The organism is Vibrio sp. 1288 (genome assembly GCF_033344475.1).
On the sequence record NZ_JAWPOX010000010.1, the window covers coordinates 1 to 115,343 of the forward strand.

General features: G+C 44.2%; 108 protein-coding genes and 2 tRNA genes (1 of these 110 running past the window's edge). 54 read left to right on the forward strand and 56 right to left on the reverse strand.

Features of this window, described 5'->3' with window-relative positions; genetic code table 11:
- The coding region (locus R8O11_RS09360) for a flagellin (protein ID WP_256964111.1) at nucleotides 1-528 on the forward strand (528 nt) is incomplete at its 5' end.
- Between the two features lie 116 nt (nucleotides 529-644).
- Nucleotides 645-1,769, forward strand: a complete 1,125-nt coding sequence (locus R8O11_RS09365) for a flagellin (RefSeq protein WP_318194093.1) — start codon at nucleotides 645-647, stop codon at nucleotides 1,767-1,769.
- Nucleotides 1,770-1,865: 96 nt separating this feature from the next.
- Here the strand turns inward: R8O11_RS09365 and crr are convergent, their stop codons facing one another.
- From crr to cysZ, 5 genes are all read right to left on the reverse strand, one after another.
- Complete coding sequence (gene crr / locus R8O11_RS09370; RefSeq protein WP_005382041.1) at nucleotides 1,866-2,375, reverse strand: PTS glucose transporter subunit IIA; 510 nt, start codon at nucleotides 2,373-2,375, stop codon at nucleotides 1,866-1,868.
- 121 nt (nucleotides 2,376-2,496) lie between these two features.
- Entirely contained in the window at nucleotides 2,497-4,221 is a 1,725-nt protein-coding gene (ptsI, locus tag R8O11_RS09375; RefSeq protein ID WP_318194094.1) for a phosphoenolpyruvate-protein phosphotransferase PtsI, read from the reverse strand.
- Between the two features lie 140 nt (nucleotides 4,222-4,361).
- Entirely contained in the window at nucleotides 4,362-4,619 is a 258-nt protein-coding gene (locus R8O11_RS09380) for an HPr family phosphocarrier protein (RefSeq protein ID WP_005382043.1), read from the reverse strand.
- A gap of 300 nt (nucleotides 4,620-4,919) precedes the next feature.
- Nucleotides 4,920-5,888, reverse strand: coding sequence for a cysteine synthase A (cysK, locus tag R8O11_RS09385; RefSeq protein ID WP_047009545.1), 969 nt, complete (start codon nucleotides 5,886-5,888; stop codon nucleotides 4,920-4,922).
- Between the two features lie 164 nt (nucleotides 5,889-6,052).
- Complete coding sequence (cysZ, locus tag R8O11_RS09390) at nucleotides 6,053-6,796, reverse strand: sulfate transporter CysZ (RefSeq protein ID WP_025998633.1); 744 nt, start codon at nucleotides 6,794-6,796, stop codon at nucleotides 6,053-6,055.
- 251 nt (nucleotides 6,797-7,047) lie between these two features.
- On the opposite strand from cysZ, the gene zipA reads away from it, so the two are divergent.
- The 3 genes from zipA (at nucleotide 7,048) to R8O11_RS09405 (ending at nucleotide 12,027) form a co-directional block, all read left to right on the forward strand.
- On the forward strand, nucleotides 7,048-8,004 hold the full coding sequence (gene zipA / locus R8O11_RS09395) for a cell division protein ZipA (protein WP_064369048.1): 957 nt from the start codon (nucleotides 7,048-7,050) through the stop codon (nucleotides 8,002-8,004).
- Between the two features lie 90 nt (nucleotides 8,005-8,094).
- On the forward strand, nucleotides 8,095-10,107 hold the full coding sequence (gene ligA / locus R8O11_RS09400) for an NAD-dependent DNA ligase LigA (protein ID WP_064369049.1): 2,013 nt from the start codon (nucleotides 8,095-8,097) through the stop codon (nucleotides 10,105-10,107).
- Between the two features lie 510 nt (nucleotides 10,108-10,617).
- A complete protein-coding gene (locus R8O11_RS09405) occupies nucleotides 10,618-12,027 on the forward strand; it encodes a hypothetical protein (protein WP_005382055.1) in 1,410 nt (469 codons plus the stop codon).
- An 840-nt stretch (nucleotides 12,028-12,867) separates the two neighbouring features.
- Here the strand turns inward: R8O11_RS09405 and R8O11_RS09410 are convergent.
- From R8O11_RS09410 to R8O11_RS09430, 5 genes are all read right to left on the reverse strand, one after another.
- Nucleotides 12,868-13,329, reverse strand: coding sequence for an NfeD family protein (locus R8O11_RS09410; RefSeq protein WP_017634826.1), 462 nt, complete (start codon nucleotides 13,327-13,329; stop codon nucleotides 12,868-12,870).
- A gap of 3 nt (nucleotides 13,330-13,332) precedes the next feature.
- Nucleotides 13,333-14,250 (reverse strand): SPFH domain-containing protein, encoded by a 918-nt coding sequence (locus R8O11_RS09415; RefSeq protein WP_213886802.1) that lies wholly within the window; start codon nucleotides 14,248-14,250, stop codon nucleotides 13,333-13,335.
- A gap of 159 nt (nucleotides 14,251-14,409) precedes the next feature.
- Nucleotides 14,410-15,264, reverse strand: coding sequence for a co-chaperone YbbN (locus R8O11_RS09420; RefSeq protein ID WP_005388628.1), 855 nt, complete (start codon nucleotides 15,262-15,264; stop codon nucleotides 14,410-14,412).
- Between the two features lie 472 nt (nucleotides 15,265-15,736).
- On the reverse strand, nucleotides 15,737-16,564 hold the full coding sequence (locus tag R8O11_RS09425) for an SDR family oxidoreductase (protein WP_017819960.1): 828 nt from the start codon (nucleotides 16,562-16,564) through the stop codon (nucleotides 15,737-15,739).
- Nucleotides 16,565-16,608: 44 nt separating this feature from the next.
- Nucleotides 16,609-17,523: a TIGR01777 family oxidoreductase gene (locus tag R8O11_RS09430; RefSeq protein ID WP_318057208.1), complete on the reverse strand. Its 915-nt coding sequence runs from the start codon at nucleotides 17,521-17,523 to the stop codon at nucleotides 16,609-16,611.
- A 255-nt stretch (nucleotides 17,524-17,778) separates the two neighbouring features.
- Here R8O11_RS09430 and R8O11_RS09435 point away from each other — a divergent pair, with 255 nt between their 5' ends.
- From R8O11_RS09435 to yfcE, 6 genes are all read left to right on the forward strand, one after another.
- Nucleotides 17,779-18,513, forward strand: coding sequence for a DUF1538 domain-containing protein (locus tag R8O11_RS09435; protein WP_005382077.1), 735 nt, complete (start codon nucleotides 17,779-17,781; stop codon nucleotides 18,511-18,513).
- Nucleotides 18,510-19,301 carry a DUF1538 domain-containing protein gene (locus tag R8O11_RS09440; RefSeq protein ID WP_005389639.1) on the forward strand — a complete coding sequence of 264 codons (792 nt, stop codon included), beginning with the start codon at nucleotides 18,510-18,512 and terminating at the stop codon, nucleotides 19,299-19,301. Before R8O11_RS09435 ends, R8O11_RS09440 begins: the two co-directional genes overlap by 4 nt.
- Entirely contained in the window at nucleotides 19,291-19,641 is a 351-nt protein-coding gene (locus R8O11_RS09445) for a P-II family nitrogen regulator (RefSeq protein WP_005382084.1), read from the forward strand. Before R8O11_RS09440 ends, R8O11_RS09445 begins: the two co-directional genes overlap by 11 nt.
- Nucleotides 19,638-20,045 (forward strand): CBS domain-containing protein, encoded by a 408-nt coding sequence (locus R8O11_RS09450; RefSeq protein WP_031781352.1) that lies wholly within the window; start codon nucleotides 19,638-19,640, stop codon nucleotides 20,043-20,045. The genes R8O11_RS09445 and R8O11_RS09450 overlap by 4 nt, the downstream gene beginning before the upstream one ends.
- A 149-nt stretch (nucleotides 20,046-20,194) precedes the next feature.
- A complete protein-coding gene (locus R8O11_RS09455) occupies nucleotides 20,195-20,404 on the forward strand; it encodes a hypothetical protein (RefSeq protein ID WP_005382086.1) in 210 nt (69 codons plus the stop codon).
- A gap of 75 nt (nucleotides 20,405-20,479) precedes the next feature.
- Complete coding sequence (yfcE, locus tag R8O11_RS09460; protein ID WP_005389637.1) at nucleotides 20,480-21,025, forward strand: phosphodiesterase; 546 nt, start codon at nucleotides 20,480-20,482, stop codon at nucleotides 21,023-21,025.
- A 39-nt stretch (nucleotides 21,026-21,064) separates the two neighbouring features.
- On the opposite strand, the gene R8O11_RS09465 is transcribed toward yfcE, so the two are convergent.
- From R8O11_RS09465 to R8O11_RS09480, 4 genes are read right to left on the reverse strand one after another with little or no spacing between them, the layout of a single operon-like run.
- Complete coding sequence (locus R8O11_RS09465) at nucleotides 21,065-21,343, reverse strand: SelT/SelW/SelH family protein (RefSeq protein WP_005382088.1); 279 nt, start codon at nucleotides 21,341-21,343, stop codon at nucleotides 21,065-21,067.
- Between the two features lie 21 nt (nucleotides 21,344-21,364).
- Nucleotides 21,365-22,120 (reverse strand): sulfite exporter TauE/SafE family protein, encoded by a 756-nt coding sequence (locus R8O11_RS09470; RefSeq protein ID WP_033906922.1) that lies wholly within the window; start codon nucleotides 22,118-22,120, stop codon nucleotides 21,365-21,367.
- Nucleotides 22,121-22,166: 46 nt separating this feature from the next.
- On the reverse strand, nucleotides 22,167-22,682 hold the full coding sequence (toxS, locus tag R8O11_RS09475; RefSeq protein ID WP_005382091.1) for a transmembrane regulator ToxS: 516 nt from the start codon (nucleotides 22,680-22,682) through the stop codon (nucleotides 22,167-22,169).
- Between the two features lie 11 nt (nucleotides 22,683-22,693).
- Complete coding sequence (locus R8O11_RS09480) at nucleotides 22,694-23,572, reverse strand: transcriptional regulator (RefSeq protein WP_033906920.1); 879 nt, start codon at nucleotides 23,570-23,572, stop codon at nucleotides 22,694-22,696.
- A 271-nt stretch (nucleotides 23,573-23,843) separates the two neighbouring features.
- On the opposite strand from R8O11_RS09480, the gene htpG reads away from it, so the two are divergent.
- From htpG to hemH, 3 genes are all read left to right on the forward strand, one after another.
- Nucleotides 23,844-25,748, forward strand: a complete 1,905-nt coding sequence (gene htpG / locus R8O11_RS09485; protein ID WP_017819957.1) for a molecular chaperone HtpG — start codon at nucleotides 23,844-23,846, stop codon at nucleotides 25,746-25,748.
- 320 nt (nucleotides 25,749-26,068) lie between these two features.
- On the forward strand, nucleotides 26,069-26,713 hold the full coding sequence (adk, locus tag R8O11_RS09490) for an adenylate kinase (RefSeq protein ID WP_005382094.1): 645 nt from the start codon (nucleotides 26,069-26,071) through the stop codon (nucleotides 26,711-26,713).
- Between the two features lie 167 nt (nucleotides 26,714-26,880).
- Nucleotides 26,881-27,843, forward strand: coding sequence for a ferrochelatase (gene hemH / locus R8O11_RS09495; protein ID WP_318194095.1), 963 nt, complete (start codon nucleotides 26,881-26,883; stop codon nucleotides 27,841-27,843).
- Between the two features lie 49 nt (nucleotides 27,844-27,892).
- On the opposite strand, the gene R8O11_RS09500 is transcribed toward hemH, so the two are convergent.
- Entirely contained in the window at nucleotides 27,893-29,281 is a 1,389-nt protein-coding gene (locus tag R8O11_RS09500; RefSeq protein WP_005382097.1) for a peptide MFS transporter, read from the reverse strand.
- A gap of 333 nt (nucleotides 29,282-29,614) precedes the next feature.
- Here R8O11_RS09500 and rfaH point away from each other — a divergent pair, with 333 nt between their 5' ends.
- Entirely contained in the window at nucleotides 29,615-30,115 is a 501-nt protein-coding gene (gene rfaH / locus R8O11_RS09505) for a transcription/translation regulatory transformer protein RfaH (RefSeq protein ID WP_005382098.1), read from the forward strand.
- A 115-nt stretch (nucleotides 30,116-30,230) separates the two neighbouring features.
- On the opposite strand, the gene asnB is transcribed toward rfaH, so the two are convergent.
- The 4 genes from asnB to nagA all read right to left on the reverse strand — a co-directional run bounded on the left by asnB (nucleotide 30,231) and on the right by nagA (nucleotide 36,150).
- Nucleotides 30,231-31,895: an asparagine synthase B gene (gene asnB, locus R8O11_RS09510; protein ID WP_005384979.1), complete on the reverse strand. Its 1,665-nt coding sequence runs from the start codon at nucleotides 31,893-31,895 to the stop codon at nucleotides 30,231-30,233.
- A gap of 230 nt (nucleotides 31,896-32,125) precedes the next feature.
- Nucleotides 32,126-33,715 (reverse strand): cation:proton antiporter, encoded by a 1,590-nt coding sequence (locus R8O11_RS09515; protein WP_262606967.1) that lies wholly within the window; start codon nucleotides 33,713-33,715, stop codon nucleotides 32,126-32,128.
- 81 nt (nucleotides 33,716-33,796) lie between these two features.
- The gene (gene nagC / locus R8O11_RS09520; RefSeq protein WP_005382105.1) at nucleotides 33,797-35,011 is read right to left on the reverse strand and encodes a DNA-binding transcriptional regulator NagC; all 1,215 of its coding nucleotides are present in this window, start codon (nucleotides 35,009-35,011) and stop codon (nucleotides 33,797-33,799) included.
- Nucleotides 35,012-35,013: 2 nt separating this feature from the next.
- Nucleotides 35,014-36,150 (reverse strand): N-acetylglucosamine-6-phosphate deacetylase, encoded by a 1,137-nt coding sequence (gene nagA, locus R8O11_RS09525; protein WP_318194096.1) that lies wholly within the window; start codon nucleotides 36,148-36,150, stop codon nucleotides 35,014-35,016.
- 489 nt (nucleotides 36,151-36,639) lie between these two features.
- Here nagA and nagE point away from each other — a divergent pair, with 489 nt between their 5' ends.
- Both nagE and glnS read left to right on the forward strand, forming a co-directional pair.
- Nucleotides 36,640-38,133 (forward strand): N-acetylglucosamine-specific PTS transporter subunit IIBC, encoded by a 1,494-nt coding sequence (nagE, locus tag R8O11_RS09530; RefSeq protein WP_005384985.1) that lies wholly within the window; start codon nucleotides 36,640-36,642, stop codon nucleotides 38,131-38,133.
- 276 nt (nucleotides 38,134-38,409) lie between these two features.
- Nucleotides 38,410-40,080, forward strand: a complete 1,671-nt coding sequence (glnS, locus tag R8O11_RS09535) for a glutamine--tRNA ligase (protein WP_318194097.1) — start codon at nucleotides 38,410-38,412, stop codon at nucleotides 40,078-40,080.
- Between the two features lie 223 nt (nucleotides 40,081-40,303).
- Here glnS and fcrX read toward each other — a convergent pair whose 3' ends face one another.
- On the reverse strand, nucleotides 40,304-40,753 hold the full coding sequence (gene fcrX, locus R8O11_RS09540; RefSeq protein ID WP_005382141.1) for a ferric iron uptake transcriptional regulator FcrX: 450 nt from the start codon (nucleotides 40,751-40,753) through the stop codon (nucleotides 40,304-40,306).
- 200 nt (nucleotides 40,754-40,953) lie between these two features.
- Here fcrX and R8O11_RS09545 point away from each other — a divergent pair, with 200 nt between their 5' ends.
- On the forward strand, nucleotides 40,954-41,457 hold the full coding sequence (locus tag R8O11_RS09545) for a DUF4442 domain-containing protein (RefSeq protein ID WP_005382144.1): 504 nt from the start codon (nucleotides 40,954-40,956) through the stop codon (nucleotides 41,455-41,457).
- A 52-nt stretch (nucleotides 41,458-41,509) separates the two neighbouring features.
- Here the strand turns inward: R8O11_RS09545 and fldA are convergent, their stop codons facing one another.
- The 3 genes from fldA to R8O11_RS09560 form a co-directional block, all read right to left on the reverse strand.
- Nucleotides 41,510-42,043: a flavodoxin FldA gene (fldA, locus tag R8O11_RS09550; RefSeq protein ID WP_005382146.1), complete on the reverse strand. Its 534-nt coding sequence runs from the start codon at nucleotides 42,041-42,043 to the stop codon at nucleotides 41,510-41,512.
- Between the two features lie 48 nt (nucleotides 42,044-42,091).
- Nucleotides 42,092-42,313, reverse strand: coding sequence for a DUF2788 domain-containing protein (locus R8O11_RS09555; RefSeq protein WP_005393038.1), 222 nt, complete (start codon nucleotides 42,311-42,313; stop codon nucleotides 42,092-42,094).
- Nucleotides 42,314-42,425: 112 nt separating this feature from the next.
- Nucleotides 42,426-43,193: an alpha/beta fold hydrolase gene (locus R8O11_RS09560; protein WP_213871777.1), complete on the reverse strand. Its 768-nt coding sequence runs from the start codon at nucleotides 43,191-43,193 to the stop codon at nucleotides 42,426-42,428.
- Nucleotides 43,194-43,285: 92 nt separating this feature from the next.
- Between R8O11_RS09560 and seqA the strand changes: the two genes are divergently transcribed.
- Together seqA and pgm are read left to right on the forward strand one after the other, a co-directional pair.
- Nucleotides 43,286-43,828 (forward strand): replication initiation negative regulator SeqA, encoded by a 543-nt coding sequence (gene seqA, locus R8O11_RS09565; RefSeq protein ID WP_005382149.1) that lies wholly within the window; start codon nucleotides 43,286-43,288, stop codon nucleotides 43,826-43,828.
- Nucleotides 43,829-43,920: 92 nt separating this feature from the next.
- A complete protein-coding gene (pgm, locus tag R8O11_RS09570; protein ID WP_017634813.1) occupies nucleotides 43,921-45,567 on the forward strand; it encodes a phosphoglucomutase (alpha-D-glucose-1,6-bisphosphate-dependent) in 1,647 nt (548 codons plus the stop codon).
- Nucleotides 45,568-45,628: 61 nt separating this feature from the next.
- Here the strand turns inward: pgm and R8O11_RS09575 are convergent, their stop codons facing one another.
- A complete protein-coding gene (locus tag R8O11_RS09575) occupies nucleotides 45,629-46,402 on the reverse strand; it encodes a DUF1853 family protein (RefSeq protein ID WP_318194098.1) in 774 nt (257 codons plus the stop codon).
- 231 nt (nucleotides 46,403-46,633) lie between these two features.
- Between R8O11_RS09575 and R8O11_RS09580 the strand changes: the two genes are divergently transcribed.
- Entirely contained in the window at nucleotides 46,634-47,392 is a 759-nt protein-coding gene (locus R8O11_RS09580) for a Nif3-like dinuclear metal center hexameric protein (RefSeq protein WP_033906914.1), read from the forward strand.
- A 92-nt stretch (nucleotides 47,393-47,484) separates the two neighbouring features.
- On the opposite strand, the gene R8O11_RS09585 is transcribed toward R8O11_RS09580, so the two are convergent.
- Nucleotides 47,485-48,774: a citrate synthase gene (locus R8O11_RS09585; protein ID WP_005382163.1), complete on the reverse strand. Its 1,290-nt coding sequence runs from the start codon at nucleotides 48,772-48,774 to the stop codon at nucleotides 47,485-47,487.
- A 396-nt stretch (nucleotides 48,775-49,170) separates the two neighbouring features.
- Between R8O11_RS09585 and sdhC the strand changes: the two genes are divergently transcribed.
- The 8 genes from sdhC (at nucleotide 49,171) to sucD (ending at nucleotide 58,880) form a co-directional block, all read left to right on the forward strand.
- On the forward strand, nucleotides 49,171-49,563 hold the full coding sequence (gene sdhC, locus R8O11_RS09590) for a succinate dehydrogenase cytochrome b556 subunit (RefSeq protein WP_017634811.1): 393 nt from the start codon (nucleotides 49,171-49,173) through the stop codon (nucleotides 49,561-49,563).
- Nucleotides 49,557-49,901, forward strand: coding sequence for a succinate dehydrogenase, hydrophobic membrane anchor protein (gene sdhD / locus R8O11_RS09595; RefSeq protein WP_005382169.1), 345 nt, complete (start codon nucleotides 49,557-49,559; stop codon nucleotides 49,899-49,901). Before sdhC ends, sdhD begins: the two co-directional genes overlap by 7 nt.
- Entirely contained in the window at nucleotides 49,902-51,668 is a 1,767-nt protein-coding gene (gene sdhA, locus R8O11_RS09600) for a succinate dehydrogenase flavoprotein subunit (RefSeq protein ID WP_005382172.1), read from the forward strand.
- 15 nt (nucleotides 51,669-51,683) lie between these two features.
- Nucleotides 51,684-52,394: a succinate dehydrogenase iron-sulfur subunit gene (locus R8O11_RS09605; RefSeq protein WP_318194099.1), complete on the forward strand. Its 711-nt coding sequence runs from the start codon at nucleotides 51,684-51,686 to the stop codon at nucleotides 52,392-52,394.
- A 171-nt stretch (nucleotides 52,395-52,565) separates the two neighbouring features.
- Complete coding sequence (gene sucA / locus R8O11_RS09610; protein WP_005382176.1) at nucleotides 52,566-55,391, forward strand: 2-oxoglutarate dehydrogenase E1 component; 2,826 nt, start codon at nucleotides 52,566-52,568, stop codon at nucleotides 55,389-55,391.
- 28 nt (nucleotides 55,392-55,419) lie between these two features.
- The gene (odhB, locus tag R8O11_RS09615; protein ID WP_005382177.1) at nucleotides 55,420-56,628 is read left to right on the forward strand and encodes a 2-oxoglutarate dehydrogenase complex dihydrolipoyllysine-residue succinyltransferase; all 1,209 of its coding nucleotides are present in this window, start codon (nucleotides 55,420-55,422) and stop codon (nucleotides 56,626-56,628) included.
- Nucleotides 56,629-56,841: 213 nt separating this feature from the next.
- Nucleotides 56,842-58,008: an ADP-forming succinate--CoA ligase subunit beta gene (gene sucC, locus R8O11_RS09620; RefSeq protein ID WP_005382179.1), complete on the forward strand. Its 1,167-nt coding sequence runs from the start codon at nucleotides 56,842-56,844 to the stop codon at nucleotides 58,006-58,008.
- A complete protein-coding gene (sucD, locus tag R8O11_RS09625) occupies nucleotides 58,008-58,880 on the forward strand; it encodes a succinate--CoA ligase subunit alpha (RefSeq protein ID WP_005382181.1) in 873 nt (290 codons plus the stop codon). Before sucC ends, sucD begins: the two co-directional genes overlap by 1 nt.
- Before the next feature lie 119 nt (nucleotides 58,881-58,999).
- On the opposite strand, the gene znuB is transcribed toward sucD, so the two are convergent.
- The gene (gene znuB / locus R8O11_RS09630) at nucleotides 59,000-59,785 is read right to left on the reverse strand and encodes a zinc ABC transporter permease subunit ZnuB (RefSeq protein ID WP_005382183.1); all 786 of its coding nucleotides are present in this window, start codon (nucleotides 59,783-59,785) and stop codon (nucleotides 59,000-59,002) included.
- Nucleotides 59,778-60,566, reverse strand: coding sequence for a zinc ABC transporter ATP-binding protein ZnuC (znuC, locus tag R8O11_RS09635; RefSeq protein WP_017634809.1), 789 nt, complete (start codon nucleotides 60,564-60,566; stop codon nucleotides 59,778-59,780). The genes znuB and znuC overlap by 8 nt, the downstream gene beginning before the upstream one ends.
- 78 nt (nucleotides 60,567-60,644) lie before the next feature.
- Here znuC and znuA point away from each other — a divergent pair, with 78 nt between their 5' ends.
- The 5 genes from znuA (at nucleotide 60,645) to R8O11_RS09660 (ending at nucleotide 68,675) form a co-directional block, all read left to right on the forward strand.
- Complete coding sequence (znuA, locus tag R8O11_RS09640; protein ID WP_176310841.1) at nucleotides 60,645-61,532, forward strand: zinc ABC transporter substrate-binding protein ZnuA; 888 nt, start codon at nucleotides 60,645-60,647, stop codon at nucleotides 61,530-61,532.
- Nucleotides 61,533-61,734: 202 nt separating this feature from the next.
- A complete protein-coding gene (locus tag R8O11_RS09645) occupies nucleotides 61,735-65,112 on the forward strand; it encodes a helix-turn-helix domain-containing protein (RefSeq protein ID WP_318194100.1) in 3,378 nt (1,125 codons plus the stop codon).
- 832 nt (nucleotides 65,113-65,944) lie between these two features.
- A complete protein-coding gene (locus R8O11_RS09650; RefSeq protein ID WP_005382190.1) occupies nucleotides 65,945-66,172 on the forward strand; it encodes a FeoA family protein in 228 nt (75 codons plus the stop codon).
- Nucleotides 66,172-68,448, forward strand: coding sequence for a Fe(2+) transporter permease subunit FeoB (gene feoB / locus R8O11_RS09655; protein ID WP_033906911.1), 2,277 nt, complete (start codon nucleotides 66,172-66,174; stop codon nucleotides 68,446-68,448). The genes R8O11_RS09650 and feoB overlap by 1 nt, the downstream gene beginning before the upstream one ends.
- Nucleotides 68,445-68,675, forward strand: coding sequence for a FeoC-like transcriptional regulator (locus tag R8O11_RS09660; RefSeq protein WP_005382192.1), 231 nt, complete (start codon nucleotides 68,445-68,447; stop codon nucleotides 68,673-68,675). The genes feoB and R8O11_RS09660 overlap by 4 nt, the downstream gene beginning before the upstream one ends.
- Nucleotides 68,676-68,783: 108 nt before the next feature.
- Here R8O11_RS09660 and R8O11_RS09665 read toward each other — a convergent pair whose 3' ends face one another.
- The 3 genes from R8O11_RS09665 to argS all read right to left on the reverse strand — a co-directional run bounded on the left by R8O11_RS09665 (nucleotide 68,784) and on the right by argS (nucleotide 71,742).
- The gene (locus R8O11_RS09665) at nucleotides 68,784-69,305 is read right to left on the reverse strand and encodes a YqhA family protein (protein WP_005382193.1); all 522 of its coding nucleotides are present in this window, start codon (nucleotides 69,303-69,305) and stop codon (nucleotides 68,784-68,786) included.
- Between the two features lie 150 nt (nucleotides 69,306-69,455).
- Entirely contained in the window at nucleotides 69,456-69,884 is a 429-nt protein-coding gene (locus R8O11_RS09670) for an HIT family protein (RefSeq protein WP_005382194.1), read from the reverse strand.
- Nucleotides 69,885-70,008: 124 nt separating this feature from the next.
- Nucleotides 70,009-71,742, reverse strand: coding sequence for an arginine--tRNA ligase (gene argS / locus R8O11_RS09675; protein ID WP_025517318.1), 1,734 nt, complete (start codon nucleotides 71,740-71,742; stop codon nucleotides 70,009-70,011).
- A 220-nt stretch (nucleotides 71,743-71,962) separates the two neighbouring features.
- Between argS and R8O11_RS09680 the strand changes: the two genes are divergently transcribed.
- Nucleotides 71,963-72,562, forward strand: a complete 600-nt coding sequence (locus R8O11_RS09680) for a VOC family protein (protein ID WP_017634806.1) — start codon at nucleotides 71,963-71,965, stop codon at nucleotides 72,560-72,562.
- A gap of 74 nt (nucleotides 72,563-72,636) precedes the next feature.
- On the opposite strand, the gene purU is transcribed toward R8O11_RS09680, so the two are convergent.
- Complete coding sequence (gene purU / locus R8O11_RS09685; protein WP_318194101.1) at nucleotides 72,637-73,470, reverse strand: formyltetrahydrofolate deformylase; 834 nt, start codon at nucleotides 73,468-73,470, stop codon at nucleotides 72,637-72,639.
- Nucleotides 73,471-73,688: 218 nt separating this feature from the next.
- Between purU and R8O11_RS09690 the strand changes: the two genes are divergently transcribed.
- The 7 genes from R8O11_RS09690 (at nucleotide 73,689) to rnd (ending at nucleotide 81,182) form a co-directional block, all read left to right on the forward strand.
- A complete protein-coding gene (locus R8O11_RS09690; protein WP_053303287.1) occupies nucleotides 73,689-75,629 on the forward strand; it encodes an ATP-dependent DNA helicase in 1,941 nt (646 codons plus the stop codon).
- Nucleotides 75,630-75,658: 29 nt separating this feature from the next.
- Nucleotides 75,659-76,360, forward strand: coding sequence for a tRNA (adenosine(37)-N6)-threonylcarbamoyltransferase complex dimerization subunit type 1 TsaB (gene tsaB / locus R8O11_RS09695; protein ID WP_064376304.1), 702 nt, complete (start codon nucleotides 75,659-75,661; stop codon nucleotides 76,358-76,360).
- A gap of 60 nt (nucleotides 76,361-76,420) precedes the next feature.
- Nucleotides 76,421-76,726, forward strand: a complete 306-nt coding sequence (locus tag R8O11_RS09700; RefSeq protein ID WP_017819942.1) for a hypothetical protein — start codon at nucleotides 76,421-76,423, stop codon at nucleotides 76,724-76,726.
- A 41-nt stretch (nucleotides 76,727-76,767) separates the two neighbouring features.
- Nucleotides 76,768-77,325, forward strand: a complete 558-nt coding sequence (locus R8O11_RS09705) for a Slp family lipoprotein (RefSeq protein ID WP_005382214.1) — start codon at nucleotides 76,768-76,770, stop codon at nucleotides 77,323-77,325.
- Nucleotides 77,326-77,331: 6 nt separating this feature from the next.
- Nucleotides 77,332-78,186 (forward strand): alpha/beta fold hydrolase, encoded by an 855-nt coding sequence (locus R8O11_RS09710; protein ID WP_047102882.1) that lies wholly within the window; start codon nucleotides 77,332-77,334, stop codon nucleotides 78,184-78,186.
- Between the two features lie 106 nt (nucleotides 78,187-78,292).
- On the forward strand, nucleotides 78,293-79,984 hold the full coding sequence (gene fadD / locus R8O11_RS09715; RefSeq protein WP_005382216.1) for a long-chain-fatty-acid--CoA ligase FadD: 1,692 nt from the start codon (nucleotides 78,293-78,295) through the stop codon (nucleotides 79,982-79,984).
- 79 nt (nucleotides 79,985-80,063) lie between these two features.
- Nucleotides 80,064-81,182 carry a ribonuclease D gene (gene rnd, locus R8O11_RS09720; RefSeq protein ID WP_031777213.1) on the forward strand — a complete coding sequence of 373 codons (1,119 nt, stop codon included), beginning with the start codon at nucleotides 80,064-80,066 and terminating at the stop codon, nucleotides 81,180-81,182.
- Nucleotides 81,183-81,259: 77 nt separating this feature from the next.
- On the opposite strand, the gene minE is transcribed toward rnd, so the two are convergent.
- The 3 genes from minE to minC are packed head-to-tail and all read right to left on the reverse strand — an operon-like array spanning nucleotide 81,260 to nucleotide 83,018.
- The gene (minE, locus tag R8O11_RS09725; RefSeq protein WP_005388332.1) at nucleotides 81,260-81,523 is read right to left on the reverse strand and encodes a cell division topological specificity factor MinE; all 264 of its coding nucleotides are present in this window, start codon (nucleotides 81,521-81,523) and stop codon (nucleotides 81,260-81,262) included.
- A 2-nt stretch (nucleotides 81,524-81,525) separates the two neighbouring features.
- A complete protein-coding gene (gene minD, locus R8O11_RS09730; protein ID WP_005388331.1) occupies nucleotides 81,526-82,338 on the reverse strand; it encodes a septum site-determining protein MinD in 813 nt (270 codons plus the stop codon).
- Between the two features lie 17 nt (nucleotides 82,339-82,355).
- A complete protein-coding gene (gene minC, locus R8O11_RS09735) occupies nucleotides 82,356-83,018 on the reverse strand; it encodes a septum site-determining protein MinC (RefSeq protein ID WP_005382304.1) in 663 nt (220 codons plus the stop codon).
- A gap of 197 nt (nucleotides 83,019-83,215) precedes the next feature.
- Between minC and R8O11_RS09740 the strand changes: the two genes are divergently transcribed.
- The 4 genes from R8O11_RS09740 to R8O11_RS09755 all read left to right on the forward strand — a co-directional run bounded on the left by R8O11_RS09740 (nucleotide 83,216) and on the right by R8O11_RS09755 (nucleotide 87,007).
- Nucleotides 83,216-83,497, forward strand: coding sequence for a YcgL domain-containing protein (locus R8O11_RS09740; RefSeq protein WP_005382303.1), 282 nt, complete (start codon nucleotides 83,216-83,218; stop codon nucleotides 83,495-83,497).
- 48 nt (nucleotides 83,498-83,545) lie between these two features.
- The gene (locus R8O11_RS09745; RefSeq protein ID WP_017634802.1) at nucleotides 83,546-84,517 is read left to right on the forward strand and encodes a lytic transglycosylase domain-containing protein; all 972 of its coding nucleotides are present in this window, start codon (nucleotides 83,546-83,548) and stop codon (nucleotides 84,515-84,517) included.
- An 88-nt stretch (nucleotides 84,518-84,605) separates the two neighbouring features.
- Nucleotides 84,606-85,550, forward strand: a complete 945-nt coding sequence (locus tag R8O11_RS09750; protein WP_017634801.1) for a LysR family transcriptional regulator — start codon at nucleotides 84,606-84,608, stop codon at nucleotides 85,548-85,550.
- 257 nt (nucleotides 85,551-85,807) lie between these two features.
- Nucleotides 85,808-87,007 carry a NupC/NupG family nucleoside CNT transporter gene (locus R8O11_RS09755; protein WP_005382298.1) on the forward strand — a complete coding sequence of 400 codons (1,200 nt, stop codon included), beginning with the start codon at nucleotides 85,808-85,810 and terminating at the stop codon, nucleotides 87,005-87,007.
- 67 nt (nucleotides 87,008-87,074) lie between these two features.
- Here the strand turns inward: R8O11_RS09755 and folD are convergent, their stop codons facing one another.
- Nucleotides 87,075-87,935 carry a bifunctional methylenetetrahydrofolate dehydrogenase/methenyltetrahydrofolate cyclohydrolase FolD gene (folD, locus tag R8O11_RS09760; protein ID WP_005382297.1) on the reverse strand — a complete coding sequence of 287 codons (861 nt, stop codon included), beginning with the start codon at nucleotides 87,933-87,935 and terminating at the stop codon, nucleotides 87,075-87,077.
- A gap of 203 nt (nucleotides 87,936-88,138) precedes the next feature.
- Between folD and R8O11_RS09765 the strand changes: the two genes are divergently transcribed.
- Nucleotides 88,139-88,215: transfer RNA gene (locus tag R8O11_RS09765), tRNA-Arg, on the forward strand.
- Nucleotides 88,216-88,264: 49 nt separating this feature from the next.
- Nucleotides 88,265-89,149 carry a site-specific integrase gene (locus tag R8O11_RS09770; RefSeq protein ID WP_318101850.1) on the forward strand — a complete coding sequence of 295 codons (885 nt, stop codon included), beginning with the start codon at nucleotides 88,265-88,267 and terminating at the stop codon, nucleotides 89,147-89,149.
- A 145-nt stretch (nucleotides 89,150-89,294) separates the two neighbouring features.
- On the opposite strand, the gene R8O11_RS09775 is transcribed toward R8O11_RS09770, so the two are convergent.
- Nucleotides 89,295-90,164: an ImmA/IrrE family metallo-endopeptidase gene (locus R8O11_RS09775; RefSeq protein ID WP_318194102.1), complete on the reverse strand. Its 870-nt coding sequence runs from the start codon at nucleotides 90,162-90,164 to the stop codon at nucleotides 89,295-89,297.
- 306 nt (nucleotides 90,165-90,470) lie between these two features.
- On the opposite strand from R8O11_RS09775, the gene R8O11_RS09780 reads away from it, so the two are divergent.
- Complete coding sequence (locus tag R8O11_RS09780; protein ID WP_318101856.1) at nucleotides 90,471-92,231, forward strand: hypothetical protein; 1,761 nt, start codon at nucleotides 90,471-90,473, stop codon at nucleotides 92,229-92,231.
- On the forward strand, nucleotides 92,232-92,609 hold the full coding sequence (locus R8O11_RS09785) for a hypothetical protein (RefSeq protein WP_318101858.1): 378 nt from the start codon (nucleotides 92,232-92,234) through the stop codon (nucleotides 92,607-92,609).
- Between the two features lie 169 nt (nucleotides 92,610-92,778).
- On the opposite strand, the gene R8O11_RS09790 is transcribed toward R8O11_RS09785, so the two are convergent.
- Together R8O11_RS09790 and R8O11_RS09795 are read right to left on the reverse strand one after the other, a co-directional pair.
- On the reverse strand, nucleotides 92,779-93,042 hold the full coding sequence (locus tag R8O11_RS09790; protein ID WP_318101860.1) for a hypothetical protein: 264 nt from the start codon (nucleotides 93,040-93,042) through the stop codon (nucleotides 92,779-92,781).
- A gap of 392 nt (nucleotides 93,043-93,434) precedes the next feature.
- Complete coding sequence (locus tag R8O11_RS09795; protein ID WP_318194103.1) at nucleotides 93,435-93,908, reverse strand: hypothetical protein; 474 nt, start codon at nucleotides 93,906-93,908, stop codon at nucleotides 93,435-93,437.
- A gap of 221 nt (nucleotides 93,909-94,129) precedes the next feature.
- Between R8O11_RS09795 and R8O11_RS09800 the strand changes: the two genes are divergently transcribed.
- Together R8O11_RS09800 and R8O11_RS09805 are read left to right on the forward strand one after the other, a co-directional pair.
- The gene (locus tag R8O11_RS09800; RefSeq protein ID WP_318101864.1) at nucleotides 94,130-95,062 is read left to right on the forward strand and encodes an HNH endonuclease signature motif containing protein; all 933 of its coding nucleotides are present in this window, start codon (nucleotides 94,130-94,132) and stop codon (nucleotides 95,060-95,062) included.
- A gap of 255 nt (nucleotides 95,063-95,317) precedes the next feature.
- The gene (locus tag R8O11_RS09805; protein ID WP_318101866.1) at nucleotides 95,318-95,995 is read left to right on the forward strand and encodes a hypothetical protein; all 678 of its coding nucleotides are present in this window, start codon (nucleotides 95,318-95,320) and stop codon (nucleotides 95,993-95,995) included.
- A 555-nt stretch (nucleotides 95,996-96,550) separates the two neighbouring features.
- On the opposite strand, the gene R8O11_RS09810 is transcribed toward R8O11_RS09805, so the two are convergent.
- Nucleotides 96,551-99,091 carry a phage/plasmid primase, P4 family gene (locus R8O11_RS09810; protein WP_318194104.1) on the reverse strand — a complete coding sequence of 847 codons (2,541 nt, stop codon included), beginning with the start codon at nucleotides 99,089-99,091 and terminating at the stop codon, nucleotides 96,551-96,553.
- A 423-nt stretch (nucleotides 99,092-99,514) separates the two neighbouring features.
- On the opposite strand from R8O11_RS09810, the gene R8O11_RS09815 reads away from it, so the two are divergent.
- Nucleotides 99,515-99,591: transfer RNA gene (locus R8O11_RS09815), tRNA-Arg, on the forward strand.
- A gap of 185 nt (nucleotides 99,592-99,776) precedes the next feature.
- Here the strand turns inward: R8O11_RS09815 and R8O11_RS09820 are convergent.
- The 17 genes from R8O11_RS09820 to R8O11_RS09900 are packed head-to-tail and all read right to left on the reverse strand — an operon-like array spanning nucleotide 99,777 to nucleotide 114,991.
- Nucleotides 99,777-101,000, reverse strand: a complete 1,224-nt coding sequence (locus R8O11_RS09820) for a beta-ketoacyl-ACP synthase (RefSeq protein ID WP_021452981.1) — start codon at nucleotides 100,998-101,000, stop codon at nucleotides 99,777-99,779.
- The gene (fabG, locus tag R8O11_RS09825) at nucleotides 100,997-101,722 is read right to left on the reverse strand and encodes a 3-oxoacyl-ACP reductase FabG (RefSeq protein ID WP_193837657.1); all 726 of its coding nucleotides are present in this window, start codon (nucleotides 101,720-101,722) and stop codon (nucleotides 100,997-100,999) included. The genes R8O11_RS09820 and fabG overlap by 4 nt, the downstream gene beginning before the upstream one ends.
- Entirely contained in the window at nucleotides 101,719-102,183 is a 465-nt protein-coding gene (locus R8O11_RS09830) for a hotdog family protein (protein ID WP_193837658.1), read from the reverse strand. The genes fabG and R8O11_RS09830 overlap by 4 nt, the downstream gene beginning before the upstream one ends.
- Nucleotides 102,176-103,363: a beta-ketoacyl-[acyl-carrier-protein] synthase family protein gene (locus R8O11_RS09835; RefSeq protein WP_017634798.1), complete on the reverse strand. Its 1,188-nt coding sequence runs from the start codon at nucleotides 103,361-103,363 to the stop codon at nucleotides 102,176-102,178. Before R8O11_RS09835 ends, R8O11_RS09830 begins: the two co-directional genes overlap by 8 nt.
- Before the next feature lie 20 nt (nucleotides 103,364-103,383).
- Complete coding sequence (locus R8O11_RS09840) at nucleotides 103,384-103,995, reverse strand: DUF3261 domain-containing protein (protein ID WP_017634797.1); 612 nt, start codon at nucleotides 103,993-103,995, stop codon at nucleotides 103,384-103,386.
- Entirely contained in the window at nucleotides 103,992-106,334 is a 2,343-nt protein-coding gene (locus R8O11_RS09845) for an MMPL family transporter (RefSeq protein WP_064369068.1), read from the reverse strand. The genes R8O11_RS09840 and R8O11_RS09845 overlap by 4 nt, the downstream gene beginning before the upstream one ends.
- A complete protein-coding gene (locus R8O11_RS09850) occupies nucleotides 106,306-106,926 on the reverse strand; it encodes a LolA family protein (protein ID WP_017634795.1) in 621 nt (206 codons plus the stop codon). The genes R8O11_RS09845 and R8O11_RS09850 overlap by 29 nt, the downstream gene beginning before the upstream one ends.
- The gene (locus tag R8O11_RS09855; RefSeq protein ID WP_005388315.1) at nucleotides 106,926-107,372 is read right to left on the reverse strand and encodes an acyl-CoA thioesterase; all 447 of its coding nucleotides are present in this window, start codon (nucleotides 107,370-107,372) and stop codon (nucleotides 106,926-106,928) included. The genes R8O11_RS09850 and R8O11_RS09855 overlap by 1 nt, the downstream gene beginning before the upstream one ends.
- Nucleotides 107,372-108,925 carry an HAL/PAL/TAL family ammonia-lyase gene (locus R8O11_RS09860; RefSeq protein ID WP_017448720.1) on the reverse strand — a complete coding sequence of 518 codons (1,554 nt, stop codon included), beginning with the start codon at nucleotides 108,923-108,925 and terminating at the stop codon, nucleotides 107,372-107,374. Before R8O11_RS09860 ends, R8O11_RS09855 begins: the two co-directional genes overlap by 1 nt.
- A complete protein-coding gene (locus R8O11_RS09865; RefSeq protein WP_064369070.1) occupies nucleotides 108,909-110,615 on the reverse strand; it encodes a glycosyltransferase family 2 protein in 1,707 nt (568 codons plus the stop codon). Before R8O11_RS09865 ends, R8O11_RS09860 begins: the two co-directional genes overlap by 17 nt.
- On the reverse strand, nucleotides 110,608-110,976 hold the full coding sequence (locus tag R8O11_RS09870) for a 3-hydroxyacyl-ACP dehydratase (protein ID WP_017634794.1): 369 nt from the start codon (nucleotides 110,974-110,976) through the stop codon (nucleotides 110,608-110,610). The genes R8O11_RS09865 and R8O11_RS09870 overlap by 8 nt, the downstream gene beginning before the upstream one ends.
- Nucleotides 110,977-110,986: 10 nt before the next feature.
- Nucleotides 110,987-112,387 carry an AMP-binding protein gene (locus R8O11_RS09875; RefSeq protein WP_042523999.1) on the reverse strand — a complete coding sequence of 467 codons (1,401 nt, stop codon included), beginning with the start codon at nucleotides 112,385-112,387 and terminating at the stop codon, nucleotides 110,987-110,989.
- Nucleotides 112,388-112,391: 4 nt separating this feature from the next.
- Nucleotides 112,392-112,952, reverse strand: a complete 561-nt coding sequence (locus R8O11_RS09880; protein ID WP_139059979.1) for a hypothetical protein — start codon at nucleotides 112,950-112,952, stop codon at nucleotides 112,392-112,394.
- A complete protein-coding gene (locus tag R8O11_RS09885) occupies nucleotides 112,952-113,209 on the reverse strand; it encodes an acyl carrier protein (RefSeq protein ID WP_005382279.1) in 258 nt (85 codons plus the stop codon). The genes R8O11_RS09880 and R8O11_RS09885 overlap by 1 nt, the downstream gene beginning before the upstream one ends.
- 15 nt (nucleotides 113,210-113,224) lie before the next feature.
- Complete coding sequence (locus R8O11_RS09890; RefSeq protein ID WP_005382278.1) at nucleotides 113,225-113,485, reverse strand: phosphopantetheine-binding protein; 261 nt, start codon at nucleotides 113,483-113,485, stop codon at nucleotides 113,225-113,227.
- A 13-nt stretch (nucleotides 113,486-113,498) separates the two neighbouring features.
- Complete coding sequence (locus R8O11_RS09895; RefSeq protein ID WP_005388305.1) at nucleotides 113,499-114,266, reverse strand: lysophospholipid acyltransferase family protein; 768 nt, start codon at nucleotides 114,264-114,266, stop codon at nucleotides 113,499-113,501.
- Nucleotides 114,263-114,991: a beta-ketoacyl synthase chain length factor gene (locus R8O11_RS09900; RefSeq protein ID WP_213896173.1), complete on the reverse strand. Its 729-nt coding sequence runs from the start codon at nucleotides 114,989-114,991 to the stop codon at nucleotides 114,263-114,265. Before R8O11_RS09900 ends, R8O11_RS09895 begins: the two co-directional genes overlap by 4 nt.
- Nucleotides 114,992-115,067: 76 nt before the next feature.
- Here R8O11_RS09900 and R8O11_RS09905 point away from each other — a divergent pair, with 76 nt between their 5' ends.
- Nucleotides 115,068-115,343: the 5' portion of a hypothetical protein gene (locus tag R8O11_RS09905; protein WP_005382272.1), read on the forward strand. The gene runs 123 nt beyond the window's last position; the window shows 276 of its 399 coding nt (coding positions 1-276); its start codon is at nucleotides 115,068-115,070; the stop codon falls past the right edge of the window.

The following is a 115,343-nucleotide window of genomic DNA, read 5'->3' on the forward strand; positions in this document are numbered from 1 at the left end:
TACGGCCAAGAGCAAGAAATCAACATCAGCGCAAAAGCGGGTGACGATATCGAAGAGCTTGCGACTTACATTAACGGTCAAACTGACCTAGTGAAAGCCTCAGTAGACCAAGACGGTAAACTGCAAATCTTTGCTGGCAACAACAAAGTCGAAGGCGAAGTCGAGTTTTCAGGCGGCCTATCTGGTGAGCTAGGTTTGGGCGAAGGTAAAAAAGTGACGGTAGATACTATTGACGTAACCTCAGTTGGTGGCGCACAAGAATCTGTTGCTATCATCGATGCGGCACTGAAATACGTAGACAGCCACCGCGCAGAGCTGGGTGCATTCCAGAACCGTTTCAACCATGCAATCAGCAACTTGGACAACATTAACGAGAATGTGAACGCGTCGAAGAGCCGTATCAAAGATACAGATTTTGCGAAAGAAACGACTCAAATGACCAAGTCACAAATTCTATCGCAAGCGTCAAGCTCAATCCTTGCGCAAGCGAAACAAGCGCCAAACTCAGCGCTAAGTCTGCTAGGTTAATCAATTTTACAAAGCAAGAAACCAAAGCCAGGCTCATCCCTGGCTTTTTGCTTATTAGCTATAACGATTCAGATATGTCCTGACAGTATGTTCGATAAGGCATTCATATCGATTAGATGATCTCTTTAAATTCCAATGTTTCTGCGATGGTGGCGCAGAGACACCTGAGTCAAGCAGCTGCGCAAAATGTTGAGTCACAACGCGACCTAACTTCGGGATTTCGAATCAACTCGGCGAGCGATGATGCGGCAGGTTTACAGATATCGAATACTCTCCATGTACAAACGAGAGGGCTTGATGTCGCCTTAAGAAATGCACACGACGCTTTTTCTGTTGCTCAAACAGCGGAGGGAGCATTGCACGAAAGCAGTGACATATTGCAACGCTTACGCTCTCTGGGGCTTCAAGCAGCAAACGGCAGTTATGACTCAAGTGATCGGCAAAGTATTCAATATGAGGTCGTAGCGCTGCAAGATGAGCTTGATCGTGTCGCGATCACGACAACATTTGCGGATAAAAACCTGTTTGATGGATCTTACGGTTCACAAAGTTTCCATATTGGCGCGAACGCTAATTCAATCTCTTTGACGTTACGTAACATGCGTAGCCATATCCCAGAGATGGGAGGGCAGCATTATGTTGGTGATGCGGTCGATAAAGATTGGCGAGTCACTAAAGATAACCAAACCCTAAAAGTCGAATACCAAGACAGTAAAGGGCAAACCCAAACGGAATCCATTGGACTCAAATTGGGTGACCGTATAGAACAGGTCGCCACTTACATCAATGCTCAACAATCGATAGTGAATGCTTCAGTAACGGAAAACAACGAACTGCAATTCTTCGCTTCTACGATGAATGCGCCAGAGGGTGTGCTTCTCGATGGGAGTTTAGCGGATGAGCTTGATGTGAGCGCTGGTCAATTAGTCACAATGGATGACATTGATATGTCGACGGCAGGTAAGGCTCAGCTTTCAGTTGGGGTGATTGATGCAGCAATTAAGTACGTTGATTCGCACCGAAGTGAAATTGGCAGCTTTCAGAACCGTGTAAACGGCTCGATGGATAACTTAAATACTGTGAATCGGAGTGTTACAGAGTCCAAGAGTCGAATAAGAGATACAGACTTCGCAAGAGAATCTACGGAAATGGTGCGTTCTCAAGTGCTCCAAGATGCGACAACAGCATTATTGGCTCAGGCAAAGCAAAGGCCGAGTTCGGCACTTGGATTACTTAGCTGAGCGGATTTCATTGATGTAAGTCGATTAGAAACAAAATTTCAGGTAATAAAAAACGCTGCCAATGGCAGCGTTTTTTCGTGTTCGATTAAGTAAAAATTACTTAGTTACACGTAGAACTGGAGTTTCACCAACAGTTACAGAACCAGAAAGCTTGTTTAGCTCTTTGATTTCGTCCATGTTAGAGATAACAACTGGAGTTAGCGTTGACTTCGCTTTCTCTTCTAGAAGAGCTAGATCGAATTCAATTACAGTGTCGCCAGCTTTAACAGTTTGACCTTCTTCAGCGATACGCGTGAAGCCTTCGCCTTTTAGTTCAACTGTGTCGATACCGAAGTGAACGAAAAGCTCAACACCGTCGTCAGACTCGATAGAGAACGCGTGGTTAGTTTCGAAGATCTTACCGATAGTACCGTTTACAGGAGCTACCATTTTGTTGCCTGCTGGCTTGATAGCAATACCGTCACCAACGATTTTCTCAGCGAAAACAACATCTGGCACGTCTTCGATGTTTACAATCTCACCAGAAAGTGGCGCGATGATTTCGATAGCACCAGCGTCAGCGCTGTCATCAGATACAAGCTTCTTAAGTTTGTCAAACAGACCCATTGTGTCATGCTCCTAAGGTTTGGTTTTATTCTGTCGAATTATAGTATACCAATATAGCTCATTAGACGACTTTTTTCGCCGTCTAATGGCCATTAAGTATTGAATTACTTGGTACTACCGATTACTGAGCTTTCTCAGCAATAAACTTTTCTACCACGGCTTCGATTTCTTCTGCTGTCGGTAGAGAAAGGGCTTCTTCAGCCATTGCTTTCACTTCTGCGAAGTTAGAGTTACGAACTACTTTCTTCACTTTAGGGATTGAAATGCCGCTCATTGAGAACTCGTCCAGACCCATACCTAGAAGTAGAAGTGTTGCACGCTCGTCACCTGCAAGTTCACCACACATACCAGTCCATTTACCTTCTGCGTGAGAAGCGTCGATAACTTGCTTGATCACAGTAAGTACAGCTGGTGATAGTGGGTTGTATAGGTGAGAAATCATCTCGTTACCACGGTCAACCGCTAGCGTGTACTGAGTTAGGTCGTTTGTACCGATAGAGAAGAAAGACACTTCCTTCGCTAAGTGGTGTGCGATCGCAGCAGCAGCAGGAGTTTCAACCATAACACCGATTTCGATGTTTTCGTCGAACGCGTGGCCTTCAGCGCGTAGCTCTTCTTTGTACTCTTCGATCGCTTTCTTAAGCTCACGGATTTCTTCGACAGAGATGATCATTGGGAACATGATACGCAGTTTGCCGTGTGCAGAAGCACGTAGAATGCCACGTAGCTGATCACGAAGGATTTCACGACGATCTAGACTGATACGTACAGCGCGCCAGCCTAGGAATGGGTTCATCTCTTTTGGAAGATCCATGTATGGGAGATCTTTATCGCCGCCGATATCCATAGTACGGATGATCACAGCTTGACCGTTCATTGCTTCCGCAACTTCTTTGTACGCTTGGTACTGTTCTTCTTCAGTTGGTAGCGCAGTACGGTCCATAAATAGGAATTCAGTACGGTACAGACCAACACCTTCACCGCCGTTACGAAGGATACCGTCACAGTCTTTCACTGTACCGATGTTACCGCAAACTTCTACACGGTGACCGTCAGTCGTTTCTGCGTGTAGGTCTTTCAGTTTCGCTAGCTCTTCTTTTTCAGCTAGGAATGCTGCTTTAACCGCTTTCGCTTCTTCTAGCTCAGCTTCTGATGGGTTAACAACAATCTTGTTGTTCATTGCGTCAAGAATCAGCATGTCGCCATTCTTAACTTTCTTCGTGATGTCGTTAGTACCAACGATAGCTGGAAGCTCAAGTGAGCGAGCCATGATTGAAGTGTGAGATGTACGACCGCCGATATCACAAGCAAAACCAAGCACGTAGTCTAGGTTGATTTGTGCAGTTTCAGATGGCGTTAGGTCGTAAGCAACAAGAATTACTTCTTCGTTGATATCGCTAAGCGAAACAATGTTGATGCCTAGTGCGTTCTTAACAAAACGAGAACCGATATCGCGGATGTCAGTTGCACGCTCTTTTAAGTATTCGTCGTCTAGAGACTCAAGAGCACATGCTTGCTCTTCGATCACTGAGTGGATAGCGTTATCAGCAGTCATCTTGTCGTTTTTGATAAGTGCTAGGATTTCCTCTTCTAGCTCTTCGTCTTCAAGAAGCATGATGTGACCTTCAAAGATCGCTTCTTTTTCTTCGCCAAACGTTTCAAGCGCTTTTTGCTTGATAGTTTCTAGCTGAGCTGCAGATTTGTTACGAGCGTCAAAGAAACGCTGAACTTCAGCTTCTACTTGATCGTCAGAAATAGTGTTTGTGTTTAGGACAATTTCATCTTCTTGAAGTAGTAGTGCTTTACCGATTGCAATACCAGGAGATGCTAGGATGCCTGAAATCATAGCCTTACCTTAAGTTTGGTCAACTTTATAAAACGGGAGAATAATGGGTGCGCTAACGAATAGTTTTAGCTTAGTTTTGAGCCTATTTCCAACGAAGCCATTTTGCTTTCACAAAATGGCTTCTGGAGTAGGAGACCGGATTAGTGTAGTTGGTCCATTAGAGCAACTAGGTGGTCAACTGCTTGCTGAGCTTGTGGGCCTTCAGCAGAAATAGTAACTTGAGTACCTTTTACTAGGCCTAGTGTTTGTAGTTTGAACAGGCTCTTAGCGCTAGCGCTTTTACCGTTAGAAGTCACAGTGATGTCTGCGTCGAATGCTTTCGCTTCTTTAACAAACTGTGCAGCTGGACGAGTGTGAAGGCCGTTTTCTGCTGTGATTTCTACTTGCTTCTCGTACATGTGATATACCCCAATAAATGTATTTTTTTGTTAGTTTGTGACCAGATTTTAGCTTAACTGCTTTACATCTTGTGCGCTAGCACGGGAAGAGTTCAAAGCGCGTCAGTTCTGATACTAGTCAAAAGTTTGGTAACTACGCAACTGTTTGCGTGCGTAATCACTTTGAAACCTTTTTGTGTTCTGCTTCTTTATTTTGAAGCTAGAAATAAAACACCCTGATATTACCAAAGGTAGGGCAGGGATCAACAAAAAAGCCCCTAAACGGGGCTTTTTTAAACTAAAAATTGATTTGAACACATATTATTGTTGGTTCTCTTTTTCGGTAAAGATACCTGCAAAGAGTGCTGTACTTAGGTAACGCTCACCGGAACTTGGCAAGACAGTTACAATTGTTTTTCCTTCAAATTCAGGTAGTTCCGCAAGTCGGTTCGCTGCAACAACCGCTGCGCCTGATGAGATACCAGCTAGGATACCTTCCTCTTCCATTAGGCGACGAGCCATCTCAATCGCTTCTTCTGAGGTAACTTGCTCAACACGGTCAATAATGTCTAAATCGAGGTTACCTGGGATAAAACCAGCACCGATACCTTGGATTTTGTGCGGAGCAGGTTGGATTTCTTCGCCAGCAAGTGCTTGTGCAATAACTGGAGACTCTGCTGGCTCAACTGCGACAGAAGTGATGGCTTTGCCTTTTTCACCTTTGATGTAACGGCTTGTACCTGTGATAGTACCGCCCGTACCGACACCAGCAACGAATACGTCGATTTCACCGTCTGTCGCTTCCCAAATCTCAGGGCCCGTAGTCTTTTCGTGGATCTCTGGGTTCGCAGGGTTGTCAAATTGTTGAAGAAGTAGGTATTTCTCAGGGTTGCTTGCTACGATTTCTTCTGCTTTAGCAATCGCCCCTTTCATGCCTTTCGCCGCTTCAGTCAGCTCAAGGTTGGCGCCCAGTGCTTTAAGTAGCTTACGGCGTTCTAGGCTCATTGATTCAGGCATGGTCAATGTTAGCTTGTAACCGCGAGCGGCCGCTACGAATGCTAGAGCAACACCTGTGTTACCACTGGTAGGTTCTACAAGCTCTACACCTGGCTTAAGAAGCCCCGCTTTCTCTGCTTCCCAAATCATGTTTGCACCGATACGGCACTTAACACTGAAGCTAGGGTTACGCGCTTCAATTTTCGCAAGAACTTTGCCGTTGCTTACTTTGTTTAGACGAACGAGAGGTGTATTACCAATAGTAAGAGAGTTATCTTCGTAGATTTTGCTCATAGTGATGTTCCTTCATTACACGTTGTGTGAATATGGATAGAAGAATATGCGGTATGAAAAAAAGGGAAAAGGATTAAAAAGTTATATCTTATTAGGTTGGCCCAGAACTTGATAAAAGAAAAGGGAAAAGCTGGCGCTGATCCCTTTCCTTAATCTCTAGTCGACTATCGTTGGTGCTTAAACTCCGCGACCCACATAGCGGTTGCACCACATATTGCTACAGGCATGACAATGAGGTTCAAAATTGGGATCGTCGTAAACACAGACACCAATACCCCAAAGCCATAGGCCTTACCTTGCTTTTGTTTCAATTTGTAACGCATGTCGTTAAATGGGATTTTATGGTTATCAAACGGGTAGTCACAATATTGAATCGCGAGCATCCAGGCGGTAAAGATAAACCATAAAAATGGGCCTACTGTTTGTCCAAGGGCAGGGATGAGCAATAACAGGAATAGGCCTATTGCTTTAGGTAAAATGTAAAGGAGCTTTCTCCACTCACGAGCTAAAACGCGAGGAACATCTTTCAGGACGGCAGTGAAACCATCATCATTTACTTTTTGTCCCGTTAAGTACTCTTCCACTTTTTCAGCCAAGAGGCCATTGAATGGCGCGGCGATAAAGTTCGCGAGCGTGCTGAAAAAATAGGAGAAGGTAGCGAGTATCGTCAGAGCGAGTAAAGGCCAAAGAATGTAAGTTAACCAGGATAAAAACTCAGGCAGCTGCCCAATCCAGCCTTCTATCCATATATTAAGGTTTGAAAATAGATAGAAGATGGCACCACCTACAAGCAAGATATTTGCAAGTAGAGGTAAGATGACAAAGCGCCTGATTTTAGGGGCAAGTGCCAATTGTATCCCGTATAGAAAATAACCGAACCCGGTTCTCTGCTGATTGTTTTGCTTCATGTCTATTTTGGCTTCGTGTAAATGAAAACTCATTGTACCTGTGAGGACTTTTCTTTCAATGCCCTGACAAATGACGTCTTGTTAAGTGGAATCGTGGCAAGAATCACAACAAAAAACGGAACTTCTTGCATTAAGTTGTTCTAAATCTACATATAGTTTTGGTAAAGTAAACGTATCATTCAGATTTATTGCACTTGGGTTGCTGCTCAAGGAACTGCGAGTAGTAAAAACAAGTATATTGAGAGTAAATAATGCAGGAATTGCGATTCGTACTCATTGTTGTTGGCGCATTAGCCATCGCGGCATTACTGTTTCATGGTTTATGGAGCAGTAAAAAAGAAGGCAAAGCAAAGTTTGGTAACAAGCCACTTGGTAAGCTGGATGTTAACCAAGAAGACAAAAATGATCTTGTTGAGAAAGAACGAGACTTCGCTCCCGCTCCTGAAGATGACTTTGAGATCATTCGCAAAGATCGCAAAGAACCAGATTTTGGGATGGCGAGCTCTTTCGACAACAAGTTTGAATCTGACCCGTTATTCGGTGGTCCATCTGAAGTCAAACAGACGCAGCAGGAGCCGGATGACATCCCTTCATTTGTTGCAGAAAAAGATAAAGAAGAGGACGTTGAGCCTGTTGTTCAAGCAACAGTAGCTGAAGAGCCATTCCAGCCCGCTGTGGAAGAAGACGCTATTCCCGCCGCGTTTGATATTACGGAGAAAGAACAGCAAGTCGAAACGGTTAGTGAGCCTGTCGTTGCAGAGCCTAAGGAAGAGCCAAAGCCAGAATCTGAAATGCAAGTGATTGTATTGAATGTGCACTGTGCGGGTGAAGAGCCATTTGTTGGTACTGCTTTATTTGAGAGTATGCAACAAAACGGCTTAATTTATGGCGAGATGGATATTTTCCACCGTCATGTCGACTTGTCCGGTAACGGCAAAGTGCTGTTTAGCGTCGCTAATATGATGCACCCTGGTACGTTTGAGCATGCTGATCCTGCTGAGTTTACAACGAAGGGTATTTCATTCTTCATGACATTGCCTTGTTATGGCGAGGCTGAACAGAACTTCAACTTAATGCTTCGAACTGCGCAGCAAATTGCTGATGACTTAGGTGGTAACGTACTTGATGACCAGCGCAACTTAATGACGCCAGATCGTTTAGCATCTTATCGACGTCAAATAGTTGAGTTTACTGCCGCTAACGCATAATCTTAACAGCAAATAATAATAGGGCTCCGGATGGAGCCCTTTTTCTTGGATTTCCCAACCTCACCGATTGAAAATACACGGGGCTTTACTATGTCTGAATCAGTACTTCAGCGACTAGAAGAACTAAAAGAGTCGTTGCATTACCACGCTGTGCGTTACTACGTGGAAGATAACCCAGAGATCCCTGATGCCGAGTACGACCGTTTAATGCGAGAGTTACTGGATATTGAAGCTGAGAACCCTGACTTAATAACCGTAGACTCGCCAAGCCAACGTGTCGGTGGACAACCTCTCTCTGCGTTTAGCCAAGTGACACATGAAGTACCGATGCTTTCGCTTGATAACGCGTTTGATGATAGTGAACTTGATAGTTTCCACAAGCGCGCACAAGAGCGCGTGGGCAGCCAGAGTGTGAAAGAATACTGTTGTGAGCCTAAATTGGATGGACTCGCCGTAAGTTTGTTATATGAGAGTGGCGTATTAGTTCAGGCGGCCACTCGAGGCGATGGTACTACGGGTGAAAACATCACAGAGAATGTGCGTACGATTAAAGCCATTCCTTTAAAACTCAGAGGTAATGACTGGCCAAATCGTCTTGAAGTTCGTGGTGAAGTCTTTATGCCGAAAGCTGGGTTTGAAAAGCTCAATGAATTAGCAAGGAAGAAAGGCGAGAAAATCTTTGTTAATCCACGTAACGCTGCGGCAGGTAGCTTACGACAATTGGATTCACGTATTACGGCTTCTCGTCCGCTTAGCTTCTATGCATACAGTGTAGGCGTGGTGCAAGGTGCAGAATTGGCAGCAAGTCATTACGAACGCTTTTTGCAAATCAAATCTTGGGGACTGCCAATGTGTCCGGAAACTAAGCGAGTTGAAAGCTTGGCGGATGTAAAAGCTTACTACCAAGATATATTGCAGCGTCGTGATGCCCTCCCTTATGAGATCGATGGTGTCGTTATTAAAATTGACGATATTGCCGTGCAAGAGCGTCTGGGTTTTGTTGCTCGCGCTCCACGTTGGGCGATTGCCTACAAATTTCCAGCTCAGGAAGAAATGACGACACTGAATGAAGTGGAGTTCCAAGTCGGTCGCACTGGTGCGATTACACCTGTTGCTAAACTAGAGCCTGTATTTGTTGGTGGGGTAACGGTAAGTAATGCGACGCTTCATAACGCAGATGAGATAGAACGTCTGCAAGTCAAGATTGGTGATCACGTTGTGATCCGCCGTGCTGGCGATGTTATTCCGCAAGTCGTTTCTGTCATCAAAGAGCGTCGACCAGAAACAGCTCGAGATATTGTTTTCCCAACTCAGTGTCCTGTTTGTGGTTCGCATGTTGAGCGGATCGAAGGAGAAGCGGTAACACGTTGTATGGGGGGCTTAGTTTGCCAAGCCCAACGCAAACAAGCGCTAAAACACTTTGTTTCTCGTAAAGCGTTAGACGTTGACGGTTTAGGCGATAAAGTGATCGAGCAGCTTGTTGATCGTGAGATGGTGAAAACTCCTGCTGACTTATTTAAGTTATCAGCGGGGATTTTAACCGTACTAGATCGCATGGGGCCAAAGTCTGCGCAGAATATTGTGAATGCGTTAGAAAAATCCAAAGAAACAACTTTACCTCGGTTTTTGTATTCACTGGGGATCCGTGAAGTTGGCGAGGCAACCGCAGCAAACTTAGCAATGCACTTTAAAACGTTGGGAGCGATCCAAAATGCTACCGAAGAGCAGTTGATTGAAGTGCAAGACATCGGTGCTGTGGTTGCTCAACATATTACGACTTTCTTTAGTGAAGAACAGAACCAAGCGGTGGTTAAAGATTTGCTTGAACAAGGAATTCATTGGCCAGAGATTAATACTACTGAGCAGGTGGGGGAATTACCATTAGAAGGTAAAACAGTAGTATTAACGGGAACACTTTCTCAACTGGGGCGTACAGAAGCCAAAGAAGCCCTCCAAGCACTGGGGGCTAAAGTGACGGGTAGTGTTTCTAAGAAAACCGATATTTTGTTTGCTGGTGAAAATGCAGGTTCGAAGCTCGCAAAGGCACAAGAACTGGGTATCGAAATTAAAACAGAACAAGACTTACTCGAATTGATGAATTAAGTCTTCTCAAAAAAGCTAAAAAATAACTAAAAGCCCCGTATGGTAAGCATGCGGGGCTTTTTCTTGTTCATAATTAAGTGTTTTTTTATTGAGTAATTGATGCCTTTGTTCTTTTCAGTGATCAAGATCGAACCTTGGGTTATTGGTTTTTTGGGCTTTTTTAGTCTGCGAGTGACTTCAAGTTGATACTTTCAGGCTAAATTTAAATGTTTGATTTTAAATGATATTTTGTTGAGTTGTGTTGGTGTTGTTAAAAATAAGATCTGGATCAATAAGTTATATGGAACTTTGGAGTGGCTCATATTTTTTTAGAAAAAAAATAAGTTCCATTTGGATGTTTTTAGCTGCGAAGTTAGTCTTAATCACGTGGATACACGGTGTGTATGCAGGAACTAAAAAAAGCCAAATTAGAAATAATGAGGTTTGATCAGGAATTTACTTCTCTCCTTCGGCGGCCAACTAAAGGTGAGATAGAAAAATACAGCTATATCCATTTTTAGGAGTTTTTCCATGGACAAATTTTTTAAGGTTTCAGCGTTAACCGCAGCAATGTTTGGTGTTGTTGCTGTCGCTCCAGCTACAGCGTCTACTGAAAGTGCAGCAGGTGGCGAGTACGTAGAGAAAGTGAACGAATTTATGCAAGACTCAAGTCTGAATGCATTATTCATAGTTGATACTCGTTCACGAACTCGTACAACAGGTAAGCCCGGCGGTGAAAATGGTGACCGTTGGAGTCGTCTAAACTACTCTTCTTACAACGCAATTTTAGACTTCACTTCTGGCTACCACGATGGTTGGGTGGGCGCAGATGTTGCGGCTTACTACTCTGGCGATCTTTACAACGATAGTCTTTACAATTCAAACGAAGGCTACCTATGTAACGAAATCTCAACTTGTAACAACCTAGACTGGGGTGCAGGTGATGGTCAGCAGCTTAAAGTTTACAAAGCAGCGCTGAAATTCAAAGCAAACGAAAACTTTAATGCTCGTTTCGGTATGTTACAGGCTGGTGGTAACGGTACAATCGGTAACGTTTGGAGCTTTGTACCTGGTACTTACCGTGGTTTCGAACTAAACGCTAAACTTGGTGATTTCAACCTAAGCTACTTTGGCGCAGACCAATTTACAGCACCTTGGCTGCTTCACGAAGATGATTACGCACCAGCGCTTTGGTCTGACACTTCATGGAGCTACCTACACTCTCTAGGCCTAAACGGTAACCTAACTGACAGCTTGTTTATGCAACTTGGTTTGGGTCAAGCTACTGGCGTTCAATATGCAAATGGTGTTGACTGGGGTGCAGGTCAAGTAACTAGCTACCACAACGAAACTGACAACACTTCTTACAAGGCTTACTTGAAGTACACTGTTAGTGACCGTACAACTCTAGCATTTGATTTCTACGGTGTTGACGATGATGTGAAATACGATGGTCTAGGTTTCCACACTGGTCTATCTTTGAATCAATCTTTCGGCAAGCTAGCTTGGATGTCTGAGTTGCGCTACACAGACACAGATAACCGTGCGGACTTCGTTCCTCGTACTATTCATACATATGGTATGAACAATGGTACTTGGTCTCAGTGGTGGGACGCGCTGTCTGACTGGAACAAAGCGGGTGAGCTAGCATGGTACAACCGTCTATCTTACAACCAAGGTAACGGCTGGAACTACTACCTAGGCTTTGGTTACGGTACTGGCGCTGACTCTGCAGCAAGCGGAGCATCAGGTGACTGGGATTACGAAAGCGAATACGCAGTTAACGCAACAGTATCTTACTCACTACAAAGTGGCGCGCTTAAAGGTTCTACCATTCGTTTACACGGTACAATCCTAGAACGTGATGAGTACGCAGGTGCTGGCGATGCGGATGAAACAGACTTACGTCTACAAGTTCTTATCCCTTACAGCTTCCACTAATACTTAATTAGATAATAAAAGGAGCCGCTAGGCTCCTTTTCTATTTCACTTCTCGGCCGTCGTATATTTTGCAATATAACGGTGGCAACATATGTACATTACCGTTTGGCAACTCACACTTTATCTCTGGGCCTAACGTACGACCACCGGATGCACCATTAGCATGAGTGGTTAACGGAATTATGGCAAAAGATATTACTAATAGACCAGATAAAAATCTCATAATAATCACCTTAATATAAACTTTAAATATCTACGTGCTTGTATAAACCGTGACTACGCAGAAAGGCAAGGTTGAATAGGGCTCTTATATCAAACTAAGCTCTTACTTCTTTACTATTCCCATTCCCCACCTCTAAATCGACACATTTCACTTGGAATATTCGTAACGTCGCCACTTGGCATCTTACATTCGACTATAGGTCCCAAATTAGTTGTACCGCCGTTTCCGTTGTTGTAGGCAAAGGAAGAAAAAGAAAAAATACCGCACAACATTAAAAAGAGAAGCTTATTCATAGTACATCCTCTTACTTACCAAATAAAAAGCACTCAACTTAAATGCTTATGCGTTAAGTATGTATCCGAGGATAAAAAGATCAAAAAATAATTCAATAAAGTTTTATTTTTTAAAATAAATTTAGATAGATAATTTACCTAGATATATTTCTATCTTATTGATTGTCGTGTGTTGAATAATTAAATAATAGGAAATGGTAGGTAGGGTATTAATAATATTACTAATACTTATTTTTTTCTCGATTTTAATTAAGGTAATGAAATGAAAGCAGTTGTTTAGATTAAAGTAATGGAGCATGATTTGCCCCATTACTTTGGCATAAATTAATTAGAATCAGGCTCAATGATTAAAATAATACCTTCAACATCGGTGATTCTTACGCGGGTACCGGCTGGAAGTGCTTGATCCGATTGTGCGGACCATGTGGTATCGGCTACCTTGATGCGATTGAGCCCGACGGAAAAGTCTTCTTCAAGGATAAGAGTACGCCCAATTAACTGCTTGTACTTTTGGTTCAGATCTCTTTCTTGGTCTTCTTGCTTGTCTTTAGACCATTGTCGTCGCCACCAAAGCCAGGTGGTGATTAAGCTGAAGCTTGCAAAGCAAAGCCATTGCAATTGCCAGCTCATTGGCAAAACGGTCATGAGTGCTCCAACGATAAGTGCAGACATCCCGAGCCAGAGAAAATACCCTGCGGTACCAAGTAGCTCAACTGCTAAAAGAGCAAAGCCAAACGCTAGCCAATGCCAGAAAGAGATACCTTCCAACAAACTAAAAAAGTCCATAAATTATTCTTTATCTTGCTGTTTAAACATTTCTGCTATCCCTGCAACCGAGCCCATTAGTCCGGTTGCTTCTAATGGAAGCATAATGATTTTACCATTTTCGGCTTGACCAATGCTCTTGATCGCTTCGGTATAACCCTGTGCAATGAAGTAATTGACGGCTTGCATGTCACCTTTTGCAATGGCTTCGGAAACCATGTAAGTCGCTTTTGCTTCTGCTTGCGCGGCACGCTCACGTGCTTCTGCATGGAGAATAGCAGACTGCTTTTCGCCTTCAGCTTTTAATATCTCTGATTGTTTATGACCTTCGGCCTTTAATATCTCAGCTTGGCGAACCCCTTCTGCTTCAAGAATTTCCGCACGCTTATTACGCTCGGCTTTCATTTGCGCATTCATTGCAGCGGTCAGATCGGCTGGTGGCTGGACATCTTTAATCTCAATTCGTGTGACTTTTACGCCCCAAGGGTTTGTTGCTTGGTCAACAATCGCCAACAGCTTAGAGTTGATCATGTCGCGTTGGCTCAGCATTTCGTCCAGTTCCATTGAACCTAAAACGGTACGAATGTTCGTAAGGGTCAAGTTTCTAATAGCGTGTTCTAAGTCGTTGACTTCATAAGCCGCTTTGGCAGCATCGATCACTTGAACAAATCCGACAGCGTCAATAACCACGTTAGCGTTATCTTTTGAAATGACCTCTTGCGCAGGAATATCGAGAACGCGCTCCATCATGTTTACTTTTTGACCAATTTTATCAACGAATGGAATGATCAAGTTTAAACCCGGCTTTAATGTGTGGGTGTAGCGTCCGAAGCGTTCAACTGTCCAGTTGTTTCCTTGCGGAACCGTTTTAATGGCTGAAGATAAGATAACGACAGCAAGAACGACGAAAATACCGATGGTGATCAGTGAATCAATTGGCATGAGTTATTCCCTTAAGTGCATAATGTTCGATCCATTTTTACCTATTTATAGACAATAGACAATTGAAGTTCTGAGACCTTTGAGAGGTTATTGGTTTTTTATATGACAAAGGCCGGAAATCCCGGCCTTTGTTGTCTTATTCTTAGAAGAATGCGGCGCTTAGTACAAAATTGAGTAAAGCTGGCGACGATATTTGCTTGCTAATGCGTTACCTTGACCTAGCGCACTGAGAATATCCATAAAAGTCTTCTTCACGTCACCGTCTTGGGCGCCCAAGTCTTTTTTAAGAATATTCCACAGCAGTTCCAACGCTTCTTCATCCCGACCAACTTGGTTGTATTGTACCGCCAATTCACAAGCGAGTTCGAAGTTTGCCATGTCTGCTGCGTATGCTTGTTCTAGTCGCTGTAACTCAGGGCTATCTGCAGCCTGCAAATGCAGCTCGAGCTTGGCTATTAGGCTCTTGTAGTAGTTATCTTGATACTCGAGAGGGATAGCGTTCAGTAGTTCTTGGGCAATATCAAATTGTTTGGTTTCTAGCAAACAATCAGCCATCGCGAGTTTCACATCACCACGCTCTTGCAGCTCTGGCGGCAAAGTGTGGATGATGCTCAAAGCCTGAGCATGCTCACCTTGCTGAAGAAGTTCACTGACTTGTTTTAATAGTTGTTCATCTGGGCTTGGCAAATGCTTTTGTAGCATGGTAGCAATGGCATCAATTGGCTGGGGGCCTCCCAGACCATCGACGGCTTGACCATTTATAAACAGCGCGATAGTTGGCAATACTTGCACGCCAAATTGAGACGCTAAAGCGGGCTGATCTTCACAATTTAGTAGAGCAAGCGTAAATGCACCGTTGTACTGTTGAGCAAGAGATTGCAACTCAGGGAGTATCTGTGCGCTTTCTGGCTGAGCGTTGGCCCAAAAGTGGATCAAAACGGGCGTGTTCATTGATCCTTCAAGCGTTTCGCGAAAGTTCTGTTCTGTTATCTCAACGATAAATGGGGATTGCATCAGAGTATCCTTGCCTTGTGTCTTGTCGTTGATATTAGATATGGAGTTGATTTAGGTGAAATTCAAGCGACATTCACCATCAATAATGAATCATTCTATTTTGAGAAAACGTGAGGTAATAGAGTGAGGTTATTGCTGCTCAGGTGTTAGATAAAAAGAAAACGCTGCCGAAGCAGCGCAATTCTAATGCTATTTGTTAGTGCGGTATCAAAATAGGATGAACATGGTCAACACTACACCCACACTAAGCCAGTTAAGCTGATTTAATGTCATTGTTGCCTCGCAGTAGTATAAACATTGCTACAAAACGTAATGGGTGGCGATACCAAATCTAAGCAACTCAATCACTTTGGGCGAAAGAATCCCCGCTGAATTGCGTAGAAATTGATTCGTTTAGTTGAGGTTTTTTTAACCTACATGTTCATAATGACATCACATTGTTACGGTGAAATTACATTTCGACAAAACTTTTTTATGCAGCCTGTCGCAAAATTTTATCAAGTGCACGGGTTGGTAATAGTCTTTTCAAGACTGCGAATAATTTAGTCGGTGTAGTAATTCGATAACGAATTTTCGGTGAAACGCTAGTTAATGCATGAAGAACTGGTGCGATGCAAGACTCTGCAGGCAAAACAAATCGATTATTAGACTTGTCGTTGTTGAGTCGCTCTCTTTGTCCTTCATAAGCATCACGATGGGGGCTAGATTCAATATCAACCCACTTCTCAAAGGCTCGTAATGCATTGTTTCTAAATTGAGTTTCGATCGGTCCTGGTTCTATCAATGCTACTTTGATATTCGTATCCGCAAGCTCTAGCCTGAGCGTATCTGTCCAGCCTTCTAAGGCAAATTTTGATGCATTATAGGCACCACGGTATTTCATTGCGGCAAAACCAAGAACAGAGCTGTTTTGTATGATGCGTCCTTCGCCTTGCTGGCGCATATGGGGAAGCACTTCTCTGACCAACTGGTGCCAACCAAAAAAGTTGGTCTGAAATTGATCTTGAAGAGCCTCGGTGGGTAAGTCTTCCAGTGCTCCGGGCTGACCATAGGCACCATTATTGAACACTGCGTAAAGCTTACCTTCTGCTAACTCTAGCGCTTGCTTCACGCCCGAAGAAATGCTTTCTGGGCTATTTAGGTCTAGATTGATGCAGGTTAGCCCTTCATTAATTAGGCGCTGGACATCTTGTTCTTTCCTACAAGATGCAATGACATTAAATCCCTTGTTTTGTAGGGCGTGAGCGCACACGTAACCGATGCCGGTTGAACAACCCGTAATGAGAATCGATTTTTTCATAATTTAATTTAAGACTCAGAAACATTGATTAGAGCCATCATTCATCAGCTCCGTTCATGAAGCAAGTGCTTGAGTGCTGGCTCTATTCTGGAGTAGCTAAATTTAAAGCCCAGTTCGGTGAGTTTTTTGGGTTTGGCTCTCATGCTATCAAACAACAAGCAGGAAGATTCTCCCATTAGGAGTTCCATCGCCCATTTAGGCGTGAACAAGATATGCGGACGTTTTAGCGTTTTAGCTAGTGTGCCGCTGAATATACGATTAGTCACAGGGTGGGGGGCGCACATATTGAATGCACCGTGGGCATGTGGTGTTTCAAGCAAGTACATGATGGCGCGGACCATATCTAGGATGTGAATCCAAGGCATGTACTGATTACCGTTCCCAAGTGGGCCGCCTACGCCAAGCTTGTAAGGTAATAGCATCTTTGCCAACGCACCACCATTAAGGCCGAGTACCACGCCAGTTCTCATTAGACAAACCCGAGTTTGTTCCGACTCTGCGCGCTTGGCTATTTGCTCCCACTTTGCACATACCTCGTGAGGAAAGCCGTCGCTATTAACATGTAAGCACTCATCAAACGGATGATCTTGTTGATCACCATAGTAGCCAACTGCCGAGCCACTAATAAAAACAGAAGGAGGTTCGGTACTAGCGTGGATCAGCTCAACAATTTGCTCGGTAATTTTCCAACGACTTTTGCAGATTTTTTCTTTTTGCTCGCTGGTCCACCTTTTATCCGCAATAGGCTCACCTGCAAGATTAATGACGGCATCAACGTGATTGAGATCGGCGAACGACTCGAGCGAGTCAAGGTATTCGATATTACCCAGATCAGCATGCTGTAGGCATTGTTTTGCTCGCTCTGGAGAGCGTGTAAGTAGCATAACCTGGTGAGTTGATAGCAGCTTGAGCAACTCCGAGCCAATAAACCCAGTGCCACCTGTGAGTAATATCTTCATGTTATCTCTTTGAATGTACACGTATTAGAACATTATAGTCGCTTTGTGCTTAGCTTGATCATCTCAACACCATTATTTCTGGGATAGTGACAAGCTGGCAGAGATACTATTAACTTCACATATTAGAAAATATGTAACTAAATGTTATAGATGGCGCTAGTGCATTCACGGTAGAAGAGTGAAATCTATGCCAGACTAGAAGTTATCGCTCATTGGAACGAGCGTAATCAATTTGCAAAATCAAGGAGGATAGGCATGGAAGCATTTGTTGCGCTTTTTCGAGCGCTCCTCAATAGTGCTCGTGACTTATTACCCATCATCATTGTTATCACTTTTTTCCAATTAGTCGTTTTGCAAGAGCCACTGCCCAACCTGGTCTCCATTCTTTTTGGCTTGTTGCTTGTCGTTTTAGGATTAACCTTTTTTATCTTTGGCCTAGAACTTGGTCTTTTTCCTATCGGAGAGAGTATGGCTCAAGCCTTTGCAAAAAAAGGCAGCGTGTTTTGGTTATTAGTCTTTGCGTTTTGTTTGGGGTTTGGCACCACGATAGCTGAACCTGCATTAACCGCGGTAGCGGAAGAAGCCTCAGAAGTTGCGGCAGAGGGCGGAATGATCGCTAACTCAGAGCAGTCCATGCAGGATTACGGAGAAGGACTTCGAGTAACAGTAGCTCTCTCAGTGGGGATAGCCATCGTTATCGGTGTTTTGCGTATCTTAAAAGGGTGGCCGATTCATTACATGATCATTGGTGGCTACGTCGGCGTTGTAATACTGACGTGGTTTGCACCTGAAGCCATTATTGGTGTCGCTTACGATTCCGGAGGTGTAACCACGTCCACCATAACAGTACCTCTGGTCACTGCACTGGGCGTCGGTTTAGCGTCTTCTATTAAAGGGCGTAACCCTATGGTGGATGGCTTTGGTTTAATCGCTTTTGCCTCGCTGTTACCGATGATGTTTGTGATGGTTTACGGAATGGTCGTAACATGATTTCAATTGATCATTTCCTAGACACTTTATTATCGACCGTTCGAGACGTCGTTCCCATCGCCAGCATTATTTTTGGTTTTCAGTTAGCGGTGTTAAGGCGTCCTGTTAGCAACCTTAAGAAAGTTTTGCTTGGGTTCGTTTATGTGATTTTCGGGCTAGCTCTTTTTTTACTTGGATTAGAAATGGCGTTGTTTCCACTTGGGGAGACGATGGCTGTGCAATTAACGGCGCCGGAGTTTTTACAAGAGTTCAAAGTATCTGTAGGGAAAGCCTTAATGTGGGTCGACTATTATTGGGTTTACACCTTCGCCTTTTTTATAGGCTTTAGTACCACGATTGCAGAGCCTTCTTTAATCGCTGTAGCGATAAAAGCAAACCAAGTCTCTGGAGGCAGTATCAGTATTAACGGCTTGCGCGTAGCCGTTGCGTTTGGGGTGGCAATTGGTATTGCATTAGGGAGTTACCGGATTGTCGTGGGCGATCCCATTCATTATTACATCATCGCGGGTTACATCGTCGTTGTGATTCAAACGTTTTACGCTCCCAAGCTTATTGTTCCACTCGCCTACGATTCTGGAGGCGTAACAACTTCTACTGTCACTGTCCCACTTGTAACTGCATTAGGGTTAGGGCTTGCTTCGACCGTCCCTGGAAGAAACCCAATGATTGATGGCTTTGGCTTGATCGCGTTTGCCAGTCTATTTCCTATGATCTCTGTGATGGGCTATGCGCAAATAACCCAGTGGCTGAATAAAAACATCTCGGAGGAAGAAGAAAATGCGCTTTAAATTGATACTTGCGTTTGTTGAAGACAGCAAAACAGACAAGGTGTTGGACGCTGCACGCGATGCTGGTGCGACCGGTGCAACAGTGATTAACAATGCTCGCGGGCAAGGTTTAAATCAAAAGCGAACGTTTTTTGGTTTAACGCTAGAAGTGCAAAAAGATGTGCTGCTGTTTGTGGTCGAGGAACATCTCTCTCGACACATATTAGAAACCATTAATGAGGTTGGTGAATTTGACAGAGAGTCGGGACAGGGGATTGCTATTCAGATCGATATTGAAGATGCAGTCGGTGTCGCGCATCAAGTAGAAACGTTGACCAAAGTGGTTGAGGATGAATTATGAGCAGTCAAACGATAATTAGAGTTCGAGATGTTATGGCGGCAACGTATGTAATGGTTGATGGACTGATGACCGTATACGAAGGCATAACGCTAGCGAAAAAATACCAAGTCAAAGCGCTGGTGGTGAAAAAGCGAGATGATAATGATGAATATGGCATCGTGTTGATGAATGATATCGCCAAAAAGGTGCTGGCGAATAATCGTTCTCCTCAGCGCACAAATATTTATGAAATCATGACCAAGCCCGCTTTGTGTGTCGAACCAGATATGAACGTAAAATATTGTGCCCGTTTGTTTGAGCGATTTGGCATAAGCAGAGCGCCGGTCATTGAAAGTGGCGAGGTCATTGGGATGGTGAGTTATAACAATATTGTCATCAATGGTATGGTGCGAGAAGAAGTGTAATAGGTTGATATAAATGAAAAATCAACGAATTTTTTCTCAAGTCAGCGACTGTTACAAAGAACTAAAATATTTAATATATGTTAGGTTGCATATGTGTTAATTCACCATTATTCTTTGCGCCCTAAGCCTAATGTCGAGGAATCTGTATCATGCCTTTAGTCTCTTGCCCCGTGTGTGAGAAACAAATCTCAAAACGCGCTCATGCATGTCCAGGATGCGGAGAGCCCGATCCGCTGCACCATCTAGCCAAATCAAAATTTATGTCGATGGTGTTTTGGATACTGGTGTTGGTTGGAACAGCGTATGCAGCATGGTTCTATGTTTTGCCTATGGTCATTGAATCATTGCGCTATCAGTAGTATTCAAACCGTCGTAGGTTGAGCTGCTAAAAAAATGCCGTAGAATGACCTCATACTTTTTGAGGAGACGATGTCGTGAAACTATTTTTTGCCTCAGACCTGCATGGCTCTTTGCCAGCAACTAAAGAAACCATTGATCTATTTTTGGCCTCTGGTGCGCACCACCTGATTTTGCTAGGAGATACGCTAAACCATGGGCCGCGAAACCCTATTCCAGAAGGCTACAACCCTCCACAGGTAGCAGACTTATTGAACCAATACAGTGATCAAATTATTTCTGTACGTGGCAACTGTGATAGTGAAGTGGACCAAATGCTATTGAAGTTTCCAATGATGATGGATTACTCATGGGTGCTACTTGAATCTGGCAAGAGAATCTTTTTGACTCATGGTCACTTGTACAACTCTGAAAAACGGCCGCCACTGCGCGAAGGTGATATCATCGCCCACGGGCATACACATGTTCCCGTCGCAGAGATGCAAGATGGAGCCATTATATTCAACCCAGGCTCGATGACATTCCCACGTAATGGCTTACCGAGAAGCTTTGGTACTCTAGAAGACAATAAGCTAACGGTAAAAACGCCAGAAGGCGAAGTATTAGCACAAACCATGATTTAACGGTTTTACTAAGTAAAAAAATAGGGAGCGAATTGCTCCCTATTTTGTGTCTGAATGTCCTAAATCGCGTTCTGGGTCGATAATGTCTCTAACGCGCTGTTTTAGCACCTTGGCTTCAGGAAAGCCGCTGTCTTTTTTCCGTTCCCAAATTTGCTGGCCATTACAGAAAATTTCGAAGCGACCACCTGTGTCCGGGTGTAAGCTGATTGTTTCTATTTCTTCGCTAAAAGTATGCAGTAATTCTTGCGATAGCCAAGTTGAACGCAACATCCAGTTGCACTGGCGGCAGTAATAAATATCAATGATTGCTTTATCCATGAAACTTTCCTTTTAATCTTTTTAAACCAGCAACTTGATGCCCACCGCAAACGTGAGAATTTCGAATGCAACTTTAATCACTCTGTTACTGTATCGAGTCGCGGCCCATGCGCCTAAACTGCCGCCTAGAAAAGAGCTTAACAATAAAACAGGTAACCAAGCCCAGTGAATAGGCGCCCCTGCCTGTACGACGGCAATGCCTCCAATGCCATTCCAAAACAGGCCGACACAAATCATGGTGTAAGCAACGGCTTGTTTGTAGTCGTAACCAAACCAGCGCACCAAAAATAGTGTCACGAGCAAACCAGAACCTGCGGTAAGAGATCCGTTAATGATGCCGATAAACAGTAAGCCAATTCCACCAATAACCCAACCGATAGGATGACGGTTACGTATTACTTCAGCTTGGCCTAGCGATGTCTTAAATCGCGAGTAGATACCTAGCGCTAGGATCATCGTGCCGAGCATCTTTTCCGCGATACCATCAGGGATCTGTACAATTAAGTTAGCCCCTAAAATCACGCCAATACTACCGGACAAGATAAGGTAGAGCGCGACTTTCCATTTAATAGTGCCTGATCTTAAATGCGTGCTTGCTGCGCCTAAGCCTAAAGCAACCGAAGCCACCTTATGTGTGCCTAGCGCAACGGAGAACGGTAAGCCGAGAAAGATGAGTAAAGGGAATTGAAGCAAGCCTGCTCCGCCACCAGAAAGTGAAGCCAGCGTGTTGGCGATTAGTGAACCGAAAAAAAGGGTAAGGGTATCTAGCCAATCCATAAGCAAAACAAAGGGGGCGTCTTGCCCCCTTATCATCCAATCAAAATTAGTTTTTAAACAGTACCGAAGAACCGTGGTTCAAGCTAGTGAGCAATAGTGTTTTTTCGTTCACGACGTCAATACGACGACTTTGCTCCGCATCTAGCTTAAAAATTTGAGTAATCAAACGTAGCTGTGCTTCGGAAAAGTCTTTTGATTGAGAAGATGAAATATCTTTAAACTCCGAAGGCGAGACCAACAAATAGTTGTCACTTACTTCCCAGCGGCCTTTTTCCGAGATATTTATCGTTGATTCTGCGGTTGAACCTTGAGCGAATAGTTTGATATTTGCTACGCGAATATAGTCACCATTAGGGAGATATTTCACGTTTGATTCAACATTAACTCGGCGTAGTGGGCCGACAGTATCGTCAGGCAAGCTGTCTGTAATGACTGTCACCATGGTCGACTGCCATTCGTTTGCTGTGAGGAGCTGCTCCACTTTTAGGTCACTTCCCCAATACAACCAACTACTGAAAAGAACGGATACGGCCAAAACCGCAGATGCTAATTTAATCTTCATATTGGCCTCCTTTATTTGCAGATGTCTGTTGGATCGTTTTGACCTGCGAAAATACGCAGTGTTACGTTCTCGTAAGAGTGGTTACTGTCATGAATGTAGTTCAGAATCAGCTGGTTATTTTGTCCGCCAGTGGCAATCACTTCCACTGGCAACGAGTCTTCTGCATGGTGCTTCACGTAGCGCTCAATGCATTGCTCTATTGAGGGCAACCAGTTGTTGATTTGAGGGTGATTTACAGGTGTCATCACTGGTACATTTTGATACTCACCAATCTGACGGAATTGGGATTCCGCAGGGTTCGTGAATAACAATACGCAAACAGGAAGCAGCAGAGACAAAAAGATAATGACACGCGGTAGCCAGTTAATCGTGTTAGATGCTGGCTTCGGCTGAGTTTTAGTCGGCTCTACTTGAGGCTCAAGATCAGCAGTAGTATCGGTCACTATCTCTGTTGGTGGTGTATCGCTCGCTTCTAACTCCACTGCTGGCACTTCTTGTTCAGAAGCGGTTTCTTCAACGTCAGTGTTAGAGTCAGTAGAAAATGGGCTCAAGCGTTCCACTGAACAAATGAGTTGGTAGCCACGTTTAGGTACCGTTTTAACAAACTCTGGAGATTTTGTTGAATCCTTCAACATCTTACGCAGAGTAGAAATCGCTTGAGTCAGGCTTGAGTCATCCACCTCAAAACCTTGCTCACGCCAAACAAACTCGTGAAGCTCGTTACGGGTTAAAACTTCGTTTGGTCTCTCTGCCAACATCAGAAGTATACGGCTTTCGTTGCTTCCTAATCGTACAACGTCGTTGCCGTTTTGTTGGTCAGCGAGCGAATTACTATTTGGATCAAAGGTGAACCTTTGAGCAAGTAGAAATTTGGTGCCAATGTTAGTCATTTAGTTCTTCTTAGATGGATGATGTTGTAATTATGGTGATTTATATCACAAAATTACCGGGGCGCTTGGAGTGCGCACGACATTTTAGATGCTTTTAGACGGGTAGGATAATTAAAATTTTCTAAAAAAACACCGTTTTTAGCAATATTGACCTTGAATTTACATTTGTCAGCCACATGTTAAATGACATCTCGGTAAGGTGATTTCAAGGGGAAAGTCACAAACTTGTCCCTATGAAAAAGCCAATTAGTTTAGATGTTATGGAGCACACATGAGCGAAACCGTATCTCAAAATAAAGAAACTCGTGGTTTTCAATCAGAAGTAAAACAACTACTGCATTTAATGATCCATTCTCTTTATTCAAATAAAGAGATCTTTTTGCGCGAGCTGATCTCTAACGCATCAGATGCATCAGACAAACTGCGCTTTCAGGCGTTATCTAACCCAGATCTATACGAAGGTAATGCAGACCTTTGCGTGAAACTGTCGTTTGATGAAAGCGCAAATACCTTAACCATTTCTGATAACGGTATCGGTATGAGCCGTGATGATGTGATTGAGCACTTAGGAACAATCGCAAAATCTGGAACAGCCGAGTTTTTCTCAAAGCTATCTGAAGAGCAGAGCAAAGACTCTCAGCTTATTGGTCAGTTTGGTGTTGGTTTCTACTCGGCATTTATCGTTGCTGACGCGGTTACCGTGCGCACTCGCGCTGCCGGTCTAGCTGCTGATGAAGCGGTACAATGGCACTCAGCGGGTGAAGGTGAGTATACCATCGAAAACATTACCAAAGAGTCACGTGGTACCGACATCATTCTTCATATGCGTGAAGAGGGTAAAGAGTTTTTGAATGAGTGGCGTCTACGTGACGTTATCAGTAAGTACTCTGATCACATCGGCATTCCTGTTTCAATCCAAACTGTCGTTCGTGATGACGAAGGCAAGGAAACGGATGAGAAGAAGTGGGAGCAAATCAATAAAGCCCAAGCACTGTGGACGCGTAACAAATCTGATATTTCAGAAGAAGAGTATCAAGAGTTCTACAAGCACGTATCACATGATTTTGCCGATCCATTGGTCTGGAGTCATAACCGTGTAGAAGGTAAAAACGACTACACGAGCTTACTATACATCCCATCGAAAGCACCTTGGGATATGATGAACCGCGACCACAAATCAGGCTTGAAACTATACGTACAGCGCGTATTCATTATGGACGATGCAGAGCAATTTATGCCGTCATACTTGCGCTTCGTACGTGGTTTAATAGACTCAAACGATTTACCGCTAAACGTATCGCGTGAGATCTTACAAGACAATAAAGTGACTCAGTCTCTACGTAATGCTTGTACTAAGCGCGTGCTAACGATGCTCGAGCGTATGGCCAAGAATGACGAAGAGAAATACCAATCATTCTGGAAAGAGTTTGGTCTTGTGATGAAAGAGGGCCCTGCGGAGGACTTTGCAAACAAAGAGAAAGTTGCAGGTTTATTGCGCTTTGCTTCAACTGAAGTGGACTCTTCTGAGCAAACTGTGGGCTTGGCGTCTTACGTTGAGCGCATGAAAGAAGGTCAAGATAAGATCTACTACTTGACGGCAGACAGCTATGCAGCTGCGAAAAACAGCCCTCACTTAGAACAGTTCAAAGCGAAAGGCATTGAAGTTATCTTGATGTACGACCGCATTGATGAGTGGCTGATGAACTACTTAACTGAGTTTGATGGTAAACAGTTCCAGTCAATCACTAAAGCTGGGCTTGATCTAAGTCAGTTTGAAGATGAAGCAGAAAAAGAGAAGCAAAAAGAAACCGAAGAAGAGTTCAAGTCGGTTGTAGAGCGCACGAAGTCTTACCTAGGCGATCGTGTGAAAGAAGTTCGTACGACCTTCAAACTCGCATCTACGCCTGCTGTTGTGGTAACGGACGATTACGAAATGGGCACTCAAATGGCGAAGCTTCTTGCGGCAGCTGGTCAAGCTGTGCCGGAAGTGAAATACATCTTTGAGCTAAACCCTGAGCACGAATTGGTTAAGCGTATGGCTGACGAAGCCGATGAAGAAGCGTTTGGTCGCTGGGTTGAAGTTCTGCTTGGTCAGGCAATGCTAGCGGAGCGAGGCTCTATTGAGGATCCAACAGAGTTCTTAGGAGCTGTTAATCAACTTTTGACTAAGGTGTAATAACCTCTGCAAATCAAAAAGCTCGCATTTCGCGAGCTTTTTGTTTGTTGTCGCAAAATTTTGCATCTCAATTGCTGAGTTAATAATCAATAGGGCGTGAAAGAGGGTACTGTTAACATTCTTTAGTCTTAATACACTCTTTGCTCAGAGAACCTGTGATAGAATCTGCGACTTGAATGTGAGTAATAAGGCGTGTATTTTTGCTCGCCTATATACGTTATACCGAAACTTATCGTTGCAGGTGCTTCTCAGGTTTGATGTCTAAGAGGTCAGCTATTGTGAGCTTCGGTATAAATCTTAAATATTAAAGAGGATAAATCATGCGCATCATTCTTCTAGGTGCTCCAGGTGCAGGTAAAGGCACACAAGCAAACTTCATCATGGAAAAATACGGTATTCCACAAATCTCTACTGGTGATATGCTTCGTGCTGCTATCAAAGCAGGTACAGAGCTTGGTAAACAAGCCAAAGCTGTTATTGACGCTGGTCAGCTAGTTTCTGATGAAATCATCCTTGGTCTTATCAAAGAGCGCATCGCTCAAGAAGACTGTGCAAACGGTTTCCTACTAGATGGTTTCCCACGTACTATCCCTCAAGCTGACGGCCTAAAAGAAATGGGCGTAGACGTAGACTACGTTATCGAATTTGACGTTGCAGACGATGTAATTGTTGAGCGTATGGCTGGTCGTCGTGCTCACCTTCCTTCTGGTCGCACTTACCACGTGGTTTACAACCCGCCTAAAGTGGAAGGTAAAGATGATGTAACTGGTGAAGATCTTGTTGTTCGTGATGACGACAAAGAAGAAACAGTACGTGCTCGTCTAGGTGTTTACCACGAGCAAACTGCACCGCTAATCAACTACTACGGCAAAGAAGCTGAAGCAGGCAAGACTAAGTACCTTAAGTTTGATGGTACTAAGCAAGTAGCTGAAGTTAGTGCGGATATCGAGAAAGCACTATCTTAATTTGCTGAAGTCAAAAATTTAATATTTTGATATATTGAAAGCGGCCCAAGTGGTCGCTTTTTTTAGTTTACTCGTAAACATATATCTAATTAACTTCAGCTCGGCTATTCGTTACTTCGAGGTTACTTAAATATATGAACCAAGCCGTTTACCATGAATAGGATGTTATGAAAGAGAATAATAAACAGGGTGTACTCCTAGTTAACTTGGGAACTCCTGACGCACCAACCGCTCCTGCCGTAAAGCGCTTTTTAAGTCAGTTTCTTCATGATCACCGAGTGGTAGACATGACTCGATGGCTTTGGTGTCCACTATTGCACGGCGTTATCCTTCCTATCCGAGCTCCTAAAGTTGCCAAACTCTATCAATCAGTATGGATGGAAGAGGGATCGCCGTTGATGGTGTACTCTCAACGCCAAACGGAAAAGTTGGCACAAAAGCTTGATATACCTGTAGAGCTTGGTATGACGTATGGTAACCCAAGTTTGCAATCAGGCTTTGAAGCCCTATTGGCGCAAGGCGTTGATGAAGTCATTGTTTTACCTTTGTATCCGCAATACTCGGGCACAACAACGGCAGCGGTTTCTGACGGAATCACTAAAGCATTTAAGAACCTGCCTGTGATGCCAGGCTTTATCTTTATTCGTGATTATTACAATCACCCAAAATATATTGAAGCGTTAGCGCACTCAGTTCGTGAACATTGGCAAAAGAATGGTCAAGGAGATTACCTGCTGTGTTCTTATCATGGTATTCCAAAACGCTATGCTGACAATGGTGATGTTTACCCACAACATTGTGAAGAGACGACTCGCTTGCTTGGGGAAGCGTTAGGTTTAAGCGAACAACAAATTGGCATGACGTATCAGTCCCGATTTGGGAGAGAAGAGTGGCTTCAACCTTATACCGATAAGACCCTAGAGGCACTTCCTGCAAAGGGTGTGAAAAATATTAATGTTGTGACCCCTGCATTTTCGTCAGATTGTTTAGAGACGTTGGAAGAGATCTCGGAAGAGTGTAAAGAGATTTTCCTTGAAGCAGGTGGTGAAAACTTTACCTACATCCCTTGTTTGAACGATAGTGCACTTCATATCGAGATGATGGTTGAGTTAGTTCAATCTAAACTTTAGATACAAAAAAGGGTCGCAATAGCGACCCTTTCTACGTTTAGTTGAGCGATCAAGCAACTTGTACTTGCTGCTCTTCTACTTGCTCTGCCGTGCTGTGCGTATTTTCAGCGCCATGCATCCAGCGAACGAGTGTATTAGAGAATAGGAGCAAAATTACGCCACTTACGGTTGCGCTGACCGCAATACCACTAAAGATAGCCATAGCGCCTAACTCGCCTACGTGAGAACCCACATAGCCCGCAACATAGTTAGCAATCGCATTACAGCCAAACCATGCACCCATCATAAGTGAAGCTAAGCGAAGCGGTGCTAATTTAGTCACCAATGAAAGACCAATTGGAGATAAACACAGCTCGCCTAATGTGTGGAAGAAGAAAGCGCCGACCAACCATAACATCGATGTTTTTACTGTTGTATCTCCACCTTGTTCTAGCACTGCGCCAACCATACAAAGGAAACCAATCGCCAAGAAAAATAGTGCCATCGCAAATTTCACTGGCGAAGTAGGTTCACGTTTACCCAATTTTACCCAAAGGACAGCCAGAACTGGCGCTAGAGTAATAATGAAAAATGGGTTTAGTGATTGGAACCACGCAGCAGGAACTTCGAAACCACCAATCATGCGATCAGTATATTGTTGAGTGTAGATGTTCATCAGACCACCAGCTTGTTCAAAGCCTGCCCAGAAGACAATAGTGAATAAGCTCATGACCAGAATTACTTTTAGTCGATTCACTTCTTCTTTGGTGAGTGGCTGCTTCGTGGTGGCGTTTTTGTTGTTTAGATCTCGTTTCGCCGCTGGTTCGCGACCAATATCACCAAGCCATGATTGAGCCAGTACCATTTGCATCACTAGGCTAACCAGCATACCCACACCAGCGGCAACAAAGCCAGCTTTCCAACCGTAAGAGGTTGTCACAGAGCCAGAAACGACGCCGGCAAGTAATGCACCTAAGTTGATACCCATATAAAAGATAGTGAATGCGCCGTCACGACGGTTGTCACCTTCTTGATAAAGGTCGCCAACCATGGTTGAGATATTTGGCTTAAAGAGACCGTTACCAGTGATAAGTAGGCCAAGACCTAAATAGAAACTGTGTAGCGAACCAATACCTAAAGCATCAGCAGGAAGTGCAAGAGTAAACTGGCCGATGGCCATTAACGCGCCACCAAGCAAAATTGAGCGACGTTGACCTAAATAGTTATCTGCTAGGTAACCACCGATAAGAGGCGTGATATACACAAGCCCTGTGTATATGCCGTATAGGTCTAATGCGTCTTTGGTTGACCAGCCAAGGCCGCCATTCATTGTTGTATCAGTAAGGTAAAGCACGAGAATGGCACGCATTGCGTAGTAAGAAAAGCGTTCCCACAGCTCTGTACCGAACAATAAGAACAGGCCACGTGGATGACCAAAATATTGATGTTGGTTTGACATAAGCTCTTCTAATAATAGTTATTACATTTTTTAACGACTTCTACGTATACAATGCAATTCAACGAGTGACAAATAATAAAATTTTGCCATTCAACTATTTTTGTTTGTTAAGTGGCTGTTTTTGATTGGATTTGCAGATTATATGATGGTGTATTGGTTGTGTTACAAACTTAATTTCCATTTTTGCCTATGGACTTCTTTATCGTAAGTTGCTGAAAAATGTCGTTAATGCGAGCGATGTATAATCATACTTTTATAGATAAACTGAATATCAATGACTCAACTTTGGCTTAATGCTAGGATAAAAACAAAATAGAATTGGCTAGTAAAAAGATGAAACGTTGGTATCTACTTTATTGTAAACGTGGGGAGCAGGTTAGGGCGAAACAACACCTTGAAAATCAAGGTGTAGAGTGCTTTTATCCAACTGTAGAAGTTGAGAAGATTTTGCGCGGTAAAAGACAAAAAGTCGAGGAACCGCTGTTTCCTTGTTACGTATTCGCTTACTTTGATTATGAGCAAGGGCCAAACTTCACCTCAGTCCGCTCTACTCGAGGTGTTGTTGACTTTGTGCGTTTTGGTGCTCAACCGAAAGAAGTTCAAGGTGACTTGGTCTTCGAATTGATGCAGCTAGAAAAGTGTTGTAATGACAATACCGTTTCTGAATGTATGCCAAAACCAGGCGATCAAATTAGAGTTAAAAGCGGTCAATTTGCGGGCATAGATGCCATCTTCCAAGAACAAGATGGTGAGAAACGCTCAATTATGCTAGTTCAGATGATCACCAAGCGTGTGCCTGTCAGCATAGACAATAGTGATTTAGATTTAAAATAGCCTAATTCCATCAAACATAAAAAGAGGTGCAAAAGCACCTCTTTTTGATCGTATCTAATTTTTTGTCTGTTTTAAAAGGGTTGGACGAACCAACCCTTATCTTTATCGTAGAGAATTAGTATGAGTCGTTGTGAACGGTCTGTACTGCACGACCTGATGGGTCAACACAGTTTTGGAACGATTCATCCCATTCAATCGCCTTCGCTGAAGAACACGCTACTGAAGGGCCTCCTGGTACACACTCTGCTGCTGATGGAAGTGGGAATAACTCTTCAAAGATTTCACGGTACACGTAGCCTTCTTTTGTCGTTGGCGTGTTGTATGGGAATCGATATTGAGCTGTTTCCATCTGCTGGTCTGTCACTTTCTGTTCTGCTACTTCTTTCAGCGTATCGATCCAGCTGTAGCCAACGCCATCAGAGAACTGCTCTTTTTGACGCCATGCGATCGATTCTGGCAGGTAGTGCTCGAAGCACTCACGAAGGATGTGTTTCTCCATTTTACCGTTGCCACACATCTTGTCTGCTGGGTTCAAGCGCATTGCTACATCAATGAACTCTTTATCTAGGAAAGGTACGCGTCCTTCAACTCCCCATGCTGCCAGCGACTTGTTAGCACGAGCACAGTCGAACATGTTCAGAGCAAGCAGTTTACGCACAGTCTCCTCGTGGAACTCTTTCGCGTTTGGCGCTTTGTGGAAGTAAAGGTAGCCACCAAAGATTTCGTCAGCGCCCTCACCAGACAATACCATCTTGATACCCATCGCTTTGATCTTACGACCCATTAAGAACATAGGTGTTGATGCGCGGATAGTCGTCACGTCATACGTTTCAATGTGGTAAATCACGTCACGAATTGCGTCCAAACCTTCTTGAATCGTGTACGTCATTTCGTGGTGAACGGTACCAATTTGGTCGGCAACTTCGCGAGCGGCTTTCAGGTCAGGCGCGCCTTCTAGGCCAACAGCAAAAGAGTGCAGTTGAGGCCACCAAGCTTCAGACTTTTCATCATCTTCAATACGCATCGCTGCAAAGCGTTTTGCTACCGCAGATGTAATAGAAGAATCTAGACCGCCCGAAAGAAGTACACCGTAAGGCACGTCAGTCATTAGTTGGCGTTTAACAGCCGCTTCTAGCGCTTCAGTCAATTCTTCTTTGCTAGTGCTGTTACCTTGTACTGCTGCGTACTCGTTCCAGTCACGAACATAGTAACGTGTTGGCTCAGTATCTTTAGAGCTGTAATAGCTACCAGGAGGGAATTCACTTACTGTTTTACATACTGGAACAAGAGCCTTCATCTCTGATGCCACATAGTAGTTACCATGCTCATCGTGACCTTGATAAAGAGGGATAATACCAATATGGTCACGTCCGACTAAATACTCATCTTTTTCTTCGTCGTAGAGCACAAAAGCGAAAATACCGTTTAGTTCTTCAAGGAGATCTGCACCCATATCTTGGTAAAGTGCAAGAATGACTTCACAGTCTGAATCGGTTTGAAATTCGTACTTTCCTTCGTAACGAGCACGAATTTCTTTATGGTTGTAGATTTCACCATTGACGGCAAGGATGAGCTTCTTATCAGGGCTGTATAGCGGCTGTGCACCACTATTTAGACCAACAATCGCCAAGCGCTCGTGCGCTAAAATAGCACGCTCTGAAGAGTAAATCCCAGACCAGTCTGGGCCACGGTGACGAAGTTTTTTCGACATCTCTAATGCGATAGGGCGCAATGCGGCTGCATCGCTTTTAATGTCTAAAATGCCAAATACTGAACACATACTACATCCTTACTAAACTAAACAATTTCTAATCGGTATGGTTTAAATTTGCCATTACTAATAAAAAAAGCAACGTTTTGTGATTAAAAAAATGATAAAAGGCCTTGTTGTATGGAAAATATTTAACTCAACCGTTGTTTTGGTGAATGAGATCAAGGTTTGGTACAAAAACTATACAAAAAAGGCTTTCTATCAATAGAAAGCCTTCCGAAAAATATCAGTGCTGTTGCTTATTTAATTGGTGTGAATTTAGGTTGAAGTTGTTTACAGACGTGTCGAGCAAAACCGCTACCAGCTTCACTATAAATATTGAATGCTGCGTCAACGCCATTTTCAAGTAAGCCTTCCAATTGATCTGGGTATTCGGCGATAGCGGCAATTTGCCCCTTATATTTTCTGCGTTTAAGCTGCTCAAGTGCTGTTTGGTTACCTTGATGATGTGGCATTGCAAGCAGAACCAGTTTTACATGACCTGTATCTAAAATTCGCTCCCAGAAATCCGGGTCGGTGGCATCACCAGAAATCACATTTCTTCCTTCTGAACGATGATGATGTGCAGCGTCTTCACGAATTTCTATACCCAATGAAATTTTGCCATAGCGTGAACGTAGCTCATCATAAGCGCCCGTTCCAATACGCCCCATACCTAAGATCAATACTTGGGCATGACCTGGGTTGATGAGTTGGTCGCGTTGATTGAGCTTTTCTACCGCTGTCTCTTGCAGCCACTTACCTGAATGTTGATAAATTTTATGGCTAAGGCGGTTAAGTGGCGCGGAAATTACAAAGGATACCGACACCGCAACCGCAATCGCAGCAAGCATATCACTTGGCATCCAGCCCATTTTATAGGCCAACCCAGCAACAATAAGACCAAACTCACTGTAGTTAAATAGTGATAAAGAGGCGAGCAAAGAGGTACGTACTCGAAACTTAAAATGATTAATAGTGACGAAGTACAAGAGTCCTTTGATTGGTAGCAGTAAGATAAATAGCAGGGCGAGAACGACGCCATTCACGCTCAATGAGGCGGATAAACCAATGTTCAAAAAGAAGCAGACTAAAAAGAGCTCCTTCATATTGAATAATGACTTGGATAGTTCTGAGGCTTTTGGGTGACCTGCGAGTAGCATGCCTAAAATTAGCGCGCCCAAGTCTGGTTTCATCCCGACCAACTCGAATAGCCCAGCACCGACAACAAGCGCGAAGAAAATACCGAATAGCACCAGCATTTCGCCGTGGCCAACTTTATCGAGCAGCTTATAGAGTAGGGGACGAAGGAAAGGCAGTGCGAACAAACCGATGGCATACCATTCTGGGACTTTTCCGGTTGAAGCAGTCAGGAATACTACGGCAAAAATATCTTGCATAACCAAGATACCGATCGCGAGTGTGCCGTAGGTCGCGTTCATTTCGCCTTTTTCTTGCAATGCTTTTACGGCAAAAACGGTACTAGAGAACGATAGTGCAAAAGCTAAAAGCAGGATTTGGCTGCCGTCCATACTGGCTAGCGAAGTCAAGCCCAGTAGTTTTAAGCCGGATAACGCTAGGGCAAAAAAAGCGGTAGAGAGTATGTTGTGGGCGGTTGCCCCTCCCCATATTTCTTTGGACAGCAGGGTTTTTACATCGAGTTTGAGTCCAATAGTAAACAGAAGAAGAGTAACACCAAGATCTGCGAGAGTGACGATAACGTCATTGCTTTGGTAACCAAATGCATGCAAGCCAAATCCAGCTAGTAGAAAACCAACGAGGGGAGGGAGGCTGCATTTAAGCGCAATAAAACCAGCTAAAAAAGCGGCTGTAATTAGAATAATTTCCATACTGTTAAGCTGTATTCCTGATATACAAAAACGGGCTGTGAAAACACAGCCCGAGATTGTAACTCAATTGGTTGTATAAACTTAGTCTTCCAGTAACTTTTGTAACAAAACTCCGTTCAGCATAGCGCGTTTAATCATCGCAAATGCGCCCATCGTTGGCTGCTTATCAATGTGAGAAGCCACGATAGGGAGGTCGTTATGGAAAGTTTTAAGAGATTGATTCTCTACATTGCGTTGAATTGCAGGGAAAACAATATCTTGTGCTGCAGTAATATCGCCAGCAATTACAATTTTCTGTGGATTAAATAAGTTAACCGTAATCGCAATCGCTTTACCTAGCTGGTTGCCCACTCGCACTAAACTCTGTTTCGCAAGTTCATCACCATTCATTGCGTGCTGACATACCGCTTCAATTGTGATGTTTTCAAGGTCGGTTAAGCTTGATTCGTATCCTTGAGTAATCAGTTGCTTCACTCGTTGAATAATCGCTGGGTTTGCAGCTACGGTTTCTAAACAGCCAAAGTTTCCACATTGGCATTGCTCACCAAGCGGGTCAATTTGGATATGACCAATTTCACCGACGTTGCGGTTAAAACCAAGAAAAACCTGGCCGTTAACGATAATACCTGCGCCAGTACCGCGGTGGACGCTAACCAAAATAGAATCCTGGCAGTCTTGGCTTGCTCCAAAGTAGTGCTCAGCCAACGCCATGCCACGTACGTCGTTGCCAACAAAGCATGCTGTATTAAACTTCTCTCCAACGATTTCACCGAGAGCAAGATTATCGATATCGGTATTAGGCATGTATTCGACCACGCCAGTTGTTGGGTTAACAAGGCCCGGTAAAGTGATGCCGATAGCGATGAGTTGATCAATTTTGTCTTCGCAACGGCTTACGAAATCTTTTAATAAATCGATAAGCCCTGCGATTAAGTCTGCTTGGTTAGTGTAGTGCAGTTCATGCTGATCTTCTGCCAGCGCGGTACCACCTAAATCGTATAAACTGAACTGTACGTAATCTCGACCTAAGCGAACGGCAATCGAATGAAAAGGTTTGACTTCAGTAGTCAAAGAGATCGCACGACGACCACCAGTTGAAGCTTGTTGGGCGACCTCCTTAATAAGGCCGCGCTCTAAAAGTTGGCGGGTTATTTTGGTAACACTAGCAGGCGCGAGCTGACTCACGTCCGCGACTTGAATACGGGAGATAGGACCTTGCTGATCAATCAGCCTATATACCGCAGCGCTGTTAAGCTGTTTTACTAAATCTACATTACCAATCTGTCCGCCATTCATGCTTAATTTTGCTCGTATTGTCCGTTAACAACCGTCGCTTTTACTTTAAAGTCACGATCGAAAATAGTCAGGTTTGCAACCATCCCTTTTCGAACTCGGCCAAGGCGCTCCTCAACACCAATTGCTGTTGCTGGGTATAACGTGGCCATTCGTAGAGCTTCGTCTAAAGCGATCCCCGCGTGCTCAACTGAATTCTGAACTGCTTCAATCATTGTCAAAGCTGAGCCGCCTAGCGTGCCATTTTCATCAACACACTTACCATCTCGGTAATATACTTTCTTACCGACAAAAATAAAGTGATCAATGTTAGCACCTGCTGGAGCTGTGGCATCCGTCACCAAAACAAGCTTTTCACCTTTGATTTTATGAGCAATTCGGATGTTTGCGTAGTCGACGTGAAAACCATCAGCAATAATGCCAGCATATACGTCAGGAGTATCGTAAATTGCACCAACAACTCCTGGTTCACGACCAACCATTGGTGTCATTGCATTAAAGAGGTGTGTAGCAAAAGTAATGCCTGCTTCAAAGCTTTTACGTGCTTCGGCGTAGGTTGCATTTGTGTGGCCAATTGAAACCACGATGCCAGCAGCCTTTAATCGCGCAATATGCTCTGGGTCGTTATGCTCAGGTGCTAGTGTTACTTTCGCTACGATATCGGCGTTTGCGCAGATAAGGTCGATCATGCTTTCGTCTGATGGGCGAATAAAATCGACGTTATGGATGCCTTTTTTCGCGACGTTAAGGTAAGGACCTTCGAGGTGTAAACCAAGCGATTGATTTTGATATTTGTTGTGGTACTCACGAGCTGCGGCAATTGCAGTTCGCATATCTTCATCAGATGATGTAATGAGTGTTGGCAGGAAGCTAGTACAGCCAGATTTGAGGTTTGCCTGGTGCATGATTTGCATGGTTTCAGGGGTAATTGCATCGTTTAGCATTACACCGCCACAACCGTTCAACTGCAGATCGATAAAGCCTGGACTTAGATTAGCGCCTGCAAGGTCTTTTACTTCGATGCTTTGAGGTAGCTCAGAAACCGGCACAATAGATTGAATAAGATCGTTTTCGATGATGACCGCATGATCGGTAAGAACATCACTACCGGTATAAATTTTACAGTTACTTAGCGCGTACATAGTCAGCTAGTCCTTATAGATGAGAATTCAATTTCTATATCGTTATCTAAGTAGAGACTGCTTCAGTCATATGGGTACTTAGTTTGTATCACTGAATTAGATAACGAGTCACATACAGCAAGTCGCGTTTTATCGATGTTATTGTCATAGTAACTAACTGAAAAGTAATAATTGTATGGTTTTTTATGATTCTTTTTCAGAGCAAAGTTACAGTGATTTACCCGCCTAGATACCAAAATAACACTGATTCTGCCTTGCATAAAGTGCGAGAATATTATCTTTAAAACGCCATTTTTTCGTATAATAAAATAAGTTTTATGATCTCGCTAGCAAAAACCTTCCGAAAGGGCAAATTGTGGTGATTATGATCACAAACGGTGAGCTTTTAATTTGCGGAGCAAAATTAATATCATAAACTTAGGATGACTAAATTGGACGGCTGAAATAAGTCATTCAACATAACATCTAATCCTATAGGGGGAACTTAAGGTGAACATTCTCGGATACTTCCAGAAGGTGGGTAAGGCGCTTATGGTGCCGGTTGCCACACTTCCTGCAGCAGCAATACTCATGGGTATTGGCTACTGGATCGACCCAAATGGCTGGGGCGCAAACAGTGCACTTGCTGCATTTCTTATTAAAGCTGGTGCAGCGATCATTGACAATATGTCAGTATTGTTCGCTGTTGGTGTTGCTTACGGAATGTCTAAAGACAAAGATGGCGCCGCTGCACTTTCAGGTTTCGTGGGCTTCTTAGTTGTCACAACGCTTTTGGCCCCTGGTGCAGTATCACAAATTCAAGGCATTGACCCAAGTGAAGTACCTGCTGCATTTGGTAAAATCAATAACCAGTTCGTCGGTATCTTGGTTGGTATTGTTTCTGCTGAGTTGTACAACCGTTTTTCTCACGTAGAGCTGCACAAAGCACTGGCGTTTTTCTCTGGCAAGCGTCTTGTACCGATCCTAACGTCTTTTGCTGGTATCGTTATTGCGTTCATCCTGATGTACGTTTGGCCATCAGTTTACGGCGGTCTGGTAAGTTTTGGTGAAAGCATTCAAGGTATGGGTGAAGCAGGTGCAGGTGTTTACGCATTCTTCAACCGTCTTCTAATTCCTGTTGGTCTGCACCATGCACTAAACTCAGTGTTCTGGTTTGATGTTGCTGGTATTAATGACATTCCAAACTTCCTTGGCGGTGCGAAATCATTAGCTGAAGGCACGGCAACGGTTGGTGTTACGGGGATGTACCAAGCGGGCTTCTTCCCAATCATGATGTTTGGTTTACCAGGCGCTGCTCTAGCGATGTACCATACTGCGAAATCAAAGAATAAAGAGAAAGTGGCATCTATCATGATTGCAGCTGCGTTTGCTTCATTCTTTACAGGTGTAACAGAACCACTTGAATTTGCATTCATGTTCCTTGCTCCAGGACTGTACGTTCTTCACGCAGCGCTGACTGGTCTATCAGTTTATATCGCGGCATCAATGCAGTGGATTGCAGGTTTCGGTTTCTCTGCTGGTTTAGTCGACTTAGTATTGTCGACTCGTAACCCGCTAGCGGTAAATTGGTACATGCTCATTGTACAAGGTCTTGGTTTCTTTGCGGTTTACTACTTCGTGTTCCGTACCGTGATTGTTAAGTTTGGCCTTAAAACACCGGGACGTGAAGATGATGAAGAAGCTTCATCTAACGTGGCTGGATCAAGCAATTCTTCAGAGCTTGCTCGTCAGTACTTGAAAGCACTTGGCGGTCATGACAACCTAAGTTCTATCGATGCCTGTATTACTCGTTTGCGCCTTTCTGTGAAAGATATGAGCGTTATCAATGAGAAAACTCTGAAAGATCTTGGAGCTATGGGAGTTGTGAAGCTAGGTACAAACAACCTACAAGTTATTCTTGGTCCACTAGCAGAGATTGTTGCTGGTGAGATGAAGAATGTATCTAAAGATGAAGACTTAAGTGGTGTTCAGCTACCAGCTTAACTGTTTAATAGTGGTGTGATTGTTTGTTATTGGTATTGCAAACAATTGATACTACAACATCGCAAAAGGCCTCCGCAGGAGGCCTTTTTTCGTTTAGGCCCTTTGAATCTGCTTTGCTTTCACGCTAACTCGATAAATATTGTCGTTTTAGAGCGAGTTCTTGTTGTCTAATTGCTTAGAATTGTGGATCATTAGGAACAATGTACTCTGTGAAACCATACTTGGATACAGGGTTCCGTTTTCTCTGACAATACTAATATTTTTGAGGTGCTATAGATGAGTGAAGCTGATGCTCGTCCATCAAACTTTATTCGCCAGATCATTGATAAAGATCTAGCGGATGGTAAACACACTAGCGTGCATACTCGATTCCCGCCGGAGCCAAATGGCTACCTGCATATCGGTCATGCTAAGTCTATCTGTTTGAACTTCGGTATTGCTCAGGACTACCAGGGTCAATGTAATCTGCGTTTCGACGATACAAACCCTGAAAAAGAAGACATCGAATACGTTGAGTCTATCAAGAAAGATGTAAACTGGTTGGGCTTTGAGTGGAGTGGTGAAGTATGTTACTCATCAAACTACTTCGATAAGCTTTACGAATATGCAATTGAATTGATTAACAAAGGCTTAGCGTACGTAGATGAGCTAAGTCCAGAGCAAATTCGTGAATACCGCGGCACACTAAAGGCGCCAGGTAAACCAAGTCCATACCGTGACCGTTCTGTTGAAGAGAACTTGGCGTTGTTTGAAAAAATGCGCGCTGGTGAATTTGAAGAAGGTAAAGCGTGTCTTCGTGCTAAAATCGACATGGGTTCTTCATTCATGGTCATGCGCGATCCAGTTTTATACCGTGTGCGTTTTGCTACGCACCACCAAACTGGTGATAAGTGGTGCATTTACCCAATGTACGACTTTACGCACTGTATTTCTGATGCATTAGAAGGCATTACGCACTCTATTTGTACGCTTGAATTCATGGATAACCGTCGTCTGTACGATTGGGTTCTAGACAACATCACGATCGAAAGCCGTCCACATCAATACGAGTTCAGTCGTTTAAACCTTGAATACACAGTGATGTCTAAGCGTAAGCTTAACCAGCTAGTTACTGAAAAACTGGTTAATGGTTGGGATGATCCACGTATGCCGACTGTCTCAGGTCTGCGTCGTCGTGGCTTCACACCTGCATCTATTCGTGAGTTTTGTAAGCGTATTGGTGTAACGAAGCAAGAAAATATGATCGAGTTTAGTTCATTAGAATCTTGTATTCGTGATGACCTAAACGAGAACGCTCCGCGTGCAATGGCTGTACTGGATCCTGTTAAAGTTGTTATCGAAAACTTTGAAGCAGGCGCAGTAGAAAACTTGACAGTTGCCAACCACCCAAATAAACCTGAAATGGGCGTGCGTGAAGTGCCATTCTCGCGTGAATTGTGGATTGAGCGTGAAGACTTCCGTGAAGAAGCGAACAAAAAGTACAAGCGTTTAGTGCTAGGTAAAGAAGTTCGTTTACGTGGTGCTTACGTGATCAAAGCTGAGCGCGTTGAAAAAGATGCCGAAGGCAACATCACAACGATCTTCTGTTCTTACGATGCAGATACGCTAGGTAAAAACCCAGCAGATGGTCGTAAAGTGAAAGGCGTTATTCATTGGGTGTCAGCTGATAAAGCTCTTCCAGCGGAAATTCGTCTGTACGATCGTTTATTTACGGTGCCAAACCCAGGCGCAGCGGAAGATTTTGCTTCTACTATCAACCCTGAATCATTAGTTGTGATCAATGGCTTTGTCGAGCCTAGCCTAGCTTCTGCAGAAGCAGAAAAAGGTTATCAGTTTGAACGTATGGGTTACTTCTGTGCAGACTCGAAAGACTCTTCAGCAGATAATCTAGTATTCAACCGCACGGTTGGTCTACGTGATACCTGGGCAAAAATTGAGAATCAATAATCTCGATTAATGCTGAGAGTGATGAAAAATGCCAGCACAAACGCTGGCATTTTTTATACCTAATCCCACAGAGTGCTATACAGATGTGCAAAACTGTGGATAAAAAAGATGGGCGTTTAGTAACTGTTGTTCTGTAACCAAAGTACTGACTTCTAAGGTACTGACTTCTAGAAACAAAAAACGCCAGCATGTGCTGACGTTTACTTTTTAAATTAACAAACCCTTATTTTTTCGGTTTGTGTGCATCTGGATTGTCTTTACAGCCACCATCGCTACACTTGCCGTACAAGTATAAGCTGTGGTTTGTTAGTGTAACATTGTACTTAGCTGCAATCTCTTTTTGACGTTCTTCGATAAGATCGTCAGAAAATTCAATTACCTCACCACAGTCTAGGCACACTAGGTGGTCGTGGTGATGTTGAGTCGATAATTCGAAGACTGACTTTCCACCTTCAAAGTGGTGACGAGTTACAATACCAGCATCGTCGAACTGGTTTAGAACTCGGTAAACAGTTGCTAGGCCAATTTCTTCACCTAGATCAATCAACTTTTTGTACAAATCTTCAGCACTGATGTGCTGGCAGTCTGGCTGCTGAAGTACTTCTAGAATTTTTAGCCTCGGAAGGGTTACTTTTAAACCCGCATCCTTCAGCGCCTGATTATTATCTGACATATACTTTCCCGTTGGATCATCTGCAGCGATTTAACAGAATTCAATCTTCCTACCATTATAGGATAAGCGTTCGGAACATTAAACCACGAACTTCAAAGGGTTAATAGAATCTTTTTGTAAATTAGAAACAGGTCCATTATATTACAGCTCTGACCAGTTACAATTGTGTAACATTAAGCTTGGAGAGGGCAGGGATAGCGATGAATAGGCGACTAGCGAAGATATACAAACCAGGAATTGTAAAGTTCGCACTCAATATTTGGCCTCCTTTTTGGGGGGCGGGTATTAAAATCTTACATATTTCTCAAGACTTCCGTACTGTAAAGGTACGTTTAAAGCTTCGCTGGTGGAATAAAAATGCCAATCGCACCCAATATGGCGGCAGTATTTTCTCTTTAACTGATCCTATTTACTCGTTGATGCTGATGGGGATTCTACGAGAGGAATATTATGTGTGGGATAAAGAGGCAAGCATTAACTTTATTAAGCCGGGGCAAAGTGATTTGTTTGCAGAATTTGAGGTCACTGAAGGGATGCTGGAAAACATTTATCAAATGACACGGAATGGAGAAAAGTGTTTTCCTGAGTTTATTACTCATGTAAAAGATAAACAGGGGAATGTGGTTTCAGAGGTTCAACGCAAGCTTTATGTAAGAAAGAAACCTCAGTATCGCGAAGAGGAAGTACTTACCGATGCTGTGTGACAATACATACAAAAAGACCTCCAAGTGGAGGTCTTTGCATCATTCAATTTGATTAGCCTTCTAGCTCAGCTAAACACATCTCTTCATAGATCTGTTTAACCCAGCTTTCAACACGCTCGTCAGTCAATTCTGGTTGGCGGTCTTCATCAATACATAGACCTACGAATTGGCTTTCGTCACCTTCAACAAGTGCTTTAGACGCTTCAAATTCGTAGCCTTCTGTCGAGGTATGGCCAAGAATTGTGCCGCCTTTAGATTCAACGATATCACGGACTGTGCCCATCGCGTCACAGAAGTATTCTGCGTAGTCTTCTTGGTCGCCACAGCCAAAGATAGCCACTAGCTTAGTAGAGAAGTCGATTTGCTCAAGTTCAGGGAAGAAGTCATCCCAATCACATTGTGCTTCGCCGTAGTACCAAGTTGGGATACCTAGAAGAAGAAGATCGAAGTTATCAATGTCTTCTTTGCTGCTTTTCGCGATGTCTTGAACGTGAACCAGATGTTTACCTAGTTGCTTTTGAATCATCTTTGCAACGGCTTCAGTATTACCTGTGTCGCTACCGAAGAAGATACCTACACTTGCCATAGAGTCTATACCTTTACATTGTTTGTTATTGGCGATGCCACTAAGGGTTTAACCTAACCCTGAGCCTTCCCAAGTTAGCTGAATTACACCTTTTGCAATAAAGCCAGCACAGCCTAGGAAAAGGACTAACCACACAATACGACGACCAAAAACAGGTACATTGCCTTGCTTTAGCACATCTTTTATCGCCATCCCGATGAAAAAAAAGATAGCAGCAAAAAGAAGATCGAGCCCAATAGACTCGAGCATATCCATATAGTCGTAAAGCATTTTAGCCCTTCATGCCGAAAAATCTTGGGCGCACTATACCACTGTTAAACGGTAAAGTTAATGCACTACAAGAAGGGTTATTTCAATAATCTAGTGTTGCTTTTCGAATTTGTTAACTCGAAATGTATTTTCGAATGACTCTCATTACTTCTGTCGGTTTCTCGGCGTGTAACCAGTGACCAGTGCCAGCGATAATGTGTGCTTTAGCATGGTTAAATTGTCGCTTCACTGCCGGCTGATGTTCTGGCATTAAGTAGTCAGAGTCGCCGCCTTTGATAAATAAAGTTGGGATATCTGTTGGTGTGATTTCTTGCCAGCCAATAATTTGGTCATAATTCTCAAAAAGGCTCGGTACGTTAAACCGCCAATCCATCTTATCGCCATTTTTGTACAGTGATTTAGAGAGAAATTGTCTTACACCATCGAGTTCAATATGTTGAGCTAGGATATCCATGGCTTGCTGTCGATTTGCTGGTTTTTCATTAATAACAGCATGTAAGCCGTTAAAAACATTATCGTGACGGTTCGTAGTGTAGGCAACAGGCGCCATGTCGAGAACGACTAACTTCTTGACTACATTTGGAGCAATGTCCACAAGAGCCATCGCGACTTTTCCGCCCATGGAGTGCCCAATAACAATAGATGGCTCAACGTTTAAGTGCTGAAGGAGCTGAGCCACATCTTTTGCCATATCGGTATAGTTATGGACTTCGGAGTGGAAAGAGAGGCCGTGATTTCTCAGATCAATACTGATCACCGTGTGATCTTTAATAAGATCGCGAGCGAGTAGACCCAGATTACTTAAACTACCAAACAATCCGTGAATCAAAACAACTGTTTGGCCTTGGCCTTCCTGCTTATAGTTGAGTAATGCTGACATTTTATCTTATTCGTGATGGGTTTAACGTGGAGTATCCGCGTGGATCTCGTTATAATCCCCCAGAGTTTAAACATTGAGAATGTGAAAAGCGAATGAAAACAATTGAGGTTGATGAGGATCTATACCGTTATATAGCTAGTCAAACTAAGCATATCGGTGAAAGCGCCTCGGATATTTTGCGACGCCTTTTAAACCTTGATGGTCAGTTGCAGGAAGCTAAAGCCGCGCCTGTAGTAGAGAAGCCACAAGGGATTGTAGTAAGTAAAGATGCGGGTAAAACGGAATCTGTTGATGTAGTGAAAGAAATGCGTTCGCTGCTTATTTCTGATGAGTTTGCCGGTCTAAAAAAAGCGATTGATCGCTTTATGTTGGTATTATCGACCTTACATAAATTGAATCCAGAAGGTTTCGCCCAGGCTACGAATGTAAAAGGACGCAAACGCGTGTACTTTGCAGATAATGAAGAAACCTTGCTAGCAAACGGTAATACGACCAAGCCAAAAGCCATTCCTGGCACACCGTTTTGGGTTATCACGAATAACAATACAAGTCGTAAAAGACAGATGGTTGAACAAGTGATGGCACACATGGGGTTCCAACCTGACTTAATAGAAAAAGTAACAGGTTCAATCTAAGAAACCTGATAGAAGCCTCATAATGCGTCGCAGTGAGCGGATATTATGAGGCTTTTTTAATTTTATTTGTATTTAAAGAAAGGATGTCAAACATGGCTATGCACCCTCGTGCTGGGCAAAAAGCGCAGCAGGAAGATCTTCACAATATCCCAGCACTCGTTGCTAACTACTTCTTACTTCAACCAGACGCGGCAAACGCAGAACACAAAGTTCAATTTGGTACTTCTGGCCACCGCGGTACTGCAGACAAGCACACTTTTAACGAAAACCACATTTTAGCGATCGCTCAAGCGGTAGCAGAAGTTCGTGCTGAGCAAGGCACAATTGGCCCGTTGTTTGTGGGTAAAGACACGCATGCGCTATCTGAGCCTGCTTTCTCAAGTGTGATTGAAGTACTGATTGCAAACGGTGTGAAAGTGATTGTCCAACAAGACAACGGTTACACGCCAACACCGGGTATTTCACACGCGATTCTGACTTACAACATCAAACACGATGAAAAAGCAGACGGTATCGTTATTACCCCATCACATAACCCACCACAAGACGGCGGTATCAAATACAATCCGACACATGGTGGTCCTGCAGAAGCTGAGTTGACTCAAGCTATCGAAGATCGTGCGAACGAATTGATTGCTGAAGGTTTACAAGGTGTTAAACGCCTACCACTAGCAGAAGCAAAAGCATCGGATCTGTTTGTAGAGATGGACTTGGTGAAGCCATACATCGATGACCTGGTGAACGTTATCGATATGGAAGCAATCCAAAAAGCGAACCTGAAGATTGGTGTAGATCCATTGGGTGGCAGCGGTATCGATTACTGGCGTCAAATTGGTCAGGCATACAACCTAGACCTAACGCTAGTAAGTGAATCGATCGATCCTTCTTTCCAATTCATGTCGCTAGATAAAGACGGCGTTGTGCGTATGGACTGTTCTTCTCCTTACGCAATGGCGGGTCTATTGGCACTGAAAGACGAATACGATTTAGCATTTGGTAACGATCCTGACTACGACCGTCACGGTATCGTTACGCCAAAAGGTTTGATGAACCCGAACCACTTCTTAGCCGTTTGTATTGACTACTTGTACCGTCATCGTGACGAGTGGGGTAAAGATGTCGCTGTTGGTAAAACACTAGTTTCAAGTGCGCTGATTGACCGTGTTGTTGCGGATCTAGGTCGTGAGCTATGTGAAGTGCCTGTTGGTTTCAAATGGTTTGTAGACGGTCTGTACACTGGTAAGTTTGGTTTCGGCGGCGAAGAAAGTGCTGGTGCGTCATTCCTTCGTAAAGATGGCACGCCTTGGTCAACAGACAAAGATGGCATCTTGCTATGCCTTCTAGCAGCAGAGATCACTGCGGTAACGGGTAAGAACCCTCAAGATTACTATGAAGAGCTAGCGGCGAAGCACGGTGAGTCGAAGTACAACCGTATTCAAGCTGTAGCAAATGGCCCACAAAAAGACGTATTGAAGAAGTTGTCACCAGAAATGGTTGCGGCTGAAACTCTAGCAGGTGATGCGATCACTGCTCGTCTAACGCATGCACCAGGCAATGGTGCTGCGATTGGCGGCCTTAAAGTAACGACAGCTAACGGTTGGTTCGCTGCTCGTCCATCAGGCACAGAGGACATCTACAAGATTTACTGTGAAAGCTTCAAAGGTGAAGAACATCTGAAACAAATCGAAGCTGAAGCACAAGAGATCGTTAATCAAGTGTTTGCAGCCGCTGGTTTGTAAAACATCCAATGGTCAATGTATCTAGCAAAGGGTTGATGTGAAAACATCAACCCTTTCATGTTTAAGTGCCCCGAACCGCTTTATCTCCGGGCCATGAATCTGGTACCACAAACCAGAATTGACCGTCCTCCGTTTGTGCATGTACAAATCGGTCTGAAGGCTTTTCAATGGGTCGAGATAAATCGTCCATACCAATCGCCCAGCATGGTTTGTGTAAATGATAAAGTGGCTTACCGATTAACTCCCATTGGCTCTGGTAGCACCAGTAACCACTAATCTGACTTGGATTTAGTTCATAACCCAAGCACTCGCTAGGAGTTGGCTCTGGAGTAAACGGATTAATATAGAGTCGTCCTTGCATCAATAGATGCTCTTGTGGGGCGTCGTTTAACGGAATTATTTTTTGAAATTCCGGGCGATCGCTCATTTTCAGCTGATGCGTGAGCATTCTATCCAATTTTACATGTAACTGGTCGTGAGCATTCGGGCCATACCAAATGCCGTTGTAAAGAAGATAAAACTTAATCGCCACTTCCCAATGTTCTATCTGATTTGATTCTGTATTCCTCAACACTAAATCGACAGCACCAATGGTCTTACCTTCCGCGTCGTTTAACTGAATTTCTTCGGCAATAATCTGATATCGTTCTGAATTAGAAAGAGCCGCAGTGCATAGGTGCTGATATAAAAAAACCAGTCTCGGATTACCATTGTATTGTTCTGAGCTATTCAAAGGTTTGACCGAGATATCTTCTAAGGTTGCAAACGGAGGGGTTAACTTGAAAAGCGGAGGTGAAGTGGCGATCCATTGGTAAAAGCGTTGCAGTTGGTTCATCCGTATCCCTAAATTTATGGTGAGGCGACAAGCTTTGTTATTGTAACTAAATTTGCTTTTGAGGGTAGGGTGGCTAGCATCGATATTAGGGTTCGAGATACACTTTAAAGACCTAAATGATATCAAGGTGCCAGATGTCAAAACGTTGTTGTATCAACTAGGTTGCATTCTTTCGTCTGATTCCATCAAGAGGTTATTTAGGTTTACATGCGCTAGAAATTGGAAGTAATAATGAATAACTTAAAGCTAGAACAGATTCTTAATGACAAACTGTCACCGCAGTTAATTAAAGATTACGCACCAAATGGGTTACAGGTAGAAGGGAAATCAGCGGTAAAGCGTGTTATCACTGGCGTAACCGCCTCTCAAGCCTTAATCGATAAAGCGATTGAGCTTAATGCAGACGCATTGCTTGTTCATCATGGCTATTTTTGGAAAGGTGAGCCTGAGCCAATTCGTGGCATGAAAGGTAAACGAATTCGTAGTCTGATCAAAAACGATATCAACTTATATGGTTATCACCTTCCTCTAGATATTCATCCAGAGCTAGGCAACAACGCTGAATTAGCTCGCTTACTTGAAATCGAAGTAGAAGGTGGGCTTGAAGGGCACCCTCAGTCAGTTGTTATGTTTGGGCGCTTGAAAAAGCCGATGTCTGGTGTTGAATTTGCGAGTAAGATCAACCAAGTTCTTGATAGAGAGCCTCTGCATATCGCTCCAGAGAATACCGATAAGATGATTGAGACAGTCGGCTGGTGCACTGGTGGAGGGCAGGATTTCATTGAACTTGCTGTACAGCACGGGCTGGATGCATTTATCTCTGGAGAAATTTCAGAGCGCACCACTTATACCGCTCGTGAAATGGACATTCATTACTTTGCTGCAGGTCATCATGCTACTGAGCGTTATGGTGTTCAGGCCTTAGGCAAATGGCTAGCGGATGAATATGGCCTACATGTGGAGTTTATCGATATTGATAATCCGGTTTAGCGTTCTCCATTAATAACGTTAAACGCAAAAAAGAAAAAAGGGTTGAGACGAAAATCTCAACCCTTTTGTTTGTCTATCTTCGTACTAAAAGATCATTCACGTTCGTGAAGTGGAGAAAACTCACGTTGTGTTTCGCCAGTGTATAGCTGACGAGGACGACCGATGCGGTTCAGTGGATCGCTGTGCATTTCGTTCCAGTGAGCAATCCAGCCGATGGTACGAGAAATCGCGAAGATAACCGTAAACATAGAAACTGGAATACCAATCGCTTTAAGAATGATACCTGAGTAGAAGTCTACGTTCGGGTACAGCTTCTTAGACACGAAGTACTCATCAGAAAGCGCAATGCGCTCAAGTTCCATTGCAACGTCTAGCAGAGGGTCTTGAATGTTTAGCTCTTTGAGAACTTCATGACACGTTTCGCGCATTACTGTCGCACGTGGGTCGTAGTTCTTGTAAACGCGGTGACCAAAGCCCATTAAGCGGAATGGGTCATCTTTGTCTTTCGCGCGGTCTACATATTCAGGGATGTTATCGACGCTGCCAATCTCTTCTAGCATTCTCAAGCAGGCTTCGTTTGCACCACCGTGAGCAGGTCCCCAAAGGGATGCAATACCAGCGGCAATACATGCAAATGGGTTCGCACCAGAAGAGCCAGCTAGGCGTACAGTTGATGTCGACGCATTCTGTTCGTGATCCGCGTGTAGAGTGAAAATCTTATCCATCGCACGGGCAACCACAGGATTTACTTCATACTCTTCGCAAGGGTTTGCGAACATCATATGCAAGAAGTTCTCAGCGTAGCTAAGGTCGTTACGAGGGTAAATAAATGGCTGACCGATAGAGTATTTGTAACACATCGCCGCCAGTGTTGGCATTTTTGACAGCAGACGGTACGCTGCAATTTCGCGGTGTTCGTCGTTGTTAATGTCAAGAGAGTCGTGATAGAAGGCTGCAAGTGCTCCAACTACACCACACATTACCGCCATTGGGTGTGCATCGCGTCGGAAGCCATGGAAAAAGCTTGCGATTTGCTCGTGTACCATTGTGTGACGAGTAACGGTCGTTTTGAATTGCTCGTATTGTTCTCGGGTAGGGGCTTCACCATAAAGAAGGATGTAACATACTTCTAAGTAATCTGCGTTATTGGCTAATTGATCAATCGGGAAACCGCGGTGCAAAAGAATACCTTTGCCGCCATCGATGTACGTGATTGATGATTCACAAGATGCAGTGGCAAGAAAACCTGGGTCAAAAGTAAAGTAACCATTGGCTCCCAGCTTACGAACGTCAATTACAGGTGTACCTAGCGTACCGTCCATAATTGGCAGTTCGATTGGCGCTTGACCTTCAACATGAAGGGTCGCTTTCTTATCCGCCATAACAATCTCCTTTGTTTATTATTTAATCCGTCCAGGATGTTTATGTGCCATTTTTGTACTGTTGTTAAAGCTTAAAGTCAATTTTTCTCCATCTTTGTGTGCACTTGTTATGATTTTTCTCATGAAAATCGTTAAAAATCTGTTCTATGTAGCATAATTTGTTACACCAATTGTATTAGAATGTTGCTCGCCGTATATTGGCAAAGAAAATTTTAGTTAAATCCTTATAAATTCGGGGCTAGAAACAAAGAGTGAGGTTTGTTGCTGGATTCCGTTTGTTAACAACTTGTTTACAATTATCTGAGTGGTTACTCGCGATATTTGTTAAATAGATGTTAACTTTTGTACGTTTGGAAGCTGAAATTGGTTATAACAATAAATGCTCAATGGAGCTGAGTGAGCAAGCCCGTGAAAGAAAGAAAGTCAAGACCTGTTAATTTAGATCTACAGACCATCCACTTTCCTATCACAGCAATCGCATCCATCCTACACCGTGTGTCTGGGGTAATTACGTTTGTTGCGGTGGGTATATTACTGTGGTTACTATCCATTTCTCTGTCATCCCCAATGGGTTTTATGGAAGCCGCTGACATCGTCGATAGCTTCTTCGTAAAATTCATCCTGTGGGGAATTCTTACTGCACTTGCCTACCACATCGCAGGTGGTATCCGTCACTTATTGATGGATCTAGGTCACTTTGAAGAACTAGATTCAGGCACGATGAGCGCTAAAGTCGCGTTTGGTGCAACAGCAGTATTATCATTATTGGCGGGGATCTTGGTATGGTAAAACACGTATCTTCATTTGGTCGTAATGGTGTACACGATTTCCTACTAATTCGTGCAACTGCAATCATTATGACGCTATACACGATTTATCTGATTAGCTTCTGTGCATTTTCAGATATCTCTTACGCATCTTGGACCCAATTCTTTGGTGGTACCTTCACTAAAGTATTCACCATGTTGGCACTTGTCTCGATCCTGATTCACGCATGGGTTGGTTTGTGGCAGGTATTAACTGATTACATTAAGTGCGCGAAACTACGTGGCGCACTACAACTTGGTGTTATTGCCGTGCTATTCGGCTATGTCTTCTCTGGTCTATTTATTCTGTGGGGTGCGTAAGTGTCTATTCCAGTTCGTGAGTTTGATGCCGTAGTAATCGGCGCTGGTGGTGCAGGTATGCGCGCTGCACTACAAATTTCAGAACAAGGCCTATCATGTGCTTTGTTGTCAAAAGTATTTCCAACACGTTCTCATACTGTGTCTGCACAGGGTGGCATTACTGTTGCTCTGGGTAACTCGCACAAAGACGATTGGCAATGGCACATGTACGATACCGTTAAAGGTTCCGACTACATCGGTGACCAGAACGCGATTGAATACATGTGTAAAAATGGTCCTGAGTCAGTTATCGAGCTTGAAAAAATGGGTCTGCCATTCTCTCGTTTTGATAATGGTACCATCTACCAACGTCCATTCGGTGGTCAATCTAAAGAGTTTGGTGGTGAGCAGGCTGCTCGTACAGCCGCTGCAGCAGACCGTACTGGTCACGCACTTCTTCACACGCTTTACCAGCAAAACGTAAAACACAAAACAACCATCTTCTCGGAGTGGTACGCTTTGGATCTTGTGAAAAACCAAGACGGCGCAATCATGGGTTGTACTGCGATTTGTATGGAAACGGGTGAAATCTGTTACTTCAAATCAAAAGCAACCATTCTAGCTACAGGTGGTGCAGGTCGTATTTACGCATCGACCACTAACGCGCACATCAACACGGGTGATGGCGTTGGTATGGCACTTCGCGCAGGCGTTCCAATGCAAGACATGGAAATGTGGCAGTTCCACCCAACAGGTATTGCTGGCGCGGGTGTTCTAGTGACGGAAGGTTGTCGTGGTGAAGGTGGTTACCTTCTAAATAAAGATGGTGAACGCTTCATGGAGCGCTACGCACCAAACGCGAAAGACCTTGCTGGTCGTGACGTGGTTGCTCGTTCAATGATGATTGAAATCCGTGAAGGCCGCGGCTGTGATGGTCCTTGGGGTCCACATATCAAGTTGAAACTTGATCACCTTGGTAAAGAAGTACTTGAATCACGTCTACCAGGTATCTGTGAACTGTCTCGTACATTTGCACACGTTGACCCTGTGAAAGAGCCAATTCCAGTAATTCCAACTTGTCACTACATGATGGGTGGTGTACCTACTCAAGTCTCTGGCCAAGCAATTAAGCAGAAGGCCGACGGTAGCGAGATGGAAGTACAAGGCCTTTACGCATGTGGTGAGATTGCTTCTGTATCGGTACACGGTGCTAACCGTCTGGGCGGCAACTCATTACTAGACTTGGTCGTATTTGGTCGTGCTACTGGCTTGCACCTTGGCGAAACGCTAGCAGCGCAAGCAGAAGCTCGTCCTGCAACAGAATCTGATATTGAAGCGTCTCTAGCGCGTACTATGCGTTGGGAAAACAGCACTGGTGGTGAAGATCCAGTTCAGATTCGTAAAGACCTACAAGCATGCATGCAAAACAGCTTCTCGGTATTCCGTGAAGGCGATGCGATGGCAACCGGTCTAGAAGAGTTGAAAGTGATTCGCGAACGTTTGAAAGATGCGCATCTAGCGGACAAGTCTTCAGAGTTCAACACGCAGCGTATCGAGTGTCTAGAACTTGATAACCTGATGGAAACCGCGTTTTCAACTGCCGTTGCAGCGAACTACCGTACAGAGAGTCGTGGCGCACATGCTCGTTTCGATTTCCCTGAGCGTGATGATGAGAACTGGCTATGCCACTCTATCTACAATCCGGAAACAGAAGCGATGACTAAGCGTGATGTGAACATGACGCCAACGCATCGTGAAGCTTTCCCGCCGAAAGTACGTACATACTAAAGGGAGGATACGACTATGAAATTAAACTTCTCTTTATACCGTTACAATCCGGATGTGGATACCAAGCCTTACATGAAAGAGTATACCATTGAGGTAGACGAAGGCTCAGACATGATGGTGCTTGATGCATTGATTCTGCTAAAAGAGCAAGATCCAAGCATCGCGTTCCGTCGCTCATGCCGTGAAGGGGTATGTGGTTCTGATGGTTTGAATATGAATGGTAAAAACGGCCTAGCGTGTATCACACCGTTATCTGCTCTACAAGGCGATAAGATAGTTATTCGTCCACTACCAGGGTTACCTGTCGTGCGCGATCTTATCGTTGACATGACGCAGTTCTATGATAACTATGCGAAAGTTAAACCATTCTTGATTGATGATGGTGCATTACCACCATCACGTGAGAACCTACAATCGCCTGATGATCGTGCGCATTTAGATGGATTGTACGAATGTATCATGTGTGCATGTTGTACAACGTCTTGCCCATCATTCTGGTGGAACCCTGATAAATTCATCGGCCCAGCTGGTCTTCTCGCAGCGTACCGTTGGCTAATTGATAGCCGCGATACGGCAACAGATGAACGTTTGTCTGATCTTGATGATGCATTTAGCGTTTTTCGTTGCCATGGCATCATGAATTGTGTAAGTGTTTGTCCTAAGGGATTAAATCCGACGAAAGCCATCGGTCACATTAAGTCGATGTTGGTTAATCGTTCGGTTTAATTTACTCGCTCTTAGGAATGTCGCAGTGTTGCGGATCACCCGATATGACCGCTTCACTGCTTCAGTAATATTCGAGTAAAGAATACAAAAATTGCCGACCGTATTTTTAGTCGGCTCTTATAGCTCGGCAAAGACCGAAGCAAACGTGAAAACTACTGGTTAAGGGAAAATATGCACAACGGCGTGATGAAGGCATGGCTCGAGTCTTCACACTTGGCTGGCGCCAATGCAACGTATGTAGAGGACCTCTACGAACTGTATCTAAGTGATCCCGATCTGGTAAGTGAGGAGTGGAAACGTGTTTTTGAAGGCTTGCCTAAGCCATCAGAAGAAGTGGCAGAACAACCACATTCACGTGTCCGTGACTACTTCCGACGACTCGCTAGAGAAACAAAGCATTACAATGTCCAAGTTAGTGACCCAGATGTCGATGCAAAACAAGTAAAAGTTCTACAGCTAATCAACGCATACCGTTTCCGCGGGCATGAAGCTGCAGAATTAGACCCACTAGGTCTATGGCAACGCCCAACAGTGGCGGAGTTAGACCCTGCTTTTCATAATCTTACCGAAGATGACTTCGAAGAAACTTTCAACGTAGGTTCTTTTGCTGTTGGGCAAGAAACCATGAAGTTGAAAGATATCTATGAAGCCCTCAACAAAACTTATTGCGGTTCCATCGGTGCTGAATACATGCACATGACTGACACAGAGCAAAAGCGTTGGATTCAGCAACGCCTTGAGTCTGTCGTAGGCCAGCCATCATTCAACAAAGATGAGAAGCGCACATTCCTAGAAGAGCTAACAGCCGCTGAAGGTTTGGAGCGTTACCTCGGGGCGAAATTCCCAGGTGCAAAACGTTTCTCTTTAGAAGGTGGTGATGCGCTGATTCCGATGACGAAAGAGTTGATCCGTCATGCGGGTACAAGTGGAATGCGTGAAGTGGTTATCGGTATGGCTCACCGCGGTCGTTTGAACATGCTGGTGAACGTACTTGGTAAGAAACCTCAAGACCTGTTTGATGAGTTCGCAGGTAAACACGACGAAACTTGGGGTACGGGTGATGTGAAATATCACCAAGGTTTCTCTGCTGATTTTGCGACTCCAGGCGGTGATGTTCACTTAGCACTTGCATTTAACCCATCGCACCTAGAAATCGTAAACCCGGTAGTCATGGGCTCAGTTCGAGCACGTCAAGACCGCTTGGGTGATAATCAAGGTAGCAAAGTGCTTCCTATCACCATCCACGGTGATTCAGCAATCGCTGGTCAGGGTGTGGTTGCCGAAACTTTCAACATGTCTCTTGCTCGTGGGTTCCAAGTTGGTGGTACGGTACGTATCGTCATCAACAACCAAGTAGGCTTTACGACGTCTAATCCTCGTGACACGCGTTCTACGATGTACTGTACCGACATCGCGAAGATGGTGCAGGCGCCAATTTTCCATGTAAATGCAGATGACCCTGAAGCAGTTGCTTTTGTTACTCGCATTGCATTGGATTACCGTAACGAGTTCAAGCGCGATGTCGTGATCGATCTTGTATGTTACCGTCGCCACGGTCACAATGAGGCGGATGAGCCAAATGCGACTCAGCCTTTGATGTACCAGAAAATCAAAAAGCATCCTACACCACGCAAATTGTATGCAGATGTTCTGATCGACAAAAATGAGTCAGATATCGAGACAGCGACTCAGTTAGTCAATGAGTATCGCGATGCATTGGATCGCGGTGAAGTGGTTGTTAAAGAATGGCGTCCAATGGCGTTGCACTCTGTAGACTGGTCCCCTTACTTAGGGCACGAATGGGATATGGAGTGGGATTCAAAATACGACAAGACACGCCTTATTGAGCTAGGCAATCGTCTGTGTCAGTACCCAGAAAGCCATAAACTGCAAAGCCGTGTTAATAAGCTATACAACGATCGTCTAGCAATGATGACCGGTGAAAAAGCTATTGACTGGGGTATGGCTGAAACATTGGCGTATGCTACATTGGTTGACGATGGCAAGCGTATTCGTCTTTCTGGTCAGGACTCGGGTCGTGGTACTTTCTTCCACCGTCACTCGGTTCTTCATAACCAAACCGATGCAAGCACTTACATTCCATTAGCGAATATTCATGACAACCAAGGGCCATTCCAAGTCTTTGACTCAGTATTGTCAGAAGAAGCTGTGTTGGCGTTTGAATACGGTTACGCAACAGCCGAACCAGGTGGTTTAACTATCTGGGAAGCACAGTTTGGTGATTTTGCCAACGGTGCACAAGTTGTTATCGACCAGTTTATCTCGTCAGGCGAGCAAAAGTGGGCGCGTTTGTGCGGTCTTACTATGCTTCTACCTCATGGTTATGAAGGTCAAGGTCCTGAGCACTCATCTGCACGTTTAGAGCGTTACCTTCAGCTTTGTGCTGAGCAAAATATGCAGGTTGTGGTTCCTTCAACACCGGCTCAGGTGTACCACATGATTCGTCGTCAGGTTGTACGCCCAATGCGTCGACCTCTCATTGTTATGTCGCCGAAATCTTTGCTGCGCCACCCTCTATGTACTTCAACGATTGAAGACTTGGCGGATGGTACATTCCAATCTGCAATTCCAGAAGTAGATGATTTAGAACCAAGCAAAGTGAAACGTGTCGTGTTCTGTGCTGGTAAGGTTTACTTTGACCTACTAGAGCAGCGCCGTAACAACGAGCAAGACGATGTTGCTATCGTGCGTATTGAACAGCTTTACCCATTCCCAATGGAAGAAGTACAAGCAGCAATTGCTCAATACACTAACGTTGAAGACTTCGTGTGGTGTCAGGAAGAACCTCAGAACCAAGGTGCTTGGTACTGTAGCCAACATAACTTCCGTGCCGCTATTCCTGCAGGTGCAAATCTTAAATACGCAGGTCGCCCAGCTTCTGCTTCGCCAGCAGTTGGCTACATGTCGGTGCACTTGAAACAACAAAAAGCGTTGGTTGAAGACGCTCTGAACGTGAACTCAAAAACTTCGAATTAAGAATTAGAAGTTAAAGGAAGAAACAGATATGACAATTGAAATTCTGGTTCCAGATTTACCTGAATCAGTTGCTGATGCAACCGTAGCGACATGGCACAAACAACCAGGCGACGCAGTAGAGCGTGACGAGGTTTTGGTTGACATCGAAACAGACAAAGTTGTGCTAGAAGTTCCAGCTCCGGAAGCTGGCGTTTTAGAAGCTATTGTTGAAGCAGAAGGTGCGACAGTACTTTCTAAACAAATCATTGCTAAATTGAAGCCAGGCGCAGTTGCAGGTGAACCAACTGCAGACAAAACAGAAGGTACTGAAGCATCTCCTGATAAGCGTCACAAAGCTGCGCTTAGCGAAGAAAGTAATGACGCACTAAGCCCAGCAGTGCGCCGTTTATTGGCTGAACATGGCTTAGAAGCAAGCCAAGTGAAAGGCACTGGTGTTGGTGGTCGTATTACGCGCGAAGATATTGAAGCGCATCTTGCGAACGCTAAATCTGCGTCAAAAGAAGACTCGCCAGCAGTGGTTGACGTGCCGGCAGCGGCTCGCAGTCAGAAACGTGTTCCAATGACTCGCCTTCGTAAGACAGTTGCTAACCGTCTGCTAGAAGCGAAGAACAACACGGCAATGCTAACGACGTTTAACGAAGTGAACATGAAACCAATCATGGACCTTCGTAAGCAGTACAAAGATCAGTTCGAAGAGCGTCACGGTATTCGTTTAGGCTTCATGTCTTTCTACGTGAAAGCAGTAACAGAAGCGCTTAAGCGTTACCCAGAAGTAAATGCTTCGATTGATGGCGATGACATTGTTTACCACAACTACTTCGACATTAGCATGGCGGTATCAACGCCACGTGGTCTAGTTACACCTGTCCTAAAAGACTGTGACAAGCTTGGTTTCGCTGATGTTGAAAAAGGCATCAAAGAGCTGGCTATCAAAGGTCGTGATGGCAAGCTAACGGTAGACGAGCTAATGGGCGGTAACTTCACTATCACAAACGGTGGTGTGTTTGGTTCACTTATGTCTACACCAATCATCAACCCACCTCAATCAGCGATTCTTGGTATGCATAAGATCCAAGAGCGTCCGATGGCAGTGGATGGCAAAGTTGAAATCTTGCCGATGATGTACCTAGCGTTATCTTACGATCACCGCCTAATTGACGGTCGTGAATCAGTTGGTTTCCTAGTAACGATTAAAGAGTTACTAGAGGACCCAGCACGTCTCCTATTAGACGTTTAATATCGCTAAAACGTCTAGTTATCGTAGGTAGCTAGACGTTAAAAATTTCAATGGCTAGACTAGCTCAACGTTTGGCCTTCATTTGAATCCTTCAGTATGAGAACTCATGATGAAGGATTTATTTGAGAAGACCCTACAGACGTACAAGCAGCCAAGACTGCAGCGTTATGGAAATAATAAATCCCTTAAGGGAAAAACAAACGGAATATCGAAATGAATTTGCATGAATACCAAGCCAAACAGCTGTTTGCAGAATTCGGTTTGCCTGTGCCAGAAGGCTACGCGTGTGATACACCACAAGAAGCTTTTGAAGCCGCAGGCCGTATTAGTACAGCCAAGAAAGTAGTTAAATGTCAGGTTCACGCTGGTGGCCGTGGTAAAGCGGGTGGCGTAGAGCTACACGATACAAAAGAAGGCGTTAAAGAGTTTGCACAGAAGTGGTTAGGTAAAAACCTAGTGACTTACCAAACTGACGCTAACGGTCAGCCAGTAACAAAAATCCTTGTTGAAGAAGCTTCAAATATTGCGAACGAACTATACCTAGGTGCGGTAGTTGACCGTGCTAGCCGTAAGATTGTTTTCATGGCTTCTACCGAAGGTGGTGTGGAAATTGAAAAAGTTGCGGAAGAAACGCCGGAACTCATCCACAAAGCAGCAATTGACCCACTAGTAGGTCCACAAGCTTACCAAGGTCGTGAGCTAGCGTTCAAACTTGGTCTTGAAGGCGACCAAATCAAACAATTCGTTAAGATCTTTATGGGTCTTGGCACTATGTTCTCTCAGTACGATCTTGCTCTGCTAGAGATCAACCCACTTGTGATTACTGGCGAAGGCAACTTGCTATGTCTTGACGGTAAGATCAACATCGACTCAAACGCACTGTATCGTCAGCCTAAGCTTCGTGAAATGCACGATCCTTCACAAGAAGATGAGCGTGAAGCACACGCAGCTCAGTGGGAGCTGAACTACGTAGCACTAGACGGTAACGTTGGCTGTATGGTTAACGGTGCAGGCCTAGCAATGGGTACGATGGATATCGTAAACCTACACGGCGGCAAACCAGCTAACTTCTTAGATGTAGGTGGCGGCGCGACGAAAGAGCGTGTTGCTGAAGCATTCAAGATCATCCTATCTGATGACAATGTGAAAGCGGTACTTGTTAACATCTTCGGTGGTATTGTACGTTGTGACATGATCGCAGAAGGTATTATCGGTGCGGTTAAAGAGGTAGGTGTAAGCGTACCTGTTGTTGTTCGTCTTGAAGGTACTAACGCTGACCTAGGTCGCGAAGTTCTTGCTAATTCTGATGTTGATATCATTGCTGCTGAGTCGCTAACTGACGCTGCTCAGAAAGTTGTTGCTGCTGCGGAGGCTAAATAATGTCTGTATTAATTAACAAAGACACTAAAGTAATCTGTCAGGGTTTCACTGGTGGTCAAGGTACTTTCCACTCAGAGCAAGCTATCGCATACGGTACGCAAATGGTTGGTGGTGTGTCTCCAGGTAAAGGCGGCCAAACTCACCTAGGTCTACCTGTATTCAACACAGTACGCGAAGCAGTAGAAGCGACTGGCGCAACAGCGACAGTCATCTACGTACCAGCACCTTTCTGTAAAGATGCAATCCTAGAAGCGATTGACGCGGGTATCGAGCTAATCGTAACGATTACTGAAGGTATCCCTACTACAGATATGATCGACGTAAAAGTGAAGCTAGAAGAAACTGGCGTTCGCATGATCGGTCCTAACTGTCCGGGTGTTATCACTCCTGATGAGTGTAAGATCGGTATCATGCCTGGTCACATTCACAAGAAAGGTAAAGTAGGTATCGTATCTCGTAGCGGTACTCTAACTTACGAAGCAGTCAAACAAACCACTGACGAAGGTTTCGGCCAGTCTACTTGTGTTGGTATCGGTGGTGACCCAATCCCGGGTTCAAACTTCATTGATATCCTAAAACTGTTCCAAGAAGACCCTGAGACAGAAGCGATCGTTATGATCGGTGAGATCGGTGGTACTGCAGAAGAAGAAGCAGCAGCATACATTAAAGAAAATGTAACGAAGCCAGTGGTTTCTTACATTGCTGGTGTAACTGCACCTCCTGGTAAGCGTATGGGCCATGCTGGTGCGATTATCTCTGGTGGTAAAGGTACTGCTGAAGACAAATTTGCTGCACTAGAAGCGGCTGGCGTTAAAACTGTGAAATCTCTAGCAGAGATTGGCCAAGGTCTACGTGAAGTGACGGGTTGGTAATCGACCACACTACTTAATAAGTATTAAAAAGCCTGCGACTTCGCAGGCTTTTCTTTTTCCGTTTCCGTGGGTTTATGTTTGTTGTTAGCAAGGTCTTTCGCGTTTAATGCTCAATGCGATTATGCTTTGCTTTTAATCAGCTGGCTCAGCATAAATAAGGATGTTGCGCTGATCACTACAGAAGGGCCGGCCGGTGTATCGAAGTGCCATGATAGGCTAAGCCCCATCAGTACTGCCACTGAGCCAATAATAGATGCGAACAATGCCATTTGCTCTGGTGATGAAGAGACTTTACGTGCTGTTGCTGCTGGGATAATTAGGAGCGAAGTCATGATCAACGCGCCAACGAACTTCATACCTACTGCGATTACTACACCCACCATTAGCATTAACACCAATCGAACTAAGTCTGTATTCACGCCCTCAACAGCGGCAAGTTCTTCACTAACAGTGCTAGAAAGCAGTGGGCGCCAGAAGACGTACAAACACGCACTCACCGCAACAACACCTGCGTAAATAAACATCAGATCTTGTGGAGAGACGGCAAGTAAGTCCCCAAATAGGTAGCTCATTAAATCGACGCGCACGTTTTCCAAAAAGCTAACCGATACTAAACCGATAGAGAGTGCACTGTGTGCCAAGATACCTAACAACGTGTCTGTAGCCACAAGTTGTTGCTTTTGCAGAGTGACAAGCAAAACGGCCAGAGCTAAACAGCAGACGAGTAGCGCAAGGTAGAGATTTACGTTGAGCAAGAAGCCCAGCGCTAGGCCCATTAACGATGCATGAGCTAGGGTATCTCCGAAGTAAGCCATTTTACGCCAAACGACAAATGACCCAAGTGGACCGGCAATGATCGCGATACCAATACCAGCAAGAATAGAAGGTAGGAGAAACTCAATCATGATGGTGATGTCCGTGTTTATGGTGGGAGCATGATATCGCATCACCGCTTACTGGCGTTCCGGATAAATCGTGATGATGGTGCTCATGGTCGTGATGATAAAACGCGAGAGACTCTCTCGCTGCATTGCCAAATAGTGCGATGTAAGAAGGGTGCTGAGTAATAGTGGCAGGTGAACCTGAGCAGCAAACATGGTGATGCAGACAAATAACATCGTCCGTTTTCGCCATCACTAAATGTAAGTCATGCGATACCATAAATACGCCACAATCAAAGCGGTGACGAATGCTCTCAATTAAGTCATAGAGATCGATTTGACCTTGGATATCCACCCCCTGAGCTGGTTCGTCTAATACCAATAGCTGAGGACGTTGAAGCAGAGCGCGAGCCAGTAACACTCGTTGGTTTTCACCACCGGATAAGCGATGCATATTACTATTAAGTAAATGTTCAGCGCCAACAAGCCGTAATGCATCAATGCACTCCTGCTTACTGTATTTTCCTGCTAAATTTAGAAAGCGGGTTACATTCAATGGAAGGGAGTCATTGAGCTTCAACTTTTGAGGAACGTAACCAATTTTCAGTTTTCTTTGTCGGTTCAACTTGCCGCTAGTTGGCTTTTGAAGACCTAAGATAACTTTGACTAACGTTGATTTTCCCGCTCCATTGGGACCAATTAGGGTAGTTATTTTGCCCTTTTCTAATTCCATACTAATGTTATCGAGAACTCTGCGGCCATCGAACTCGACGCATAACTGCTCAAGATGGACTAAGGAAGACATGAATGAAACTCATTTGCAAATCAATAATGTTATAATGTAACATTATCTCACTTTCCACGCCATATCCCAAGTAAAACTATGAAAAGAGCATTAATTCTTGCTGCCTCAGCAATGTTAACACTGCCAGCACAGGCGGTAACGGTACTGACGAGTATCAAACCTATTCAGTTGTTAGTAACAGAGCTTACTCAAGGAGTAACTTCACCAGACGTGCTATTGCAGTCTAACACATCACCCCATGACTATGCTTTGCGTCCATCGGATGTTAAAAAGGTCGCTTCGGCTGATTTGGTTATCTGGTACGGACATGATCTTGAACCGTTTCTAGAGAAAGTTGTTTCGGATAGATCGAATACTTTGACTATTAGTCAAATTCCAAATCTAGAATTGCGTGAATTTGATAGTGAGCACAACCATGACCATGATGGGCACGATCATGGCTCACATGATCCGCACTTTTGGCTAGGTGTAAGCCAAGCACAACAAGTGGCCAAGGCTGTTGTGAATCAACTTGTATCACTTGATCCGGAAAATGCAGCTCAATATCAAGCGAACCTCAAAAAGTTTGAACTCGAGCTAAAAGACACTGACCAACAGATAAAGCAGAAGCTGGCACCAGTAAAAAGCAAAGGTTACTTTGTATTCCATGATGCTTACGGTTATTTCGAAGATCGTTATGAACTAAATCAAATGGGGCATTTTACTGTGAGCCCAGAACGCAAGCCAGGAGCGAAGACCTTAATTCAAATTCGTCAAAAGCTAAGTGGTGGAGATGTGGCTTGTGTATTTTCTGAACCTCAGTTTACCCCGGCTGTCGTTCAGAGCGTAATGAGAGGCAGTGATGTCGCTAAAGGCGAGCTTGACCCGTTAGGGAGTACAATTGAAGCAAAACCTGGCAGTTACTTTACTTTTCTCAACAATATGGCGAATAGTTTTGAGCAATGCTTGAACAAAAAGTCAGATTAAGTGCTGTCGTAATGTAGGAGTAGTCTTTTTAACGTGATCCAGTAGTAAGAATTACAACCTTTGGTAAGGCGAGCCTTTTCTCAGAAAGTAATTGAGATATCATTACCAATAATTATCAGCTCAAAATAACCGTATAAATCCATGTTTTACAAACGATGAACGGTCACTTTCAGAGCACAAATTGATACAAAAGGTTTTCGTCTTGCTACGCCAATTAGCCCTTGCTCTGTTGGGCTTTATCTTATCCTACCAAGCATTTGCGCTTCATAATGCAAATGCAATCTTTTACCCTTTGCCAACTCAGGCAAAGGGTACTTTTATCGCGGCTAAAAAGTTGTTCTTGGGTGAAAAGGGCGGTTTGTGGATTCATGACGTACACGGGAGAGTCCTGTTTTACGATGGTCAAACTATATTGCCTAAATCAGGTAGCTTCCTACAAACGTCGGCCAAGCAGTTGGCTTATCATAAAGGTGCTTTTTGGACCTTTATTGAAAATGAGGTCTATCGAACTTATCCAAATCAGGAGCGACGTTTAGTCTTTAGTTTAAATCCAGGCTCACAAATAAGAAAAATAGGGTCTTCAAAGAACTATATTTGGGTGAGTGATGGCGCGCATTTCTATACCTACAATATCGACACTAGCGAGTTAAACTCTTTCTCTCTATTGCAGCTCTATCAACATAGTAATAATAGCTACGTTTACATTAATGATGCGGTGCTAGTTGAAACGAAGTGGGCACTAGCAACGACTTCCGGCTTCTATCTTTCTGAAGGTGATAAGTTTGACCATGTCGCTGCCTCAGGTCAAAACTACATTGAGAAAGTCTATTATTCACACACGCGAAGAGAAATTTTGATAGGTACATTGCGTGGCGCTTTAATTTTCAACATTTACCAGCCTGATAAAGAAGTGATTAGAATTGGCGGCTCACATGTTTTGACATTCGCAGAGACAAATCAAGAGTATTGGGTGGGGACAGAGCATGGCCTTTATTTGTACTCATTTTTTTCAGGTGAGGTCACCGAAGTCGCGCCTGCAAGCTTTCTTGAGTTAGAGTTAGATAACACGAAGATTTATTCGTTGTTGAGCGACAATATGGGAGGGATGTGGATTGCGACTAACCAAGGTATTCGTTATTACTCGCTATTTAGTAAAAAATTTGAACGAGTGACCTTTAGTAGTTATGACTCACACACCCTATCAGGACGAATTCGGCAAACTATTGAAGGTCCTGATGGTGCGCTTTGGTTTGCTGATGACCGAAAGATTTATCGTTCAGGAAAGAGTGGGATTAACCAAGTCTTAGAGTTGGAGTCGCAGATCAATGAATTTGCGTTTCAAAACGGCATGCTTTGGCTTGCAACCTCAAAAGGGCTGGAAATATTTGAGCTAAATGGTCTCAACAAGATTACATTTCCTTATTTACAGGTTATGGCTGGACATGCCGTAGAGCATGTGACCGTTGATGGTGATGACCGTCTTTGGGTATCAAGCGGATACCATCTTTACAATGTTGATACTGCTGCACAAAGCGTACGAAACTTTGGAAGTGAGTGGCTAGTAAGTCAGTATTTGCCTGCTAAGGTTACGCGCCTATATGATACTGAAGACGCCCTATTAATAGGCACCGATCATGGCGTATACCAATACAGTAATGACAACATCCAGTTTATCCGTTTTTCAGAAAAGTTTGGTGAATCATTAGACATGACCACGGCGGTTGATGGCAGCCAGTGGTTTGCTTCATCTTATGGTGTGTTTAAAACTGATACACGAAGCGATGAAAAACGTGTTGTTGAAATGAGTGAGCCCAACGCCAGACCTGCTTGCTTGATCAGAGACAGGCAAGGTGTATGGTTAGCTTCCTCTGTCGGTTTAAGCTATTACCACCTTTCGGGTGAGTTAGTGAAACATTACTCATCGTCATCAGGCTTAATGAACAATGAGTTCCTCCCTGGTATTTGTAGCGTTATACAGCAGACAGAAATTGGTGAGCGAGAGCTTGTTCTGGGGTCGAAGTACGGACTCGTAAAAGCAGAAGCATCCAAGCTGCTTGTATCTAATCCCCCAGAGTCTAAGTTTATTGTTAGCCAAGTAGTGCTTGAAAATGAAGTTCTGCAAGTTGGTAGTGCCGATCTGAATGGGCTCACACTGCCATATGGATCTTCGCTGAGTTTTTTATTCGGTGTGATGCCAAAACCAGACAGTCAAAATTTGTACTATCGATTGAACAACGATGACCCATGGCAAACGTTAGAGGGGGGCCAACTGACACTCGAGCACCTTAGTTCCGGTGAATATCACTTGCAGGTCAGTAATGAGTCTCAAGTTGCCACTGGAGTCGTTGGTTTAGAATCTCACTTTATCGTCCTTCATCCTTGGTATCTATCGCGATTTGCTATTTTAGGCTTTGTCGTAGCTAGTATTGCGGTCGTCGCATTACTTGTTTTCTGGCGCTCTCGCTACGTTGTACAGGCTAACCGTGATCTAGCAGCTCAAGTGACTCTCAAAACGAATCAGTTAAGACATCAAAGTAGAGTGTTGCTTACGAGCAACCAGCAATTACGTAAACAGATTCAAGTTAGAAACCTACTCGTAGACCATGTAGCTCTATCCATAAAATCAAGCGTCGACTTTATTGTGGCGAAACTACCTATGCCTCTGGATACTGCGACAGAGGATCATTGGGCTAAAACGAATTGGCAGTTAAATGAACTCAAAAGTGTTCCAAGTGATGTAAGTGGTGGGAGTCAGAACTACAACTTGAGTCAGATAACTCAGTCAGTGGTTGATGTATGGCAAGATGACTTTGCAAAAGCGGGTATTTTGGTAGAGCTAGAAGATGAGAGCAAGCAGAGCCGGGTTGCTCTGGAAAGTTTTAATCTTGATGTTATTTTCAATAGCATTTTTGCCAATATCATCAAGCGCTCTTTCCGAGGTCAAACGGTTAGAATTATGCTAGAAGAGGGACATGATATTGTGTCATTGAGCTTTCTTGATTACGGGACGCAATTACCTAATAAAGTCGCGACTGGGCTTCCATCTAACTTAAATCACTCTGAGTTGAGTATTGACCACCTTGCCCAACTAGTGACAACGAGTGGTGGTTATTTGGCTGTCTTCTCTTCTGATGCTCAAAACAAAGTCGAGATTACATGGCCATCTGCGAAGGAAAGGAGTTATCTGGATGAACCGCAGCAAGAACTCAATCCTGTAACTATTGCAGAAGATCAAGTCACACCAGAGAAAGAGTGGTTGCAAAAAGTCTATCAATTAGTGGCAGAGCATTACCATGATCCTGAATTTGGCACTGCGTCAGCCGCTAAAATGCTGTATATGTCTGAACGCTCTTTACAGAGACGTTTTAAATCTGCCTCGTCAAGAACGTTAAAAGACTATGTCACAGAGGTTCGTTTGGAAACGGCGTGTGAAAAGTTATTGGCGGGTGAGAAAATCAGTGAAGTCGCCTTTAACTGTGGCTTTAATGATCCATCTTACTTTAGCCAAAAGTTTAAGCTGCATTTTGGTTTGCCCCCTTCCAAGTTTGCTTTGACTCAAGAAAGCCAAGAAATTAACTAGAAAACCTTCATTATACGCTCCCTAATTAATAGTTAAGATGCTGGGGAGCTGCATACAGTGCTCTATTATTGCTGCAGTTGCTAACGCAGTAAGTTTCATTGTTTCTTCATCACATCTAGCCTACAAATCCATTCTCAACACGTAAGCACGATCACGTTCTATCTGTTAGTCGCGATGTTCATAGCAATAAGCATAAATGGCTTCAAGAGAATGATTTACTGATAGTTGCAACAAATAAATGACAGTTGTATTGCTGTATCAAAAGAGCGTTGTTCATTTGGGGGAGTGATGGCATGCGACATTCGTGAAAACGAAAACTGTGTTGAAAAGATGGATAAGGTAAAGAAGTTTTGAAAGAGGTGAAAAAAATATCGTGGTATAGCCGGGGGGACTATACCACGGGTGTCAAGGACACCTTCGCTTGCTGCCGGAGTGACATGTTGCCATGCCACCTCTGGAATTTATTAGAGAGGTTGCCCTCTCGATGGAGTAACTATACGAGAGGTTACTTATTTTTCTTATAAAAATAACGCCATGTTTATATGAGAAAAGCGACAACGTTTTGTTTTTTAATTAACCCACTGTTTTAATTTGCATTTTTTGTTTTCTATCTTGGTTTGTGACATTTTTGTTTCGTTAGGTGTCATTTTTAATTGTTAATTTTGACGTAAATAACGAGAGGAAATTTACGAAGTTAACGTTTGAAAGCGTGAAAACATTTACGGAATCTTTGATTTCACACAAGGATTGAAGGGGTATAGGGGAGTAATATTGGCAACCTAAACTTATTAAATAATAATATTTCTCATTAGCAATACTCTTAAGGGCCACTATGAAGTTATCAGAGATTAATCCTGGCGATACGGTGACGATTCGGTTGTTAGATGGTCTTTCATCAGATATCAGAAAGAAACTCATGGTAATGGGGCTGCTTCCCAATACAGAAGTCAAAGTGATTCGACGTGCGCCAATGGGCGATCCTTTACAAGTCGAAGTCCGTGGTGTGTCTGTCGCATTGCGAGAAACAATTGCTCAGAAAATTGAAGTGGAGCGAGTGTAATGCAATATCAAGTGCTAACCGTAGGTAACCCTAATAGTGGTAAAACGACGCTATTTAATGGTTTAACTGGCGCAAAACAGCAAGTTGGTAACTGGGCAGGCGTCACGGTTGAAAAGAAAACGGGACAATTCAAGCATGCTGGGGATGAGTTTTTGCTCACTGACCTTCCGGGTATTTACTCATTAGACAGTGGTAATGATAGTAATAGTATTGATGAATCCATCGCATCGCGTGCGGTTCTAACTCATCCTGCTGATCTCATTATTAACGTGGTGGATGCTACAAGTTTAGAGCGCAGCTTATATATGACGCTGCAACTTCGCGAACTTGGTCGCCCTATGATTGTTGTCCTCAACAAGATGGATGCGCTAAAGCGTGAACGTCAGATGATTAACGTTGCAGAGCTTGAGAAAACGTTAGGTTGTCCGGTTGTCAGTTTATCTGCAACCAATAAAACTCAAGTGGCAGAGTTTAAAGAAAAGCTCCATAAATCCATCGTTCAAGGAGTGCCACTTAAAGAATTGTCTTTGCATTATGGTGAGAAGATGGAGTCGGCAATTCAAACGGTTTCCGCACTTTTTAACGACCAAACCGTCGCTCATCGTGCACTAGCGATTCGTGCGCTTGAAAAAGACACAATGGTGCTCAATAGTCTTTCTGATATTGATAGAAGCAAAGTCTTGGAAGTCATTACGACGTTAGATTTGGATATCGATTTGCATGTCGCGGATACTAAGTACACGCATCTGCATGAACAGTGTAAAAAAGTTCGCCGAAGCGAAGGCAAGTTAAGTCGTAGTGTGACTGAAAGACTCGACCAGTTTATTTTGAACAAGTGGATTGGAATTCCTTTCTTCTTTGTTGTTATGTACCTGATGTTTATGTTCTCGATTAACATCGGTAGTGCATTTATCGACTTTTTTGACATTGGTGTGGGCGCATTGTTGGTTGATGGTGGGCATCACTTGTTAGACGGTCATTTGCCTGTGTGGTTAGTGACGGTTCTTGCTGATGGTATCGGTGGTGGTATCCAGACGGTTGCAACCTTCATTCCGGTTATCGCGTGTTTGTACCTGTTCCTAGCGGTACTTGAGAGCTCAGGTTACATGGCTCGTGCAGCATTCGTACTAGATAAAGTGATGCAGAAGATCGGCCTACCGGGCAAAGCATTTGTACCGTTGGTTCTTGGTTTTGGCTGTAACGTTCCGTCAATCATGGCAACTCGTACTCTAGACCAAGAACGTGAGCGTAAACTGGCTGCATCTATGGCGCCATTTATGTCATGTGGTGCTCGTCTGCCTGTATACGCGCTATTCGCTGCGGCATTCTTCCCAGGTTCTGGCCAGAACATTGTATTCGCACTTTACCTACTTGGTATTGTGGCAGCGATCTTCACAGGTCTTTTCCTTAAGCACACGCTTTACCCAGGTAGCAGCGATAGCCTAGTGATGGAAATGCCAGATTACGAGCTTCCGACGCTACAAAACGTGGTGATCAAAACTTGGCAAAAGCTAAAGCGCTTTGTACTTGGTGCAGGTAAAACCATCGTTATCGTTGTTGCTATTCTGAGTTTCTTCAACTCATTGGGTACTGATGGCAGTTTTGGTAATGAAGACAGCGAAAACTCGGTGCTTTCTAAAGCTGCGCAAGTTGTAACTCCAGTATTCGCGCCAATCGGTGTTCAAGAAGATAACTGGCCAGCGACGGTAGGTATCATTACTGGTATCTTCGCAAAAGAGGCGGTAGTTGGTACGCTTAACAGTCTATACACGACGCCAAGTGACGGTGAAGACGCAGAATTTGATCTAATGGGCAGCCTAGAAGAGGCAGTAATGAGTATCCCTGAAAACTTAGCCGGTTTGAGCTACTCAGATCCACTAGGTATTGAAGTGGGTGACTTAACTGACTCAAATGCCGTTGCCGAAGAACAAGAAGTCGATGCTTCTATCTTCGGTAACATTAAATCGCAGTTTGCTTCTGGCAATGCCGCATTTGCTTACCTAATCTTTATCCTACTGTACACTCCTTGTGTGGCGGCGATGGGTGCTTACGTACGTGAGTTTGGTCATAAGTTCGCACGCTTTATCGCGGTTTGGACAATGGGCTTGGCTTACCTATGTGCGACGTTCTACAACCAATTGACGCATTTCGCAGATAGCCCAGTAACAAGTGGTATTTGGATGGCTGTGATCGTAGCTATCTTCTTTGGCACATACCGTGTGTTCAAACAAGTTGGTAAGAAACAAAACGGTGCATTAGAGGCGCAAGTAGCATGATTTTAAAAGAGCTTTATCAATACATTGCAGACAAAGGAACCGTCTCCCAGTCAGATCTGGCTAAACAGTTTGGGATGAGTGAAGATGGCGCCGACGCGATGTTAAACGTGTGGATTAAGAAGGGCAAAATTAGCCGCCTAGTCGACACTAATAAAGCTCATGACGTGACTCGTGTTCGCTACTCAGTGACTAAACAAGATGGTTTGTCTCTGACAGTCACCATGTAGCGACTATCAAAATTAGTCACCTAAAAATTATCACGTAAAAACGACAAAGCCGCATCAGCAATGATGCGGCTTTTATTTTGCTGGTTATTGTTTGTGAATACAGCGAAATTAATGTTCTTCAGAGTGTTTAGTCGCGCCTAACTCTAGGAACTTTAAACCAAGACTTAAAACTAAAATCGAAATAGGTAATGTTAAGATCGTCCAATCTAAGCTGTCGAAGTTAATCAGCACGAGCTCTAAGAACTTCACAAACAAGATCACGATGATGACTTCAGCCAAAATGTTTTTTAGATGGCCGATGTTTGGGGTTCTGATCCAATGCAAAACCGACTGCTCTTGTGTTTTCGCTTTAGCTTTGTTGGAAATAAATAGTGTGTAGATGCCGTGAGCAAAGATGAACAAAACTAGTGCGACAAGAAACGTATCCAGTGACTTGATCAAATAAGCGATCGCGATGTCTGCTTTATCTAAATGTGCGAGTGCTTCTGGAGGTGTTTGATTGAGAATGAAGACCGCAAATGCCGAATAGGTTTTTGCTGCACCCATAAGAAAAAGCAAGAATGAAGCAGCCATAGAACAGATAATGGCGATCCAGCTGACGTATCGGAATGTGTTGAAGACTTGTTTCATGATGACCCTCTCTAACTGAGCTGGTAGTCTAAACAAGTTTTATTTTAGTGATAATCCCAGAAAAATGAGAAAGATTGTTACAAATACGTATTAATCTTTCTCTGTCTATTTCAGCCGTATTCAAAGGCGAATTATTTTCGCTAGCAGTGCTTATGCTTTTTGGAAAATAGAACTCAGTGACAGCACATTTTTAATGCGACCAAGCAATTCGTTTTGCTCTTCTTCTGTACGGAATTCACCTTTGGTGTTACCCCAAACCGGTCCCGGCCATGCTACGTCATCTTTGAAGCGAGCAATATGGTGAATGTGCAGCTGTGGCACCATATTACCTAGCGCACCAAGGTTTAGCTTGTCTGGACGGAATGTTGCTTCCAGTGCTTGGCTTACCGCTTGAGACTCTAGCAAAAACTGTTGCTGTTCTTGCATTGGCAAGTGGTGAAGCTCTTTTAGGTTTGCACGTTTAGGGACCAAGATAACCCATGGCACGGCGTTATCTTTATGCAGAAGCGCCACACACAGTGGGAAGTGGCCGATAACGGTGGTGTCTTTTGCCAGTTGAGGGTGCAGTTCAAAACTCATTATGTTGTCCGATTTGAATTGAATGACATCAGTATACGCCAGATAAAACAAAAGGTTGACGCTTTCACGTCAACCTTTGTCATCATTTAGCTTGTGCTACTTAAGCTACCTACGTAAAAGCGGATTACATACGCTCTAGAGTATCAATACCTAGTAGAGACAGACCTTGCTTGATGGTCTTCGCTGTTAGCGCAGCTAGTTTCAGACGGCTTTGTTTCACAGCTTCGTCTTCAGCAACTAGGATAGGGCACGCTTCGTAGAAACTAGAGAACTGACCTGCTAGTTCGAATAGGTAGCTACACATGATGTGCGGTTGGCCTTCGCGAGCGACAGATTGAACCGCTTCTTCGAACTGCATAAGTTTAGCAATAAGTGCTTTCTCTTTCTCATCAGTGATTTTGATGTCGCCTTGGAGAGCGTCCATAGCAACACCAGCTTTAGCGAAAATAGAAGCTACGCGAGTGTATGCATATTGCATGTATGGTGCTGTGTTACCTTCAAACGCTAACATGTTGTCCCAATCGAACACGTAGTCAGTCGTACGGTGTTTAGATAAGTCAGAGTATTTAACCGCTGCCATTGCAACTGTTTTAGAGATCTTCTCTTTTTCTTCCGCATCTAGCTCAGGGTTTTTAGATTCGATCAGTTGTGCTGCACGAACTTCTGCTTCATCTAGAAGGTCGGCAAGGCGAACGGTACCACCCGCACGAGTCTTGAATGGCTTACCATCTTTACCAAGCATCATGCCGAACGCGTGGTGCTCAAGAGATACTGACTCAGGTACGTAGCCTGCTTTACGAACAATTGTCCAAGCTTGCATTAGGTGCTGGTGTTGACGTGAGTCGATGAAGTAAAGCACACGGTCTGCGCTTAGCTCTTCATAACGATATTTTGCACATGCGATGTCTGTTGTTGTGTATAGGAAACCGCCATCGCGTTTTTGAACGATAACGCCCATTGGTTCGCCATCTTTGTTCTTGTATTCATCTAGGAATACAACTTGCGCGCCATCATCTTCAACGGCAAGACCTTGTTCTTTTAGGTCTGCAACGATCTTAGGAAGCATGTCGTTGTACATGCTCTCGCCCATCACGTCGTCACGAGTCAGTGACACGTTTAGACGGTCGTAGTTGCGCTGGTTTTGGATCATGGTTACATCAACGAGTTTTTTCCACATTTCTGCACAGTACTCGTCACCGCTTTGCAGTTTTACCACGTAGTTTCGCGCCTTTACTGCGAACTCTTCATCTTCATCGTACAGCTTTTTCGATTCGCGGTAGAAGCCTTCAAGGTCCGCAAGTTCCATAGAAACTTCGCCAGACTCTTGTTGTACACGCTCAAGGTTTGCGATAAGCATACCGAACTGAGTACCCCAGTCGCCGATGTGGTTCGCACGGATCACTTTGTGACCTAGGAACTCAAGAGTACGTACTACCGCATCACCGATGATGGTTGAACGTAGGTGACCAACGTGCATTTCTTTAGCAACGTTTGGTGCAGAGTAGTCGGCAACGATAGTTTGAGCTTCGTCTGCTGCAACGCCAAGACGTGAGTCAGCCAGTGCTGCTTCCGCTTGTTTTGCTAGGAACTCTTCGCTTAGGAAAATGTTGATGAAACCAGGACCAGCGATTTCTGTCTTGCTTGCAATACCATCTAGGTCTAGAACATCCAGTACTTTCTGTGCAAATTCTCGTGGGTTAGTACCCAGTTTTTTAGCAACGCCCATTACGCCGTTTGCTTGGTAGTCACCAAATTGTGGCTTTGCTGATTGGCGTACTGCCGCAGGACTGCCTGCAGGTGCGCCAGCGGCTTCTAGAGCCTGAGATACTTTGTCATTAATAAGTGCTTGGATATTCACACGCGTTTCCTTCAATTCAAGGACGAAGAACTCGGCGAAGTAAGTGCCGAGTTCTGTTGGAGTTCACAAAAATGGGGCTAATGATAACAACTTTATTGCTTTTCATACAGAGAGGAATTGGGGAAATTTATACTTTTTCGATTGAATGGAAATGTGGTTTGGTTTGAGTTTACTATTGCGCTCAGAGTAATGAGATAAATCGCCCCAAAAGAGAGCCACAATGACGACTCAACTAGTTGAAAAACGCCTAGCGCCTAAATTGATGATCCAAGATCTGGATGCATTTATGGCGAAGATTGAAGAGCTTGCATCCCTGTTAAAACTGGATCTGAGCTTTGCTCAAGCTGACCATATTGCGCTGCGAATTAATGATACTGAAACAGCAAAAGCCGCGCATGAAGCATGGAATCAATACGGTAAGGTGATTTCACAAGCGAAAATCAACGGTCGCCCAATCATCGTTATCGAATTCGATAAAGCGTTGGAAAGTCGTGGCTGGAAGATTGAGTGTCTGGAACTGCCATACCCTGCGGAAGGCAAAATCTACTCAACTGAAAGCTGGGAACATGTGGAGTTTGTTATTCCGTCTCATGCCGAAACTGCAGACGAGTTTCTTGCTGATTTGAAACACACTTACCCAGCGTTTGGGGCGCGTTTTAATGAGTTGGAAGAGCTGGGTGTGAAGATCAAACTGTCGAGCCCGAAAGGGGATGGCGAACGCTTGAACAACCCAACGGTGGCGTTTAAGTACCAAGACATTTGTATCAAACTGCACCCGCATTCACTTAAGCGTATTGTGGAGTCTGAGCAGGCTGAATAAGCAAGTTTTGAACGACTAGAAAGAAGAAAGGTTTGCAAATGAGCAACCCTTTCTTTCATTCAAAAGCGATGAACTTAAAGGATCACTGTCTTATTCCCATAAACAAAGACGTGGTCATTGATCACTTTATTCAAAGCCTTACTCAATACGTTCTTCTCTACATCGCGTCCCGCTTGCGCCATATCTTGGGCATTGAATGTATGGTCGACAGGAATTACGTCTTGCTTGATGATCGGCCCTTCATCTAAATCATTAGTCACGAAGTGTGCTGTTGCACCGATGATTTTCACACCGCGATCGTAAGCTTGTTGATATGGCTTCGCGCCAATAAAAGCAGGTAAGAAGCTGTGATGAATATTAATGATTTTGTGGTGATATTTCTCAACAAACGTCGGCGTTAATACGCGCATGTATTTAGCTAGCACCAAAAAGTCAGCATCGTATTGATCGATCACTTCTAGCATCTTCTGCTCGTGTTCTTCACGGCTAAGGTTTTCATGGGTCACATGGTGGTAAGAAATGTCGAAGCGTTCAGTGAGAGTTTGCAGTTTGTCGTAATTCCCCACCACAGCGGCGATCTCAACATCTAGGCTTCCATCGTAGGTTTTCATCAGAATATCGCCTAAACAATGCGCTTCTTTTGTGACGAGAATGACGATGCGCTTACGGCGAGAGCCAACCAATTTACGCTTAGCACCTTGCGGGAGAGCTTGGTCTAAGTCGGCAAGAAACGTTTGATCGTTGAAGTATCCCTCTAGCTCCGTTCTCATGAAAAAGTGGCCACTGGTATTATCAACAAATTCGTTATTGTGAACGATGTTGAGTTGGTGCTTGTAACAGATATTAGTAATTTTCGAGATGAGACCCGGGGCGTCAGAACAGTGGGTCAACAGTGTTTTCTTTTCCATAAATCAGGTACTTCCATGCATTAATATTTTAGCGTACGAATTTGTTATTATTCCCTGGCGGGTGTAACTGTACTGCCATGTTTCACCATAAATAATCTATTCTTACGTTGGTTTCAACAAAATATCCTTGTGTCGCCGCAAGCTGGTCAGATTGTGGGCTGATGTCACTCCTATTCCTCTGATATACTCTCGATAATTTTTCAAACTCAATACCAAGCATGATCGCAAAAACTTTTTCCTCTGATGGCGCGTTAGGTAAGGCCATTCCTGGCTTTCAAGCTCGTCAGCCACAAATCGATATGGCGGAAGCCGTCAGCAGTGCGATCAAAGATCAAACCCAGTTGGTGGTGGAGGCAGGAACCGGAACCGGTAAGACCTTCGCATACCTAGTCCCTGCGCTGTTGAGCGGTAAAAAAGTGATTATCAGTACAGGCTCGAAAAACTTGCAAGAGCAGTTGTACCATCGGGACTTACCGCTCATGGTCAATGCGCTTGGTTTTTATGGTCAAGTGGCATTATTAAAAGGGCGTTCTAATTATCTGTGTTTGGATCGTTTGAGCCGCCAAATGGTCGAAAGCCACACTAATGAATCTGACCCGACGTTATTAACTCAACTGGTTAAAGTGCGTGCTTGGTCATCAGAAACCAAAACAGGTGACCTTGGTGATTGTGATGATCTGCCAGAAGACAGCATGATCATTCCGACCATCACCTCAACCAATGATAACTGTTTAGGTAAAGAGTGTCCGAGCTACACCGATTGCTTTGTATTGAAAGCGCGTAAGCGAGCCATGGATTCCGACATTGTTGTAGTGAACCATCACTTGTTTCTTGCTGATTTAGCGATCAAAGAAACAGGATTCGGTGAACTGATTCCAGAAGCCGATGTGTTTGTTTTTGATGAAGCTCATCAGTTGCCAGATATTGCGAGCGAATATTTCGGCCAGTCAGTTTCAAGCCGCCAAATTCACGATCTTGCCAAAGACATTGAAATAGCCTACCGCACCGAAGCCAAAGATATGCGTCAATTGCAAAAAGTGGGCGACAAACTCATGCAAAGCGCAATGGACATGCGGATTGTATTAGGTGAGCCAGGCTTTCGTGGCAACTGGCGTGAGGCGTTGCAATCAGGTTCTATTAAGCGAGAATTATTGCGCTTAACTGACAGCCTCGAATTGGCGATTGATGTACTCAAAATAGCTTTAGGGCGCAGTCAATTACTGGATACCGCTTTTGAACGAGCCAATTTGATCAAAGGCCGCATCGACCGCGTCTGTGATGTCGATATTACCGGTTACTCATACTGGTACGATACCTCGCCTCGTCATTTCGCTCTGCACATTACGCCTCTTTCTGTCGCGGACAAGTTCCATGAGCAAATAGAGATTAAACAAGGCGCGTGGATTTTCACGTCAGCAACCCTAGCTGTATCGGGCGACTTCAAGCACTTTACTGAGCGCCTTGGCCTCAAGCCTACAAAGCAATTTTCTCTGCCGTCCCCCTTTGATTATCAAAAACAAGCGCGCCTTTGTGTGCCAAGGTATTTGCCAGAGCCAAACAGTAACGGCTTAGCGGATAAGTTAGTCCGAATGCTTGCTCCGGTGATTGAAGAAAATGATGGTCGCTGCTTCTTTTTATGTACCTCGCACAGCATGATGCGTGAACTAGGTGAGAAGTTCCGAGAAGTACTTGAGCTGCCTGTGTTAATGCAAGGGGAGATGAGTAAGCAGAAAACCTTGGCGGAGTTTATGGAACTGGGTAACGCTTTACTCGTGGCGACGGGCGCTTTCTGGGAAGGGATTGATGTTAGAGGTGATGCGCTGAGCTGTGTTATTATCGACAAATTACCGTTTACCGCCCCTGACGATCCGTTACTCAAAGCCCGTATCGAGGATTGTCGATTACGTGGCGGTGAACCATTTGCTGAAGTACAAATCCCGGATGCAGTGATTACGTTAAAGCAGGGAGTCGGGCGATTAATTCGAGATCAGAAGGATCACGGTGCGTTGATCATTTGTGATAATCGCCTTGTCACGCGAGACTATGGTGGTATTTTCCTCGGAAGTCTACCACCTATCCCAAGGACGCGAGACTTAGATGGAATCAAAGCATTCCTGAAAGCAGAACAATCTGTCACAGACGCAAGTGCTGAGGCATAACCCAATAAATGAGAGTTGTAGAGAGTTAAATGAGCGCAAAAATTCTTGCTATCGATACAGCGACTGAAAACTGTTCAGTTGCGTTGTTGGCTAATGATCAAGTGATTTCACGTAGCGCGGTTGCACCACGCGATCACACCAAAAAAGTACTGCCAATGGTTGATGAAGTACTCAAAGAAGCTGGCCTGACTCTACAAGAGCTGGATGCGTTAGCGTTTGGACGTGGTCCAGGTAGCTTTACTGGCGTTCGTATCGGTATTGGTATCGCACAAGGTTTGGCGTTCGGTGCTGACTTACCTATGATCGGCGTTTCAACGCTGGCTGCAATGGCTCAAGGTAGCTATCGCTTACATGGTGTGACCGATGTCGCTGTGGCCATTGATGCACGTATGGGTGAAGTTTACTGGGCACGTTACACTCGCCAAGCAAACGGTGAGTGGGCAGGGGTGGATGCAGAGTGCGTAATTCCACCAGCACGTCTCGTTGAAGAAGCACAAGCAGACGACAAAACGTGGACGACAGCAGGTACTGGTTGGGATGCTTACCAAGAAGTATTAGCAGGCCTACCGTTTAATTTGACGCATGGTGACGTTCTGTACCCTGATTCACAAGACATCGTGATTCTTGCTGAACAAGAATTTAAAAAGGGTAATACCGTGCCGGTCGAAGATTCGAGCCCTGTTTATTTACGTGATAATGTGACATGGAAAAAACTTCCTGGTCGCGAATAGTCCGTTTTTCATTAACCTGACAAAAAGCAGGGCGTTTGCCCTGTATTTTTATGGAGTGCTATGGCGTCGATTAATGGCTTGCCTCCTTCTTTGATTCCCGGTGCAAATCGCACTCATAAAGCCAGTCAAAAGAAGCAGGTAAATAAATCACAAACAAAGCAGCCTGTAGGTCAGCCTTCAAAGGTTGCTAACGCCGTGGCGCACTCCATAAAACACGTGGATGAGTCCCAAATTCACCGAGCTCAAGTGCAATATGACCTTCCTGAAGGGGGCGCACGTAAAGCAATGGAGCAGTACATGGATGTCATGAATCGAGCTAAAAAAGAGGAACTGGCTCAATTACTTGGTGTCGATATTTACGTGTGAGATCTCCCCAGCTTGGGGTTACTAATATTGAAAGGTGGTTTATGAAGGTTTTTGGACGGTTTTTTCTCGCATTATTTGCTACGGTTGGTTTGTCTGCGTGTAGCTCGTTGCCTGAGGAGCTAAATGCAAGCACAGAATTGGTCGTTACAGACTATAAAGCTTTTGCTGAGTCTCAGGGGCAAGTGAGTGAAGATGTTCGCCTTGGTGGAATCATCGCTAAAGTGGATAACTTTAAAGATAAAACGCGTCTAGAGATTGTAAACCTTCCTATCAGTAAGTCTGGTAAACCTGATATCGATGAAGAGCCTACGGGACGTTTTGTCGCCTATTTTGATGGCTATTTAGAGCCTGTCGCCTTTAGTGAAGGCCGTTTGGTGACGGTTGTAGGCAAAGGAGCAGGGGAAGAAGAAGGAAAGATCGGTGAGCACGGTTACATCTTCCCGGTAATAAAGGGGGAAGGGTACCGTTTATGGAAAATTGAAGAACGTGTACGCATGTATGACTCGCCAACCTACTTTTACCCATGTTACTCGATTAACTGCCGCATGTGGCGTAATGATTTCCCACAAGACGGTAAAGTGATAAAACAGGTCAAATAATCTGCGATGCATGAGCGTCAATTCGAGCTTCCTGCCGGCAAAATGGCAGCCCTTGAGATAGGGAACGAGAAAACGGCTGACTTGTCAGTCGTTTTTCTTCATGGGTGGTTAGATAATGCGGGCAGCTTTAAAGCGCTCATGGAGCAGTTGAATCAACTTAATCCTCACTTACACCTCCTCGCCATCGATCATTTTGGTCACGGTTTATCGAGTCATAAATCTCACGATAATTATTACCCCTTTCACGACTATATTGCCGATTTGTATCAGTTTTTGGACGAATTATCACCAAACAGACTGATATTAGTAGGGCATTCACTTGGTGCTTTAATCGCAAGTTGCTATAGTGCTGCGTTTCCAGAGCAGGTCGAAGGTCTTGTGCAAATTGAGGGAGCAGGACCTCTTACTGAAGAGCCTATTAACAGTTTGCCTCGTCTTCGCGATGGCGTTTTAAGTCGAATAAGACAGCAAAACAAGCCAGAGCGAGCCATTGCCTCCTTCGATCTGGCGTTAAAATTACGCATGCAAGCCAACCAATTAACCGCTGAGCAACTTCTACCGATAGTCGAGCGTGGAACAGAGCAGCGAGGAGATAAATGGTATTGGCGGCATGACGCCAAGTTAAAATGTGCGTCGCTTTACCGAATGGCGCAAGCGCATGCTAACTCGATTACCAGCCAAATACGTTGTCCTCATTTGATTGTATTAGGCGATCAAGGATTTCAGAATTTACCATCTAACCAAGCTGATTGGGGAGAGAACCCACCGCAAGTGGTTTCTGTCAAGGGTGGTCATCACTGTCATTTAGAGCAAATACTCGAGGTCGCAACGCGAATTCTTGGTGTAGTTAACAAAATTTAAACAAGTGTTTGAGAGTTGCGTGCTCAAGCACGTTCGCTGTGCTGTAATAGCTTTCAAAATAAAAAGGACGCTATTTTTTAGCCAGTTATAAACGAGGAGTAACATCGTGGATAAACCATGGCTTTCACGTTATCCAAGTGACGTACCTGAAACCATTAATCCAGAGCAATATGAGTCTTTGGTAGAAATGTTTGAACAGTCTGTACAAAAATATGCAGACCAACCAGCATTCATGAACATGGGCTCGGTTATGACCTTCCGTAAATTGGAAGAGCGTAGTCGCGCATTCGCAGCGTATCTGCAAAACGAGTTAAAACTGCAAAAGGGTGACCGTGTTGCTCTGATGATGCCAAACCTACTGCAATACCCAGTGGCGTTGTTTGGTATTTTGCGTGCAGGTTGTATCGCCGTAAACGTTAACCCACTTTACACTCCTCGTGAACTTGAACACCAATTGAATGACTCAGGTGCGACGACGATTGTGATTGTGTCTAACTTTGCGAATACGTTAGAACAAATTGTCGATAAAACACCAGTCAAACACGTAGTGTTAACCAGTCTTGGTCAAATGCTGCCACGAGCGAAAGGTACGATTGTCGATTTTGTCGTGAAGTACGTTAAGGGCATGGTGCCTAAGTACGATTTACCTGGTGCAATCTCAATGCGTCAGGCTCTACGTAAAGGTCGTCGTCTACAATACGTTAAACCGTTTATGTCTGGGGATGACATTGCATTCCTGCAATATACGGGGGGGACGACAGGTGTCGCGAAAGGCGCGATTCTGACTCACCGCAACATGATTGCGAACGTTCTACAGGCAAAAGGCGCGTACGGACCGGTTTTATCTCCGGGGCGTGAATTAGTCGTGACAGCGTTACCGCTGTATCACGTATTTGCTCTTACCGTAAACTGTCTGCTGTTTGTCGAAATGGGTGGTCGTAACTTACTTATTACCAACCCTAGAGATATACCAGGGTTCGTGAAAGAGCTACAAAAGCATCCGTTTACTGCGATTACGGGCGTGAATACCTTATTTAATGCATTGGTCAATAATGAAGATTTCCACGAGTTGGATTTCAGTAATCTACGTTTAGCCGTTGGCGGCGGCATGGCAGTGCAGCGCTCAGTGGCAGAAAGATGGCAAAAGACCACGGGTTGCTATTTGCTCGAAGGTTACGGTCTAACAGAATGTTCTCCGTTGGTGGCGGCATATCCGCATGATCTTGTTGAATACAATGGCTCTATTGGTCTGCCGGTACCATCAACAGAAGTTCGTATCGTGGATGAAGAAGGCAACGCTCTTGCGAATACTGAAACTGGTGAACTTCAAGTTCGTGGTCCTCAGGTTATGCAAGGTTACTGGCAACGACCTGAAGCAACGAAAGATACGATTAACGAAGACGGCTGGCTATCAACCGGCGACATCGTTAAGTTCGATGACGAAGGCTTCCTGCATATCGTCGACCGTAAGAAAGACATGATCTTAGTATCAGGCTTTAATGTTTACCCGAACGAAATTGAAGACGTTGTAGCACTACACGGCAAGGTACTTGAAGTTGCTGCTATTGGTCAGCCGCATGAAGTGTCTGGTGAATTAGTGAAGATTTATGTCGTGAAACGCGATCCGAGCTTGACCAAAGACGAAGTGATCGCGCATTGTCGAGAACACCTAACTGGCTACAAAGTTCCGAAGTTGGTTGAATTCCGCGAAGACTTACCTAAAACCAATGTCGGTAAGATCTTGCGTCGTGTTTTACGCGAAGAGAATGACGCTGAACTTGCAAAGAAAAGCGCATAAGCCGATTTCGTCGAGTCGAGAGATTTAAAAAATGATAGAATGCCAGCGTTTTGCTGGCATTTTTTATAGCGAGAAGTATGTGAACTATCAAATTATTACTAAAAACAAAGACCTAGAAGAGGTTTGCACTCATGCCCGAGAGGCAGACGTAGTGATGCTGGATACCGAATTCGTTCGTATTCGCACTTTCTACCCGCAGTTAGGTCTGATTCAGCTTTTCGATGGTAATCGCCTCTCGCTGATTGATCCGACTGAATTAACGGATATGACGCCGTTTGTAGCGCTATTAAAAGATACTTCTGTGCTAAAAGTGCTGCACGCATGTGGTGAAGATTTAGAAGTTTTCCAAAACGCTTTTGGTTGTACACCATTCCCTATGGTGGATACGCAGCTGATGGCCGCTTTTCTCGGTCACGGCCTATCGACAGGCTTCGCATCGCTGGTGGAAGAATATTTAGGCGTAGAGCTCGACAAAAGTGAATCACGTACCGACTGGATGGCTCGTCCACTGACACAAAAGCAATTAGATTATGCTGCCGCAGATGTTCATTACTTGTTACCGTTATACGAAAAGCTGTTCGATAAGGTGACGCAAGCAGGTTGGTGGGAAGCTGTACAGCAAGAAAGTGATTTACTCGTTTCGAAACGTATTCGCGTAACCAATGAAGAGAATGCCTACCTTGATATTAAGGGCGCTTGGCAATTAAAACCTTCTGAGCTGGCGATTTTAAAGCCATTGGCGACGTGGCGTTATCGTGAAGCAATCAAACGAGATTTAGCGCTGAACTTTATCTTCAAAGAAGGTGATCTATTAACGGTCGCTCGTCTTGGTTTAACGAACTTTAAGAAGATGGAAGCAGAAGATATTGATATCCGAGCGATTAACCGCCATGGCGCGAAGATTGCCGCGATTGTTAAGCAAGCGAAGCAAACACCTTCTGAAGAGTATCCTGCGAAAATTGAGCGTTTAATGGACTATCCGGGTTACAAGCAGGTCTTCAAAAATATGAAAGACTTGGTGAAATCGGCTTCGCAGAAGTCAGGTTTAGCCACGGAGTTCCTTGCCTCTAAAAAGCAGATCAATCAGTTGATCAGTTGGGTTTGGAAAAAAGATCGTGACCCAGAAGTATTGCCTGATTTGATGCAAGGGTGGCGTTTGGATTTACTCGGCGACAAGATGAACAAAGCATTAAAGTAATGAAAGATGAAAAAGGTTGGCCTCGATGCCAACCTTTTTCGTTCTAATTAGAGCATTCGTCTTGCGAGAGAAACTGATTACTTTTCTTCGTCTGGTAGCTTCACATTCAGCTCAAGAACTGAGATATCGTCGTCTTTGTGCTCAAATGTTAAGTCAACCATATTTGGATCAATTGCCACGTACTTGCTGATCACCTTCAAGATGTCTTCTTTTAATTGAGGCAAGTAAGACGGCGCAGGATCATTTTGGCTGCGGCGCTCTGCGACAATGATTTGCAAACGCTCTTTAGCTAGATTCGCAGAAGTTTTCTTCTGTGGACGGAAAAATTCTAATAATGACATGTCTAGCCTCCAAAGAGTCGTTTAAAGAGTCCTTTCTTCTCCTCAGTAAGGAAACGAAATTCAACCTGATTGCCTAATAAGCGATCAACGGTGTCAGAATAAGCCATACCCGCATCGGTGTTATCGTCAAAAGTGACTGGCACACCTTTGTTTGACGCGTTAAGCACGGCTTGGCTTTCTGGAATCACGCCCAGTAGTGGAATATGTAAGATCTCCTCAACGTCTTCAACGCTTAGCATTTCGCCTTGAGTGACGCGAGATGGGTTGTAGCGAGTCAGTAGAAGGTGCTGTTTTACTGGCTCTAGCCCTTGTTCTGCACGCAGTGACTTGGAATCTAAAATACCGAGAATGCGGTCAGAGTCACGCACAGAAGAGACTTCTGGGTTCGTTGTGACAATGGCTTCATCGGCATAGTACAAGGCCATTAACGCGCCTTGCTCGATACCTGCTGGTGAATCACAAATAATGAAATCAAAGCCCATTTCATCAAGTTCGCCGAATACGCGCTGAACACCATCTTTTGTCAGTGCGTCTTTATCACGAGTTTGAGAAGCAGGAAGAATAAATAGGTTGTCCGTGCGCTTATCTTTGATCAGCGCTTGGTTTAATGTCGCTTCGCCGTTAATGACGTTCACAAAGTCATACACGACGCGGCGCTCACAGCCCATGATTAGATCGAGGTTACGCAAACCGATGTCAAAATCGATCACCGCGGTCTTTTTTCCCTTAAGAGCTAGACCAGAGGCGATGGCTGCGCTTGAAGTGGTTTTACCAACGCCACCTTTACCAGACGTTACTACAATAATGCGTGCCATTTTTTTTCCTTTTTAGATTAAATCGCGAGAACTTCTAAATGTAATGATTCATCGGCTTTACTGATCATTACTTTCTTTTGCCAGTACTCGCTTTCAATTTGATCGCTTAACCAGTAGTCACCCGCAATGGATACCAGTTCTGCTTGTAAATCGTGGCAAATAATACGCGCTTCCTGCTGACCACTTGCTCCTGCAATCGCACGACCTCGAAGTGTGCCATGGATATGAATAGAGCCGTCAGCAATGACTTCAGCACCTGCACTTACGTGCGCTAGCACCACCAAATCACCATCTTTTGCGTAGATCTGTTGTCCTGAGCGGACAGGCGTACGAACTACTTTCGTTGGTGCCATTTTGGCAGGTGCTTGGCTTGGCGATTTGCTCGCCGACATAATGGCGAAGCCAGCTTCGGAAGCAAGGTTTTGTACACGCTTGTCTTTACAGCCCGTTACACCGACCGGAATAAAACCGGCATCTGAGATGCCTTGTTTAAGCTTAGGGAAATCAATGTCGCCTTGTACTTTTGCTATATTGATTACCAAAGGCGCGGATGCAAAAAAAGAAGGTGCTTGAGAAACTTTTTCTTGCAAAAATTCGACAGTCTTTGCGATCTCATTGTCAGAAAGGTGTAAAACTGACAATGTAAAACTGCTACCTTTAAGGTCTGGTGAATGGGTCATCGTGGACTTCTTGCCTTTATTGAAAGAGCGTTGCCTTAAACTAGGTATGTCATGTTATATTTCATCCTTTGACGCAGCAAGTTCTCTCGTGGGCAAATAGGTGAATTAATCTCAAATTTGCTATTAAGTTTGCGAGAATTTGACGTTTACAACCTAATCCGCACTCAACGCGGCTAAATCAGCATAAAAGGCGTGTCATGCTTTGTTCTATTTATAAAAGCTCGAAAAAAGAAGGTACTTATCTCTATATTCCGAAAAAGGATGATTTTTCACAGGTTCCTGACACCTTAATGCAGATGTTCGGTAAGCCTATCGCTGTCATGACGATTAAACTTGATGGCCGTAAATTGGCACAAGTTGATATCGAAAAAGTGAAGGCTTCATTACAAAATGATGGCTTCTTTCTTCAGGTTCCACCGCCGCCGGAGAACCTATTAGAAAAGTACAAAGAACAAAAAGCCCAGCAGAAAGGCGAATAACGTCATCGTTTTTCATCTGGGATTTCTGCCTTGCTCAAGGAGGGCAATATGAAAAAGATACTGGCTACCATGCTTAGCGTTGGTATGTGTACCTCGGCTTTTGCAAGTAGCGAGGGTTTTGATGAATACTTGAATAAGCTGCGTGCTGAAGCTCGTGATAAAGGTATCTCAGAGCAGGTCATTAGTGCTGCTTTTGCTAATGTTGAGTACAAGCCCCGAGCAGTAAAAGCGGACCGAAACCAACCAGAAAAGAAACTGACATTGGATGAGTACATTCCTCGCGCGGTGCCTGAATGGAAGGTGAAGCAAGCCAGACAACTCTACAAAGAGCATTACACCGAGCTAAAGCGTATAGGCGATGAGTACGGTGTCCACCCGCGCTTTGTTGTGGCACTTTGGGGAGTTGAAAGTAACTTTGGTAAGTTTACCGGCAACTTTAAAGTGATTGATGCACTATCCACAATGGCATTTGAAGGCCGTCGTGAAGAGTTTTTCCGTAAAGAGACTATGTCGGCACTTCAGATCCTCGATCAAGGCCATATTGAGCTAGAGAACTTTAAAGGCTCATGGGCTGGTGCGATGGGTCAATGCCAGTTTATGCCAAGCTCTTTCCTTCGTTTTGCTGCTGACGGCAACGGTGATGGTAAAAAAGACATATGGCAATCTGAAGCGGACGTGTTTGCATCAACCGCTAACTATTTGAGCAAGTCTGGTTGGGATGATAAATATACTTGGGGTCGCCAAGTTAAGGTTCCTAAAAATATTGATCGCAGCCTAGAAGGGCGCACGGCTGAAAAAGGCAAATACCTTCAAGAGTGGAGCCAATTAGGTATCACAAAATATGACGGTAGCCCGTTGCCAAAACTGGATGAAGACATCAAAGCATGGTTGATCATGCCGGACGACGAGAATGGTCGTACGTATCTGGTTTACAATAACTACAACGTATTGATGAAGTGGAACCGCTCTTACTACTTCGCACTTGCTGTGAGTCACTTGGCTGACCGCATTAAATACTGATCTGCCATCAAACAATTTGGCATTCAGTCTTCAATACAAGGGCTCTTCGGAGCCCTTTGTTTTTTCTATAACCAAATCGAGGTAAAGCGTGTTATCTGAACGTGCCGCACAAATGGTGATTTTCTCCGCTCTTCTTAAACACAAAAGCTTCACAGCTGCTGCAAAGAGCTTAGGCGTGTCGGTGTCTCATGTGAGTAAACAGTTGAGTCAGTTAGAAGCGTCTCTTGGTATCAAGCTTGTTCAACGCACTACGCGAAGCTTTACGCCGACTGAGGCAGGGAAAACCTTTTTTCATCACTGTGAGCAAGTGGTACAAGCGGTGAGCAGCGCCACATTAGAGATGGAAACCCAGCGGGATGAAGTAGCAGGTTTGGTACGTCTTGGGTTGTCGCAATCATTTGGTACCTTACACATTATTCCAGCGATTCAAGAGTTACGCGAACTGTATCCTCAACTTCAAGTGGAAGTACATCTGTTTGACTATAAGGTCGATATGTTAGCCGAAGGGCTCGATTTATGGGTAACCAACAACGAGCATTTGCCTGAAGGTTACATTGCGCAGCGTTTGACGGATTGCCAGTTTGTTGTTGCGGCATCGCCAGATTACTTATTGAAACATGACACGCCAACAGAACCGGATGACCTATCTGCTCACAACTGCCTCATATACAGAAGCTGGGAGCGTGACTATACGGGGTGGGCGTTTACCAAAGATCAGCAAGAATTGAACGTAAAAGTCTCGGGTAACTATTCAGTAGATCTGGCAGAAGCCGTTCGGGATGCGGCTATTGCAGGTTGGGGTATTGCCTACCTTGCCACTTACTTGCTGGGTGATGAGTTCAGAACGGGTAAGTTAATACAGCTGTTACCTGATTGGAAAGCCAGCCAGTCGATGCCGTTTTATGCGGTATACCCAAGCCGCCAGCATATGCCAAAAAAAATATCCGCAGTGATTAACTTTATCAAACAGAAGATCGGCAACCCTTGTCATTGGGACCAACGTTTGGCGCCTTACATCTCTATTCCTAAATAACAGGATCAATGACGTTGTAGAACGACACATAAGGTGATTCACTTCACAAAAATTTTTCCTGAATCAGAAACATATTTTCCATATGGAAACAATTAAAATAAGCAAACGTTTATCTTCAATAAATTCAATTGGTTATTTTGTTGGTCAGTTATTGGTCGCTTAAACTTTTCACACTGTTAACATCCTCAACTTGCAGCATTTTGAGTCCGCTATACAATCCGGTGCCTTCTATATCCCCCTTCTGTCGGATTCATTTTATGAACTCAATTATTGGTATCGTAGCCATACTATTCCTAGCATGGCTACTTTCTACAAATAGAAAAAATATAAAGCTGAGAACGGTGTCGTTTGCGTTTGCTTTGCAGGTACTGTTTGCGTTGTTGGTTTTATATGTACCAGCAGGACGAGATGCGCTGAATTCAGTGAGCAGTGTTGTGTCGAATTTGATCAACTATGGTCAAGAGGGCATTGCGTTTTTATTCGGTAATTTGGCGACAGGGGGCTTCACCTTTGCGATCAATGTTCTGGGTATCATCGTTTTCTTCTCCTCTCTTATCTCAGGTCTTTATCACATTGGTGTGATGCCAAAAATCATTAACTTTATCGGTGGTGGTATTCAAAAGCTGCTGGGTATCGGTCGTGCTGAGTCTTTGTCTGCTACGGCGAATATCTTTGTTGGCACCATTGAAGCACCATTAATGGTAAAGCCTTACCTAAAACACATGACTGACTCGCAGTTCTTTGCAGTTATGACAGGTGGTTTAGCGTCAGTTGCTGGCGGAACGTTGGTTGGTTACGCATCACTGGGTGTCGACCTCAACTATCTTATTGCTGCTGCATTTATGTCGGCACCTGCCGGCTTGTTGATGGCAAAAATTTTAATGCCAGAAGATACGGATAAAGCAGCAGATATCGACATTAGCCAAGTTGAAATTCCACGTGCAACCAACGTAGTAGAAGCATTAGCCGATGGTGCCATGGCGGGTGTACGCATTGCTGTATCGGTCGGTGGTACGTTACTGGCGTTTATTAGTGTCATTGCAATGCTAAACGGCATGTTAGGCTGGATAGGTGATCTGATTGGGACACCATTAAGTTTTGAGCTCATCCTAGGTTTTGTGTTTGCGCCAGTCGCTTGGTTGTTGGGTATACCATGGCAAGAAGCAACCACAGCAGGCTCGCTGATTGGTAACAAGATTGTGGTGAATGAGTTCGTCGCTTTCATCCAGCTTGCAGAAGTGAAGTCTCAACTTAGTGAACACTCACAAGCAATCGTGACGTTTGCTTTGTGTGGCTTTGCAAATATCTCAAGCATGGCGATGCTGATTGGTGGGTTGGGCTCTTTGGTACCAGAAAAGCGTGCATTTGTTTCTAAGCATGGTTTCCGTGCGATTATCGCTGGTGTCATGGCGAACTTAATGAGCGCTTCTATTGCGGGCGTGATTTTAAGTCTGTAATTGAAATAGATATCAACAATTAGCAAAAAGGCTCCTTGCGGAGCCTTTTTCGTATCTGAAATTTACGTTATTTGTCTGTGTGGAACTGTTCGCAAGCGAGCATCGTGTTCTCAATTAAACTTGCGACGGTCATTGGGCCAACGCCACCAGGAACAGGAGTAATAAAGCTCGCACTTTCACGTGCTTTGTCGTATTCCACGTCGCCAACTAGTTTGCCTGAATCAAGACGGTTAATACCGACATCGACCACCACTGCGCCTTTTTTAATCCACTCACCAGGGATGAAGTTAGGTTTACCAACCGCAACCACGACAACGTCAGCTTGACGCACATGACTCTCTAGGTCTTTGGTAAAACGGTGACATGTTGTTGTTGTGCAGCCCGCAAGCAGCAGCTCAAGTGTCATTGGACGACCAACAATGTTTGATGCGCCAACCACAACCGCATGCTTACCACGTAGCTCAATGTTGTAACGGTCGAGTAGGGTAATGATGCCCTTTGGCGTGCAAGAGCGAAGCTTTGGAATACGTTGCGCAAGACGGCCAACGTTATAAGGGTGGAAGCCATCCACGTCCTTCTCTGGGTGAATGCGCTCTAAAACATGTGTTGTGTCTATGCCCGCAGGAAGGGGTAATTGCACTAGAATGCCGTCAATTTCATCATCATTGTTTAATTCATCAATCAGCGCTAGTAACTCTTCTTCTGAGCTAGACGCAGGAAGGTCAAAAGACTTAGAAACAAACCCAACTTCTTCACATGCGCGGCGTTTGCTACCGACATAAACCTGAGAGGCAGGATCTTCACCAACTAGAACCACTGCTAAACCAGGAGCACGTAGCCCAGCTTCAACACGTGCTTTAACACGTGCAGCCACTTCGGATCGAACAGTTTGGGAAATGAGAGTTCCGTCTATATTTTGAGCAGTCATGACTTTCCTTATAAATTAAGAAGGCAGATTATCTGCGGCGCATTGTCGCAGAATTTCTTATCAACATCCATACGCAAACGTTTGCTTTGTGGTGTTTTTGAACATTAAGCGTTTTAATGGACTTTTTTTAGGCATTCAGATCAGAATGTTATGAAAACCCGTTGATTTACCCGTTTGAACTCGTATAATCCTGTCCCTGTAGCGCGCCCTTAGCTCAGCTGGATAGAGCACGTCCCTTCTAAGGATGTGGTCATAGGTTCGAATCCTATAGGGCGTGCCATTCCTCCCCTCAGCACAGTCTTCCTATCCAAAACCGTTAGGACTGTGCCATGTATTTAGTGAACAATCTCACAAAAACTCCACCACAAAACCTTAATTTAAACACCCCAATTCCGTCTTGTATAGACAGCTACGTTCAAATTCGTGCGCAATACCATAAAACTTACATTGGAACGTTAAAGTACCGATTAGAGCGAATCAGCCGTTACTTTTCTTCTTATTTAATCAAAGATCTCACCACAAGCCCTTATGCTAGGGATAACATCAACTCTTTCATCAATCAGCGTCTATCTAGTGTTAAGCCTGGTACTGTTCGGAAAGATGCCGCAGCTCTGCAAGCGATGCTCAATTGGCTTCGTCGGGATATCGGCTTACAAATCCCAGATATTTTTAAACAGATACGGTTACCAAAAGATTACGGAGTCCGTCAGTTCATTCCAACCCATGAACAAGTTAAGGCGGTTGTTGCCAGACTAGCCTCGGAAGAGCTACGCGACATTTGTATGCTGTTAAGTGAAACAGCCTGCCGTAGGAACGAAGTTCTGAAACTGCGAAGGTGCGACGTCTACCTCGAACATCGCTATATACAATTATGGAACACAAAGAATGGGGAAGACCGTAAGGTACCACTTTCTACTACAGCAATGGCAATACTGGGTAAAAGGATGGAGTTAACCACAGACAGAGCGCCAACATACCCTGTCTTTAGCGCATTACCTGAATACGTCAGCAAAAAGTTTCGAAAAGCTGCCGATGAAGAAGGGCTACATGAGTTCGTCTTACATTCACTCAGGCATTACAGGCTATCCAAGCTTATAGAAGCAGGACATGACAGCGTATTAGTATCCAAGGTTTCTGGTCACCGAGATCATCGGGTACTGAGTAGGTACGTGAAGTTGGATGCTGAAGCTTTGGCGGCAAGGCTTTTTGATTAGGGTGGCAAACAACATTAGGGAAAGTTTCTGAGTTCAAAAATCAGATAAATTTTTGATGCCGATATATTGATGTGGGGGAGGGGGTGCAACGTTTTGGTCCATCCCCCCCACTAACTGAATTGATGCTATGTCCGGCAAGTGCCCCTTAGAATAAATGAAGCTGTTCATAGCTGCTGTTTACATATGTGGTTTTTTCTTTATTTTTAAGTGTTACTTTACCCTGAATTGCATTCTCTATTATCCCCGTGACATTGAGAACGGTATCGATTGATATTTTAGGAATTACACCATTATCTTTAGTGTACCCAGATAAATATTCTTCAGAATTACTTCTGACACCGAACCTTTTACAAATAATGTATGAGATAGACTCAGCTTCAAACTCTTGTTCTGTTAGTGTGAGGTGTTGTCTCTCTCTCCAACTCTCTTTTTCTCTGTGAACTCCAAGATGCCCACAAAGGAGATGAGCTATCTCGTGAACTAGAGTTGCGAATTTGACTTGCGGGGTGTGGTTTGAGTTGATTTCGAGAATATAGGATTTGAATTTGTTATAGCCATAATCTGCTCGAATAGAGCCTGCACTACTATTAATTTGGGGTTTTTCTACAACTTTTACCCTAAGTCTATCACACAGTTTCGCTAACATGTTTAGAGCTCGAATTGGGAGTTCACCTTTAGCCCAAAAAGGATCGAAAACTCTTTTTGGCAGTTGCTCACCCTCAGTATCATTAACATCAAATACAAACATGACAGGGTGAAATGGTGCAAGGATGATAAGTGGTCTTGCTTCTGGCTTAACGGTTCTATTGTGCTTTTTTAACCAGTCAGTTTTAGAAGCTACGTATGTTACGTTAGGATCTTGTGCATAAATAAGCGCTATGTTGTAAGCCGAGTAATTTTTAATCTTAGCGACGAACTTGATGAATCGAAAATAGTCACTGCTGCCTCGGTAGTTTCGTGTTAAATCAATTAATTCATCAAATGTGCTTTTATGCTCTAGTTTTGTCTCTTTCATTTTGATGGTTTATCCAGCTAATATTGGTAGCCCATCTCGTTACCTAGATGTATCGGAGTGATAAGACATGGGTGTATCATCATAATTAGGGCGGGCAAAGATAACTTTTTTATGCAATGCTATCTTCGATATTCCGTTACAACAATGGTTTAATTGAATCTTTGGTCTGTATGTTCTTCTGTATTCCGAGCATAGTATAGGAATGTACTTGTGAAGAACTTTTTTCTTCGCTAGTAGCGTTTTGATTTGGATATGAAAATTTATATGATGTTGACTAGTGCTTAATGACAGTACACAGAGGGTGAAATGGGGTTATTCAGTGTACTTAAAAGTACATCTAAGACGCTTAAGCTAGGTGTACAAGGCTTGAACAGCGGACTAGAAGAAGTGAATAAGGGGTTAGAGTACGTTAACCAAGAGCTTAGTGCGTGGAACGAAGAACAGCAAGAAAAGCAGCCGCTAAAAGATGCTTTGCACACCGTGACGATGCTTGAAATCCGTTTAAATAGTTTTGTGAGAAGAACACTAAGCACTTTTCCTTACACCTCGAGTTGTCTTAAAGAAAGTCTGAACGCTATTTCTCTTGCGAAGCAATTTTTGCGATTTGGTATCGAAAACCCTGAGCACAGAAAAAGTGTTTTAGATGCGGTAAGACAATTATCTCAAGTATTTGTATTACGTTATGGAGAAGTAGAAGCCTTGCTTGATGAATTCAGCAGTGACCTGAAATCTAATCCGAATAAACTTGAAGCGGAAGCCAAAGAAGTTATTGAGTCTGGTATTTGGGGGGAAGCCTTGGAAAGCTTCAATGATACCATCGACAAACTCAACTCAGCATTACCGGTTGAATTCGTGAAACTTAATTACCTGAATGAGAATAACAATAGAATAATGAATAGTTGGGATACATGGAAACATAAATACAAAAAGCAGATTGAACATGTCGCAGGGTATGAAGAAGCATTTGTCGATAAAGTTCTTTCTCAAATTTCAGAAATTGAACCAGTAGATGTTGTCCCTCAATATCACTTTATCGATGATAATGGTGGTAACCGTTATATTGACTTTATGATAATTAATGAACGTAAAGGCTACTATTTGCCCATCGAGCTTGATGGAACGTATAAGGACACAAATCATCAGCGTTGGAAAGATTTTTTGATTCGTCAAAACTCACTGATTACTAAATTCGGTATAGTCCTTCGATTTAGTAATAATCAGTTGATGAGGGAGCATTCGAAGATAATCAAAAAAATTCGTCATACACTACATACTCAATCGACCAATAAGATAACTGAAGAGAGTAAGAATAAGGAACGAGAGCGTTTGAGGGGGTGGTACGACAAAAAACTTAATGAGTTGGAACAATCAAACCATAATCATGAGGCTATTTCTGCTGAAATTTGCGAACTAAGAGCTTTAGTTGAAGAGATCAAATCGACTCCAAAAACAGAGTACGGCAAAGAATTGGTGGATAATAACGGAGGTAGTAAGCCTAAATCGGGATTTTGGTTGGGTGTTAGTACAGCATTAGCCATAGGCTTGTTTAGTATGCTTGTTCTTTTGTCGAGGTCTGATGTCTCATTTATGAGACCTGTAAAGCCTGCCGACTTAAATTCAATTGAAACAAAAGAAGAGCTTACCAATACACAAAGTATCGAAGGTGTAGGGGAGAAGCCAAATCCCAATGGCTCAAGAAGTATTGATGACTGGGTGGAAGTGTCTGCTGATGAACTAGCGTTGTCTCATAGTATCGAAGTTCATGACAGTAACTCTATTGCACCTGACCAAACTATGAGTTTACTTGGTACTTACCAGGTTGTGTGTGGAATCGTTCGTGAAGTTAAGGCTTTTTCCAAAGGTAGTTATCTTAATTTCGATTACCGATACCCTAACACTGAATTTAGAATAGTGGTTTGGGACTCGGATGTAGAAAAAGTATTGGGGTACGGGGAAAACTTTCAGCACTTTATAAATCGAGAACTCTGCGTTTCTGGAGAAATCACTTCTTTTGGAGGGCAGCCTCAAATTATCGTTAAATACTCTGATCAACTAGAGAGGAAGTAAATGAAGAAGTTAACACTATTATTTGGCTCTTTATTCGTTGTCTTGGCAACACTATCAAATCAAGTTACAGCGAAAGAACAAAGAATTGAAGCTTATCGTGCCGCTTTCCATGTCGGTGAAACTGTTATGGCTTGTGGCGTGGTTGCGCAGGTACACAAAGGTAAGAAAGCAACTTACCTAAACTTGGATAAGCCATACCCAAACCAATCGTTAGCTGTCTTGATTTGGGATGACAAGCTAGATGGTTTTGAAAACAGGTTTGGTTACCTTAGAAACTTTTCTAATCAAAAAGTTTGTGCTCGAGGGAAGATTACTGAGTACAAAGATAGTTTACAAATCCAAGTTTCTAACCCACAGTTTCTTCGCTTGATGAAGTAAAGTTTCCTTCAGACAAAGCCAATCCCTACAGTTGGAGTTTCACTTTTTAGTGTTGGATTTCTAGCTTTGTAAATACGCGTGAATATTAAATTACGTTCTGATTTCATAGGCTTTTTCAGAATATATAGATTTGGGGGAAGGATCCTTTGGTCCACCCCCTCCTGATTATTTATAGCCCTTCTCGTCTCAAGATTTCTTTTATGTCCTTCGACATCTCTAGCTGGCGAGCATGATATCGTTCAAACCGTTCTGTCTTGGCTTGCATCTTCGACTCCCTCCGTTGCTCTAATGTTTTATAGAAGTGTTCGACCGCTGAGGATAACTGTTGCTTTGATGCTGCTATTTCGATTTTAAATCGCTCGCTGTCCATATGGACGTCATGATGTGATGTCGTCTCTGCACCTATTGCGAACGGTGTGAATGGTATTGTCATAATCAAAATCGAAGATAGTGTTTGTTGCTTGGAATATTCCGTAAGAAGCCTCCTAAAACGAGAAAACCCCGCCAGAGCGAGGTTTATTGGGTATACAGAAATTGAACTAATCTTGCGAGAAACTGCTACTTTCCACTATAGAAATTATGGCGCAATCCAATAGGAAGTCCATCGGTGTACGAAGTGATTTAGAGTGTGGTCACAACAAAAGTGTTGAAAATGGCGCTTTCGTTCGGATTTTAAAACTCGCTCATTTATGCATGGTTTATGCATTTATTATTCAGCCATATTTGGTGACTAAACGTCGGAAAATGGGCGTTTCGTAGGACATTTTAAAATTGGTGAACTCGCTTGGTGCAGATTAGGGTTATTATGTTAAATTCGATGGTTTTTCAAACAATTTTCGGGAGCGGGGAAGCATTCTCTGATTCTTTCGCAATATCTGCAAGGATAAAGGCAAGCGGGTTTGAACGATCGCCTGAAAGTTCGACCTGGTGGCTCGGGTTCCAGTTGCCACGGCTTCGACATTTAAGCCAAAATTCCATCGCTCGAACATCAGGTGGTAGCTCTTCCTGGTACTCGACCACTTGACCGGAGCTTAACACCTTCTGTTTTGTCACTGTTACACCCATTGCTCTATTAAATAGGCTGTATGCTACTTCTGCGTCGGCTGCGAGCTTCCCACGCTTTCTTGCTTCAGCGAACTCTGGATACAGGCTGACCCAGTGGAAGATTGTGTCTCTGTGAACTTCAAAGAATTCCGCTAAGTCTTGATCCCGAGCGCCCATCAAGCAGAGCTTGTATACCTGCACTGCATATTCCGGTTGGTATTTGTTGTTGTTCTGGTTTCCTGGGGGGGCTGCCATGGTTTTGTTCCTTATATTAGAATGTTCTAATTCTAACACTATATATTAGCGGGATCTAATGCATGTCGGAGTTAACCTAAAAATTTCAGACCATATAAGATAGGACACCTTCCACGATACGTGAGGATCTGAGTTCACACACTCGAAAATGTCGGCTTGTAGATCTATGTTTGGATATGTGACTATCTGCAATGTATAAAATAGAAGGTTTGGAGAAATAGATGTTCTGGTGGGTAAACCATAAACAGACACACAAAGAAGAGATTAAAGGTGGCTATATTTGGTCTCCCAAGAAGAATGCAAATGGAGCCAAAAATCATAGCTATGACAACATGCCTAAAACTTCTGTCGGTGACACTGTGTTTTCTTTTGCTTTTGCTGAAATTAGAGCTATCGGACAGGTTGTTGAACAATGTAAATCTGCACCGAAACCTGATGAGTTTGGTGATAAAGGGGACTATTGGGACAACGAAGGCTGGTTAGTTAAGGTTGAGTGGACAATTTTAGATAAACCGTTTCGCGCTAAAGACAACATTTCCACAATCGCACCGCTACTTTCCAATAAATATGCTCCAATCCAAAAAAATGGGAACGGTAACCAAAGTTGCTACTTGGCTAGTATTTCTGAAACGTTAGCTAACCTTCTTTTTGAGCTTTCAGGCAAAAATGTCGCTACTAAAGAAGAGCTAGGTTTCGATGAAGAGAACAATGAACTAGATAACGAAATAGAGCAGCAACTAGAGCGTGATGGTTCTATTAGCCAAACCGAGAAAGAGCAGTTGATAAAAGCCCGCCGTGGCCAAGGAAAGTTCAGAAAGAGCCTGGAAGCTATTGAATCGAAATGTCGTGTTACTGGCTTGTCAGACAAACGCTTTTTGATTGCAAGTCACTGTAAACCTTGGCGCGACTCCAGTAACCAAGAAAAGCTTGATGGGAACAATGGCTTACTCCTTTCCCCCCATATCGATAAGCTCTTTGATAAGGGGTGGATATCATTTACTGATGATGCTGACTTAATCATTTCGGACAACTCAGTAATTTCATTATTGAAATGCTGGGGCGTACCATTCCCTTTAAACGTAGGTTCATTTAGTGAGCAGCAAAAGCCATTTATTAAATATCATCGAAATAATGTCTTAAAAAATAGAGGTTGACCCTGGGTAAAAGTAATCGCTCAATCAGAAAGCTACTTTTGAAATGTCTCACTGATGGGGAATTTGATAGGTGATCTTTACCAATAAGACTGGACAAGCGACTTATCAATACCTGTAGTTATTCATGAATTGCTATGATTAGCAAACTAATTTTGTCCAGAACCTTCACAGACTGTACTTCGTAAGTCAGAAGTGTCCCACGACTTCTTACCATCGAGTATAATGTTCGACAGTCTTTTGTTGTAGGTATATAAAATGTATAAAAAATTATCGTTATTAGCCCTCCCTTTACTTATTGCTGGCTGTAGCACACCTAAATATAACTACGTTCCAGAGCGAACCGCATTTAGTATCCCAGAACTTAATAGTAAAGTTTCTTCAGGGCTTGGTGAGCCATTGCTTGATCAAGGAATATCAACCAAAAGAGATGTTCTTTATGTCGAGAAAGAGACAGGGCTTGCTGCGTATAAAGTTGTTCCGGGTAAACTTTTTAAATCTGGTGAAGATGCTAATTATGAGTATTTTACACAGGATATAACTTCCGGTTTTAGTATTTACGCAGGCCTGTTGGTGTCTTCTCCTGCATCTACAGCGAGTCTAAAGCTTAATAAAGACACGGGGCAATTATGTATCATTCGGCCAGCAGATATTGATATTTGCGGTGATATCGAAACATCACGTAAAAAAGAAGATTTTCTAACTAATGATAGTTTCCGACGTACATTAATCTATAGTGGTCGTGTTGGTGACAAACTGAAAATCAGCTACCGTGAATTCAATAATAATATGGCACGCTCTGCGTTCAGTACGGAAGTCGAGTACGATTTGGGGGATAGCAATGTTATTGGTTATGCAGGCGCGAGGCTTGAGGTTATCAAAGCTACTAACACCGAAATTGTTTACAGAGTAATCAAAAACTTCAACACGTTGTAATAATTCATATAACAATATAATGAGGCTTCAAGCTTTATTATCTGACGTTAATACTCTGTGTAGCCGCTCGAAAAAGTTTCTGTCGATACTCTTTTTGACGATTAAACTACATAGTCACGAGGCGAACTAAATTATCTCCGGCGTTTTCTCGTAAACAAGCAGGACTCAATAAACGCGGTGTCGTCGCTGGTGAGGGCGTGATGCTTTCTGATGACCTTAACCTCAGAGTCGGCCAAATCCGTAAGATCGCCCTCGGGCTGTCTAAGGGCTGGCTGAACCGAGTTAAGTTTAAGATTGCGCATACGAAGCAAAAACTTTCTGACGAAGTAAAGTGATCCAATAACTAGAATGATAGTGATGGGGAGCCAAGAGTATAATGGTAGATCGTGCATTTACTTTGCTTCCTTGTGAGTTGAATCTTCATCTTGTTAAAAAGTGGGAAAGGTGGTGCTTTCGACACCACCTTTTTAGTTTATAAATATTGATATGTATAGGTTTTAATATTTTTCATTATAGAAAAGTATTTATAACTACCTTAACCTTTACCACCTTGCTCTACGCTGCCCCCTTGAATAAAACATCGTTGATGGTAGGGGATTGGGATAACTCCATGTAGGTTTTGGTGTTGTTAGGTTTACTCGCAACATAACCACACATTTCCATATTTGACTCAAATTCTGTTTTCGAATAAGGTTTGATGCCCGTTGTGACACACCAGTCTTTGTAAATACTGTAAGCAATCGACAACTTAAGTGGTGGAATAGAAGTGCCTCGCTTACGCTCCACAATACCATTCTCACCAGAATCATTTAACCAACCTTTTACACTATCTGTTTCTGCTACCCACTTTGCCAAGTACTGGTCATGTGCTGGCGATAAGTAAAGACTGTGATTGGCGTTTTCTCCAGAATCTAAGTCATAGCCTTGCTGTAGGTAGTCCTCTACACCTTCAATAGCCCATGTCAAAATCGCAGGCAGCTCGTTTTTTACGATCTTCTCTAGTAGGAAAGGGTCGCGTTCAGATACAGGTTTAGTGTTATGGAAGTGAATAATTGCCCAGCGACGATAAAACCCCTCGGTATGGTCTGTAGTTTTAGGGAAAAAGTTGCCGTTGAACCAGTTCGTAACATTCGGTGTGAAATTGAACGATTTGCCATAAGGCTCACGTGCATTAATTGTGTCACCACCAATAATTGCTTTAAAAGCCGCACTAGTGATAGGAATGTCCTTATCTAGCTCAGGGACAAGATTAAATCGTTTACCAGCTAAGGTTGCCACCTTGTAATCCTTATCCATTTGCATAGGCGAGACCGTCGCAATAGCATCGCTGGATAATAGGCTCTCTAATACCTTAAGAACCAGTGATTTACCTGAGCCACCTGCACCATGCAGTAATACAGCGGTCTGGTGTTTTGGCATCAATCCAAAAAGCGATAAACCGAACAGCATTCGTAACTGACGGATTTGTTCTTCAGGATGGCAGCCTTCGAACGCATCATTTAGCATGCTTAGGAATAGTTCTGGCTTAACACCCTTTGGCGCGGGTTCAAAACTTAAGCCGTGACGAGAGCGCTGTAGTGGACTGAATGGCAATTTCTCGATACCAGTATTACCCACACATAAAAAGCCTGAAGGTGTCGCGATGCCGCTAGGGGCATTGTCAAAGAATTCTTGTTCTTCTTGCAAATCATATACAAAACTAGCGATAACCTTGTAGTCTGGCACGCGTTTGCATTTATCTTGGGCATTAAAGCGTCTTCCAATTACATCACCAAGAAGACTTAGTTTCATACTTGTCCATAGACCAGTAGAAGCGTTATATGTCCAAATACATCCATAAGCAGCTACCATTTCAACTGTTGTGAAATTCTCGATAAGAGCGTGAGCGATGTCACCTTGGCTCAGTTGTACTGGCTGTTCTTTCGCTTTCAGTTGCGTGATATTCTCCTTCATGTCCTGGAAAGGTACATTCGTCAGTTCTTTCAGTTTCTTCATCATGCCACCTTTGAACAACGCCTCTGCATCTTTGATGAAACTGATCGCCACGTTGTAAGCCTCAACGTCGTTCGAGTCTGAAGCTAAGCTCTCGATCGCTTGCTCAAAGGTTGTAATCGGGGCTTTAGGCATAACCAACGCTTTTTGCATAGCATCGTGAAGAGTCTCGACACCGTGCTCTAGTGCATAGTCGTTCCAGTCCGTACCAGAAGAACCTTCCTCAAATACAGGCAAAGTGTACGGTAAACCCTCTTGTTCAAACAGTTCTTGGGCGATATCTTTGCCTTTGTTGCATTTACCTTCCTGTTCTTTCTGACTGTCGTTATCAGCGGCGACAATTACCAGTGAATCAGGGTTTAACTCTTTCACCTGTGGTGCTACTGCCTTGAGATTGCCAGCGTTGAAAGCACACACGACGGTATGACCAGTTGCTGCATGAATGCTAGCCGCCGTCGCAAACCCTTCTGCAACGAAAATCTGCTCATCGTTACCTTTAAAAGTAAACATGCCGCCTTTCGTTGTACCACCAGACATAAACATCTTGTCACCACGTTCGTTAATGGCTTGTAGGGTAAGAAGCTTGCCTTCTTTGTCATACACAGGAATTAAGAGAACGTTACGCATTACTTTTGTATTCTCTGGGTTATCGAAAAAGAGTGAGCATGGGATTGATTCAAGTTCGAAAACCCCGTCGACTGGCAAGTCACCCTTTTTCTGGATGTACGCATGGCTGTTCTGGGCTGGCTTAGCACTATCCAGAACACTTTTCGCAAACAATGCTCGCTCAAAGAGAACATTCTCAATTTCAAGCTGGGCATGACGACGGTTTTCTTCTAGCGCTAACTTGTCTGCGAGAGACAAACGAGTATCCCCATGTGATGACCAGAAAGTAGTATCGAGAGAGCGCCAGCAGCCAAACTTGCCAGCAACCGAACCGTCATTGTTTGAATACAGAACGTAGTATCCAGCCTTATCGCCAGGCTTACCGTTCGAACTGAAACGGTGAATTTTTCCGTCTGCAATAACTTGTTTTGGCGGCACTAAACCATGTTGAATAAGTACTTCGACGAATTTTGGAGTGTGCTCATTAATAATTTTCACTATTTCTACCAACTTTATTTGTTAAGGAGATGTAATAAACAGTGTTCTACCCGGGAAAGAACGGATTGATTAAATATTAAAAATCCAATTTGAGTAAATAATTATTTTATTAACAATGCGTTAACCATTTGGCTGAGATCAGCAAAAATTTTTTTTGAAGAAAATTATTGTAATCCTGCAATATCTCCGACTTACCGGCCATTATTTGTTTCTTGGTTGTTGTCAAGTTGTTATTTTATTGTGTGGTGCGTGTTTTTTTAATTTTCGGGTTTTGTGATGCTGGTCAAACTTCGTCAGGTCGAGAAACTTGTCTGGAAAGTCGAATTAAACTTCCAAAATGTTATTGCGCATGTGGGAGGGTGGTTGAAAGCTCAGGCACAGTCCTGTACGATTCATCCCGCGTGACTGTGCTCACGGTAGAAAGCGCCCTTAGCTCAGCTGGATAGAGCACGTCCCTTCTAAGGATGTGGTCATTGGTTCGAATCCAATAGGGCGTGCCATTTATTCAAAAGCCCCGATAACTCTTTGAGTTGTCGGGGCTTTGTCGTTTTTAGGTTTTTGGCTGTAATTGCCACTCTATCTACAACTTTTGAATGGCATTCTAGCCATTGCAATTTCTAGCAATCTGGATAGCCACCAACAAAAAAGCGCTGGTTAACCAGCGCTTTTGCATTTACTAAGGGCATTACATCTTTTTAAAGATGATGGAGGTGTTGATGCCGCCAAAGGCGAAGTTGTTACTCATCAAATATTTCACGTCCAGCTCTCGGCCTTGTCCGGCGATGTAGTCTAAATCGCCACATTGCTCGTCGAGGTTTTCTAGGTTGAGCGTTGGGTTAAACCAACCTGTGTGCATCATTTCTAAACCTAGCCACGCTTCAATCGCGCCACAGGCGCCTAGTGTGTGGCCAAAGTAGCTCTTGAGTGAACTGATTGGCACTTTGCCCAGAGCATTCGCTGTTGCGTTGCTTTCCGCAATATCGCCGCGGTCGGTGGCAGTGCCGTGAGCAGATACATAGTCGATCTTCTCAGCAGGAATGCCCGCGTTTTGCAAAGCCATTTCCATACAGATTTGCATGGTTTCCATCTGTGGTTGAGTGACGTGTGCGGCATCACAGTTGCTGGCAAAACCGATGATTTCTGCATAGATTTTCGCGCCACGAGCGACGGCGTGTTCGTACTCTTCCAGAACTAGCGTTCCCGCACCTTCACCAATCACCAAACCATCGCGATCGGAGTCATAAGGTCTTGGTGTGCTTTTCGGGTCTTCATTCTTCAGACTGGTGGCAAAAAGGGTATCGAAGACAGCGGATTCCGTTGGGCACAATTCTTCAGCGCCACCAGCAACCATTACCGTTTGGTAGCCATGTTTGATCGCTTCGTAGGCGTAGCCGATTGCTTGGCTGCCAGAGGTACATGCACTGCTGGTTGGGATCACTCGGCCTTTCAAACCAAAAAATAGACCAACGTTCACTGCTGTGGTATGCGGCATCATCTGCACGTAAGTCGTTGCGGTGATCGCTTTGGTGGTTTTCTCATTCAGCATGACACCAAATGCACCGATTGCGTCAGTACTGCCTGTTGATGAGCCGTATGCGATACCCGTTTGACCATTGGTGAGTACGTCGTTACCAATCAAACCTGCTTGGCTCAGTGCGTTTTCTGTTGCGACGGTCGCCAATTTAGAAACACGCCCCATGCCGCGTACTTGCTTGCGCTTGTAGTGCTTTGGCAGTTCAAAATCTAAAATTGGTGCCGCGAGCTTGGTGTTCAAACCATCATACTGTTCGTAAGAAGGCATGTATTGCGTCGCGTTCTGGCAGTCACGCAGTTTTGGTTCGACAGATTGCCAATCGTTACCAAACGCAGTCACGCCCGACATTCCGGTTACAACGACTCGACGGTTCATACTAGGCCTCCGTTTACCGAAATGACTTGGCGAGTTACATAGCCTGCGATGTCAGACATAAGGTAACTGACTAAACCAGCGACTTCTTCTGGTTCTCCCATGCGGCGCAAAGGAATTTGCGGCATCGCGTGTTCTTTTACGTGTTCGTCTACCATGCCTGTGTCGATAAGTCCCGGTGCAACGCAGTTAACGGTGATTTTGCGTTTTGCCAGTTCAAGTGCGAGTGATTTTGTCGCACCAATTACACCCGCTTTTGCTGCGCTGTAGTTGGTTTGACCACGGTTACCCATCAGGCCAGAGACTGATGCAAGGGTAACAATTCGACCACCTTTACGCCTTTGCACCATTGGCATAACACAAGGGTGAAGAACGTTGTAGAAGCTATCTAGGTTGGTATGAATCACGCCATCCCATTCTTCTTCGGTCATCGCAGGGAAAGCGGTATCTTTTGTGATGCCAGCGTTGTTCACGACGCCATAGTAAGCGCCGTGTTCGGCGATATCGGCTTCTAGTTTCTCTCGGCAATCTGCGCGGTCACTGATGTCGAATTGGATAAGACGACCGTTACCCCCATGCTGTTCGATGGTGTCTAGGGTATCTTGCGCGCCTTGTTGATCGCCCATGTAATGGACAATGACTTGGAAACCATCTTTGGCTAATTGAACGGCAATGGCTTTACCGATGCCTTTGCTGGCACCTGTAACGAGGACTTGTCGGGTCATTGTTGACTCCTGATTTTCATTTCTTGTAATTTTTCTTCTGATGGAACGTAAACGTTCAATTGGCAAGTCGCTACAACAGTTCCTTGTAGCTCAATACGGGCTGAAAAAACCGCCATACCGTTATCTTCCATAACTTTTTCAGCATACACATCGAGCATTTGTCCGCGAGAAAACGTATCGCATTCAGACGTGTATCGACGGCTACCAAGCAAAAAGCCAATCGGTGGCGCTTGTTCCTTCATTAATGCGTGGTAACCAGACCACGCCGCGACAGATTGCGCCATAAACTCAATGCCAACGTAAGCTGGCACGGTTTGAGAGGTCGAGTCGAAGAACGGGTTGTGTTCTGCGATATCAACCTGGCAGTGAATCGTATCTTGTTGAACATCCAAAGCACGATCAACCAAGATCATTGGTTTGTCGTGTGGCAAAAGTTGTTCGATGGGAGGAAGTTTAGTCATGAGCGTAACCAAAAATAAGACTAATATTATTGCCACCAAAAGCAAAAGAGTTGCTGAGAATCGCTTTGTTACCCAGTTTGGTTGGCGTCTCAACTAACGATATATGGATATCGTCTGCTTTGGTTTCGCAGTGTTGTATTGGCAAATCAAGGTTGTACTTGAGAATATGCCAAGCGATAGCCGCTTCCGTTGCACTTGCTGCACCTAATGTGTGTCCGGTAAGTGGCTTTGTCGAGCTTACGGGAACGGAGTCTCCAAAGCAGCGATGAATGGCTTTGCTTTCCATCGCATCGTTTAACGGCGTTGCTGTGCCATGCGCGTTGATGTAACCAATGTCTTGCGCTGTAAGTCCTGCATTGGCCAACGCTTTTTTCATCGCTTCTTCTGCGCCTAACCCTTCTGGATGTGGTGCGGAAATATGGTGTGCGTCTGAGCTGTCGCCAGCTCCGAGAAGAGCAACGGGCGCAGGTGTTTTGCTTAGCAACATTAATGCTGCGGCTTCACCGATATTGATGCCGTTGCGATGTTGGTCAAACGGCTTACAAAGGGTATCGGATAGAGCTTCTAAACCGTTAAAGCCGTTTAGTGTGAGGCGACAAATGGTATCCACACCACCCACAATAACCGCATCAACAATGCCAGAGCGAATCATGCGTTGCGCGGTTAAAAAGACACGGCCACTAGAAGAACAGGCGGTTGAAACTGAGTAATGTGGGCCGCTCAAATCAAAGTAGGCGGCAATAAAATCGCTGCAGTTGCCAAGCTCTTGTTTGGTGTAATGGTAGTCGGCAGGAAAATTACCGTTTGCCAGCTTTTCGCCAAATGCGATTTCGCCATCTGAAATGCCAGATGTGCTGGTGCCGATCACGACTGCGATACGGTCACGACCATATTTAGCAATGGCGTCACGCACGTCGCCTTCGATTTGCAGCAAAGCCGAAAGTGCGAGGCGGTTGTTTCTCGTATCAAACTGGCTGAGTGCGGTCGGTAATTGCGGTAACGTCTGTGCAATTCGACCGATTACTGTTTGGCGGCCTGAATTTAAAATATCTTGGTCAACCACCATGTTGGATGGCTTCGCTCCTGATAAACACTGGTGGATGAGCGCATCATCTTGTCCCATGGCAGAGTGAAAGCCACAGGCCTGAATATACAAAGGTTGAGAAGAGCGAATAGGCATATTGTTATTCTAAATTGTTCTTAATTAATCTGATGTTGCAGTGTTTGAATAGAAATTGAAAACTGATGTTTGAGGTGATGAAAATCAATCTTACCCTCTAACTTGTTAGAAGAGCTGTATTGAATCTTAATGATCTTTTCACCGTCGCTATCAAAGATGGCGCGAGAATTATTTTTATCAATAATTCGCCACCTTACCTCATTTAACGACCCTTCCCAAGCGGAACTCGGCCAGAGCGTGATCATCAGGTTAAATAATACCTGTTCTGGCTGCGGTAGCGAACCTTGTAAACCGTTGAGCACTTCGGTTTGAATTTGTTCTCCATCGTAAGACAGTGAGAGTACTCTCGTCCCCCAGGATGAGAAGCCTGCCAGCACCACTTCGTTGTTGATCACTTGCAGTTGTACCGGAAGTTGCTCAGATTTGGTTTTACCATCTATTGCCCAAGAAGCCGTAATTAACTGACTGGCAGACAACTGATAGCCCAAGCTTGCGGGAGTGGGCAAGCTAACTTGGGTGTGCTCGGCAATGTCGACCTGAGGCGTCGATTGGTGAGGGACCAAGCTGCATGCACTTAAAAACAGGCTCAGTGCGAATAACGTCGCGCAGCGAAAGGCGTGATTGAAAATCATGACGTCGTTTCCTCTGTTTTAATTGCAATCGGAGAGAGCAGCCAAGCGACAAAAATACCACTTAACACCGTAATGCCGAAACTGTGAATCGCGTGAGTTTGGCTGAGTGACAGCAACCCAAATGACAACACAGTGGTCATTGCCGAAAGGGTGATCGCCAATAGTGTGCTCACACTGCGGGCTTTCTCGGCAAAGAACAGAGTGTAATCGATCCCGATACCAAGAATGAGCACCAAGCCAAGCAAGTTGAACAGGTTTAATGTTGTTCCCATCGCGACAGCAGTTGCAAGACCGCAGGCGCAAGCAATCAATGATGGCAGTAAAACTCGCCAACTGTGTTGCAGACCGTACCGCTTGATTAATACCAGAAAGATCACAGCACTGGCGGCTGCCAATAGCTCCATGATTTTGATTCGGTATTCACCAAATAGGGCGGATATTTCTTCAGCTTTGTTTAGGTAAACAACATCAGACTGTGATTTGGCAAATGCCTTAACAACAGCGGAGTCTTGCAATTGGTTTAACACCACAACCGTTGCCGATTTTTCTTTAATTTTACCCAAATGAAGAAAACGTACAGGCGCTGATACCGGGTTTTGCAAGTACTGTTCAACCGTAACAGGGATAAAGTCGGCGTCCATTTTGGGCTTTTTACTTAAGCCCAACCCGGAAGTAAGTGGGCTGGATTGTGTCGCGTAAAGATCGCGAATCAATTGATAGTCTTGTTGCTGACGTTCCACTGAGCTCAAGTAGCGGCTCAGGCTCTGGTAGCTTTCGATGGTGCTTTCCGCTTTCCACGCTTCTAAAGTTGGTGTCAAAGACTCCAGCTTTTTCATTAGGCTTTCGTCATCGTCGGCGGTAACGACCAACATTTGCTGCGAAGATTGCATGCCACTGAGCGTCGTAATCAAGGTTTCTTGCTGCTTGAGATCTTTCGGCATCGTTTGCAGCAGACGAATGTCGTCATCGTAGTTCAATTGCAGCAAGAAAAAGCCACTCGCAACCACACATAACATCGGTAATCCGACTTTAATTCGAGGTTGATTCCAAAGCGTTAACCATTTCGCCAACAGTGATTGTCCTGGTAAGTTCGAAATGGATCGCGATGGGTTACGAGCCAGTATCGGATACCAAGCCACCACGGTGATGTAAGCAGCAATCAGACCAATGGATGAAAACAGCGCAAGCTGCTGCAAACCTGGAAACGGTGCCACTAACATGCCCAAATAGCCGATCAAACTGGTGATTAAGCCAAGTGTGATAGCTATGAAAATATGCTTTAATCCTTGCTCGCTATCCCATTCATTTCCCGCCGCAAGACGTTCGGTTAGGTAGTGGAATGCGTAGTCGATAGACACGCCGATTAAACTTGCGCCAAACACTAAACTGAACAGATGGACTTTTCCAAAAATCCACGTCGTAACGGACAAAGCAACGAGCAAACCAATGGTGATGGAAAGCAGTGCCAGAGACAGTGGCATCACACTACGAAAGACCAACACGAGCAATGCAATGATACCGAGCAGAGAGAACACACCGATGGTACTGATCTCCGATTTGGCACTTTGCGTACCAAAGTCGGCGTAAAATAGAACGCCAGTATGTGCCACTTTAGCGCCATATTTCTGCGCGACGCTTTGCTCTAGCGCTTGAATGTCAGGGACGGCAAGCTGCCCAGTTAGGCTATAAGGCGAGTCTTTTAGCTCAGCAGTAATAAGCAAGTATTGAGCACCGTCTTTTTCGACGGACAGATAGCCGTTATCCAATCGGAAAGAGGACGATTGCTGGGTAACTTGGCTTAAATAATCACGAAATAGCAAGAAAGGATCATTTTGTAACTCTTGCCCAGTCACTCCAGAAAACGGGTTGTACAGAGACTGAATCACATGCTGCACTTGCTGTTCTGGATTTTTGCTTAAACGCTCTCGTTGTTCAGGCGTCAGCAATTGGAAACGGTGCTTAAAGTAGTAACTCGCCCAAGCTTGCTGCTCTTGAGGTGAGATTTTTCCCACCACATCGCGAAAATGATTACTTTGTCGTAACCCCTTATCAAATTCAGTGGCCGCTGCAAAAAGGGCATTTTTGTCCGGCGCTGTGATCACGAAAATGACTTTGTCGCTCATACTTGCCGAGACCGACTCAAAGGCTTGCTCTGCCACTGGGTTTTGTTGGTTCTTCGGCAACAGTTTTAAAATGTTGGTCTCAATCGGAGATTCTGCGCTCCAAACCCATTGTTTGAGTAGCAACGCGCCCGCTAAAACAACGAGATTGAGCCAAACCAGAGCAAAGGTATGAGTGCCAAGACTGAGTTTAGAAACGGAATTGAGCGTCTTCGGCATCCGTGAGTTCCTGAGGTAGAGAGGTCTGGTTCGTAAACGTGATTTCGGTCTTATCGCCACGCAGCTCTTGTAGGGTTAGGCGATCAATGTGCGTTTTACCGGAAAGAGTGATGGATTGAAACACCGCATTTAATGGCGACTGTTTTGGCACTAAAACGAGCTGCCATTGATTGTTCTCAACTGAAAAATCGAGTGTGAATTGTTCTTGCAGTGCAGAAGTATCCCCGTGGAACACGGATAAAAACACATGGCTAAAGTAGAACGCCATTGGGTTTTCTTCAGCAGAAATCGTTTTCGGAGCTTGGTCGGCAAAAGTCTGACGAAGTTTGTTTTCCGTCAATACCAAATTGACTGCGAAAGGTTCAGTTTGTTGCCACAACAAGCCATGTGTTTTGCTCAGTGTGAACTGACCTTTAGAGGTTAAAGGTTGACTAAACATTTCCAGATGACGCTGCTGCGTAAAATCTCCGCGTACGATTTCATGCTGAGACAACTGCTGTTGAAGCGATGCCAAATCCGTTACGTTTGCTGTCGGTGTGGCCAGTGCTGGAACAGAAAATATCAACAAAAAAGAGAGTAACCACTTTTGCATTAGTTCAGGCTCCCATGGTTGTGCCATTGCTCTACTTTATCTAAAAAGACTGCTGGAGAAACAAAGCACATCTCTTGCTTTTCAATGGATACGGCGACTTGCGTTGTATGCGCTTTGCACATACGTTGATTCGTTTCGGCGTCGTAAATCACGTAATCCACACGCAAGCGGTTTTCCCACTCCGTGAGTTGCGCGGTAATGCGAATGGTGTGATTAAACGGAATCGCCTTGACGTATTTAACGCGCGTGTCGATGATCGGCCACATATACCCAGAGTCTTGCATATCGCGATAGCTGTATTGGATCTTCTCCATCAGCACACGACGCGCTTCTTCAAAATACCGAAAGAAGTTGCCGTGATATATCACGCCCATCGGGTCAGCATCTTGGAATGAGGTGACCATAGTCACCTCCGCTTCTAATGGGTAGAGAACCTGCTCTTGCATTATACCTCCGCGTAGAGTGGCCAATGACGTTGCTGAATGCGTTCAATGAAATGACGCAAATCTTGTTCCAATGGGCGATCTTCAATCACAAACTCAAACTCGCTCAGCACGGCGTCACGAATTACTCGCAAACTCTGACTCATGTGGTGTTCGTCCAATTCGTTATGACGACGACGTATCTCAACCGCTTGAACGCTTGCTAGGAGTGAAGCCGCAGCAACTTGCTCTGTTAACTCAAGTACGCGTAAGCAATCACGAGCCGCAATGGTGCCCATGCTCACTTTGTCTTGGTTGTGACATTCGGTTGAGCGAGAAAAAACGCTCGCTGGCATGGTGTTTTTCAACGCTTCTGCCGTCCAAGCTGAGATACCAATCTGAACCGCTTTAAAGCCGTGGTTGATCGGTTTACGCTCGCCTTCTGCACCGGTTAAGTTAAACGGCAGGCCGTTATTGAACTTGTAATCCATCAGTTGCGCCATCTGACGGTCCAGCAAATCAGCTAAGTTGGCAATGTTCACTTTCAACGTATCCATCGCCATTGCGATATGACCACCGTAGAAGTGACCGCCGTGCAGAACGCGCTCGTTGTCGCCATCGATAATTGGATTGTCGTTGGCACTATTTAGTTCATTCTCAATCAATTGACGTAGCCAAGGCAGTGAGTCTTGCACCATGCCAATTACGTGTGGCGCACAACGCAGCGAGTAGCGATCTTGCAGTCGGTCGCTATTGCGTGGCGGACGCTCAGCATTGAGATCATCACGCAGCCAAGCCGCAACTTGCTGTTGACCAGGGTGAGGCTTTACCGCAAACAACGCTTCATCAAAGTGGAAGTCATTACCTTGCATACCCACAGAGACCATCGCGGTAATCTTGGTGCAAAGCTGAGCTAGGTATTCTGCGCGTTTGTAGGCAAGACAGGCGAGGGCAGTCATCACGGATGTACCGTTCATTAACGCCAAACCTTCTTTTGGTTTTAGGCGAATTGGCTCAATGCCCAGCTCTGCAAACACTTCTTGTGTTGGTCGCACATCGCCTTTGTAAAGCACTTCACGCTCGCCAATTAAGGTCGCCGCTAGGTAAGACAGAGGCGTTAAATCGCCACTTGCGCCCACCGAGCCTTCTTGTGGAATACGCGGCGCAATGTCGTGGTTGATAAGCGTAACGATTTGGTTCAACAGATCGTGAGACACGCCAGATACGCCTTGCGACAATGAACACAAACGGGTTGCCAGCACCGCGCGAGCTTGCTCATGAGAAAGGATTTGACCTAAGCCACAACCATGGAAGCGTGTAAGGTGCAACGGAAGTTCATCCACAAGAGCGGGTGGAATCGCCACAGTACATGAATCGCCGTAACCGGTAGTCACGCCGTAAATAACGCCTTCTTCTTTCAGTAATCGTTCCAGAAACGCCACGCCACGATCAATTTTCGCGGTAAATTCTGGCGAGGTGTTCATGTTTGCCTTTGCACCTTGAGCAATGGCAACGACATCTTCGATGGTTAAAGATTGGGCACCAAAAGTGATGTTGTGATTATTGTTGTTTGTCATGTGGCTGATTACTTAAAGTCCAGAAGTTAAAAAAGTTGTACCACTGTAACGGCGCTTGCAGTGTGTGGTGTTCTAATCTGTGGGCGTACTGTTGAACAACGTGTTCTAGTGCCTGCTGACGCTCCTTGCGCGGTAGCGTGATTTGGTCACTAAAGTGTTCAAAGTACACATTAAAATGCGGAGTGTTTGCTTCATCGTCGCGTAGGCCGAAGAGTAGATAAACCGGCGCTTTTAATACCGAGGCCAGCATGAATGGGCCTTGCGGAAATGGCGCTGGTTTACCAAGAAAATCTGCCCAAACGACACGATTTTCTTTGCTGGTAGAAGTGCGATCGCCAACGATCACCACCCATTCGCCTTGCTCGATTTTTTGTTGAAGCAGAATCGCGGTGTCTGGTCCCATTGAGCTGACTTGAATCAAATTCAGTTCCGAGTTTGGGTTTACCGCCTTCATTACCGCATTAAATTGTTCAGCGTGTTGGGTAAATACCAAGGCGTTGATTTTGACATGAGAGTGTCGACGACCAAGCGCGCGGCAGAGTTCGATATTGCCAAGGTGCGAGCCTAAAATGAGCACGCCTTGTTTTTTCTGCGCCATCTCTTCGAAATGATGCTGGCCGTGAATGGTTAGGTTATCGACGTTAAAGTCACCTTGCCAAGCAGCCAGTTTGTCGAGCATGGTTCGCCCAAAAGAAAGCAGATGATGATAGCTGTCCAACTGTTTTGGTAGTGCGATGCTCTGCTGCGTTGCGTAGTACTGCAAGTTTTGCAGGTAAACCTCAGACGCTTCACGGGCAGATTTACCCGTGAAGTGGTAGTAGCGCATGACTAATTTTAAAATCAGGTCAAACGCTTTTCTGCCGAACAAGCGGTAAACCGCGAGTAAGGTTTTGATGCCTAAAATCGTGCCTTGTTCTTTTCGTTTCGACCAGTGGGCATTATTGTCATCTGTGTTTTGGCGCTTTCTGGCGAGTAGCGAAGGAATGCGCGGCAACATGCCAAAAAATAGGCGAGTGTGCATCCAGCTTATCTTGACGTTGTCCCACAATGCGTCGAAGTGGGAAATGCCACCTTCAGGGTAGATCACGCGCGTTGGAACAAAATCAATGTCGACGCCTTCCCAATACATTCGCACTAGAATTTCGATATCAAAATCCATGCGTTTGCCGATGCTGTACTTGTTCAACACGGCGACCGTTTTCGCCACTGGGTAGGCGCGAAAACCGCACATGCTGTCTTTGATAGATAGTGACAAGGTTTCTATCCACACCCACACGTGCGTAGCGTAGCGACCATACAAACGGGATTTAGGTACGCTCTCGTCGTATATCGGTTGGCCCGAAATCAGGTTATCTGGTTTTGTTTCGCTGGCGCTGAGCAATTTCGGCAATGCTTCTAGGTCGTGTTGACCGTCTGCGTCGATTTGAATGGCGTGCGTAAAACCAAGTTGGTGAGCTTGATGTAGGCCTGCCATCACAGCGCCACCTTTGCCTTGGTTTTCTCTCAAACTAATCAGTTTTATCAGTCCTTGCTTGCTCAAAGCAGAAAGCGCTTGTTTGGTGTCTTCATTGCTGCCGTCGTCAACGGCCAGCACTGGCAAAGCGAAAGAGGATAACGACGCAACCACGTCTGCAATTGTGCTGCCGTGGTTGTAGCAAGGAATTAAAAAGCAGGGGCGATAATCACTCACGTGACTCACCCAGTTTCATTTTTCCTGACGAGTGAGTCACCAAGGTTTCACCGTTTGTCGATGTGTACTTAAAGGTCAATTTCTCGCGCTCATTGTCCCAAGATAGTGAGAGGCAAACGTCGGCGTTTGGCAGAATCGGCTCTTGAAATTTGATGACTTCCATTCCTTTAAATACCTTGGGAGTATTCAAATATTGAACGGCGTAGAACAGCGCCCAATCAATTTGAGTGACGCCGGGTAAAAGAGGGAAGTGATTGAAATGACCTTGGAAATCTAAGATGTCAGCATCCACTCGCAGCGACAGCTCCGCGGTATGGTCACTCACTTCAATATTCTGAATAGTTGGTTTTCTTTTTTCCATGTTACTAGCTTTATTGGAATAGTTTTTCAATTTCAGCAACTTGGCGTTTGCCTTGGCTGTTCAATGGAATTTCGTCGACCACTCGGAATTTTCTCGGGATAGCGATCGGTTCTAGCCAATTGCGCAGTGCCTTGCGAAGCTCAAGCCAAAATTTGCCTTTACCAAGTTCATTAAGCACATCGCTGCCTTGATCGTTAAGTACGATGATCGAGACTAACGTGAGGCGACCAGATTCTTCCATTGGGATCACCACGCTTTCTTGAACCCACGGCAATTGCTCTAAACGTTTTTCCACTTCGACAAGGGAAATACGCTTTTCTTCGACTTTGACGATTCGGTCAGTGCGTCCACGCAATTCAAAAGAAATACTATCATGGAAATAGCATTCATCCGCAGTTTGGTACCAAGTGTTTTCATCAATGTGTGGCGAGCGGAGCTTTAAACAATTTTCATGGTTAAGCTCGGCTTCAATACCAGGGAATAACGTCCAGGGAGTACTGGCTTCGTGCTGCTGACGGTAAGCGATGCCGCCGGTTTCTGTGCTGCCAAAAACTTCAATAGGAAGTGACCCAAACAACAACTGGCTGTGCTGCGCGGCTTGGTTTGGCAAGGGACCACCAGAAGAAAATACGCACCGAATCGCAACCGGATTGTGCTCTTCACTGAGTCGTTTTAGTAACGCAGGGCTGCTTACTAGCGTGGTGTCAGCATCAGCGTGATGGACAATTTGCTCTGGGAACTCAAGGTTGTGTGCTGAAAATGGACGTGCGGAGCACAAAGGCCACAATACGCGGAACAGCAAGCCGTAAATGTGTTGATGAGAAACGGTGCTTTCAACGCGTGTGCTGGCAACCGTGTCGCCCCACAGGTTATCTAGAATAGCAACTTCGATATCGAGCTGTTTCAGCGTTTTTGCAATGGCTTTTGGTGTGCCGCTTGAACCCGAAGTAAATAGCGTTACTGGTATTTCTGCCAGGTTTAATTCACGCCAAAAATAAGGTTGTTTGGCCTCTGGCTCGCTAATCACGGTGGTTTCTAGCAATGATTGAGCTTCGATCAAAAGCGAGCTCACGAGTTCTGGAGCCGAGACATCGGCATCATGCAGCAACAAATCGTAGTGCTCACTGAGCTCTTTGAGTGCTTCTGGTTGGTAATTACCAGGTAATACAATGGATTTTCCTGCATAACAACAAGCAAAAAAGCCAACGGCAAACAGGTAGCTGTTGCCAAAACACAACGCAATGTTTTGCGTTGGTTGGGTTTCTAGCTGTTGAGTAAGTGTTGCGACGTGCTGTTGGAAATCACCCCACGTGATAACCGTATCGCGATCGTAAGAGACTGGGGATTGCTCAGACCTCTCCGCGATGAACAAGGTCGCTAGGGAGGTAAAGCTCGAATACGTTGTATTCATACGATTAGTGTTCCTTTCGAACAAATTGACGCACGATCCATTCTCCAGCGAACAAGCCACCAGCAAGTAAGTAGCTGATGAGGCCGTTATAAAGCGTCCATATTTTTACTGGTAGGAAACAGGTATAGAGCGCAACGGCAGCATTGAGCGTAAAAAAACCGCACCAAACCATCGTCACTTTGCGTGTGTAAGCCACGCCACTAGCCGGAAGGTCAGGCTCTTGCAAGCGAGCAAGCCTTTCAATGATTGATTGCGGCTGTTTTAAGCTCAGTCCAAAGACACACAGCATACATACATTGACAACCACAGGGTAAAAGTGAAGCCACCCGTGTTGTTTAAACACCATGCCAAGTGTAATTAGAACAATGCCAACAGCGCCCGTAGCGAGCGCCAAGAATTTAAACTCTTTTAGTGGGGTCTTATTTGCGACGAAAACACGCAAAAGTAACGCAGCAATTAACAAGCCCCCGACTAAGTTCAAGCCAAATTTATCTATACCGAAATAGACGGCGAAGGGGTAGGCAAACAGTACAATTGCAGACAGACCAGTCAGCAATTGGCGCATTAACTTTCCTTCAATAACTCAGTGACGGCGTTAACCACATCGTCAACGGTTCTTACAGCACTAAACTCTGCTGGCTTGATTTTTTTGCCAGTGACATTCTGTAGGTGTACGACCAAATCAACGGCGTCAATGCTATCTAGATCGAGATCTTGGTATAAGTGCGCATCTGACTGAATGTCGGCTGCGTCAATTTCGAACAGCTCAACAAGCGCATCTTTAACTTGTTCAAATACTTGATCTTTATTTACATCAGTCATGAATATACCTACAACTTATTCATTAGTTTGAGAAGAAACGTATTTCGCTAGGTTTGCTACAGAAGCAAAGTGTTCGCGCGTGTTTGAGTCGTCGGCATCAATAACGATGTTGTATTGTTTTTTTATTGCGAGTCCAAGCTCAAGCGCGTCGATAGAATCTAAGCCAAGTCCATCACCAAAAAGTGGTGCATCCGTTTCAATATCATCTACGGTTAAATCTTCAAGGTTTAAAGCATCAATAATAAGTTGCTTAATGTCGTTGTGTAACTGTTCCACTGGGACCTGCTTATTAATAAAAGTTTTCTGGAAAAATGTTTTCAGCTAGGTGCTGTTGTAAGCGTCGCGCCGCTATTGTCGGCGACGTAGTTTGCTTTATAAAGGGGGTAATCTCAACTTTATCCTTAACTTCAACCCTGAAAAAGGGCTTTGTTGCCGGTACTTGATACCATTTTTTCTCTTTTGTGAGGAAACTTGGCGTTACCGTAATATGGACAACTCTTAAATCTCGTTCTGTTCTTACCGCAATTTGTGCTGCACCGCGTTGTAATTTCGGCTCTACACCTGGTGTTGTTCTTGTTCCTTCAGGAAATATAAGCAACACGTTGCCTTTGTTAAATCGTTCATCACAAAGTGCTAATAAATCATCCGGTGCTTCATTGGGAATATATCCGGCTGCTTTTACGATGTGCTTCATAAAAGGATTCGACCATATTGCCGATTTTACTAAACAGTCGCAGCGATTTAATTGTGAAGCAATGAGAACGTAATCGATTAAACTAGGGTGGTTGGCAACAATTAAACAATTACGATCTTGTTGAAGAATATCGGCACCAATAATTTGATAATCGATTGCGCCACTCAACTTCATCAATTTACAAAATGTGTTGAATGAATATCGAATCGCACCTTGAACTTTATATTCGCGTTCCGTTTGGTCTGAAACAAAAATACGAATGGTCGGAATAACAATGAAGCTCAGTACTAAACCACCTAACCCAAATACTGAAAAACAAAAGCCTGTTGCTAGCACACGCCAATACTGATTTAAGCGAGTCATTTTTTGTGCCATTCCCAAGCTTGTTGCGGAGCGAAAATAGTCCACTGGCTTTTATCTAACAAGTATTGTTGCAAAAATACTAAACCTTGAGGAAGAGGATGACCGGAACGTTCTGCGTTTATGGAGCTTTGTATCGCGAAATTGTCTCCATGAGAAAGTATCAAGCCAAGTCCAAACCCTTTGTATTGTTGGTTTTCATATTCTAAATAAGAGTCAGGCATAGGCTCATCAAAATCAACAAGCAGTACTTTTTTGTCAGGATTGTCGGACAAAAACAGCCATGCTTCTAATATTGCGCTTTGGAATGTGTTTTCTGCCGCAGCGATAGAAGTTAGGGGAATGGGTTGTTTAGTTGCGATAGTGGCAAGCCCTGCGGCGGTATTGTGCACCGATTGAGAAAAAGCCATCGGAGACGCCTCTTCTCCATTAATTATATCTTCAACTAGTGCGACGCTGCGATGCAGTTCACCATGACGGCTTGAAAATACAAGGTAATCAACTTGATGTTGATTAAGCATTTCGATTGCAGTTTGTACCGCCAGTTTACTGAGTGGGCTCATTCTTCTGCGCATCATCGCAGGAATATTTGCAACATTGATTTTGCCATCTTCTGGCCATTTTATCTCTGTTGCCCATTGTTTCCATTCATTGGATTCGGATAAACCGAATGAATTCGCTGTCCACGCATCAATATTGAACGAAATGTTGATCTTCGAGTTTGGCATATTGGGTTAAATTGTTTATTTTACAGCTCGATACAAATTGGGGTTGACCCAAATTCACAATAAAAAGGAAATTATCATGTCGCGTTTTAAGCTGTATGTCTCGTTATTATTAACTTTGCTTCTTGTTGGTTGTGGACGAGTACAACCTGTAATGAACGTGGAGGATACTCCAGTTGCTTATGATCTTCAAAATAAACAAGTAAAAATGGCCATAGTGCAATCAGCAACTAACCGAGGCTGGACGATCGAAGAAGTAAGCCCTGGTGTTCTTATTGCAAAAATCCACGTTCGTAAACACTCTGCAGAAGTAAAAATCCCATACAATAATAAATATTACTCAATTATTTATCTC

What these genes read in the sequence shown, in the direction of transcription:
- R8O11_RS09365 (WP_318194093.1), top strand. Translation starts at nt 645, where the DNA reads ATGATCTCTTTAAATTCCAATGTTTCTGCGATGGTGGCGCAGAGACAC.
- crr (WP_005382041.1), bottom strand. Translation starts at nt 2,375, where the DNA reads ATGGGTCTGTTTGACAAACTTAAGAAGCTTGTATCTGATGACAGCGCT.
- ptsI (WP_318194094.1), bottom strand. Translation starts at nt 4,221, where the DNA reads ATGATTTCAGGCATCCTAGCATCTCCTGGTATTGCAATCGGTAAAGCA.
- R8O11_RS09380 (WP_005382043.1), bottom strand. Translation starts at nt 4,619, where the DNA reads ATGTACGAGAAGCAAGTAGAAATCACAGCAGAAAACGGCCTTCACACT.
- cysK (WP_047009545.1), bottom strand. Translation starts at nt 5,888, where the DNA reads ATGAGCAAAATCTACGAAGATAACTCTCTTACTATTGGTAATACACCT.
- cysZ (WP_025998633.1), bottom strand. Translation starts at nt 6,796, where the DNA reads ATGAAGCAAAACAATCAGCAGAGAACCGGGTTCGGTTATTTTCTATAC.
- zipA (WP_064369048.1), top strand. Translation starts at nt 7,048, where the DNA reads ATGCAGGAATTGCGATTCGTACTCATTGTTGTTGGCGCATTAGCCATC.
- ligA (WP_064369049.1), top strand. Translation starts at nt 8,095, where the DNA reads ATGTCTGAATCAGTACTTCAGCGACTAGAAGAACTAAAAGAGTCGTTG.
- R8O11_RS09405 (WP_005382055.1), top strand. Translation starts at nt 10,618, where the DNA reads ATGGACAAATTTTTTAAGGTTTCAGCGTTAACCGCAGCAATGTTTGGT.
- R8O11_RS09410 (WP_017634826.1), bottom strand. Translation starts at nt 13,329, where the DNA reads ATGGACTTTTTTAGTTTGTTGGAAGGTATCTCTTTCTGGCATTGGCTA.
- R8O11_RS09415 (WP_213886802.1), bottom strand. Translation starts at nt 14,250, where the DNA reads ATGCCAATTGATTCACTGATCACCATCGGTATTTTCGTCGTTCTTGCT.
- R8O11_RS09420 (WP_005388628.1), bottom strand. Translation starts at nt 15,264, where the DNA reads ATGCAATCCCCATTTATCGTTGAGATAACAGAACAGAACTTTCGCGAA.
- R8O11_RS09425 (WP_017819960.1), bottom strand. Translation starts at nt 16,564, where the DNA reads ATGAAAAAATCGATTCTCATTACGGGTTGTTCAACCGGCATCGGTTAC.
- R8O11_RS09430 (WP_318057208.1), bottom strand. Translation starts at nt 17,523, where the DNA reads ATGAAGATATTACTCACAGGTGGCACTGGGTTTATTGGCTCGGAGTTG.
- R8O11_RS09435 (WP_005382077.1), top strand. Translation starts at nt 17,779, where the DNA reads ATGGAAGCATTTGTTGCGCTTTTTCGAGCGCTCCTCAATAGTGCTCGT.
- R8O11_RS09440 (WP_005389639.1), top strand. Translation starts at nt 18,510, where the DNA reads ATGATTTCAATTGATCATTTCCTAGACACTTTATTATCGACCGTTCGA.
- R8O11_RS09445 (WP_005382084.1), top strand. Translation starts at nt 19,291, where the DNA reads ATGCGCTTTAAATTGATACTTGCGTTTGTTGAAGACAGCAAAACAGAC.
- R8O11_RS09450 (WP_031781352.1), top strand. Translation starts at nt 19,638, where the DNA reads ATGAGCAGTCAAACGATAATTAGAGTTCGAGATGTTATGGCGGCAACG.
- R8O11_RS09455 (WP_005382086.1), top strand. Translation starts at nt 20,195, where the DNA reads ATGCCTTTAGTCTCTTGCCCCGTGTGTGAGAAACAAATCTCAAAACGC.
- R8O11_RS09465 (WP_005382088.1), bottom strand. Translation starts at nt 21,343, where the DNA reads ATGGATAAAGCAATCATTGATATTTATTACTGCCGCCAGTGCAACTGG.
- R8O11_RS09470 (WP_033906922.1), bottom strand. Translation starts at nt 22,120, where the DNA reads ATGGATTGGCTAGATACCCTTACCCTTTTTTTCGGTTCACTAATCGCC.
- toxS (WP_005382091.1), bottom strand. Translation starts at nt 22,682, where the DNA reads ATGAAGATTAAATTAGCATCTGCGGTTTTGGCCGTATCCGTTCTTTTC.
- R8O11_RS09480 (WP_033906920.1), bottom strand. Translation starts at nt 23,572, where the DNA reads ATGACTAACATTGGCACCAAATTTCTACTTGCTCAAAGGTTCACCTTT.
- htpG (WP_017819957.1), top strand. Translation starts at nt 23,844, where the DNA reads ATGAGCGAAACCGTATCTCAAAATAAAGAAACTCGTGGTTTTCAATCA.
- adk (WP_005382094.1), top strand. Translation starts at nt 26,069, where the DNA reads ATGCGCATCATTCTTCTAGGTGCTCCAGGTGCAGGTAAAGGCACACAA.
- hemH (WP_318194095.1), top strand. Translation starts at nt 26,881, where the DNA reads ATGAAAGAGAATAATAAACAGGGTGTACTCCTAGTTAACTTGGGAACT.
- R8O11_RS09500 (WP_005382097.1), bottom strand. Translation starts at nt 29,281, where the DNA reads ATGTCAAACCAACATCAATATTTTGGTCATCCACGTGGCCTGTTCTTA.
- rfaH (WP_005382098.1), top strand. Translation starts at nt 29,615, where the DNA reads ATGAAACGTTGGTATCTACTTTATTGTAAACGTGGGGAGCAGGTTAGG.
- asnB (WP_005384979.1), bottom strand. Translation starts at nt 31,895, where the DNA reads ATGTGTTCAGTATTTGGCATTTTAGACATTAAAAGCGATGCAGCCGCA.
- R8O11_RS09515 (WP_262606967.1), bottom strand. Translation starts at nt 33,715, where the DNA reads ATGGAAATTATTCTAATTACAGCCGCTTTTTTAGCTGGTTTTATTGCG.
- nagC (WP_005382105.1), bottom strand. Translation starts at nt 35,011, where the DNA reads ATGAATGGCGGACAGATTGGTAATGTAGATTTAGTAAAACAGCTTAAC.
- nagA (WP_318194096.1), bottom strand. Translation starts at nt 36,150, where the DNA reads ATGTACGCGCTAAGTAACTGTAAAATTTATACCGGTAGTGATGTTCTT.
- glnS (WP_318194097.1), top strand. Translation starts at nt 38,410, where the DNA reads ATGAGTGAAGCTGATGCTCGTCCATCAAACTTTATTCGCCAGATCATT.
- fcrX (WP_005382141.1), bottom strand. Translation starts at nt 40,753, where the DNA reads ATGTCAGATAATAATCAGGCGCTGAAGGATGCGGGTTTAAAAGTAACC.
- R8O11_RS09545 (WP_005382144.1), top strand. Translation starts at nt 40,954, where the DNA reads ATGAATAGGCGACTAGCGAAGATATACAAACCAGGAATTGTAAAGTTC.
- fldA (WP_005382146.1), bottom strand. Translation starts at nt 42,043, where the DNA reads ATGGCAAGTGTAGGTATCTTCTTCGGTAGCGACACAGGTAATACTGAA.
- R8O11_RS09555 (WP_005393038.1), bottom strand. Translation starts at nt 42,313, where the DNA reads ATGCTTTACGACTATATGGATATGCTCGAGTCTATTGGGCTCGATCTT.
- R8O11_RS09560 (WP_213871777.1), bottom strand. Translation starts at nt 43,193, where the DNA reads ATGTCAGCATTACTCAACTATAAGCAGGAAGGCCAAGGCCAAACAGTT.
- seqA (WP_005382149.1), top strand. Translation starts at nt 43,286, where the DNA reads ATGAAAACAATTGAGGTTGATGAGGATCTATACCGTTATATAGCTAGT.
- pgm (WP_017634813.1), top strand. Translation starts at nt 43,921, where the DNA reads ATGGCTATGCACCCTCGTGCTGGGCAAAAAGCGCAGCAGGAAGATCTT.
- R8O11_RS09575 (WP_318194098.1), bottom strand. Translation starts at nt 46,402, where the DNA reads ATGAACCAACTGCAACGCTTTTACCAATGGATCGCCACTTCACCTCCG.
- R8O11_RS09580 (WP_033906914.1), top strand. Translation starts at nt 46,634, where the DNA reads ATGAATAACTTAAAGCTAGAACAGATTCTTAATGACAAACTGTCACCG.
- R8O11_RS09585 (WP_005382163.1), bottom strand. Translation starts at nt 48,774, where the DNA reads ATGGCGGATAAGAAAGCGACCCTTCATGTTGAAGGTCAAGCGCCAATC.
- sdhD (WP_005382169.1), top strand. Translation starts at nt 49,557, where the DNA reads ATGGTAAAACACGTATCTTCATTTGGTCGTAATGGTGTACACGATTTC.
- R8O11_RS09605 (WP_318194099.1), top strand. Translation starts at nt 51,684, where the DNA reads ATGAAATTAAACTTCTCTTTATACCGTTACAATCCGGATGTGGATACC.
- sucA (WP_005382176.1), top strand. Translation starts at nt 52,566, where the DNA reads ATGCACAACGGCGTGATGAAGGCATGGCTCGAGTCTTCACACTTGGCT.
- odhB (WP_005382177.1), top strand. Translation starts at nt 55,420, where the DNA reads ATGACAATTGAAATTCTGGTTCCAGATTTACCTGAATCAGTTGCTGAT.
- sucC (WP_005382179.1), top strand. Translation starts at nt 56,842, where the DNA reads ATGAATTTGCATGAATACCAAGCCAAACAGCTGTTTGCAGAATTCGGT.
- sucD (WP_005382181.1), top strand. Translation starts at nt 58,008, where the DNA reads ATGTCTGTATTAATTAACAAAGACACTAAAGTAATCTGTCAGGGTTTC.
- znuB (WP_005382183.1), bottom strand. Translation starts at nt 59,785, where the DNA reads ATGATTGAGTTTCTCCTACCTTCTATTCTTGCTGGTATTGGTATCGCG.
- znuC (WP_017634809.1), bottom strand. Translation starts at nt 60,566, where the DNA reads ATGTCTTCCTTAGTCCATCTTGAGCAGTTATGCGTCGAGTTCGATGGC.
- znuA (WP_176310841.1), top strand. Translation starts at nt 60,645, where the DNA reads ATGAAAAGAGCATTAATTCTTGCTGCCTCAGCAATGTTAACACTGCCA.
- R8O11_RS09650 (WP_005382190.1), top strand. Translation starts at nt 65,945, where the DNA reads ATGAAGTTATCAGAGATTAATCCTGGCGATACGGTGACGATTCGGTTG.
- feoB (WP_033906911.1), top strand. Translation starts at nt 66,172, where the DNA reads ATGCAATATCAAGTGCTAACCGTAGGTAACCCTAATAGTGGTAAAACG.
- R8O11_RS09660 (WP_005382192.1), top strand. Translation starts at nt 68,445, where the DNA reads ATGATTTTAAAAGAGCTTTATCAATACATTGCAGACAAAGGAACCGTC.
- R8O11_RS09665 (WP_005382193.1), bottom strand. Translation starts at nt 69,305, where the DNA reads ATGAAACAAGTCTTCAACACATTCCGATACGTCAGCTGGATCGCCATT.
- R8O11_RS09670 (WP_005382194.1), bottom strand. Translation starts at nt 69,884, where the DNA reads ATGAGTTTTGAACTGCACCCTCAACTGGCAAAAGACACCACCGTTATC.
- R8O11_RS09680 (WP_017634806.1), top strand. Translation starts at nt 71,963, where the DNA reads ATGACGACTCAACTAGTTGAAAAACGCCTAGCGCCTAAATTGATGATC.
- purU (WP_318194101.1), bottom strand. Translation starts at nt 73,470, where the DNA reads ATGGAAAAGAAAACACTGTTGACCCACTGTTCTGACGCCCCGGGTCTC.
- R8O11_RS09690 (WP_053303287.1), top strand. Translation starts at nt 73,689, where the DNA reads ATGATCGCAAAAACTTTTTCCTCTGATGGCGCGTTAGGTAAGGCCATT.
- tsaB (WP_064376304.1), top strand. Translation starts at nt 75,659, where the DNA reads ATGAGCGCAAAAATTCTTGCTATCGATACAGCGACTGAAAACTGTTCA.
- R8O11_RS09700 (WP_017819942.1), top strand. Translation starts at nt 76,421, where the DNA reads ATGGCGTCGATTAATGGCTTGCCTCCTTCTTTGATTCCCGGTGCAAAT.
- R8O11_RS09705 (WP_005382214.1), top strand. Translation starts at nt 76,768, where the DNA reads ATGAAGGTTTTTGGACGGTTTTTTCTCGCATTATTTGCTACGGTTGGT.
- R8O11_RS09710 (WP_047102882.1), top strand. Translation starts at nt 77,332, where the DNA reads ATGCATGAGCGTCAATTCGAGCTTCCTGCCGGCAAAATGGCAGCCCTT.
- minE (WP_005388332.1), bottom strand. Translation starts at nt 81,523, where the DNA reads ATGTCATTATTAGAATTTTTCCGTCCACAGAAGAAAACTTCTGCGAAT.
- minD (WP_005388331.1), bottom strand. Translation starts at nt 82,338, where the DNA reads ATGGCACGCATTATTGTAGTAACGTCTGGTAAAGGTGGCGTTGGTAAA.
- minC (WP_005382304.1), bottom strand. Translation starts at nt 83,018, where the DNA reads ATGACCCATTCACCAGACCTTAAAGGTAGCAGTTTTACATTGTCAGTT.
- R8O11_RS09740 (WP_005382303.1), top strand. Translation starts at nt 83,216, where the DNA reads ATGCTTTGTTCTATTTATAAAAGCTCGAAAAAAGAAGGTACTTATCTC.
- R8O11_RS09745 (WP_017634802.1), top strand. Translation starts at nt 83,546, where the DNA reads ATGAAAAAGATACTGGCTACCATGCTTAGCGTTGGTATGTGTACCTCG.
- R8O11_RS09755 (WP_005382298.1), top strand. Translation starts at nt 85,808, where the DNA reads ATGAACTCAATTATTGGTATCGTAGCCATACTATTCCTAGCATGGCTA.
- folD (WP_005382297.1), bottom strand. Translation starts at nt 87,935, where the DNA reads ATGACTGCTCAAAATATAGACGGAACTCTCATTTCCCAAACTGTTCGA.
- R8O11_RS09770 (WP_318101850.1), top strand. Translation starts at nt 88,265, where the DNA reads ATGTATTTAGTGAACAATCTCACAAAAACTCCACCACAAAACCTTAAT.
- R8O11_RS09775 (WP_318194102.1), bottom strand. Translation starts at nt 90,164, where the DNA reads ATGAAAGAGACAAAACTAGAGCATAAAAGCACATTTGATGAATTAATT.
- R8O11_RS09780 (WP_318101856.1), top strand. Translation starts at nt 90,471, where the DNA reads ATGGGGTTATTCAGTGTACTTAAAAGTACATCTAAGACGCTTAAGCTA.
- R8O11_RS09785 (WP_318101858.1), top strand. Translation starts at nt 92,232, where the DNA reads ATGAAGAAGTTAACACTATTATTTGGCTCTTTATTCGTTGTCTTGGCA.
- R8O11_RS09790 (WP_318101860.1), bottom strand. Translation starts at nt 93,042, where the DNA reads ATGACAATACCATTCACACCGTTCGCAATAGGTGCAGAGACGACATCA.
- R8O11_RS09795 (WP_318194103.1), bottom strand. Translation starts at nt 93,908, where the DNA reads ATGGCAGCCCCCCCAGGAAACCAGAACAACAACAAATACCAACCGGAA.
- R8O11_RS09800 (WP_318101864.1), top strand. Translation starts at nt 94,130, where the DNA reads ATGTTCTGGTGGGTAAACCATAAACAGACACACAAAGAAGAGATTAAA.
- R8O11_RS09805 (WP_318101866.1), top strand. Translation starts at nt 95,318, where the DNA reads ATGTATAAAAAATTATCGTTATTAGCCCTCCCTTTACTTATTGCTGGC.
- R8O11_RS09820 (WP_021452981.1), bottom strand. Translation starts at nt 101,000, where the DNA reads ATGAACCGTCGAGTCGTTGTAACCGGAATGTCGGGCGTGACTGCGTTT.
- fabG (WP_193837657.1), bottom strand. Translation starts at nt 101,722, where the DNA reads ATGACCCGACAAGTCCTCGTTACAGGTGCCAGCAAAGGCATCGGTAAA.
- R8O11_RS09830 (WP_193837658.1), bottom strand. Translation starts at nt 102,183, where the DNA reads ATGACTAAACTTCCTCCCATCGAACAACTTTTGCCACACGACAAACCA.
- R8O11_RS09835 (WP_017634798.1), bottom strand. Translation starts at nt 103,363, where the DNA reads ATGCCTATTCGCTCTTCTCAACCTTTGTATATTCAGGCCTGTGGCTTT.
- R8O11_RS09840 (WP_017634797.1), bottom strand. Translation starts at nt 103,995, where the DNA reads ATGATTTTCAATCACGCCTTTCGCTGCGCGACGTTATTCGCACTGAGC.
- R8O11_RS09845 (WP_064369068.1), bottom strand. Translation starts at nt 106,334, where the DNA reads ATGCCGAAGACGCTCAATTCCGTTTCTAAACTCAGTCTTGGCACTCAT.
- R8O11_RS09850 (WP_017634795.1), bottom strand. Translation starts at nt 106,926, where the DNA reads ATGCAAAAGTGGTTACTCTCTTTTTTGTTGATATTTTCTGTTCCAGCA.
- R8O11_RS09855 (WP_005388315.1), bottom strand. Translation starts at nt 107,372, where the DNA reads ATGCAAGAGCAGGTTCTCTACCCATTAGAAGCGGAGGTGACTATGGTC.
- R8O11_RS09860 (WP_017448720.1), bottom strand. Translation starts at nt 108,925, where the DNA reads ATGACAAACAACAATAATCACAACATCACTTTTGGTGCCCAATCTTTA.
- R8O11_RS09870 (WP_017634794.1), bottom strand. Translation starts at nt 110,976, where the DNA reads ATGGAAAAAAGAAAACCAACTATTCAGAATATTGAAGTGAGTGACCAT.
- R8O11_RS09875 (WP_042523999.1), bottom strand. Translation starts at nt 112,387, where the DNA reads ATGAATACAACGTATTCGAGCTTTACCTCCCTAGCGACCTTGTTCATC.
- R8O11_RS09880 (WP_139059979.1), bottom strand. Translation starts at nt 112,952, where the DNA reads ATGCGCCAATTGCTGACTGGTCTGTCTGCAATTGTACTGTTTGCCTAC.
- R8O11_RS09885 (WP_005382279.1), bottom strand. Translation starts at nt 113,209, where the DNA reads ATGACTGATGTAAATAAAGATCAAGTATTTGAACAAGTTAAAGATGCG.
- R8O11_RS09895 (WP_005388305.1), bottom strand. Translation starts at nt 114,266, where the DNA reads ATGACTCGCTTAAATCAGTATTGGCGTGTGCTAGCAACAGGCTTTTGT.
- R8O11_RS09900 (WP_213896173.1), bottom strand. Translation starts at nt 114,991, where the DNA reads ATGCCAAACTCGAAGATCAACATTTCGTTCAATATTGATGCGTGGACA.